Raw genomic sequence first — 112714 nt, 5'->3', positions numbered from 1 at the left:
CGGCAATGCTGCATCATTCATCCTGGCCGCTTCGCGTGGTCGGATGGCTGGTGGCAACGGCCCTGGTGCTGGTGATCTTGAGCTTGCTGCTGCTTGTGCACTATTCGGGCGCACCGCCGGGATCGACTTACGTTCCGGCGCATATGGAGAACGGCAGGCTGGTGCCTGGGGTGGAGAAATGACCGACGTGCCGGTGCGCAGCGATGCGCCGTGGCTGCACACGGGACCGGCGGCGCGGGTACTCGCGCTGCTGAACGGCGACGGCGAAGAGGCGCGGGTGGTCGGCGGCGCCGTCCGCAACGCATTGCTGGGCGAGCCGATCGGCGATGTCGACATCGCCACCACCGCGGTCCCGGACGAAGTGGTCCGCCGTGCCAAGGCGAGCGGTATCAAGGCGGTTCCGACCGGGATCGAGCATGGCACCGTAACGCTGGTGCTCGACGGGCACGGCTTCGAAATCACCACGCTGCGCGAAGACGTCGAGACCTTCGGCCGCAAGGCCAAGGTCGCGTTCGGCCGCGACTGGGACCGCGACGCGCAGCGCCGCGACTTCACCATCAATGCACTCTCGATGTCGGCCGACGGCACCGTGCACGACTATGTCGGCGGGCTCGCTGACATCGCGACGCGGCGGGTGCGCTTCATCGGCGATCCGGACCAGCGCATCGCCGAGGATTACTTACGCATCCTGCGGTTCTTCCGCATCCATGCCGCCTATGGTGCCGGGGCGCCGGACCGCGAGGCGTATCTCGCCTGCATCCGCGGCCGCAGCGGGCTTGCGACGCTGTCGGCCGAACGGCTGCGGATGGAGATGCTGAAGCTGATGATCGCCGATGGCGCGGAGGCCTCGGTGGTGGCGATGGCCGATGGCGGGCTGCTGCTCGCGGTTCTCGGCGGTGTCGCATATCTCGGCGCCTTCGCGGCGATGATCGCCGCCGAACGCGACCTTGGTCTTGAACCCGATGCGGTGCGGCGGCTCGGTGCGCTGGCGGTCGCCGTCACTGAGGATGCCAAGCGGCTCGCATCGCGGCTGCGGCTCTCCAACGTCGAAGCCAAGCGGCTCGACTCGATGGGGCATCGCTGGTGGCGTCTTGCCGGGATGGACGAAGCGACCGCGCGGCGCCGGCTGTACCGGCTTGGTGAAGCGCGGTTTCACGATCGCATGATGCTGGCCTGGGCCCGCGCCGGCCTCGGGGTCGATCCGGCGCCGTGGTGCCAACTGATCGCGCTGCCGCAGCGCTGGCAGGCGCCGACGTTCCCGCTGAAGGCTGCTGATTTTCTGGCGCGCGGCTTCGCCGCGGGGCCTGCGCTCGGCCACGTGCTGACGCTGGCAGAAGATGCCTGGCTGGCGGCCGATTTCCCGCTCGACCCGGCCGCGCTCCGCACCATCGCGGATCAGACCGCAGCAAGATTCGCGCGCGATCATCTGCTGTAACTGATACGGCGATTAGCGGGTAGGAATGCGCCGGAGCGACGCAACGCTAAGCGTTGAGCTGGTGCTGAAAATACGCGGCCGCTTGGTGATCCGCGGCCGCGTCAGTGATGGCGAAGACAGCCTGCTCGTTCAGGCGACCTTGGTCTGCTCGTCGTCGTCGAGATCGTCGTCTTCGTCCTCATCATCGTCGACTTCGACCGCGATGGAATCGAGCACGGCAAGCGGCAGGGTCTCGCGGAACAGATCGCCGTCTTCGCCCATCCACAGGCAGGTGGCGCTGTCGTCGCTGGCTTCCGCCACCGTCATCGCCTGGCCGCCGGATTTCAGCATGACGATATCGCCCGGTTTCAAGTCCATGGTCGGCTCCTGCTCGGTTGTTGACCTCGCATAGGAGCCTAGCGATTCGTCATGACAGCCGGATCACGCCAGCGCGAGCTACCTGATGCCGGTGATCTTGTGAGTCTGCAGGCTGAGCCGCCATTGCGGATGCTTCAGGCAGTAAGCGATCGCCCGCGTGGTGTTGTCGTCGCGGTCCGGGCCGTCCATCGGTTGCAGCGAAAACCGCTCGAACTCGAGCGCCGCAAAGTCTTCCGGCATCGCGTCCGGCTGCGGGTACACCAGCTTCAACTCATCGCCGCGGCGGATGCGCAGCTCGGCACCGGCTTTCGGACTGACGCACAGCCAGTCGATGCCGGCCGGCGGCTCGATCGTGCCGTTGGTCTCGACCCCGATCGCAAAGCCGCGCGCGTGCAGTGCGGCGATCAGTTCGCCGTCGAGCTGCAGCAGCGGCTCGCCGCCGGTGATCACCACGTAGCGATCGCGCATCTCGCCGACCCACTGATCGCTGATGGTGTCGGCGAGCAGCTCGGCGCTGGCGTAGCGGCCGCCGAGTGTGCCGTCGGTGCCGATGAAGTCCGTATCGCAGAATTTGCAGGTCGCCTGATCGCGGTCCTGCTCGCGGCCCGTCCACAGATTACATCCGGCGAAACGGCAGAACACTGCTGCACGGCCCGCATGGGCGCCTTCGCCCTGCAGGGTTAGAAATATCTCCTTAACCGCGTAGCTCACCCGCGTCGGTCCTCACTGTGCGAATTGGACTTGCCGCAGCGCCTCGCCGGTCACCATCGCCGCGGCCATCGCGACGTTCAGCGAGCGCAGGCCGGGCTGCATAGGAATTACCACCCTGGCATCGGCGGCGGCAGCGACCTCGTCCGGCACCCCGGCACTTTCCCGGCCGAGCATCAGTACGTCAGTCGCTTGGTAACGCTGTTCGAAATAAGGCCTTTCACCTTTGGTCGTAAGTAAAATCAGCCGGCAACCCGCGTTTTTCCGCCATTGCTCGAATTTTAGCCAGGAATCGTGCCGGACTATGCTCACCTGATCCAGGTAGTCCATCCCGGAGCGGCGGAAATGCCGATCGGAGGTCGGAAAGCCGGCTGGCTCGATGATGTGCGCTTCCACGTTCAAACAGGCGCAAAACCGAAGAATAGTGCCGGTGTTCTGTGGGATGTCGGGTTGAAACAGCGCGATCCGCATCCCGTAATGCTCCCTATCAACTGAACGATAACGTGCCGTGTGTCATGGCACATCTTGGAATCGATCGAGGCGCGCCAATTAGCCGTTCGCGGGCTTGCGCTCTACCGGCAAGGGTGCCAATAGAACGATTCTGGACTGTCTGTTCTACCCGACCGGCCATGACAAGCGGCCCGGGGCATGTTGAAGGCCGCCGATCTCGCGACCTCCCCGGGCGATCGTCTCGCAAGCTTTGCCGAGAGCGCTGTGCCGGTCGCAGAGATGAAAGGGCTTTGGATCGTGACGACAGAGGCTTCGGCGGAACCGACACGCCGTGATTTTCTCTATATCGCAACCGGCGCGGTTGCCGCCGTCGGTGCGGCGGCCGCGGTGTGGCCGTTCATCTCGCAGATGAACCCCGACGCGTCGACCATCGCTGCCGGCGCGCCGATCGAAGTCGATCTGACCCCGATCGCTGAAGGTCAGGACATCAAGGTGTTCTGGCGCGGTCAGCCGATCTACATCATGAACCGCACCAAGAAGCAGGTCGAAGAAGCGCGCAACACGCCGCTGTCCGACCTCAAGGATCCGCAGACCGATCAGGCGCGGACCAAGGAAGGCCACGAGAACTGGCTGGTGGTGGTCGGCATCTGCACCCACCTGGGCTGCATTCCGATCGCGCACGAGGGCAAATACGACGGGTTCTTCTGCCCGTGCCATGGTTCGCAGTACGACAGCTCCGGTCGTATCCGCCAGGGGCCGGCGCCGCTCAACCTGCCGATTCCTCCCTACCAATTCGTCTCCGACACCAAAGTCCAGATCGGCTGACGTTCCCGTGCGCCGTACCAATGCTTACTAGGATCGCATCATGAGCGGACCCTCGACCTATCAGCCACAAAGCCCCTTGATGAAGTGGCTGGAGCAGCGCCTGCCGATCGCGGGCCTCGTTCATTCCTCTTTCATCGCCTATCCGACGCCGCGTAACCTCAACTACTGGTGGACGTTCGGCGCCATCCTGTCGATGATGCTGGCGGTGCAGATCGTCACCGGCATCGTGCTGGCGATGCACTACACCCCGCACGTCGATCTCGCCTTCGACTCGGTCGAGCGGATCGTCCGCGACGTGAACTACGGCTGGCTGCTGCGCAACATGCACGCCGCCGGCGCGTCGATGTTCTTCATCGCCGTCTACATCCACATGCTCCGCGGCCTGTACTACGGTTCGTACAAGGCGCCGCGCGAAGTGTTGTGGATCCTCGGCGTCATCATCTACCTGCTGATGATGGCGACCGGCTTCATGGGTTACGTGCTGCCGTGGGGCCAGATGAGCTTCTGGGGCGCCACCGTGATCACCAACCTGTTCTCGGCGTTCCCGGTCGTCGGCGACAGCATCGTGACGCTGCTGTGGGGCGGCTATTCGGTCGGCAACCCGACCCTGAATCGCTTCTTCTCGCTGCACTACCTGCTGCCGTTCGTGATCGCCGGCGTGGTCGTGCTGCACGTCTGGGCGCTGCACGTCACCGGCCAGAACAACCCGGCCGGCGTCGAGCCGAAGACCGAGAAGGACACCGTTCCGTTCACGCCTTACGCGACCCTCAAGGACGTGTTCGGCATGTCGTGCTTCCTGGTATTCTACTCCTGGTTCATCTTCTACATGCCGAACTACCTCGGTGACGCGGAGAATTACGTTCCGGCCAACCCGGGCGTGACCCCGCCGCACATCGTGCCGGAATGGTACTACCTGCCGTTCTACGCGATCCTGCGTTCGATCCCGAACAAGCTGATGGGCGTCATCGCGATGTTCGGCGCGATCATCGTGCTGCTGTTCCTGCCCTGGCTCGACAGCTGCAAGGTGCGCTCGTCGCGCTATCGCCCGATGGCCAAGCGCTTCTTCTGGGCCTTCGTGGTGACCTGCCTGGTGCTGGGCTGGCTCGGCTCGAAGCCGGCGGAAGGCATCTACACCACGCTCGGTCAGGTGTTCACCTTCTTCTACTTCGCCTACTTCCTGATCGTGCTCCCGGTGCTGGGTCGTATGGAAAAGACTCTGCCGCTGCCGAACTCGATCGCCGAAGACGTGCTCAACAAGGGCAAGGTCGCCAAGGCCGTTGCCGGCCTGGTGGCGGTGCTGTTCGCAGGCGGCCTGATGGTCGGCGGCGTGCAGCCGGCCAAGGCCAACGAAGGTGGCGAGAACCCGCCGTCGCTGCAGTGGAGCTTCGCAGGTCCGTTCGGCACCTACGATCGCGCCCAGCTGCAGCGTGGCTTCAAGATCTACAAGGAAGTCTGCTCCAACTGCCACTCGCTGAAGCTGTTGCAGTATCGCAACCTCGCCGAGCCGGGTGGTCCGGGCTTCACCGTGGAGCAGGCCAAGGAGATCGCGGCCGCTGCGCAGATCAAGGACGGTCCGAACGATCAGGGTGAGATGTTCGAGCGTCCCGGCCGGCTCGCCGACACCTTCCACTCGCCGTTCCCGAACGAGCAGGCTGCCCGTGCGGCCAACGGTGGTGCGGCTCCGCCGGACATGTCGCTGCTGGCCAAGGCGCGCACCTATCCGCGTGGCTTCCCGCAGTTCATCTTCGACTTCTTCACACAGTTCCAGGAGCAAGGCCCGAACTACATCGCCGCGCTGCTGCAGGGCTACGAAGACACCCCGCCGGAAGGCTTCAGTCTCCCGGATGGCTCGTTCTACAACAAGTGGTATCCGGGCCATTCGATCAAGATGCCGCCGCCGATCCAGGCCGGCATGGTGAGCTACGACGACGGCACGCCGGAAACGCTCGAGCAGTACGCCAAGGACGTCTCGACGTTCCTGGTGTGGGCTTCCGAGCCGCACATGGAGGCCCGCAAGCGCCTCGGTCTGCAGGTGATGATCTTCTTGGTCATCCTTTCCAGCCTGCTGTACTTCGTGAAGCGCAAGGTGTGGTCGAACGTCCACTAAGCGGCGAACGAGCCAACACAACGAGACAGGAAAGCCCCTTCGGGGGCTTTTTTGTTGTCTGCATTCCGGCGTTTGCCGATGAGTAGCGATTGCATCCGACGACTGCTCCGGACAAAATAATCAAAAGCAATTGCATGTAACCCGCGCGGAGGATCCATGGGCACGCTGATCACTTTCAAACGTCCGGATGGCAAGGAAGCGAGCGGCTATCTCGCCAACGCCGCCAGTGGCAAAGCGCCGGGCGTGGTGGTGATCCAGGAATGGTGGGGGCTGTCCGAGCAAATCAAGGGACTGACCGACCGCCTCGCGCTGGCCGGCTTCGATGCGCTGGCACCGGACCTCTACAACGGCACGGTGGTTCCGTATCACGACACGGATGCGGCCAATAAAGAGATGAGTTCGCTCGACTTCATGGACGCCACCACCCAGACGGTGCGCGGCGCTGTGAACTACCTGTCGCGCAACGGCGCCAAGGTCGGCCTGACCGGCTTTTGCCTCGGCGGCGCCGTGACGGTGATCGGCGCCTGCAAGATCCCGGAACTGAGCGCTGCCGTCGTGTTCTACGGCATTCCGCCGGAGCAGGCGGCCAAGCCGTCCGAGGTGCGGGTGCCGATGCAAGGCCATTTCGCCAATCGCGACGATTGGTGCACCCCGCAGGTGGTGGACGCGTTCGAGGCTGGGTTGAAGGCCGCCGGCAAGCAGGCCGAGTTGTTCCGTTATGAAGCCGACCACGCCTTCGTCAACGAGCAGCGTGCGGCGGTGCACGACCGCGAAGCGGCGGAACTCGCCTGGTCGCGAGCGATGCAGTTCTTTGGAAAGCATCTCTCCTGACGGCTGCAGCCCGGTAAAATTTGAGCTTTCGGCTGAAGACTTGGCAGATCAGTTTGCTGCGATAACGTCGGCCTACGCCACGAGGACAGCATGGTTGAAAAAGTCGTAAACCCGGATCTCCGAAACGTCGTCGACCTCGACAGCTACCGCGCCAAGCCGATCGGCCTGCGCGGCGCCGGGGCCGAAGGCCGTCGGTGCAGGCATTGCGGCGCGGCGCTGCTCGATGACGAGTTGGAGGATGATTGCTCAAGTGCCGGCATTGCCCTGCAATCGCCGGCCCGCCGACGACCGACGCGCGTGTTCCGCGCCGACTGATTTGACGACGACCGGCGTGGCCGCCAAGCGCCACGCCGCACGCACCCATTCGATGCGATCGTCTGCAGCGCCCCGTTTCCGATCATCGGAAGCGGGGCGTTGGTCTTTCGGGAGTAAGAGAGCGGGGGGTGCCGCCGTCTAAGGGTCAGACGTGCTGGCCGCCGTTGATGTGGATCTCGGCGCCGTTCACGTAGGACGAGGTCTCGGTGCACAGCACATAGATGATCTTGGCGACCTCATCCGGGGTGCCGAGCCGGCGCATCGGAATCTGCTCTTCGACGATCTTCTCGGTGCCGGGCGACAGGATCGAGGTGTCGATCTCGCCGGGGGCGATCGAGTTCACCCGCACGCCGACCGGACCGAAATCCGCCGCCATCTCCCGGGTCAGCGCTGCGAGCGCCGCCTTCGAGGTCGCGTAAGCGGCGCCAGCGAACGGATGCACGCGCGATCCGGCGATCGAGGTGACGTTCACCACCGAGCCCTTCACCGCCTTCAGTTCCTCGATCAACCCGCGCGCCATCATGATCGGCGCGAAGAAATTCACCCGGAACACGTGCTCCCAGGTGTCGAGTTCGGTGTCGATCGAGCCGAGCCGGGCACCGCCGGGAGCCTTCGGCGAGATCGCGGCATTGTTGACCAGCGCATGCAGGGCGCCGCCATCGAGCCGCTCGCGGATCTCGTCGATCGCCCGCAGGGTGTCGGCGCGATCGCCGAGGTCGACCTGAATGTGGTCTTCGGGGCCGGCGCCCCACGGGCACTGCTCCGGAAACGGATGCCGGGAGCAAGTGATCACTCGCCAGCCCGCGCTGGAGAAACGGATCACCGTGGCATGGCCGATGCCGCGACTGGCGCCGGTCAGGAGCATGGTCCGGCGCGGCGCGTTGCTCTCGGGCGGGCGCGGCTTTTGGGAGTCGGGGCTCATGGATACAGCCTTGTCTTGGTCCAGGGGTGATCCGGGGTGTCCCGGCGGAATTCGATGCGGTCGTGCAGGCGGAACGGGCGGTCGTGCCAGAACTCGATTCGGGACGGCGTGATCCGCCAGCCGCTCCAGCCGGGCGGCCGCGGAACGTCGCCGACCAGATGGCGCGCCGCCACCTTGGCGATCGCCTGCTCGAACGCGAACCGGCTTTCCAGCGGCTGCGACTGCTTGCTCGCCCAGGCGCCGATCTGCGCCTGCTTCGGCCGGGTGGCGAAATAGGCATCGGCCTCGGTGTCGGTCACCGGGGTCACGGTGCCGCGAATCCGAATCTGCCGGCGCAGCGATTTCCAGTGAAACAGCAGCGCGGCTTTCGGATTGGCGGCCAGCTCGCGGCCCTTCTGACTGGCGATGTGGCTGTAGAACACGAAGCCGTGCTCGTCATAGCCCTTCATTAGAACCATGCGCACGTCGGGCAGGCCGTCGGGATCGACCGTCGCCAGCGCCATCGCGTTCGGATCGTTGGGCTCGGATTTGTTGGCTTCCGCAAGCCATTCAGCGAACAGCGCAAACGGATTCTCTGCCGCGGTGAAATCACCGGGCGTTAACTCACTCTGTGGTCTGATCGAGGGGTCGCTCATGCGAGGGAATCCGACTTGTGCTTCACCGCGGTCCGGAACGCGCTGCCGGTCCTGTATAGGTCCAACCTATATAGGGCACGGCAACGCATTGGCCTATCGGCCATCGCGCAAGGCGCGTCAGCGATGATAGCGATTCTAATCGGAGCTTCGCTCGGTGGCTGCGGCATGAATAGCCGCGACGGCGCCTTCGCCCAGATGGACAGCAGCGACTTCACCGGCTCGATCGGCGCTGTGCTGCCCGCCCGCGAGGAGGGCCCGACCGACGCCGATATGGCGCTGGCGCGGATTGCGGCATCCGATGTGCTGACCAAGGGCGACAAGGATTCCAGCCAGCCGTGGGAAAATCCGACCACCGGCGCACGCGGCTCGGTGACGCCGCTGGCCGCGGCCTACAGCAACGAAGGCCGCACCTGCCGCGACTTTCTCGCCTCCTATGTGAAAGAGCGGACCGAGAGCTGGATGCAGGGCGCAGCGTGCCGAACCTCGCAGGGGCATTGGGAAATCCGCTCGCTGCGGCCGTGGCGCAAGAGCTGATTCCGATCGAATTGCGCTCGCTACCGGGCCGATTCCGGTTGCAAAAAAGACATGAAACCCCCAGATGACTGGCGACGGGCGTTCGCCCACAGTTGAAATTCCTGAAGGAGACGAGACGGATGCGCGACCCCTATGAGGTCCTGGGGGTGCAGCGGGACGCCAGCGCTGCGGCGATCAAAAGCGCCTATCGCAAGCTGGCGAAGAAGCATCACCCCGACAGCAACAAGAACGATCCCAAAGCCGCCGCGCGTTTCGCTGAAATCAATTCCGCCAACGAAATCCTCGGCGACGAGACCAAGCGCAAGCAATACGACCGCGGCGAGATCGATGCCGAAGGCAAGCCGCGCTTCCAGGGTTTCCCTGGCGGCGGTGGCCGTGCGGGCGGCGCCGGTGGGTTCGAGCAATATTCCTTCCGCAGTGGCGGCGGAGCCCCCGGTGGCGGGTTCGGCGGCGCGGCCGGCTTCGAGGACATCCTGAATTCGATGTTCGGCGGCGCGGCTGGGGCGCGCGGCGCGGGCGCGCGTGGTCGCACCCAGGGCTTCGACTTCGATACCGGCTTCGCACCCGACCTCGATCAGTCGGTGTCGATGACGGTGACGCTCGAAGAAGCGACGCGCGGCACCGAAAAGCGGGTGCGGCTGCCGACCGGCAAAGAGCTCAACGTCAAGATTCCGGCCGGCGTCGGCGCCGGTCAGCAGATCCGGCTGAAGGGGCAGGGCGAAAGCGCGCCCGGTCACCGTGCCGGCGACCTGCTGATCACCGTGAACATCGCCCCGCATCCTTACTTCAAGGTCGACGGTAACGATCTGAAGCTCGAGCTGCCGCTGACGCTGTATGAAGCGGTGCTTGGCGCCAAGGTCCGGGTGCCGACGCTGACGGGTGCGATCGAACTGTCGATCCCGAAAAATACGTCCAGCGGTCGGATCTTCCGGCTCAAGGGCAAGGGGCTGCCGAAAGGCGGCGCGACCGGCGATCTGTTCGTCACCACCCGCATCATCCTGCCGGACGGCCACGATGCCGAGCTGGAGAAGCTGATGCAGAAGTGGCGGGACGACCACCCTTACAATCCGCGCACCGATCTCGGCTAAGGTCGCGATCGGCCGACCCTGACGCAGGTGCGGCCTCGGTGCGGGGGATCAGCGCGCAACCCCGCCCGAGGCCGCTTGCGTCGACCGGCGGATCGGACGCGACTCACACGATGCTGAGTGGCCGGTGCGATTCTGCGGCGCGTCGGTGTTCCGATTGTCGATAATCGATGTCGAAAATGGGATCGCGCGGTTAGCACGCATTGAAAATGCTGCGCGATTTCGAATAGCGCACGATTTTCCAACTAATTGCCGAGAGCCGTTCTGCGCGGCGCCGATCGATGCCGCGCGGAGCAGCCCAGGCTTGCCCAAATGGTTGAATTTGCACGGGGACATGGGGCTGTACCCGGCCGGGCCGCTGGTGTAGGTCGAAGGCCGATTGCAAGACGATAGGATAGTCCATGTCGACAGCTTCCGGCCTGATGCAAGGCAAACGCGGCGTTATTCTCGGCGTCGCCAACAACCGTTCGATTGCTTACGGCATCGCGAAAGCCTGCCGCGCCCAGGGCGCCGAGATCGCGCTGACCTATCAGGGTGACGCGCTGAAGAAGCGGGTCGAGCCGCTTGCCGCCGAGCTCGGCGGCCTCGTGCTCGGGCACTGCGACGTCACCGACGGCGCCACCATCGACGCGGTGTTCGACGTGGTGAAGGAGAAGTGGGGCAAGATCGACTTCGTGGTCCACGCCATCGCGTTCGCCGACAAGGACGAGCTCGACGGCCGTTATGTCGACACCTCGCCGGAGAACTTCTCGAAGTCGATGCTGATCTCGTGCTACTCGCTGACCGCGATCGCGCAGCGCGCCGAGAAGCTGATGACCGACGGCGGCTCGATCATCACTCTGACCTATTACGGCGCCGAGAAGTGGATGCCGCATTACAACGTGATGGGTGTCGCCAAGGCGGCGCTGGAGGCCAGCGTGCGCTATCTCGCCGCCGACCTCGGCGAGAAGAACATTCGCGTCAACGCGATCTCGGCCGGCCCGATCAAGACCCTGGCCGCGTCCGGCATCGGCGACTTCCGCTACATCCTGAAGTGGAACGAATACAACGCGCCGCTGCGCCGGACGGTGACGATCGAGGAGGTCGGCGACAGCGCGCTGTACTTCCTGTCCGACCTGTCGCGCGGCGTCACCGGCGAAGTCCACCACGTCGATTCCGGCTACCATGTTGTCGGTATGAAGAACCCCGACGCGCCGGACATCTCGCTCGGCGGCAAGGACTGAGACACAACCAGAATCGTCATGCGCGGGTTTCGCGCATTGCATTTGTCCCGTCATTGCGAGCGAAGCGAAGCAATCCAGGGCCCAGATCATGTGGCTGCTGGATTGCTTCGTCGCTTCGCTCCTCGCAATGACGCTGAGGCTGATCGGCATTCATGCCCACCATCTACTTCATCCGCCACGGCGAGACCGACTGGAACGCGACCGGGCGATATCAGGGCACGCGCGACATTCCGCTGAACGACAAGGGGCGGGGGCAGGCGGTTTCGGCCGGCGGCGTGCTCGGCGGTCTGCTCGCACGGAGCGGCCAGCAGCCGGCGGAGCTCGACTATCGCGCCAGCCCGCTCGGCCGCGCCCGAGTCACCATGGAGCTGGTGCGCGGTGCGCTGGGTCTGCCGGCGCAGGACTACACGGTCGACGATCGGCTGCGTGAGATCACCTACGGCGCCTGGGAAGGCTTCACCCTGAAGGACATGGAGCAGTCCGATCCGGCGCTGTATGCCGCGCGCCATGCCGATCGCTGGAACGTCGCGCCGCTGCGCGGCGAGAGCTACGCCCAGCGGCTGCCGTTCATCACCGACTGGGTTGCGTCGTTGACGCGGGACACCGTCGCGGTCGGCCACGTCGGCACCGGCCGCACCCTGTTCGTCGCGCTCGGCCTGAAGACCCCGCGCGAGGCGCTGGAAGGCCCGATCCAGCAGGGTGCCGTCTACGTCTTCCGCGACGGCGGCTTCGAGATCGTCAGCTGAGCTCTTCCCCTCTCCCACAAGGGGGAGAGGGGTCTAAGGCCGGTTTGACCCTGTCCGGCCGGCGCGTTACCACACCGGCGCAATCCAAAAGGGGCGGTCCGCGCCATGTCGTTCAATACCTTCGGCCATATGTTTCGCGTCACCACCTTTGGCGAAAGCCATGGGGTGGCGATCGGCTGCGTGGTCGATGGCTGCCCGCCGCTGATCCCGCTGACCGAAGCCGACATCCAGGGCGATCTCGACCGCCGCCGGCCCGGCCAGTCGCGCTTCACCACCCAGCGCCAGGAAGCCGATCAGGTGAAGATCCTGTCCGGCGTGATGGTGCATCCCGAAACCGGGGTACAGGTGACGACCGGCACGCCGATCGCGCTGTTGATCGAGAATACCGATCAGCGCTCCAAGGATTATTCGGACATCCAGAACAAGTACCGCCCCGGCCACGCCGATTTCACCTATGAGGCGAAGTACGGCATCCGCGACTATCGCGGCGGCGGCCGGTCGTCGGCGCGCGAGACCGCGAGCCGGGTCGCGGCCGGCGCGATCGCCCGCAAGGTGATCGCCGGCATGACCGTGCGTGGCGCGCTGGTGCAGATCGGTCCGCACAAGATCGATCGCGACAAATGGGACTGGGACGAGATCGGCAACAACCCGTTCTTCTGCCCGGACAAGGACAAGGCGGCGTTCTACGCCGACTATCTCGACGGCATCCGCAAATCCGGCTCGTCGATCGGCGCGGTGGTTGAGATCGTCGCCGAGGGCGTGCCGGCCGGGCTCGGGGCGCCGATTTATGCCAAACTCGACGGCGACCTCGCCGCGGCGCTGATGAGCATCAATGCGGTGAAGGGCGTCGAGATTGGCGACGGTTTTGCCAGCGCCGAGCTGACCGGCGAGCAGAACGCCGACGAGATGCGCACCGGCAATCATGGTCCGGCGTTCCTGTCGAACCACGCCGGCGGCATCCTGGGCGGCATTTCGACCGGCCAGCCGGTGGTGGCGCGGTTTGCCGTCAAGCCGACCTCGTCGATCCTGACCCCGCGCAAGACCGTCGACCGCACCGGCCACGACACCGAGATCCTGACCAAGGGCCGTCACGACCCCTGCGTCGGCATCCGCGCCGTGCCGGTCGGCGAGGCGATGGTCGCCTGCGTGCTGGCCGACCATCTGCTGCGGCATCGGGGGCAGGTCGGCGGCTGACCAGCCGGGCCGCCTGTCTCGCTTCAGCATCCGCGCAGGACCGCTGGATGACTGCCATGAGTCCAGTCCTGCTACAAAACGCCACGCGGGGCGGCTAAGATGCAGCCATGCATTCTGAGCAGATCCGCGGCATTCTCGACTGGCTGAGCGACGGCGCACGGTCCGAGCCGGACCCGGCCATGAAGATGAAGCTGACCTGCGAGCAGCTCGTCGCGGCCGGCATCCCGCTGCACCGGGTCGGCGTCTTCGTCGAAACCCTGCACCCCGACATCTACGGCCATCGCTTCATCTGGCGCGCCGACGGCGAGGTTGAGGTCGGCTCGACCACCCAGGACGTCGAGCGGTCGGAGGAGTATCAGCGCAGCCCGCTGAAGATCCTGTACGATTACGGCGTCGAGGTCCGCTTCCGGCTCGACGACCCGGAGAGCAAGAACTTCCCTTTTCTGGAAGATCTGCGCGCCGAAGCCGTTACCGATTACACCGCGCTGCCGCTGCGGTTTCTCGACGGCACCTATCACGCGGCGAGCTTTGCCACCAAGCAGCCGGGCGGCTTCACCGACTCCCAGCTCAGCGCGTTGCGAGCGATGATGCCGCCGTTGTCGCGGCTGGTCGAGGTGATCAGCCTGCGCGATATCGCCACCAATCTGCTCGACACTTACGTGGGCAATCGCGCCGGCGCCCGCATTCTGGCCGGGCAGATCCGCCGCGGCCACGCCGATCATCTGCGCGCCGCGATCTGGCTGTCCGACCTGCGCGGCTTCTCGGCGCTGTCCGACGGCCTGCCGCCGGAGATCATGGTCAAGGTGCTGAATGCATATTTCGACTGCCAGGTCGCGGCGATCGCGGGCCACGGCGGCGAGGTGCTGAAGTTCATGGGCGACGGCCTGCTCGCGGTGTTTCCGATCGCCGATGACGGCAGCGACGCCGCGGAGGTCTGCGGCCGGATGCTGGCCGCGGCCAATGAATGCCGTGCCAGCATCGCGGATCTGAATTTCGTCGAGGGCGCCCACGTCATCGAGAGCTTCCGCTTCGGCGTCGCGCTGCATGTGGGGCAGGTGCTGTACGGCAATATCGGTGGCGGCAACCGGCTCGACTTCACCTGCATCGGCCCGGCGGTGAATCTCGCCGCAAGGCTGGAGCGGCTCGCAGCCCGGCTCGGCCGCACCGTGGTCGCCTCCAGCGATTTCGTCGGGCTGTGCTCGGAAGGCTGGAGCGACCTCGGCGAATTCCCGATGGCCGGCTTCTCCCACGCCGAGCGCGTCCACGGCCTGACCGACGAGACGCCGCTCGCAGCGGAAGGGCTGTGAGACACTGAACCATCAAGTTGCCGAGCGTCATCCGCGGGCTTGACCCGCGGATCCATCGCGCGCGCCAGCGCGCGTCTAGAGCATCTCTGCTTTTGACAGAATCAGGACCGAACTTCCTAGCGGTCGCAGCTTTTAGAGCCTCATGGTGAGGAGGCGCGAAGCGCCGTCTCGAACCATGCGCCGCAGGCGATGTGGCTCCTCATCCTTCGAGACGCCCGGCTTTGCCGGGCTCCTCAGGATGAGGACTTCGGACGCTTGGCAAAGGCCAAATCCGCTTCAATCAATCGATGAAGCGCGCTCTAGAACGGCCTCTTGCGAGAGATGGATCGCCGGGTCGAGCCCGGCGATGACGCTCTTTTCCGGTAACAGGCGCGCCGATTTTGGTACTACGCCGCCGGAACTACTCCTCCGGCTCTGTCGTAAACAGCAGCGGATAGCCCTTGGCGCGGCCGGCGTCGGTGGCGCGGGTGGCTTTGGTTTCGGCGACGTCCTTGGTGAACACGCCGACGACGCAGACGCCGCGCTGATGCGCGGTGAGCATCACCTTATAGGCCTGGTCCTCGGTCATCCGGAATTCGGCCTTCAGCACCGACACCACGAATTCGCGCGGCGTGTAGTCGTCGTTGACCAGGATCACCTTGTGCAGCTTCGGCCGCTCGACCTTGATTTTGGCCTTGGTCTTCGGCTTCAGGTCGATGTTGCTCATCAGTGCCGACCCGCGTGAAATGCTGAAATGCCTGCAATGCGGGTCCCATCCTACAGCGTCGCCCGCCCGACGAAAACCAGCCTGCCGTTGAGCCGCGTAGCGCCGTCCTTCGCATCGCACGCTCACCATCGATCATCATCAGTGACTGGAAAGTGATCGGAATGGAACCGGCTGGGCCGCTTTCCGTCATCTGTTTTGCATGTCACCATCGCGGTTGGTCGACCGGAGGGCTGCAATGCGCTGGTGGGTCTCGATCGGAATGCTCGTCGCTGCGATGGCGGCCGGTGTCGCCGCGGTTGCCGCGCCCAACCAAGCGCCGCAATCAGCAGCGGGTGACGACGCCAAACAGGTCGACGTCGAACTGGTGCTGGCCGTCGATGTCTCCTACTCGATGGACGTCGACGAACTCGCGGTGCAGCGCGAAGGCTACGCGCAGGCGCTGATCTCCGGCGAATTCCTCAAGACCCTGAAGAGCGGTCCGACCGGGCGCATCGCGGTGACGTATTTCGAGTGGGCCGCGTCCTCAGATCAGAAAATCATTCTGCCCTGGCACATTATCGACGGGCCGGAATCGGCCGATGCGGTCGCGGCCGAGATCCTGAAAGCGCCGCTGCGCCGTGCCTCGCGAACCTCGATCTCCGGCGCGATCAACTTCGCGCTGCCGCTGTTCGAACAGAACCCGTATCACGGGCTGCGCCGGGTGATCGATATTTCCGGCGATGGCCCGAACAATAACGGCGAGCCGGTGACGATCGCGCGCGATGCCGCGGTCGCCAAGGGCGTCGTCATCAACGGCCTCCCGATCATGGTGAAAGAGCCGTCCTATTCGATGATGGATATCGAAAATCTGGATTACTACTACGAGGATTGCGTGATCGGCGGTCCCGGCGCCTTCGTGGTCGGCATCAAGGATCGCGCCAAGTTCAAAGAGGCGATCCATACCAAGCTGGTGATGGAGGTCGCCGGTCACACGCCGCCGGCCCGCATCGTTCCGATCGCCGATGAACACCGGCCGGCGCGGGTGTCGTGCCTGATCGGCGAGAAGGTCTGGCAGGACCGGTGGGGGCGGTGAGGGCGTGGACGCATGTTGTGCGTCCACGCGATTTGGATGAGGCTGGATGACTTGCGATTAGGTGAGAAGCCATCCCGCTCCGATGTCTGGTCGGACACGATTGTGTCCGACCGCGGCGCAAAGGCGGTCAGGCCGCCGCGCGGAAGATGGTTTCGATCTCGGTCTGCGTCGCCTGCTTCGGATTGGTGAAGCCGCACGCATCCTTCAGCGCGTTGGCGGCGAGCACCGGCACGTCCGCCTCCTTCATGCCGAGCCCGCCGAGGCCGGACGGGATCCCGACGTCGGCCGACAACCGTTGGATGGCGTGAATGGCAGCATCGGCGCCCTGGGCGTCGGTCATGCCGGTGGTGTCGACGCCGAGCGCATGCGCCACGTCCTTCAGGCGGCCCGCCGCGACCTGCGCGTTATAGGCTTGCACGTGCGGCAGCAGCACCGCGTTGCAGACGCCGTGCGGCAGGTCGTAGAAGCCGCCGAGCTGGTGCGCCATCGCGTGCACATAGCCGAGCGAGGCGTTGTTGAACGCCATCCCGGCGAGGAAGCCCGCATACGACATCGCCTCGCGGGCGGCGAGGTTTTGGCCCTCGGCGACGACGGTGCGCAGGCTGTTGGAGATGATCGACACCGCCTTCAGAGCGCAGGAGTCGGTGATCGGCGTCGCGGCGATCGACACATAGGCTTCGATCGCGTGCGTCAGCGCGTCCATGCCGGTCGCAGCGGTCAGGGCCGGCGGCTTGCCGAGCATCAGCACCGGATCGTTGACCGACAGCAGCGGCGTGGTGTGGCGGTCGACGATCGCCATCTTCACCTGCCGCTCCTCGTCGGTGATGATGCAGAACCGCGTCATCTCGCTCGCCGTGCCGGCCGTGGTATTGACGGCAATCAGCGGAAGCTGGGCGTGTGCCGACCGGTCGACGCCTTCATAGTCCTTGATACTGCCGCCATTGGTGGCGGTGAGCGCGATGCCCTTCGCGCAGTCGTGCGCCGAACCGCCGCCGAGCGAGATCACGCAGTCGCAGTTCTCCTGCTTCAGCAGCGCCAGCCCGTCCTCGACGTTCCTGATCGTCGGGTTCGGCTTGGCGCCGGGGAACACGACGCTGGTGACGTTGCGCTCGATCAGCATCGAGGCGATCTGATCGGCCACGCCGAGCTTGTGCAGCCCGCTGTCGGTGACGATCAGCGCCCGCTTGAAGCCGCGGGCCTTGGCCTGGTCGGCCGCGCTCGACACGCAGCCGGCGCCGAACAGGTTGAGGGAGGGGATGAAGAATGTAGTCGCCGTCATTGGTGCTTCCTTCCATTGAGTTTGTTGTTGATCGGTGGTCGATGAGCTGTCCGGCCGGCTGTTGCCTTGGGGCCGGGCGCGCTCCTTTCGCAGGGCAAAACCCCGCTACGCGGGCGGCGCGATACGCCGCCCGGCATTGCTGCGGCCGGGTGCTGAGCACCCGCCGATGAAATGAGTTGTCGTCTTAGAAAAAGCCGAGCGGCCCGGTGCCGTAGCTCACCAGCAAGTTCTTGGTGTGCTGATAGTGATCAAGCATCATCTTGTGGGTCTCGCGCCCGATGCCGGATTGCTTGTAGCCGCCGAACGCCGCGTGCGCCGGATAGGCGTGGTAGCAGTTGGTCCACACCCGGCCTGCAGCGATGGCGCGTCCGAACCGATAGGCACGGGTGCCATCCCGCGTCCAGACGCCGGCGCCGAGGCCATACTGGGTATCGTTGGCGATCGCGACTGCTTCGGCCTCGTCCTTGAAGGTGGTGACCGACACCACCGGACCGAAGATTTCCTCCTGGAAGATCCGCATTTGGTTGTGACCGCGGAACACGGTCGGATGCACGTAGTAGCCGCCGGCGAGATCGCCGGGGAGCTGTGCGCGTGCGCCGCCGGCCAGGAGTTCGGCGCCTTCGTGCCGGCCGATCTCGATGTAGGACAGGATCTTGTCGAGCTGTTCCTGCGAGGCCTGCGCGCCGATCATCGTCGCCGGATCGCGCGGGTCGCCTTGCCGGATCGCGGCGACGCGGGCGAGTGCGCGCTCCATGAAGCGCTCGTAGATCGATTCCTGCACCAGCGCGCGGCTCGGGCAGGTGCACACCTCGCCCTGGTTGAGCGCGAACATCACGAAGCCTTCGATCGCCTTGTCGAAGAACGGATCGTCTTCGGCCGCAACGTCGCCGAAGAAGATGTTGGGCGATTTGCCGCCGAGTTCGAGCGACACCGGCACCAGATTTTCGCTGGCGTATTGCATGATCAGCCGGCCGGTGGAGGTCTCGCCGGTGAAGGCGATCTTGGCGATGCGCGGGCTGGAAGCCAGCGGCTTGCCGGCTTCGACGCCGAAGCCGTTGACGATGTTGACGACGCCGGGCGGTAGCAGATCGCCGACCAGTTCGGCCCACACCAGGATCGAGGCCGGTGTCTGTTCGGCCGGCTTCAGCACCACGCAGTTGCCGGCGGCGAGCGCGGGCGCCAGCTTCCACGCCGCCATCAGTAGCGGGAAGTTCCACGGAATGATCTGGCCGACGACGCCGAGCGGTTCGTGGAAGTGATACGCGATGGTGTCGTGATCGATCTCCGAGATCGAGCCTTCCTGTGCGCGGAGTGCACCTGCGAAATAGCGGAAGTGATCAATCGCCAGCGGCAGGTCGGCGGCGCGCGTCTCGCGGATCGGCTTGCCGTTGTCGAGCGTTTCGGCGATCGCGAGCAGATCGAGATTGGCCTCCATCCGATCGGCGATGCGATTGAGAATGAGTGACCGCTCTGTGGTCGTGGTCTTGGCCCAGCCGATGCTGGCCGTGTGCGCTGCATCAAGCGCGAGTTCGACATCTTCCTTTTGTGAACGCGGGATTTCGGTGAGTTTTGCGCCGGTGATCGGGGTGGTGTTGTCGAAGTATCTGCCGTCGACCGGCTCCACCCAGCGGCCGCCGATGAAGTTGCCGTAGCGGGTCTTGAACACCGTGCTGGCGTCCGGATGCATCGTTGTGATGAGGTTCATGGCTTCCTCCCGTTTGTTTTGAAGCGGATGGAACTACGCACGACGCATGCCAGATGCGCGGGACACCTGCGGCCATTGGCCTCCGAACTGATCAGTTCGTTGAAAAGACTGGGAGGATTCTAGATCGGAGCGCGCTCGCTCCGGGTGGTGATGTCTGGACAGCACCTCCGGCTGCGTGTGATACTTGCAGCAGTTGGACGCCACACCTGTTGCAGAATCCAACACTCCGAGGATCCGCTCATGTCAATCGCATCAAGCCGTAATGCCGTCGTCACTGCGCGACGCCGCTTCTTCGGGGAGGGGCGTCCCGTCGACGGAATGCTCGCCGCACCGATCCTGCGCTCGTGGCAGCGCTGCGCCGGCCAGGGGCTGGACGCCAGCCGCTCGCCGCTGGTCGAACCGCCCACCGCCCGCGAACTGCGCGAATTGCAGGAACGCCATGACAGGCTCGGCCGCCTCGCACGGCCGGAGCTGAACGCACTGCAAGGCGACGCGCGCCTCACCGACAGCGTCGTCATTCTCACCGACGCGGTCGGCGTCGTCCTCGACATGATCGGCTCCGGCGAGTTTGCGGGCCGAGCCGCGCAGGTGGCGCTGCGGCCCGGCGTGTCGTGGAGCGAGGCCGACACCGGCACCAATGCGATCGGCACCGCGCTGGTCGAGCGCCAGCCGATCGCGGTGCACGGCGCCGAGCACTTCTTCGAACGTCATCGCATTCTGGCTTGCGCGGCTGCGCCGCTGATCGATCCGCGCGGCGTGGTGGCCGGTGCGCTCGATATGACCGGGCCGGCGGCGATCCGCCATGTCCACGCGCTCGGGCTGATGCGGCTCGCCGCCGAGCAGATCGAGCACCGGTTCTTCACCGAAGGATTCGAGCACTGCACCATGCTGCGGCTGCACACCGACCGCGCGCTGCTCGGCACGCCGCGCGAGGGCGTGCTGGCGTTTGCCGATGGCGTGCTGATCGGTGCCAATCGGCACGGCCTCGAGCTGATGAACCTGGATTGGCCGGCGCTCGACCTCGCACGGCTGGAAACGCTGCTGCCGGGTGTCCGCCCCTCCGAGCAGATTCAAATGCTGCGCGGACCTCGCGGCACCCGGCTGTGGGGCCGGCTGGTCGAACCGCCGCGCCGCAGCCCGCGCGCGTTTGCTGCGCCCGCGGTTGCTCCAGTGCCTGCTGCTCCGGCGGGCGAGGTCGAGCCGATCCTCGATGCCGAAATGATGGCGCAGCTGTCGCGCACCGTGCGGCTGGTCGAGGCCGGAATCCCGGTGTTGCTGCTCGGCGAGACTGGATCGGGCAAGGACGTCTTCGCGCGCCGCGTTCACGCCGAGAGTGCGCGGCGCAACAAGCCGTTCGTTCCGGTGAATTGCGCGGCGCTGCCGGAAGGGCTGATCGAGTCGGAGCTGTTCGGCTATGAGGCCGGCGCCTTCACCGGCGCGCGGCGGCAGGGCGCGCCCGGGCTGCTGCGCCAGGCGGACGGCGGCGTGCTGTTTCTCGATGAGATCGGCGACATGCCGCTGTCGCTGCAGAGCCGGCTGCTGCGCGTGCTGCAGGACAAGCAGATCTCGCCGCTCGGCGGCGGCCGGCCGGTGCCGGTCGATTTCGCGCTGATTTGCGCCACGCATCAGCCGCTCGGCTCATTGCTGGCCGCCGGCGCGTTCCGCCAGGATTTGTACTTCCGGATCGCCCAATACGTCGTCGAGCGGCCGCCGGTGCGCCATCACCCGTATCGTCTCGCGCTGGTCCGAAAACTCTGGCGCCAGCTCGGCGGCGAACAGGCCGGCGTTCAGCTCTCCACTGATGTCGAGCGCGTGCTCGCGGCTTACAATTGGCCGGGCAATTATCGGCAACTGGTCGGAACGCTGCGCGCGCTGTTAGTGCTCGGCGAGCCGGGGCATCCGGTGGAGGTCTCCGCGCTCCCCGCCGAAATCAGTGCTGCGGTTGGTGCGGCTGAGAGCCAAGCGCCCGTTGCGCCGCCGCCGCCGACCTCGCTCGCCGAACACACTCGCTCGGCGTTGCAGGCTGCGCTCGATGCCAGCGGCGGCAACGTCTCGCGCGCCGCGCGCCGGCTCGGCATCGACCGAAGCACGTACTATCGACGCCTGCTGAAGGACAAGGATCGCGGCCGATGAGCGGTGGGGCTTGCAGGTTAGCTCCTGCGTTCCCTGGATCAGTTCTGTTTATGATAGAACTGGAATCGCGCTTCGGAGCGCTCACAACAGGCACAACCTCATGGTGAGGAGGCGCGGAGCGCCGTCTCGAACCATGTGCCGCAAGTCATACGGCTCCTCATCCTTCGAGACGCCCGGCTTTGCCGGGCTCCTCAGGATGAGGACTTTAGGACCCTTGGCAAGCGCCCAGTCCGCTTCAATCAATCGATTGAGCGCGCTGACGAGAGCTCAGTCCGCCGCCACCCAGTTGCCGTGGAAGCCGTCCGGAATGCGGTGGCCGAGCTGGACCAGGGCGATCGGACCGGCGGCGATGTCGGAGGCGTTGAAGACGGCGAGGTCGCTGCGGTTCTCGCAGCCGCGCCACACCACCGCGAGCAGCCAGCCGTCGGCTTCGCCTGAGTCCTTGCTGCGCGGCACGAACACCGGCTCGCCGATGGTGTCGCCGATCGGCAGGAAGTAGCGCGCGCGGCGTTCGCCGTCGCCGCCGACATGCACCAGGCCGGACAGCACGTCGGGCGCTTCCGGATTCATGCAGGCGTACCAGCCATGGCGACTGCGCAGGCCGGCGCGGCGCTCGTCGATCCGCGGAAATTCTCCGTTGATGTCGTCGAGGTAGCTGCGTTGGAAGCTGTCGCTGCGGCCGGCGAGGTCGAACGTCCAGCGGCACAGCCGCGCGCGGGATTTATCCGGATCGAGCGACCTGCCGTCGGTGTCGGTGAAGAACGGCGGTGCTTCCGACTGCATCACGTCGGCGATGATCGTGTTGCCCTCGTCCCAGGCGTTCATGACGTGGAACACGAAGCACGGCTCGCTGCGGAACCAGCGGATGTCGCGGACGCTGCCGCTGCGCGGCATCACGCCGACATATGAGCCTTTGCGCGGCTCCCAGGCATAAGGCGGCTTGCCGCGCACCGCGCGCCAGATGCTGCCGGTGAGCGGCAGGATCGGAAACAGCACGTGCTTTGCGGTGACGATGAAGTCGTGCACCATCGCCGAATACGGTGCCTTGAAGCGCTCCAGCCGCGTCAACCGGCCGGAGGCATCGATCGCGCCGTGCATCATGCCGCGGCCGAGCGGCCGGCCGACATTGTAGCCGAAGAACAGCATCTCGCCGGTCACCGGATCGATCTTCGGATGCGCCGTGAACGGCCCCTGCAGCGCGCCGCCATAATCGCAATAGCCGCGGGTCTCCAGCGTCTCGCGTTCGATCTGCATCGGCAGATGCGCTTCCTCCAGCGCCAGCAGCCGACCGGCGTGATACACCACGTTGGTGTTGGCGACGTTGCCGTCGCGCGGCGTCGAGGCCGGCGCATCCTTCAGCCGCATGTTGAATTCGCCGTACAGCGGCCGTCCGGCGGCATGCTCGGCCAGCCATTTCGGCGTCCGCACCCAGCGATTGCGATACGACGCGCGGCCGTTTTCGAGATGAAATGCGTGCAGCATGCCGTCGCCGAAGAACCAGTGCGCGTTCGGTGAGACGAATTGCGGGTTGGCGCCGTTGCGATACAGCGTGCCGTTCAGCTCGCGCGGCAGTTCGCCCTTGATGGTGAGGAACGGCGCGTCGCACTCCATCGGAATCGGCGCGATATTGTCCCAGGTCTGGGGTACGCCTCTCACCTGCAGCATGTCGTCGGCCTCCTCGTCGTCGCCGCAAGTTATTAGTCGAGTGCAAGCAGCCGTCCAAACGGCTGCACCGCATGGGCATGCTCCTGCGGCACCGCCCAGATCACCGGCCAGCGCGGCTTGAACTCCGCCGGGCCTTCGAGATCGGTCAGCACCACGGTGATATCGGGCTTGTGCCGGTCGGCCTCGACGAGCAGCGGCGTGAAGTTGGTGCCGCCGCCGCCGGCAAATTCGATCTCGCTGAGCACGAAGCGGCGTCCGGGCTCGAAGAACTCGACCTGCCGCACCCGTTCGTCGCCGATGATCAGCACCAGGCCCGCCTCCTGGCGCCGGGTGATGGTTTCGATCTCGGTGGCGAAGCGCTGCATCAGCTGATCGTCGATCGAGCCGGAGACGTCGATGATCAGCGCCAGCCGGGGCTCGTTCTTGGTCGGGCTGAAGCCCGGTTCGAACGGCATCCGGTGATTGCCGGCGCGGCCCTGGTTGGCGATGTAGGAGCGCGTCGGGCGCGACCAGGTCAGCGCCGGCTTGCGGGCCAGGCCGCGCGCGAGCTGCACCCGCAACACCTGGGCCCACGGCGTGCGGCTGTGCGGCAGATCGGCGATCAGCGCGCGCAGCATCGAGAAAGCGCCATCGCCGGCATGGCCGCGCAGGATGCGCTCGCTCCATTCGCGCGCCAGCTCGGCCTCGTGTTCGGGAGCCGATTGCGCCTCCGGGTTCGGCACCAGGTCGCGCGCGCCGCCGGCGCCGAGCGCCCGCACCTTGGCGGAACGGGCGCCGTCGCTACGCTGGGCGGTCTCGCTCTCCGACGTGCCGGATTGGGATTGGGCCTGATCCTTGCCGCCGGAGCCCGACGAGTCCGCCTTCGAGCCTTGCTGCGATTGCCGGCCGGATTGCTGCTTGCCGCTGGTGCCGTCGTCGCGGTCATCGATGGCGCGGTACAGCTTCTCGACGTCCCATTCGAGCAGCGCCGATTCCGGCTGCTGTTCGCGGCCGAGCGCCTTGAACACGATCTGCTCCAGCATCACCGCGTCGTCCGGCAGATGCAGCCAGCTCAGATGCGCCAGCGTGGTATTGACGATGGCGTCGGCGCAGATGTTGAACAGTTCGAGGTCGACGTCGCCTTGGGTGCGTTGCAGCTCGACGAAACGCTGCGAGTGGCGCAGGGCGATGTGCAATACCTCGTGCGCAACCAGTCCGACCTGGTCGGGCAGGGGCAACCGATCGAACGCCGCGCTGTAGTACACGGTTGTGCCGTCGGTCACCGCGGCTGGCGTCTCAGCCGGTGTATCGTCCGGCAGATCGCGATGTTGCACCCACAGCGCCAGTCCGCCGGTCGACGGCGCGAACTCCACCATGCGCTGGATCGCGCGCGTGCCGCGGTGGCAGTAGAGCGCACCCGGCTCAGGCATCGGCGGCTTCCAATTGCCGGCGGTCGGCGTAGCTGGCATAGGCCGGGCTGTCGAGAATCGCGGCCTCGAGGCCGTTCTCCAGCCCGCGCTGCATCAATAGCTCCATCGCCAGCGTCTGCGCCTCGCGGATCGGCAGCGGCACGGTGCTGCGGATGTCCGGCAGTTGCTCGATGATCTCCAGCGCCCGCGCCAGGGTGTCCTTGTCGGCGCTGGCGGCGAGCAGCCCGTACAGCATGCCGTACAGCGCATCGAGCGACTTCGGCAGCAGCGCCGCGGTCTCGGGGCCTGGGCGCGCCGCGAGCAACTTGAGCACGTCGGTGCCGGCCTGGATTTCGCGCAGCACGCCGAAGAACTCCGCGGCGTTTGCGGCGCCGATCCGGCCCTGCACGAACAGCCGCTTGGCGTGATCGGACAAGCCGGATTTGAGGACGTTAGAGATGTCCTCCCAGCCGCGCGGGCTGGCGCCGATCAGGTGGTCGCCGGCGAGCTGCGCCTGGGTATCGTCGAGCTTGTCGGGACGGATCTTCAGATACGCCATTACTTCGGGCGCGAAGTCGTGGGTGATGGCGTGGCTGAGGAAGGCGTCGATCGCAGTCTGGACGTTGAAGTGGAACATGCGGTCGGCGAGCGCGGTGCCCATGTCGTGGCTGATCGCGCCGTGGAAGCTGGCGTTGCCGGCGGCCACCACCTGCCAGCCGTCGGGCAGGTGATAATTGCCGACGCGGCGATCGAGGATCAGCGAATAGGCCGAAATCTGCAGCCGCTGATCGGCGGCGGTGAGTTCGTCGAGAAACAGCACGCCTTCGGGCTGGTCGCGCGACGGCAGGAACTCGGGCGGAAACCACACCGTCTTGGCCAGGTTCTCATCCGCATAGATCGCGCCGCGAATGTCGACCGGCTCGATCGTGGTGAGCCGGAGATCGATCAGCGGCACCCGATAATGCGCAGCGACCTGGCGGACGATCGACGACTTGCCGACGCCGCGCGTGCCCCACAGCATCGACGCCCGCCGCCGCAGCGTCGGGTCGGCGTATTGCTCGATCAGCGCGGCCTTGGCGGCGGCGATCGAGACCGGGGGGATGTTCATCGGGTTGCCGTGCATCGATCGTGTCCTCGCTCGTCAGGTCGTCTGTGCATCCATCTGTGACGGGGCCGCCTCGGCTTCCGGCAGCCACGTCGCCTTCCAGCGCCGCGGCAGCGGCGGAATTTCCAGCGATGGTGTCTCGCGCATTCCGAAGGCGCCGAACATCAACAGCGGCGGCGCGCCCATCAGCAGCAGGTTGAAGATCGAATCCTGCGGCACGTCGATCAGTGTCAGGCTGGCGGCGCCGGCGATCAGGCCGCCGAAAAACAGCGCCGGGATCGCGCGTCGGAAGGTCACCGTCCAGCGCGCGCCGCGCAGCTTCTCGTAGTAAGCCGCCGGCGGCCGCGTCAGGGTGCGGGCGAGATGCGCCACCGTCTTTTCCAGCGCGGCTTCGACTCGCCGGCTGAGCTCAGGCTCCTGGCCGCGCACCTTGATCTTGCCGGTGAACCCGGCCTTGCTTTTGCGCAGCGGCGACCACGCCCAGCCGATCACGGCGAGCAGATCCTCAGGCAGTGCCACACCTGGTGTGCTTGGGGTGACGTCGATCTCGGCCGGATAGCCGCGCACCAGCGCCCCGCGCAACAATACCCGGAACCCCGCAATCACGGCCTCACCACGCAGCAGCACGCGCTGCACGGCATCGCCTGCTGCGTGCCGCGTGCCCAACGGGGTGAGGCGATAGCTCAGCGCGACCACGGCGCCTTCGACGCTGCGGAACTGCTGCTGGGGCAGCACCTGCTCGATCCGCCGCAGCAGGATGTCGAGATCGTCGCCTTGAGTTTCGAGCGTCGCGGTCAGGCCGTCTTCCAGCGTGAGCGTGCGGGTGACCTGATGCAGGCCGGGGCGGGGATTGTCGAGTTGCAGCAGCTCGGTCGCGTTGACGCCGCCGCGGCCGGCTTCCTCGTGAATGACAGGCTTGAACAGCAACCGCCGCGCGAGGCGATCGCTGGCGGCGAGGTCGACCTGATAGCCGCGGCGGGTGAACGGCTGCACAAGCCCGAGGATCTCGTGATGGGTGAACGGCGGGACCGGCGTGGTCTCGATGCTGCCTGCCGATCCGGTCAGAAGCTGTGCGTAGTTCATTACCGTCAGCAACCTCCGCAAGTGAAGCCTAGGCGGCGCAGCCTTGAGGTCGGCTGCGCCGCGATTCACGCGTCCAAATCGATCGCGTCATGTCTAGTTTCTTCAACTGCGAAGCGAAGGCAACTCACGCTATTGTTGATCGTGCATGGGTTGCTGGAGTTGCCTCGGACATTCGCAGAGCGGCTATGCCGATTGCACGAGCGTCGGCTTGCCGACCTCGCTCGGCTGCACCTTCGTCAGGAACTGATCGTACGAAGATACCACCTGATCCAGCACCTCGAAGTGCGGGAACGCGCCGGTGTCGAATTGCACGATGGTCCAGTTCGAGCGGCCGGCGACGCGGGTCTTGTGGCGATAGTCGACGAAGTCGCCGCGCACGCCGTGCGCCATCCACACCGGCAGCCGCAGCTGTTCGTAGATGTGCAGGATGTCGGTGCTGAACATGAAGCCCGCCACGAAGTAGTACGGCGCATGGCGGGCGCCGGGTTGATGCGTGGTAGCGTAGTCGTAATCGACCATCGGCTCGTCGATATCCTTGGAGCCCCAGGCCTTTTCCAGGAACTTGCGGATCACCGGCCGCGCGGTGAGCATCTTGAAGAAACCGCGGTCCCACAGCTTGACGCGCAGCACGTCGATGATCCAGGAGCGGCCGCGGGTGCCTGGCGTGCGCTCGTCGCGAGCCCGGCCTTCGAAGCCGGTCGGGCTGATGAAGCCGAGCGAGCGAAACGCCTGCGGTGTCTCGGTCGCCGCGCGGGCAAGGAACTCGCTCGCCAGCGACAGCGCGAGCGCATCGATTGGCTGCTCGCCATGGATGCGGCGGATCTGTTCGACTGCGGCGTGGACCGCGTCGGTCATCATTCGCGCGGTGTATTCGCGGTCGTCGCGATCGGATTGGCCGAAGCCCGGCAGGTCGATCGCGTACACCGGTCGCTGCTTCGCGTAGTAATCGTACAGCGGCTTGACTTCGTAAGCGGAGCCGGCGGCGTTGATGCTGTGTATCAGCAGCAGCGGCGTGGTGCTGCCATTCGGCTGCACGTCGCCCGCCGCATAGATCGCAAACCGGCCGACCACGCTGGTGATATCGGTGCGCGCACCCGCCACCGGATTGGCGAGACCCGTCCGCGCATGATGCTGCTTGATGCTACCTGTATTGATTGCTTGCCCGCTGAGCGACGGCATCTGCGACCTCTCTTGCATTTGAGCGAACCGTCGAGCCAATCGCGTCAAACCGGGAAGGTTCCAATTCGCCCGCGCTTCACGCTGCTTCAACGCAAGAATGGTATCTGCATACATTGGCGCGCACGAAAATCGACTCGTGCGTGCATGATAGTCCCGCTGCCGGCTGGTGTGATCACGAGGGACACCGTCAGCTCGAATTGACGTCAGTGATGGCGATGAGTTGTTAGTTCGGCGCGACGAACGGCTGTCCATTCGGCTTGACACGAATGCCCGGCCGCAGTCGTCGCCACGGCAGCGCTGCGGTATCGGCCGGCATCGCGCCGGGCGCGGCGCAGATCAGAAGCCGTTCGGCGATCGGTTGAAAGTCGGCGCGGAAATGCACCGAGCTTTTCACCACCAGGATTGCCTGCGCGGTCGGCTCGATACCGACATAGCGGTACATCGCCTGATCGGCGAGCTGCGCTTTGTGCGACGCGACCACCACGCGCACGCCGCCGATCCGCAGGCAGGCGGACGGCCCCATTTCCATCTCGCGGCCACCGAAATACGGACCGGGTGCGACGAAGCGGCCGTCGGAGAGTTGCTCGACGACGAAGATCTCCTCGAATGGCGTGTCGCCGGGAATGCCCGACTTGCCGCCGAGCGACAGCGAGATCATCGCGCCGACACCGGCGGCATGCGCGGCCTTCGAAGCGTCCGGATCGTAGATCACGCCGATCGCGGCGCGCTGTGCGTTGTTGCGCACCAAGGCGCGGAGCATGCCGGTGGTGTCGGAATCGCCGCCGGCGCCGGGATTGTCCTGGGTGTCGGCAATGATGATCGGCTTGGCGGCGGTGCGCGCCAATTCGATCGCATGCTTCACGCCCTCGTCGGGCGAATAGATCTTGCCGTCGAAATCGTCCTCGTGATCGGCCACCAGCGCGGCCACCGCATCCGCTGCCGCATCGGCATCGGCCTGGGTGCGGCCATAGGCGAACACCGACGGTGCGCAGTCCGGAAAGTCTGCGGCCGGAAACCCCGGCGCAAACGACAGCGTCGGCACCGCCTCGCTCTCCAGCGCGGCGAGCTTGTCGTAGATGCCTTTGGTCGGCTGATCGAACGTGCACTGCCACGAGATCGGAATCAGGAACGGCAGTTGCCGGAACGCCTTGGCGAACTTCTGACCGCTGCGAAGCAGCAGCTCCAGATGCTTGGCCGAAGCGCGGCCGGTATCGGCCATGTCGACATGCGGATAGGTGCGATAGGCGATCAGCGCGTCGGCGTGTTCGATCATCCGCGGCGTGACGTTGGCGTGCAGATCGATGCTGACCACCAGCGGCAGGTCGGGCCCGATCACTTCGCGGACGCGGGCCAGGATCTCGCCTTCTCCGTCGTCGAGATGCTCGGTGACCATCGCGCCGTGCAGGTCGAGATACACCGCGTCGAGCTGCCCGGCCGCCTTGATGCCGTCGATCATGATTTTGACGACGCGCTCGAACGCATCCTCGGTGACATGCGCCGATGGACTGGCGCCGCAGGCGACGGTCGGGATCAGCTCCCAGCCTTTGGCCTCGGCCTCTTCGACGAAGCCGGCGAGGCCGACATTGATACCACGCATCACCTTGAGGACGTCGGCGCCGATCGTCATCGCCGGCCACCCGCCTCCATGCACGAACGCCTCCCAAGTCGCCTTGGTAGGCGCAAAGGTGTTGGTCTCGTGCAGGAAGCCACCGACGGCGATGCGGGTCATGGTTGTTGTTCTCTTGCTGACTTAACGTTCGTCATTCCGGGATGCGCCCCTTGGGGCGCAGGCCCGGAATCCATTTCCCCTGGCGGTGGTTATGGATCCCGGGATCGCCGCTGCGCGGCGCCCCGGAATGACGCGGGGAGAGGAAGGTTAGCTCACCATCGCCGCCGGTGCTTCGCTGACCGGGCGGAAGTTGGCGAAGTCCCAATGCCTGCCGGGAGCGGCTTCGAGCAGTTGACGGGTATAGGCTTGCTTGGGATGGGTCAGCACTTCGCCGGCCGGCCCTTGTTCGACGACGCGGCCTTTCTCCATCACCGCGACATCGTCGCAGATCTGCGCTGCGACGCGCAGGTCGTGGGTGATGAACAGCAGCGCGATGCCGAGCCGGGTCTGAATTTCGTCGAGCAGATTCAGCACCTGCGCCTGCACTGAGACGTCGAGCGCCGACACCGCCTCGTCGGCGACCAGCACGTCGGGATCGAGCGCCAGCGCGCGGGCGATCGCGATGCGCTGGCGCTGGCCGCCGGAGAACTGATGGGGAAAGCGCGAGATCGCATCCGCCGGCAGATGCACCAGCTCGAGCAGTTGCCGCGCCTTGGCGAGCGCTTGCGCCCGCGGCACGCCGTAATTGATCGGCCCTTCCGCAATGCTCTCACCGACGCTGACGCGCGGATTGAGCGAGCGGTACGGGTCCTGGAATACGATCTGGATCTTCTTGCGGTGCGGCCGCAGCAGCCGTCGCGACAGCTCGGAGATCTCGCGGCCGGCCAGCCGGATGCCGCCCGAGGTCGGATCGATCAGCCGCACGATGCAGCGTGCCACGGTGGATTTGCCGGAGCCGCTTTCGCCGACGATGCCGAGCGTGCGTCCCTTGTGCAGCGTCAGCGTCACGTCCTGTGCCGCGACCACTTCGCGCTGGCGGCCGAGCAGCGAACGCTCGCGATACACTTTGCCGAGCTCGTTGGCCTCCAGCACGACCGGCGTCTTGGCGACGCCGCGCGGCGGCCGCGGCACCAGGCTCGGCACCGCCGACAGCAGGTTGCGGGTGTAGTCCATCTGCGGACGACGCAGCACCGTCTCCAGCGGGCCGGTCTCGACCAGCCGGCCTTGCCGCATCACCGCGACGCGATCGGCGATCTCGGCCACCACGCCCATGTCGTGGGTGATGAACAGCACCGCGGTGCCGTGCGCCTGCTGCAGCTCGCGGATCAGCGTAAGGATCTGCTTCTGGGTGGTGACGTCGAGCGCAGTGGTCGGCTCGTCGGCGATCAGCAGCTTGGGCTCGAGCACCAGCGCCATCGCGATCATGATGCGCTGGCGCTGACCGCCCGACAGCCGGTGCGGATAGGATGCGAAGATCCGCTCGACATCCGGCAGCCGTACCTGCTGCATCATGTCGAGGATGCGGCGGCGGCGCTCGCGGGCGGGCAGGTCGGTGTGAAAACGCAGCACCTCGTCGATCTGCTTGCCGACCGGCACCACCGGGTTCAGCGCCGTCATCGGCTCCTGGAAGATCATCGCCATCCGCGACGCGCGAAGCTGCCGCAGCCGCCGTTCGCTGGCGGCCAGCACGTTCTCGCCGGCGAGCCGGATCTCGCCCCCGGAGGCATGCAGTGCGCCCTTCGGCAGCAGCCCCATGGTGGCGAGCGACGTCACCGATTTGCCCGAGCCGCTTTCGCCGACCAGGCACATCGTCTCGCCGGCCCGCACGGTGAGCGAGATGCCGTCGATCACCTTGTCGCCGTCATTGCTGCGGCCGAGGCGGACGACGAGGTTGTCGATTTCGAGGACGTTGTCGGTCATCGGGATGCCTCCACGTCACTGCTTCGTCGATTCGCGTTGCGTAATGACGGACTAAGCTTTGAACCGGCTCTCATCGCGAGCCCTCGCGCTGTTTCATCCGCGGGTCGAGCGCGTCGCGGGCGGCGTCGCCGATCAGGTTAACGGACAGGATCGCGATCGACAGCAACAAGCCCGGCCAGAAGATCAGCATCGGCTTGATCTGAAAGTAGGCGCGGCCCTCGGCCATGATGTTGCCCCAGGTCGGCGTCTCCGGGCTGATGCCGGCCCCGAGGAACGACAGGATCGCTTCGGTGAGGATCGCCGAGGCGGCGATGTAGGTACCCTGCACGATCAGCGGCGCCACCGTGTTGGGCATCAGGTGCCGCGCCATGATCTTCGGCAGGCTGGAGCCCAGCGAGATCGCGGCTTCGACATAGGGCTCCTCGCGCGCGGTGAGCACCACCGACCGGACCAGCCGGGCGACGCGCGGGATCTCCGGGATGGTGATGGCGATCAGCACCGTGGTCAGGCTGGCGCCGGACAGCGACACCACGGCGATCGCCAGCAGCACGCTAGGGATCGCCATCAGGCCGTCCATCACCCGCATCATCACCGCGTCGACCCAGCGGAAGAAGCCGGCGACCAGGCCGATCACGAGGCCGATCGCGATCGCGACGATCGCCGAGCCGACGCCGATCAGCAGCGATACCCTGCCGCCATAGATGATCCGCGACAGCAGATCGCGGCCATAGGCGTCGGTGCCGAGCAGGAATTCGGCGCTCGGCGGCTTCAGCCGCAGCGCCGGTGCCAGCTTCACCGGATCGTGCGGCGCCAGCCATGGCGCGAAGATCGCCATCAGCACGACCAGCGTCAGGCAGATGGTGGCGACGGCGATGATCGGCGTGGACAGCAGGAAGCCGAGCCGCGGACGCATCGGACGCGGCACCGGAAGGGTCGGTTCGGACATGGTATCGATCGCCATGGTGCGCGCGCCCTCAGTACCGGATACGGGGATCGAGCAGCGTGTAGGCCAGATCGATCAACAGATTGACCGCGACATAGATGCCGCTGGTCAGCAGGATCATGCCCTGGATCACCGGGTAGTCGCGCGCCAGCACCGCATCGACGGTGAGGCGGCCGATGCCGGGCAGATTGAACACGCTCTCGGTGACGACGACGCCGGAGATCAACAGCGCAAAGCCAGTGCCGATCACGGTGATCACCGGCACCGCCGCATTGCGCAGCGCGTGGCGCAGCAGCACGCGGCTTTCGGTGATGCCCTTGGCGCGCGCGGTGCGGACATAATCCTCGCCGAGCACGTCGAGCATCGCCGCGCGTGTCATCCGCGCGATTAGCGCGATGTAGATGAAGGACAGCGTCAGCGTCGGCAGCACCAGCCGCTCGGCGAACGGGCCGAAGCCGCGCGCCATCGGGCGGAAGCCCTGCACCGGCAGCCAGCGCAGCTCGATCGCGAAGATCTGGATCAGCACATAGCCGATCACGAACACCGGCACCGAGAAGCCGATCACCGACAGGCCCATCACGAAGCGATCGACCCAGGTGCCGTGTTTCCACGCGGCGACGACGCCGAGCGGAACCGCGACGATGACCGATAGCACGATGGTCGACAGCGCCACCGTGATGGTCGGCTCGATACGCTGGCCGATCATCTGCAGCACCGGCACCTGCGAGATCAGCGAGACGCCGAGGTCGCCGTGCAGCAGCCGTCCGACCCAGGTGAAGAACTGCACGTAAAGCGGCTCGTTGAGGCCGAGCGACGTGCGGATGCGCATCAATTGTTCAGGGGTGGCGCTGTCGCCGGCAATGATCGCGGCGGGATCGCCCGGTGTCAGGCGCAGCAGCAGGAACACGAACAGTGCGACCACACCCGTCACCGGGATGGCCGCCAGCAAACGACGGATCAGATAGCCGAGCATCGGCGCTCCATCATGGATTTGGATCGACGATTAGCGAAACTTATCCCGAAGATGCGGTTCGTCATCATCACCTGCGCTTGAGGCCGTCGAAATCACCCTCGGAGTTCAGCAAGTCCCGTGCCAGGGCTGCAAGCCGGTGCGATCTGATTTGCACAGGTCCGCGCTCACTCCAGCGTTGCGAGCAGTCCCGCCATCAGCCGGCCACGCTCGGCGAGGCTGTCGATCTCGATGTGCTCGTTCAGCGTGTGCGCGTCGGCGCCGCGCACGCCGAGACCATCGAGGGTGGGAATGCCCATCGCGCCGGTGAAGTTGCCGTCGGAGCCGCCGCCGGCGCTGCCGTGCGGCAGGCCGACGCCGAGCTGCGCAGCGACCACGCGCGCCTTGTCGTACAGTGCCAGGGTGCCGGCATCCGGTTCCCACACCGGGCGGGTCACACCGCGCGTCACGTTGAAGGTGACGTCGCTGCTGCTGCCTTGCAGCGCCAGCATACGTTCGACGCCGCGGTCGAGATCTGCCTGGCGCTTGGCCATGCTGAGCGCTTCGCCGGTGCAGGTAGTGGCGACGCAGTTCACCCATTGACCGCCGTGGACGATGCCGACGCTGAAGGTGCAATCTTCTGTGGTCATCGCATCGATCGCCAGGATTTGCTTGGCCATTTCCCGTATGGCGGAACGTCCAGACGACAACGTCGCGCCGGCGTGGCTCGGCTTGCCGATCGCCTCCAGGTTGAATCGCGCGATCGCGTAGCGGCCGGTGACGACGCCGTTGTCGGGGCGTCCGGGCTCCGGCACCAGCACGTATTTGTTGCGCGCCGCTTCGGCTTCGATGATGTCACGGGTCGACGGCGTACCGACTTCTTCGTCCGGCGTGAACAGGACGGTGATCGGCAGCGGCGTCGTGAACGCGGCGCGGGCGAGCTGCTTGATGGCTTCCAGCGTCAGGTAGTTGCCGCCCTTCATGTCGAAGATGCCGGGGCCGAACGCCTTGTTGCCTTCGCGGCGGAACGGCAGCTTTGCCAGCGTGCCGACCGGATGCACGGTGTCGAGATGACCGGCGATCAGGATGCCGGGTTCGCCCTGCTTGGGATGCGGAAAGCGCGCGCGCACGCAGCCGGCGAAGCCCTGGCGACCGGCGATGCGCTCGATTGTCGCGCCCATGATCGCCATCTCCCGCGCTGCGAGATCGAGCATGCGCTCCACCGCGGCGGTGTCCCAGGTTGGGCTCTCACATTCAACCCAGGCGCGCAGGCCTTGCAGCATCGTATCGGAATCGAATGGGAGATTTGCTGGGTTCATTGCGCACTCTCTGTTGGTGGCATTACGAGACTGATTACCGGCGGCTTTGTAAAGCGAAAGATTTCCGCCGCCGACTACGCGGCCGAACGCCGGCAGCGGCGAGCCGGATGATTGACGCTTGGCACACTTGGTGCAAGTCTCGATTATCAGGATGTGGCAATGCGCTGATCGCGTGACGCCGCGCCCGGAGACTTAATGCCCTGCACAAGCAATCATCTGTGACTGATCAGTTTCAAGTCAGGAGAAATCGAATGTTCCATCCACCGCGTTGGATGCGCTCGGCCGTTGCGTCGAAATTCGCTGTGCCGGCGTTCGCGCTCGCGGCATCGATGACGCTGCCTGCTGCCGTCGATGCCAAGACGATCCGCGCCGTCATGCATTCCGACCTGCGTATCATCGATCCCGGCCTGACCACCGCTTACATTACCCGCGACCACGGCTACATGGTTTACGACACGCTGCTGGCGATGGACTCCAAGTTCAAGGTCCAGCCGCAGATGGCGGACTACAAAGTCTCAGACGACAAGCTGACCTACACGTTCACGTTGCGTGACGGACTGAAGTGGCACGACGGCACCCCGGTCACCGCGGAGGATTGCGTCGCCTCGCTGAAGCGCTGGGGCCAGAAGGACGGCATGGGCCAGAAGCTGATGCAGTTCACCGCCAGCCTCGAAGCCACCGATCCCAAGACCATCACGCTGAAGCTGAAGGAGCCCTACGCGCTGGTGCTGGAATCGATCGGCAAGCCGTCGTCGCTGGTGCCGTTCATGATGCCGAAGCGGATCGCCGAGACGCCGGCCGACAAGCCGATCCCCGAGCAGATCGGCTCCGGCCCGTTCAAGTTCGTGGCGTCCGAGTTCCAGCCGGGCGTCAAGGCGGTGTACGTCAAGAACCCCGACTACATTCCGCGCAAGGAAGCGCCCGACTGGACCTCGGGCGGCAAGATGGTGAAGGTCGACCGCGTCGAGTGGATCACCATGCCGGACGCACAGACCGCGGTGAACGCGCTGCAGTCGGGTGACATCGACTTCATCGAGAATCCGTCGTTCGACCTGCTGCCGGTGCTGGCGCAGGACAAGGAGCTGACGATCGATACGTTGAGCCCGCTCGGCTTCCAGACCCTCGGCCGGATGAACTTCCTGCATCCTCCGTTCGACAATCCCAAGGTCCGTCGCGCGGCCTTCCTGGCGATGAGCCAGAAGCCGGTGCTCGACGCGCTGGTCGGCAATCCCAAGTACTACAAGGTTTGCGGCGCCGTGTTCGGTTGCGGCACGCCGCTCGAGACCGACGTCGGCTCGGAGACGCTGGTCAAGGGCAACGGCATGGCCGAGGCCAAGAAGCTGCTCGCGGAGTCCGGCTATGACGGTACGCCGATCGCCTTGATGGCGCCGGGCGACGTCGTCACCCTGAAGGCGCAGCCGATCGTGGCCGCGCAGCTGCTGCGTGACGCCGGCTTCAAGGTCGACGTTCAGGCCACCGACTGGCAGACCGTGGTGTCGCGCCGCGCCAGCCAGAAGCCGCCGAGCGAAGGCGGCTGGAACATGTTCTTTACCAACTGGGCCGGCCCCGACATTCTCAATCCGGTCGCCAACGTCTCGGTCGGCGGTCAGGGCAAGAAGGGCGGCTGGTTCGGCTGGGCGGAAGACGCCAAGGTCGAGGAGCTGCGCGACAAGTTCGTGCGCGCGAACTCGCCCGAGGAGCAGAAGAAGATCGCCGAGGAGATCCAGAAGGAAGTCTACGACCAGGTGATCTACATCCCGCTCGGCCAGTACACCGCGCCGAGCGTGTGGCGCAAGGAACTCACCGGCGTCGTCTACGGCCCGGCAACTCCAGTGTTCTGGAATATCGACAAACAGGGCGACTAAGCGGTCGCTCCACGTCTCAGATGCTTGACGTCATCGGTGCGCCGTCCTGCGAAAGCAGGGCGGCGCTTTGCTGGGCGCCGCGATCGTACGCGCGTCGTACTGCAAAGATCGACACGTGGGCGACGGACTAAGCGATCGAGATTGATACGAACAGGTCGAGCGAGCCGGTATATTCCGCCTGGGTCCGCAGCGATCCATGGGCGTCGTCCCAAGTGCCTGTCTCCAGATCGCCGTGTAGCCGAGCCACCGCCTGCTCGGCGATCTCATCGCCGAAGAAGCTCCAGGCAGAACACGCGGAGCGCGCATCGCGGCGCACCGGCATTTCGGGCCGGCCGGCGGTCATTGCCCTAAGGCGACGAGCCGGATGTCCCCTGTGAGGCGGATGCGGCAACGCCTGCAGCATCACGGATGGCGGATGCGATCTCATCTTCGCTGCGTCCCCCGTTGATGGTGATGCGCCCGCCGAAAACAAAGTGGGGAACCGACCGCACGCCCGCTGCTCCGGACTTGGCGGCCTCTTGCTCGACACGCCTGTGCTGTTCGGGGTCCAACGCGATCGCACGCGCCTCATCGCGATAGAATCCGTAGCCCGCGGCGATACCGGCAAGGACGTCGACGTCCGAGATATTCCTGGCGTCCAGGAAATGGGCATCGGTGATCGCGACCGCGAGCTGATGCTGCGTACCGCGCGTTCGCGCTGCGAGGATAAGTCCGTGCGCCGCCTGCGTCCTGTAGGTCCACGGCTGGCGGCTCAGGTCAAGATCAAGGCCGGACGCCCGCGCCTCAGCTTCAGGCCGCGCGAACGACGCTTTCGGGTCCGTGATTCCGTAGCGTGAGCGGAGAAGGTCGGGGATGTAGAGACCCGCTGCCGGCGCGTCGGGAAGTAGCAGCACCGGGTGCTGGCGGATATCCACATCCAGCGCGGGGAACCGTTGCGCAAGGACATTGTCGAGGCGGTGATGTCCGATGATGCACCAGGGGCAAGTGATCTCGGTGAAGAGGTCGATGCGCAGCATGGTCGACGCCTCAGGATTGCGAGATGGCGGGAAGAATCGCCTCCACTTGGGTGCGCTCCGTGGTGAGCCTCCAGATCGCTTCCGCGATCGCGTCCGGCGAGATGGTCGGCAAGCGCGGATCGATCGTGCGGCCACCCGACGTGGCGACCTTCATGCCGGTTGAGCCTTCGATCATCGCGCCGATGTAGACGGCGCCGGCGAAGACGCCGCTCTGCGCAAGCTCGCCGTGCAGAGCATGGATGTAGTTGCGGGTGGCAGCCATCAGCGCGGGAGCGCCGCTCACCCCCGGAATGGGTCTGACCGCGGCAAGCCCGCCGACGACGACAATCGATCCTGCGCCGCGCTTCTTCATGATCTTGGTCAGACGATGCGCAAGCTCTATCGGCGCGAGCGTGTAGATCGGAACGAGATCCTGCACCGCTGCGGCGTCAAATTGGGTAGCGGGGACGAATCCGCCTTCGGACGGAACGGGCGAGTAAACTGCTACATCGATGGCGCCGAGCTGCGTTTCGATCGCGTCGACCAGGCCGGGCAGCCCTTCAAGATTGGTCAGGTCGCCCGGAAAGACGGCCACCTCCAGCCCTTCAACTTTGAGCTTGCCGGCCAGCTCATGAAGCGCGCCTTCATGGCGCGCAACAAGCGCGACCTGATAGCCCTGCTTGCCGTAATGGTGGGCGAGCGACGCGCCAAGGCCGATGCCCGCGCCGAAAATTGCGATCGTCTTCCTGTCAACCATCATGCGTTCCCGGTAGTATGTTTCGATGACCAGGAATGTGATATGGACCAGTACATGTCACAAGAACGCATAGATGTGGGGCCAGGCCCTATGGATGTGACCGCCCCGCCCGCTGCGCCCGGCACCAATGACGCATGCCGTCGCGTCAACCAGGTCTTGGCGAGGATGGGCGATAAGTGGACGGTGCTGGCAATCACCTCCCTCGCACAGAAGCCGCGCCGCTTTAACGAGCTGAAACGGTTGATCGGAGGCGTGTCGCAACAGATGCTCACGCGCACGCTGAAGGCGCTGGAGCGCGACGGGATGGTGACGCGGCAAGTCTATCCGACGGTGCCGCCGCAGGTGGAATACGGGCTGACCGCCCTCGGCCAATCGCTTTCGGTCCCCGTCATGCACCTCGCGACGTGGGTGCTGGAGCATCTCGACGAGATCGAACGTCACCGCGACGATCACGACCGCGGCCGGCCCTAGAGTAGTTCCGCGTTCGTTAGAATCAGGAGCGCGCTTCGGAGTTCTTACAACAACCACAAGCTCATGGTGGGAGGCGCGAAGCGCCGTCTCGAACCATGCGCCGCAAGCTATGCGGCTCCTCATCCTTCGGGACGCCCGGCTTTGCCGGGCTCTTCAGGATCGGGACGTTAGCCCATTAGGCGCACAATACGACTGTCGGCACGTCAGGCGCCGAATAACAAAAAGCCCGGCGCGAAGCCGGGCTCGATTGGCTGGGTGCTGTCCCGATACCGATCGGGCGCGCCCCTGGATCACTTGCGGGCGCAGGCGACCTTGATGGCGCTGGCGCTCGGGCTGCACTTCGCCGTCACCGAGCCGTCCTTGACCGTGAGCTGGTCGGCGAGCTTGGCGGCGCCGCCGTTGACGCAATAGGCCGAGGTCAGGGTCTCGTTGGCGGCGCAGGTCACCGGGCAGCCGTCCGAGGCGCAGCTGGTCGAGGTGACGTTACGCACCGCGGCGATCGCCGCCGGGGCCGCAGCAGCGGCCTGCTTGTCGGCGGCGGGGGCCTTGGTGGCAGGCGCGGGCGCCGGAGCAGCCTTCGCCGCCGGAGCGGGCGCAGCGGCCTCGGGGGCCGGCGTCGCAGCGGTTTCGACCGCAGCCGGGGCTGCGCTGGTTTCCACGGCGGCCGGGCGGGCATAGTAGCCGCTCGCCGACACCAGATAGACGAACAGGGCCGCGACCACGACCGCGCCGATCATGATCAGCGTCGTCGTCGGCAGCGCGCGGACGCGATCGACCGTCGAGCGGATTGCGGTGACGAAGGAAGCGGCATCGAACGAACCGCCACGGGAACGCATATCGTCGAAGGTGAGATACGCTGCGATCACGAAGCCACCACCGAACAACATGAGTATCAGCAGTGGACCGAGCGCGGAGAGATACTCCATGTTACGTCTTTCCATTCAGGGCAGGCCGGCGCGAGGTGTATAGGTTTCGCCTGCCGCAAGCTGCATTGTCGAAAATCAAATGAACACGCATATGCAACGGTGCGTTGAGGTATGTCAAAACCGTTGAGGCGCCGTCGGTCGAGGTGTAGCACGGCAGGGGGCGTGACGTCATCGCGGCAGAAAGCGCCGCAATTTGTTAGGGTTGACGATTAATACCTCGTCATTTGCCGAGTGCGGCTCGGCTTTCTCTATGGTCGAATGTCCAATGTCGGTGCGGCCTGTCGGCTCTGCGTCGATCGACCGCGATCGATGCCCTATCTGCGGCTTTCCGAAGTGGAGCGCACAGCGGAATATGGCGGTTGCTTGACGGAGATTCGCAAAAACCCGCTATGACGCGGCAAAGCCGTCCCGCGTAGATCGCGCATCAGACCGCCATATACGCCGCATATCATTCGATAGCCCGCAACGTTCGAAGAGATTCCCATGAAGGCAGCAGACGTGATGACCACCGCCATCGTGACGGTGCAGCCCGACACGCCCGTCCACGCCATCGCCGAGACGCTGCTCAAGCATGGCATCAGCGCCGTGCCGGTGATCGACGGCGCCGGGGTGCCGCTCGGCATCGTCAGCGAAGGCGACCTGATGCCGCGCGCCGATAGCGACCGCGAGGCGCGTCACGATTGGTGGCTGCAGATGCTGTCGGAAGGCGAGGCGGTGCATCCCGACTACGTCCGCTTCCTGAAGTCCGATACCCGCACCGCCAAGGACGTCATGGTCGGCCCGGTGGTGACGGTCGAAGAAAGCACGGCGCTCGCCGACATCGCCGACCTGTTGGTCGAGAAGCGGATCAAGCGGGTGCCGGTGGTGCGTGCTGGCCACATCGTCGGCATCGTCAGCCGCGCCGACCTGCTCAAGACCATGACTGGGCTCAATCACACCGGAGCTGATCCCGTGCACGACGATCCGAACGCCTGGCCGACGCCGTCCGACAAGCTTGCAGCGCTGAGCCGTCCCGTCGCGCCGCCGGCACCCCCGCCGCACGATCCGGCGGCTGACGATCTCTCCGCCTCGGCGTTCCGCGAGCTGGGGCTCGAGCACGAGCACGAAGAAGACGAGAAGCGAAAACATGCCAAGGAGCTGGCGGACGAGAAGCATCACCGGCTCGCCAGCGACATGCTGGCGTCGCATCTGACCGACGAGACCTGGCAGAAGCTGCTGCGCAACGCGCGATCCGTTGCCAAAAAGGGCGAGCAGGAAAGCCTGCTGCTGCGGTTTCCGGCAGAGCTGTGCACCGATCACGGCCGCGCCGTGAATGCGCCCGATCCGGAATGGCCGTCCACGCTGCGCGGCATGGCCGCCGACATTTACTTGCGGTGGAAGTCGGAGCTGCGCCCGCACGGCTTCGTGCTGCAGGCCCGCGTGGTCGATTTCCCCGACGGCATCCCAGGCGACATCGGCCTATTTCTGACCTGGGGTAAGAGCGAAGCGGAGCATCACTGAGGTGCCGTTCGTTCGCTTCGCTCTTCGCACTCGCGGCGAGGACGCGTAGCGCTCTCAGATCTTGAGGTTGCGGTACACCGAGACCTCGCGCTCGCGCGCGAGGCGGGCGTCGTCGCCGGCGCGGATGCCGCGCCAGCCGTCGAAGAACACCACGATGGTGGTGATCAGTCCGGTGATCTTTCCAACCAGGAATCCGAACGGGAAGATCAGTCGCTCTGCAGGCAGAATAAATTGCGAGCCGAGGAAGATGATCACCGCGTTGGCGAAGTACGCGGTGCGGTACAGCGTCTGCTCCTTCCAGGCGCTGCGCGCATAGGGCCGGGAGCTCTTCTTCACCGCCTTGTTGTAACGGGGGTTACGCAGCAGCCCGAGCAGCCGGCGCTTCTTCGGCAGTTGCCGCGGGCCGGCGAGTAGCGCCCGATAATTCTCGCGCATCTGAAAATGCGCGATCAGCGCCAGCAGCAGATTGAGCGCGACCAGCACCGCTTTCAATTCCCACACCGACAGCAAGAGCTGTGCGGCGAGGTCGACGAAGATCAGATGCGTCGCCGCATTCAGCACGAAGGCCGAACGGTGGAACGCGGCGCGGTTGATGTTGGCGACCTTCTCGTCGATGAACGCGGCGCCCGGCTTGGTCTCGCCGAGCTGCAGCAGGACGGTGCGCTGCGCTTCTGTCAGGTCCCAGCTCTTGCCGAGTTCGGCGATCGTCACCGCCGGCGTGCCGCGCTTGATCCGGAACGTCGCCTTGGCCGACCATTCGGACACCCGCGTCAGCCAGCGCCGCGTCACCGCGAAGCGTGAGGTGCTGGTCGCCGCCTCGACGAGAGGGTGGGGATCTGGCTGCATCGTGTCCTTCAGCGCGGCTCGATCGCCGTCAATCGCCGAAAAGCGGGTCCTCCGCAAGCTTGGCGGCGGCCTTGGCGGCAGCCTTCATCTGCTGTCTGATCTCGGCATCATCAAGGTCGGCGAGCTGCCGGGCGGCTTCGGGGTCGAGCTTGTCCTTGGCGCGGCGGTTGAATTTGCCGGCTAGTTTGCGGTGCACGGCGACGTCGTTGAGAGCGCCGAGCGCGTCGAGCAGCTTCTTCAGGTGCTTCCGGAACCGCTCCAGCCGCTTGCCGGCCCTGCCGTCAAACAGGCTTTCGAAGAAGCCGATCGCGTAGTTCAGCTTCTTGGCGGCGATCCGGACCCGATGCCGCTCCTCGTCGTCGAGCTGCTCCAGCTTCTCCAGGCGCTTGTTGAGCTTGCGGGCGCGGCGGGCCAGCACCTGTTCGGCGAATGCGACCGCCGACGGGCGGTCCGCGCCGTCCGCCGCCTTGGTCCCTTCGCCCGCCTCGATCCAGCGCTTGAGATCGTTCAACAGCTTGCGGAAGCGCTGCAGCTCGACGGTGGCGCTGGCGCTGTCGAACGCGGCGCCGCGGTCAGAGCCGAGCCGCTTCAGGAAGGCCGGTGAGCCGGTGCCGAGCTGAGCGCTTTTGATCTTCACTTCCAGGAGGTGTAGGTCGCGTGCCGCAGCCAGCCGTCCGGCCAGCCACTTCAGCTCGCGCTTCATCCGCTGGGTGTCACGGCCGTCGATCAGCTCGCCGAACACCGAGATCGCGGCCCGCATCCGCCGCAAGCCGATCCGCATCTGGTGAACGCCGGTCGGATCGCGCCGCCGCACCTTAGGTTGCTGCGCGGCGATCAGGTGTAGCAATTCGGTCGCAATTGCCCGAAATGCCTCGCCGCTGCCGGCGTCTTGCGACAGAACGATGTCATGGGCCGGGCCGGGGCTCGGCTTGGCCGCAGGTTTCTTGAGAACTCGACGCATTGTGTCCCACGCGGGCGAAAGAAGCTGACCGCCCGCGGTATCCTAGCAGATTTACGCGCCGATGACGCCGCGTCGCGGCGAGGCCGAGGGGTGCTAAATCCGCGCACCGCGATGGCGGTCGGTCAGGCCCGCTTCAGAACTTCCAACGGGTAGCCGATCAGCTTAGCCACCGCATACGCAATGCCCATGCCGATCAGCGCCGCGACCGCCTGACCGCCATAGTACCAAGCGGCCGACGGCGGGAAGGGCATCAATTGCGTCGCAAGATCAAGGCACCACAGGATCGCGCCGACACCGACGCCCATCACGATGACCAGCTGGATGCGCTGTACCGCCGCTTCGATCCGTGCCATCCGCGCTTCGACGTGCTTGTCCGGTCCGCGCTCCGGCGCCGGTTTGCTCGGAGCCGGGGTGTTCTGGACGCTGTCCGGAGCCGTCGTCGTCATGCCGTCCTCACTGTTCGTCTAAAGTCCAACTATGCGCGCGATCGCCGGCGCAATCCGCTCTTGCGTAGCAGTAATCGTCGCTGCACTGCACAGAATTGACTCAGCACAAAAGCACTGCCGCAAACGCGGACGCGTAGTGATCATGCTGATCGATAACTGTCGAGCCCGTTGACTTAGCGCAAATACGACCGAAGGTAAATTTGGGAAAGAGAGCCCCTTTACAGCAGTTCTAATCGCCGCAGCGGCGTGCGCTTGGGGGGAGCTCGTGATGCATACACCTTGGCAAGCCGCCACCGCTCTAAAGGCCGAAAGCAAAGAGCTTCGCCCGCTCACCGGTAACGAGGCGATCGCGCGGGCCGCGTGGGAAGCCGGTGTGCGTGTTGCGGCTGCTTATCCTGGTACGCCCAGCACCGAAGTTCTTGAGAATCTTGCGACCTATCCGGTCGAGGATCTCCACGCGCAGTGGTCGACCAACGAGAAGGTCGCGCTCGACGTCGCAATGGGCGCGTCGTTCGCCGGCAGCCGTGCGCTGTGCGCGATGAAGCATGTCGGCCTCAACGTGGCTGCCGACGCGTTCATGACCGCGACTTACATCGGCGTGAACGGCGGCCTGGTGCTGATCGTCTGCGACGACCCCGGCATTCACTCCTCGCAGAATGAACAGGACAGCCGGATCTACGGCCAGCTCGCCAATATCCCGGTGCTGGAGCCGAGCGACGCGCAGGAAGCTTACGACTTCACCAAGCTGGCGTTCGAGATATCCGAGCAGTTCGATGCGCCGGTGATTGTGCGCAGCACCACGCGTTTGTCCCACACCCGCAGCACGGTATCGGTGGGCGAGCGCGTCGAAGTGCCGGCGCGCGTCTTCCTGGAGCGGCCGTCGAAGAACGTGATGATCCCGGCGCATGCCCGCGGCCGTCATCTGTTCGTGCTCGAGCGTGAAACCAAGCTGAAGGACTATTTCGCCACGGCGGACATCACCCGGATCGAGAGGGGCGATACCAAGTTCGGCGTTATCACCGCCGGGACCTGCTATCCTTATCTTCGCGAAGTGCTGCCGACCGCCACCGTACTGAAGCTCGGCGCGTCTTGGCCGTTGCCCGACACGCTGTTGCGCGAATTCTGCGCCTCGGTCGAGCAGGTGTTCGTGGTCGAGGAGCTCGAGCCGATCATCGAGAAAGAGGTCGCCTCGCTCGGCATCAAAGTCGAAGGCAAGCGGCTGTTTCCGCGTGCCGGCGAGTTCTCGCCCGAAGTTGTCCGCGCCGGCTTCGTTCAGGCTGGTCTGCTGCCGGCGCCGCCGTCCTACAACGCATGGGTGCCGGAGCCGGTGGTGCGTCCGCCGGTACTGTGCGCCGGCTGCCCGCATACGTCGAGCTTCATGGCGGTGCGCGCCTCCGGCGCCCGCGTCGCCGGCGACATCGGCTGCTACACGCTGGCGGTGCTCGATCCGCTGCGCGGCATCGACACCTGCGTGGCGATGGGCTCTTCGATCGGCAACGCCATCGGCATGGCGAAGGCCGGCGAGACCAAGCCGGTGGTCGCCACCATCGGCGACTCCACCTTCCTGCACGCCGGGCTGCCGGCGCTGATCGACGCGGTCTACAACCAGGCCAATATCGCAGTGGTGCTGCTCGACAACCACATCACGGCGATGACCGGCGGTCAGGAGCATCCCGGCACGGGCAAGACGCTGCGCGGCGAACCCGCGCCGCAGGTCGACTACGAGGCGCTGATCAAGGCTTGCGGCGTCAAATGGGTGAAGAAGGTCGACTCCTACGATCTCGCCGCCACCCATCAGGCGCTCCGCGAGGCAATCAACTATCGCGGTGTCGCCGTGCTGATCTCGAACCGGCCGTGCGTGCTCGATCCGATCAAGATCAAGGGCCCGCCGCTGGAGATCATCACCAGCCAGTGCACCGCCTGCCAGTCCTGCATGAATCTCGGCTGCCCCGCTCTGACCTGGAGCGACGAGTGGTTCGAGGGGCGGCACCGGGTGAAAATCGATCCCGCGCTGTGCATCGGCTGCACGCTGTGTGCCCAGGTCTGCACCATCGACTGCATCAAGATCGCGAGCCCGGCGGTGACGCAATGAACGAGCAGAGCAACATCGCAGTGAATGCGGAGAGTGAGCCGGTGGCGTTCAACGCGGCGCTGGCGGAACCCACCAATGTGCTGATCGTCGGCGTCGGCGGCCAGGGCGTGATCATGGTGTCGAAGGTGCTGGCGTCGCTGGCGCAGGCGCACGGCTACGAGGTCAAGCAGAGCGAAGTGCACGGCATGGCCAAGCGTGGCGGCACCGTGTTCAGCCACGTCCGGTTCGGGCCGCGGGTGTGGTCGCCGACCATCGCCAAGGGCGAGGCCGACGTGCTGATCGCGCTGGAATGGGCCGAGGGCCTGCGCTGGCTGCCGCATCTGAAGCGCGACACCGGCGTGTTCATCTGCGACACCAAGCGGATCGTGCCGCCGTTCGCCTGCCTCAGCCGCCGTCCCGGCGCGCCGATGCGCTACTCGACCGAAACCGCTGAACAAGTCGCGGCCTACGTGTCCGAAGCCTACGCGATCGACGCCACCAAGATGGCCGAGGAGCTCGGCAACGAGCGCGCTGCCAACGTCGTGCTGCTCGGTGCGTTGTCGACCGTGCTCGAATTCGCGCTGCCGGAATGGGAAAAGACCGTCACCGCCTTCGTGCCGAAGAAGACGATCGCGGTGAATTCGGCCGCGTTCGAGCTCGGCCGTAACTGGATTGCGGACGCCAAGAGCGAGTCGCCGTCTGCCGATGCCACCCCTGCGGCGGCTCCGGCGCATACGCCATATCAGCCCCGGCTCGAGATCACCGATGCCTGGTGCAAGAGCTGCGAGATCTGCGTCAAGCTGTGTCCCGAACGCTGCTTGAAGCTCAACGCCGACCGCGTTGTCGAATTGGTGGCGCCGGAGAAATGCACCGGCTGCCGGCTGTGTGAATGGCTGTGCCCGGACTTCGCGATCCGCGTCCATCTCGACACTGAAGCGCCCGCGATGGAGGCCGCGCAATGAACGCGCCGGATCGTCACGTCCCCAAAGCCGCCGCTGCCAAGCTGCTGTCCGGCAACGCCGCCTGTGCCCAGGGCGCAATCGACGCCGGCTGCAAGTTTTTCGCCGGCTATCCGATCACCCCGTCGTCGGAAATTGCCGAGCGGCTGTCGACCATGCTGCCGGCTGCCGGTGGCGTGTTCATCCAGATGGAAGACGAGATCGCCGCGATGGCCGCGGTGGTCGGCGCCTCGATGGGCGGCGTCAAATCGCTGACCGCGACCTCCGGCCCCGGCTTTTCGCTGAAGCAGGAGAACATCGGTTACGCCGCCGGCGCCGAGATTCCCTGCGTGATCGTCAACGTGATGCGCGGCGGTCCGTCGACCGGCATGCCGACGCGGCCGTCGCAGGCCGACATCTTCCAGACCCGCTACGGCAGCCACGGCGACTATCCGATGATCGTGCTGGCGCCGGCTTCGGCACGCGAGATCTACGACGAGACCATTCGCGCCTTCGATCTTGCCGAACTGTGCCGCACGCCGGTGATCCTGCTGTACGACCAGGTGATCGCGCAGTCGTCCGAGACCGTGGCGCTCGGTGGCCGCACGTCGGTGCACGCGACCCGCAAATGGGCGAGCGGCCCGCGCGAGGCTTACAAGCCGTACGCGGCCGATGCCGATCTGGTGCCGCCGATGCCGCGTCCGGGTGACGGTTATCGCACCCACACCACGGGACTGACGCATAGCGAGACCGGCTTCCCGAGCCAGGACCCGGAGACCGTGACGCGGAATCTCGGCCGGCTCTATGCCAAGCTCGACCGCAATCGCGATCTGATCGACAGCTACGAAGCCGTGCGCTGCGAAGACGCCGAGGTGGTGATCGTTGCGATCGGCATCAGCGCCCGTGCGGCTCGCCGCGCGGTCGATGCCTGCCGCGCCGAAGGCAAGAAGGTCGGGCTGTTCCGCCCGGTCACGCTGTGGCCGTTCCCGGAGATCGCGCTGCGCGAGGCGACCCGGAACGCCAAGGCGATCCTGGTGCCGGAGCTCAACATCGGCCAGCTGAGGCTCGAGATCGAGCGTCAGCTTCGCGACCGCCGCGTCGAAGGCCTGCATCTGATCAGCGGTGAACCGATTACGCCGGCGCAGATCGCAGCCGCTGCCACCAAGCTCGCTTCGGAGGTCTGAGATGTTCCGCGACGCGCCGCATTTCGACGTCCGCGATTATCTTCGCAAGGAGATGATGCCGCACTTTCTCTGCCCGGGCTGCGGCCACGGCATGGCGCTGCGCGCGCTGCTGTGGGCGATCCACGAGTTGAACATCGACCGCGACAAGCTCGCGGTGGTGTCCGGCATCGGCTGCGCCGGACGGCTATCGGCGTATATCGACGCCAACACCTTCCACACCACGCACGGCCGCCCATTGGCCTATGCGACCGGTCTCGCGCTGGCGCGGCCCGACCTGCACGTCGTGGTGATCACCGGCGATGGCGATTGCCTGGCGATCGGCGGCAATCATCTGATCCACGCCTGCCGCCGCAATCTCAAGCTCACCTGCCTGATGCTCAACAACGAGATCTACGGCATGACCGGCGGTCAGGTGTCGCCGACCACGTCGGAGACGCGGCTCACCACCACCACGCCGCATGGCAATTCCGAGCCGAATTTCGACGCCAGCGCGCTGGCGACCGCCGCCGGCGCGGGCTTCGTCGGACGCGAAGTCACCCGGCACGTGCCGAAGCTGAAAGAGCTGATCAAGGCTGGCCTGCAGCATCCTGGCTTTGCCTTCGTCGAAGTGGTGTCGGACTGCACCGAAGTGTACGGCCGCAAGAACGACATGGGCTCTTCGGCCGAGATGGTGCTGCGGCAGAAGAGCGAGATGCGCCCGAGCGCGTATCGCGACAGCGTCGATGAGCCGTTCCGTTCGACCGATCTGCCGACCGGCATTCTGGCCCAGAACAACCGGCCGGAATACGGCGCGGCGTTGCGTGCCGCCGCCGCAGCGCGTGCCGCCAAGTGACGGGGAAACCAGCTATGTCGACATCCCGCATCGAACTGCGCTTCGGCGGCACCGGCGGTCAGGGCCTGCTGCTCAGCGCCAAGCTGCTCGCCGACGCGCTGGCGCTGGAAGGCCGTCACGTCGCGCAGTCGCAGACCTATGAGCCGACCTCGCGCGGCGGCTTCTGCAATGCCGACCTCGTCGTCGCCCATGGCGAGGTCGATTATCCGCTGCCGATCGAATTCGACCATCTGGTTCTGCTGGACAAGATTGCGATCAAGCCGTCCTGGCCGAAGCTCAAGGCCGGCGCGCTGGTGATCTCCGACGTTCGGCTGTGCCCGGAACTGCCGGAGGGCGGACGTTTCAAGCGCTACCCGCTGCCGCTCAGCCGCACCGCGATTGAACTCGGCAGCGAACGCGTCACCAACATCGTGGCGCTGGGCGTGCTGATCGAACTGTCCGGCATCTGCAAACACAAATCGGTCGAGCAGGTGGTGCGCGCGTCCTCGCCGCGCGGCTTCCTCGATCTCAACATGGACGCGCTGGCCGCCGGCTACGCGCTGGCCAAGGCGCCTGCCGTCGCGGCGGCCTCCTGATTTTCTGACAAAGGATTGCTTCGATGAGCGCCCAGCCTGCATTGCGCGAACAGACCGTCTATATGCACGACCGCGCCATCGAGACGATGCCCCGGCCGCAGCTTGCGGCGCTGCAGTTCGAGCGCCTGCGCAAGATTGTCGAGCGGGCGTATCGCGACGTTCCGCACTATCGCAACAGCTTCGATGAAGTCGGTGTCAAGCCTGCGGATCTGACCTCGCTGGCCGACCTCGCTAAGTTTCCCTTCACCAAGAAGACCGACCTCCGCGACAACTATCCGTTCGGGATGTTCGCGGTGCCGCGCAATCAGATGCCCCGCATCCATGCCTCGTCCGGCACCACCGGCAAGCCGACCGTGGTCGGTTACACCAAGACCGACCTGGACAATTGGGCCAACCTGATGGCGCGCTCGATGGTCGGCGCCGGCGCGTCGCCGGACGACATTGTCCACAACGCCTATGGCTACGGCCTGTTCACTGGCGGCCTCGGCGCTCACTATGGCGCCGAGCGGCTCGGCTGCACCGTGGTGCCGGCCTCCGGCGGCGGCACCGAACGCCAAGTGCAGCTCATCGTCGATTTCGCCGCCAATGTGCTGTGCTGCACGCCGTCTTATGCGCTGAACATCGCGGAAGTCGCCGAGCAGATGGGCATCAACCTGCGCGATGCGCCGCTGCGGGTCGGCCTGTTCGGCGCCGAGCCGTGGAGCGATGCGATGCGCCGCGATCTCGAAGCGCGCCTCGGCATCAAGGCGGTCGATGTTTATGGCCTGTCGGAAATCATGGGCCCCGGCGTCGCCTGCGAATGCCACGTTGCGCAAAATGGTCTGCACGGCTGGGAAGACCACTTCCTGTTCGAAACCATCGATCCGGAAACGCTTCAGGTGCTGCCGATGGGCTCCGTCGGCGAGCTGGTGATCACCACGCTCACCAAGGAAGCGCTGCCGATGATCCGGTATCGCACCCGCGACATCACCAGCCTGAACACCGAGCCTTGCGCCTGTGGCCGCACCCATCTGCGTATCATGCGTGTCACCGGTCGCGACGACGACATGCTGATCATCCGCGGCGTCAACGTCTATCCGTCGCAGGTGGAGTCGGTGCTGATCGGTTTCCCCGGCATCGCGCCGCACTATCAGATCGTGCTGACCCGTGAGAAGGCGCTCGACGCCATGACGGTCGAAGTCGAAGTCGCACCCGGCGCGCCGTTCGATGACGCGGCCCGCGCCAAGAAGGCGGCGGAAGTGACGCATCACATCAAGTCGCTGATCGGCGTCACCTGCAAGGTCTCGGTGAAAGCCCCAGGCGAAGTTCCGCGCTCGCAGGGCAAGGCGGTGCGTGTCAAAGATCAGCGGAACATCTGATCGCCTGATTGCTGACCGCAATCGCGTCTTCGCGATGCAGCATAAAAGTAATTGGCGCGCGCCTTGACAGGCGCGCGATGATCTAACTTTAATTAACTGATTGAGTAAGCCGTATGCGCGGTCAACGCGTAACGGAACGCTCAGTCACGCCGGACCGGCAATCAATGTCGGCCGCAAAAATGTGGTTCACCAAAGAACCACACGGGGAAGAAATGCTCGATTTCGTCCAGCAGGTGATCGGCGGGATTGCCCTCGGCTGCGTCTACGGCCTCATCGCCCTCGGCTTCGTGCTGATCTACAAGGCGACCGAAGTCGTCAATTTTGCGCAGGGCGAAATCATGATGCTCGGCGCGTTCCTGTCGTTCACCTTCATCGCCACGCTCGGGCTGAACTACTGGTTCGGGTTTCTGCTGTGTGTGGTCAGCATGGCGGTGCTCGGCGCCGCGATGGAGCGGCTGGTGGTGCGGCCGATCCTCGGCTATCCGCAATTCTCGATCGTGATGGCGACGATCGGCCTTGGCCTCGTCATCCGTTCGCTGGTCGGCATCATCTGGGGCACCGACGATCTGCGGATCGAGACGCCGTTCACCGGCGGCGTGATCCAGCTCGGCGGCCTGGTGCTGTCGCAGGACAGCCTGTCGATCATCGTCGCCACAGCACTGCTGTGCGCCGTGCTCTACGCCTTCTTCCGCTTCACCAAGATCGGCATCGCCATGCAGGCGACGTCGCAGAACATGCTGGCGGCCTACTACATGGGCATTCCGGTGAAGCGGATGTTCTCGCTGATCTGGAGCCTGAGCGCGATCGTGGCGTGCTGCGCCGGCGTGCTGCTGGCGCCGATCACCTTCATCCATGCCAATCTCGGCTTCCTCGGCATCAAGGCGTTCCCGGCCGCGGTGCTCGGCGGCTTCGGTAGCATCCCCGGCGCGCTCGCCGGCGGCATCACGATCGGCATCGTCGAGTCGCTGTCCGGCTTCTATCTGCCGGAGGGCTTCAAGGACGTTGCCGCCTATGTGGTGCTGCTCGCGGTGCTGCTGTGGCGGCCGCAGGGCCTGTTCGGCAGCAACGCGCTGAAGAAGGTCTGAGATGAGCGCGCATGTCCGCACCAGCTACGCGCAAAGCGAGCAGCTGTTCCCGTCGAAGAATGCTGCGTTCTGGTACGCCGTCCTGGTCGCGGCGCTGATCGCCGCGCCTTATGTGCTGGAATCCTATTATCTCAGCCAGCTGGTGTTCGTGCTGATCTACGCCATCGTCGGCATCGCCATGAACGTGCTGTCGGGGCAGGCGGGGCAGGTCTCGATCGGCCACGCCGCCTTTATGGCGATCGGCGCCTATACGGCGGCGGTCTGCGAAAAGCATGGCCTGCCGCTGCCGGTGTATCTGGTGCTGGCCGGTGGCTTCACCGGGCTGATCGGCTATCTGGTGGGGCTGCCGGCGCTACGCCTGCACGGCATCTACCTGGCAATCGCCACACTCGCGTTCGCCTTCATCGTCGAGGAGATCGTCACCCGCTGGGAGAGCGTCACCAACGGCAACGAGGGCCTGATGCTCGGCGCGCCGTCGCTGTTCGGGCTGAAGCTCGGCGCCCAGGGGTTCTATTATCTCTGCCTCGGCGTCACCGTGGTGGTGATCCTGGCCGCAATTAACATCCTGCGTTCGCCGACGGGCCGTGCGTTTCTGGCGATCCGCGACAGCGAGACCGCGGCCCGCAGCATGGGCATCGACACCGCGCGCTACAAGACCCGGGCGTTCGCCATCTCGGCCGGCTTCACCGGGCTCGCCGGTGTGCTGTACGCGCATAAGCTGTCGTTCATCAGCCCGGAAATGTTCAGCCTGTCGATGTCGATCGAGTTCGTCATGATCATCATCATCGGCGGCGTGCTCAGCCTGCGCGGCGCGGTGTTCGGCGCGATCTTCATGATCATGGTCGATCCGATCCTGATCGTGGTGAAGGACAAGGTGCCGCAACTGACCCTGGCGGCGATGCAGGGGATTGGCCTGTCGGATCAACTTACCGAAGCGATCCAGGCCGGAATCGTCCGCGTCGCCGGCGCGCCGGGGCTGAAGTCGCTGATCTTCGGTCTGATCATCATCCTGTTCATCATCTTCGAGCCGATGGGCCTCGATGGACGATGGGCGCGGGTGAAGTCGTACTTCCGGCAGTTCCCGTTGTATCGGCCGACCAGCGCGCGCGCGCAGCGGATGTTCCTGAAGTCGGAGCGCAACCGGTGAGCACGTTCTTCAAGGTCGACAAGCTCACCGTCAAGTTCGGCGGCCTCACCGCGGTCGACGACGTCTCCTTCGACATCGCCGAAGGCGAGGTCTTCACCATCATCGGGCCCAACGGCGCCGGCAAGACCACGCTGTTCAACCTGATCAGTCGGCTCTACACGCCCTATGCCGGCCACATCATCTTCCGCGACGAGGACGTCACGCGGCTGTCGGCGCAGCAGATCGCCGGCCGCGGCATCGCCCGCACCTTCCAGAACATCGAGCTGTTCGAGAGTGCTTCCACGCTCGACAATCTGCTGGTCGGCCGCCACCGCCATTCCACCACCTCGACCTGGCAGGACGTCCTGCGGCTGAAGAAAGTCCGTGACGAGGAGATCGCGCATCGGCGCGCCGCCGAGGAGGTGATGGACGTGCTGCGCCTGCAGCGCTATCGCGACACACCGATCGGCAGCCTGCCTTACGGCGTCCGCAAGGTGATCGAAGTCGCCCGCGCGCTGTGCGTCGGGCCCAAGCTGCTGCTGCTCGACGAGCCATCGTCCGGTCTCAACGTCGAGGAGACCAACGCCATGGCGGAGTGGATCCTCGAGATCAACAACCGGCTCGGCATCACCGTGCTGATGGTCGAGCACGACATGTCGCTGGTCAGCCGCGTCTCCGACCGCGTGCTGGCGCTGAACTACGGGCGGATGATGGCGCTCGGCACGTCTGACGAGGTGCAGAACCATCCCGACGTCGTCGCCGCTTATCTGGGAGCCTGATCGATGAGCGCCCAGCCGATCCTGCGCCTTGCCAATATCGAAAGCTGCTACGGCCCGATCACCGCGATCCGCGGCATCACCCTCGACCTGATGCGCGGCCAGATCGTCACCGTGCTCGGCGCCAACGGCGCCGGCAAGACCAGCATCCTGAAGACGATCTCGGGCGTGCTCGATCCGCTGAAGGGCACGGTCGAATTCGAAGGCCGCAAGATCCAGTCGATGGAGCCGGACAAGGTGGTGCGGCTCGGCATCAGCCACGTGCCGGAGGGACGCGAGATTTTCCCGTTCCTCAGCGTCCGCGACAATCTCAAGATGGGCGCCTACATCCGCACCGACCAGCATGAGGTCGCCGCCGACATCGAGAAGGCGTTCAACTATTTCCCGGTGCTGCGTGAGCGCCAGGATCAGCTCGCCGGGCAGCTCTCCGGCGGCCAGCAGCAGATGCTGGCGATCAGCCGCGCGCTGATGGCGCGGCCTAAGGTCCTGCTGCTCGACGAACCGTCGCTCGGCCTCTCGCCGCTGTTGGTCAAGGAGATCTTCGCGATCATCCGGCGACTCAATGCCGAGGAGGGCGTCTCGATCCTGCTGGTCGAGCAGAACGCGCGGATGGCGCTGGAGACCGCACACTATGGCTATGTGCTCGAGGTCGGCCGGGTGGTGAAGCACGACACCTGCGCCAACCTGATGCAATCGGATCAGATCCGGGAATTCTATCTCGGCCACGGACAGGGCGGACATGGCAAGCGGCACTGACACGACCACGCTGGCGGGCCGCGTCATCGCGGCGCTGCGCCAGCACGGCGATGCCCCGGTGCTGCGCTGGAAGCGCTACGGGCTGTGGCAGCCGGTCGGCGGCCGCCAGTTCGCGGACCGCATCGAGGCGATCGCCGCCGGCCTGCGCGCTCAAGGCGTCGGCCCCGGTTCGGTCGGCGCGGTGATCGGCGACAATTGTTACGAGTGGGTGCTGGCGGATCTCGCGATCGGAGCGGCCGGCGGTGTCTCAGCCGGGCTCGATCCGCATGGCGACGCCGATGACCTCGCGCGCGTGCTCGGCGACTGTAAGGCCAGCGTGTTGTTCGTCGCCGGCGACGACCAACTGCACAAAGCGCTCCGCGTCCGCGAACGCTGCCCGTCGCTCCGGCGCATCGTCGCGATGCATCAGCAGTGGGACGACGGCGCCGGTGATCCTTGCGTGATTCCGCTGTCGGCGCTCGAAGCGGCGGGACGGGACGGCGCCTCGGGAACGGCGGGCCGCGAGGCTGTGATTATCTACACCTCCGGCGGCACCGGCCCGGTTCGCGGCGCGATCCTCGGCCATGATGCGGTGATCGCGCAGGCCGAACGGGCGAAGCAGGTGCTCGGATTGCGTGCCAGCGACGAGCGGTTGTCGCTCACGCCGCTGCATCATGTGCTGGAGCGCGTGGTCGGCATCTACGCCTCGCTGCTCGCCGGCACGGTGATCAATTTCCCGGAAAGTCCGGACACGGCGCTGGCCGATCTTGCCGAACTACAGCCGACCATCGTGCAGGCTTCGCCGCAGCTGTACGCCAGGCTGCACGCCGGCATCCTGCTGGCGATCGGCGAAACGACGAAATTTCAGCGCTGGGCGTGCCGCATCGCGTTTGCCCATGGCCGCGACGGCTCGCCGCTGCGGATGATCACCGATCCCTTGGTGCTCGCACCGATCCGGCGGCGGCTCGGCCTTGGCCGCGCAAGGTTGTGCCTGTCGAGCGGCGCGACGCTGCGGCGCGATGTGGCCGATTGGTTCGCCGCGCTCGGCCGGCAGCTGACGGATATCTATGGCCATGCTGAAGCCGGCGGCGCCGTGCGGATTGCCGATCATCACGCGATCGAGTGGAAGGTCGGCGACCATGATGAGCTCTGGCTGCGCAGCGATGCACTGTTCCTCGGCTATGCGGGCGACACCACGCCTGTCCTACATCGCGACGGATGGTGGCACACCGGTGACATCGCCCGCCGTGAGAGCGCCGATCGTTACGCCGTCGTCGGCCGGCTCGACGACGTGCTGCAGCGGGGCAGCGAACGCGTGCTGCCGTTCGCCGCCGAGCAGGAGCTCAGCGCCTCGCCCTATATCGCCGATGCCTTTGTGCATCTCGACCGCGACGGCCGCGTGGTTGCGAAGGTGCTGCTCGATGGCGACCACGCGGTTCGCTACGCCCAGGATCGCGGCATTCCGTTCACGCATTTCCAGAGCCTGTGCCAGGCCGACGAAATCCGCGCGCTGGTGGGGTCGGCGATCGCCGACGTCAATCGCGGCCACGCGGCGATCCGGATCGAGCGCTTCACGCTGATCGAGCGGGCGTTGCGTCCGGGGGATGCCGAACTGGCGCCGTCGGGAACGCTGCGGCGGCATCTTTTGAAAGGTGACGACGACGACCTCGTGGAAGAGCGACGGTCGGCCGCCAGCGCGCATTAGCCATCAACCAACGAAACAACAAAGAGGGAGCGAAACCATGAAGTCCAGCACTCTGCCGATGCTCGCCGCCGCGGCGCTGATCGGCCTCGGCGCCCAGCCCGCCCTCGCGCAGTTCAAGACTCAAGGCGTCACGGACAGCGAGATCGTGATCGGCACCCATATGGATCTCAGCGGGCCGCTGAAGGCCTGGGGCGTGCCCGCCACCAACGGCATGAAGCTGGCGATCGCGCAGATCAACGACGCCGGCGGCATCAATGGCCGCAAGATCCGCCTCGTCAACGAGGACGACGGCTACGATCCGAAGAAGGCAGTGCTGATCACCCAGAAACTGATCGAACTCGACAAGGTGTTCGCGATCGTGTCGGCGATGGGCTCTGCGACGACGCTGGCGCCGATGCCGCTGGTGCAGTCGGCCGGCATGCTGCATCTGTTTCCGATCACCGCCGCCGAGTTCACCTTCAAGATGGACCCGGCGAAGCCTGAGGATCGGCTGAAGTTCAACATGTTCAGCCCGTATTACGACACGATGCGGCTCGGCATCAAATACGTCATCGAGAACACCAAACCGAAGAAGCCCTGCATCGTCTATCAGGACGACGAGATGGGTAAGAATTTCACCGACGCATACACCGACCAGCTCAAGGCGATGAACATCCCCAGCGCCACCATGGTGTCGTTCAAGCGTGGCGCCACCGACTTCAACTCCCAGGTCGCGCGGATGAAGGCGGACGGCTGTGACATGGTGGCGCTCGGCTCGGTGGTGCGCGAGTCGGTCGGCATCACCACGGCGGCGCAGAAGCTCGGCTGGAAGCCGACCTTCGTGGTGTCATCGCCGAGCTACGTGCCGGATTTTCCGCAACTCGGCAAGGAAACCACCGAAGGCATCTATGGCGTCGGCCAGACCGAGATCTTCTACGCCGACACCGCCACCGGCGAGGTCAAGAAGTTCATTGAGGACTACAAGAAGATGTTCGGCATCGACGCCAGCCAGCAGTCGACCGCCGGCTATAACGGCGTGATGGTGTTCGCGCACTTCGCCAAGAAGGCGGGCAAGACGCTCACCACCGAGTCGCTGATGACCGCGCTGGAATCCGGCGAGACCTTCGATGACATTTTCGGCGGCGCCCCGATCAGCTTCTCCAAGGACAACCACCTCGGCGTCTCGGCGGCGGTGATCGGCCAGATCAAGGACGGCCGCTGGACGACGATCGCCAAGAACCAGTCCTACAAGACCGAGAAATAATCTCGGCGCATCGCCTCAAACGCAAATGCCCGGCTCGCGCCGGGCATTTTTCTTTGGGGATTGGCAGATACCAATCGCTTTCCTCGTCATTGCGAAAAGCGAAGCGAGAGTAATCCAGCGTCGTGCTCTGCGCCTCTGGATTTGCTTCGCTCGCAATGACGGCGGCGGGTGCTCCCTACAACCCCAGCACCAGCTTGCTGATGATGTCCCGTTGAATTTCCGAGGTGCCGCCGAAGATGGTGTAGGCGCGGCCGTTGAGATGGGTCGGCATCACGGCGAGTTCGTCTTCCGGAATGGCCGGCGGGGCGTTGAGGCGGTGCAGCGGACGGGTCGGTTCGACATAGAGGCCGTCATTGCCGATCACGTCGACCGCGAGCCGGCTCACCGCCTGGTAGATCTCGCTGGTGCGCAGCTTCAGGATCGACGACACCGCGCCGGGGTTCTGGCCGTTCTGCAGCGCGGAGAGCACTCGCAGCTCGGTCATTTCCAGCGCGTCGATATCGACCTCTGCCTCCGACATCCGGATCGCGATATCGGGATCCTCGATTGCCCGTCCGGTCGCGTCCGACTCGGCGAACGCCGCCGCCCGGTGCAGCGCTTTGCGGAGCTTGGCCGAGGCGATGCCGGAGCCGCGCTCGAATTCCAAGAGATACTTGCCGTAGGTCCAGCCCTTGCCTTCCTCGCCGACCAGGTTCGACGCCGGAATCCGGACGTCGTCGAAGAACACCTGGTTGACCTCGTGGTCGCCGCCGATCGTCAGGATCGGCCGGATGGTGATGCCGGGGCTCTTCATGTCGATCAGCACGAAGCTGATGCCGTCCTGCTGCCGTGGCTCGTCGCTGGTGCGCACCAGCGCGAACATCATGTTGGCGTTGTGCGCGTGGGTGGTCCAGATTTTGGTGCCGTTGATGATGTACTCATCGCCGTCGCGGACCGCACGGGTCTTCAGTGACGATAGGTCCGAGCCCGAGCCGGGCTCGGAATAACCCTGGCACCAATAATCCTCGCAGGACAGAATTCGCGGCAGAAAGTAGTTCTTCTGCTCCGGCGAGCCGAAGCCGATGATCACCGGCCCGACCATCTTCACGCCCATCGGCGTCGGCGAGGGCACGCCCGCATGCGCGCATTCGGTCTCGAAAATCCAGCGCTGCGCCGGCGTCCAGCCGGGGCCACCATATTCGACCGGCCAGCCGGGGGCACCCCAGCCCTTGGCATTGAGCGCCCGCTGCCACGGCACGCCGGCCTCCGGCTCGGAGAACACCGAAGCGTTGAGTGACTCCGCCCGCTTCATGTCGGGCGTCAGATTGGCCGCGATGAAGTCGCGCACTTCCTGCTGAAAGGCGAGCTCGGCGTCGCCGAAGGTCATGTCCATGTCGATGCCTCGCTTTGCTTAAACAGGCCGGCCGCTGAGCGCGGCGTGGCGGCGATAATGATGGGTACTGCCGCCGAACAGCGTCTCGAATGCCAAGAGGCGCTTGAAATACGCGCCGACGTCGAGCTCCTCGGTGACGCCCATGCCGCCGTGCAGCTGCACCGACTGCTCGGCGACGAAGCGCGCGCCCTTGCCGATCTTGGCCTTGGCGCCGGAGGCTGCGCGGCCGCGCTCGGCGGCGTCCGCCTCGGCCTTTAGCGCGGCACGCAGCGCCATCGAACGGGCTTCATCGACCTGCACCGACATGTCGGTGAGGCGATGCCGCACCACCTGATTGGCCGCGAGCGGACGGCCGAACTGCTTGCGCACCTTGGTGTAGTCGAGCGTCTTGTCGGTCAGCGTCTGCATCATGCCGACCGCTTCGGCCGACATCGCGGCGAGGGCGCGATCGACCACCGCCTCGACCGCCGGATAGGCATCGACATCGCCTCCGAGCATCGCCTTGGCCGGCACGCGCACGCTTTGCAGCGTGAGATTGCAGGCGCGACCGCCGCCGAGCCGCGGATAGTCGGCGAGCGTCAGCCCGGGTGCGTCGCGCGGCACCAGGAACAGCCGCAGCGAGCCGCTGCCGTTGTTGGCCAGCCTTGCCGAGACGATGAGCTGATCGGCCGATGCGCCGTCCAGCACCGCGACCTTGGCGCCGTCGAGCACGTAAGCGTCGCCGTCCTTGCGGGCGGTGGTATCGACACGCGACAGATCCGCACGCGCCGCGCGTTCGGCATGCGCGAAAGCGAGCCGCAGCGTGCCGTCCGCGACCTTCGGCAGCAGCGCCGCTTTCTGCTCGTCGCGGCCGTGTTCGGCGACGAGGCCGGCGCCGAGCACTACGGTCGACAGATACGGCTCGCTGACGAGGCCGCGGCCGAATGCTTCCATCAGGATGCCGACTTCGATCGCGCCGCCGCCGATGCCGCCATGGGCTTCCGGTAGCGGCAGCGCCAGCCAGCCGAGATCAGCGAATTGCTTCCAGATCGCGTCGCTGAAGCCGAACGGCTCCTTGGCGTTCTGTTCGCGCAGCTTGGGCGTGTAGGTCTCGGCGATGAAGCGGTCGGCGCTTTCGCGCAGCAGCCGCTGTTCGTCACTCGGCGTGAGATCCATCGCTTACACCTTCACCTGTTTACGCACCGACGGATGCAGTCCCGACGGATCGACGATCATTCCAAACTCCTGCAGGTTGTGAGCGTGACAAAGCTGATGCAGCGCGAACGCCTGATCGATCGCCGCCGGCTGCCCCTGGATATCCACCGAGCGGTTGACCGCTTCCTTGGTCATCTTCAGCGCGAAGCTCGGCTTGGCGGCGATGCGCTGCGCAAGCGCCATGGTGAAGGCGGATAGTTCGGCGGCGGGCATCACGTGATTGACCATGCCGAGGTGGTGGGCCTCTTGCGCGCTCCAGCTATCGGCGGTGAATAGCAGCTCCTTGGCCTTACGCGGGCCGAGCTCCCAGGGATGCACGAACCATTCGACGCCGCACACGCCCATCGTCACCACCGGATCGCAGAACTCCGCATTGTCCGATGCGACGATCAGGTCGCAGGCCCAGGCCAGCATCAGCCCGCCGGCGATGCACTTGCCGTGTACCTCGGCGATCGTCGGCTTGGCGAGATTGCGCCAGCGCCGCGTGATCTGCAGATAGATCTCCTGCTCGCGCGCCATCCGTCCGTGCGCGCCAGGCTCGCGAAAGCCGCCCCAGGCGCCGACCGGCGGAAAGTCGATGCCGGCTTCGTTCTTGGTGGTCGCGCGCAGATCGTGGCCGGCGGAGAAGTGCGGACCAGCGCCCGCCAGGATGATCACCTTGACGGTGTCGTCCTGCACCGCGTCGTCGAACGCGGCGTTGAGGTCGTAGGTCATCTGCAGATTCTGCGCGTTGCGCGCGTCGGGACGGTTCATCACGATTCGTGCGACCGCCGGATCCGGTCGCTCGACCAGGATCGTCTCGTAGGAGCTCATCCTTCCTCCCGTTTCTTGTTGTCTCGGCTTATGGCGCCGGTTGTGTTCCGCGGAGTGTGGCAGGTCGCGCGCGCGACTGCAAACGGCTTCTCTGCCGCATCTGCCGAGGAATTCCGTACCGCGGAGCGCTGTCGTGAAGGCCGTCGGCGTGCGCCGTGAAGTTCCGGGAAGCCCGCCGCTTTGAGCCAGAACAAACCGCGTCCGCCGCGATTATGCGATGGCCGTCGGGCAGGGGAGCGGAAGGGCCAGAATTGATTTCGGGCAGCCGGCGATCCATGCGATAGCTCGCGGCCCCGCGCCGAACGTCTTTGCCTGTCGAAAGTGGATGATGCCGCCGTTTCGCGTCACGCCGATGATCCGCAATCTCGTCCGTGCCGGCGCGCTCGGCGCCGCAACCGTCCTGCTGTTCGGCAGCGCCGCGCACGCCGCCGACATTGCCAGCCTGCCGCACGACCTGTCGCCGTGGGGCATGTTCAAAAACGCCGACATCGTCGTGAAGGTGGTGATGGCCGGCCTCGCGCTGGCGTCGCTGGCGACCTGGACGGTGTGGCTGTCGAAGACCGTCGAGCTGCGGCGCGAAACCGCGCGCGCCCGCGACGGTCTTGCCAAACTCGAAACCGATACGACTCTGGCCGAACTCGGCCGCAGCAGCGAGGGCGCGCACGACGCGGTCTCGCAACTGATTCAGACCGCAGCGCGCGAAGGTAGTTTGTCGGGCTGGACCTTCGATGCCGACTTCAAGGAGCGCGTCGCGCTGCGGCTCGAGCGCGTCGAGGCGGCGATGGCGCGCAAGATCGCCGGTGGCACCGGCATTCTCGCGACCATCGGCGCGGTGGCGCCGTTCGTCGGCCTGTTCGGCACGGTGTGGGGTATCATGAATGCCTTCATCGGCATCTCCGAAGCGCACACCACCAATCTGGCGGTGGTGGCGCCGGGCATTGCCGAGGCGCTGCTTGCGACCGCGCTCGGCCTCGTCGCCGCAGTGCCGGCGGTGGTGATCTACAACTACCTCGTCCGTGCCATTGCGGCGTATCGGGCGCTGCTTGGTGATGCGTCGGCGCAGGTGCTGCTGCTGGTCAGCCGCGATCGCGGCCGCTCGGCGCGGCAGATGCGGGCAGGGTGAGGCGATGAGCGTGCGGCTCGGCGGACGGCGGCTTGCGGCGGAGGACGACCTCGAGATCGCGCACGAGATCAACGTCACGCCGTTCATCGACGTGATGCTGGTGCTGCTGATCATCTTCATGGTCGCGGCACCGCTCGCCACCGTGGATATCGGCGTCGATCTACCGGCCTCGACCGCAGCGCCGCAGCCGCGCCCGGACAAGCCGGTGTATCTGTCGGTGCAGCCGGACCTGACGCTCGCGGTCGGGGAGACGATCGTGGCGCGTGACGCGCTCTCCTCCGCGCTGCAGAGCGCGACGGGCGGCAACAAGGACGAGCGGATCTTCGTGCGCGCCGACAAGGCGGTGGCTTACGGCGAGCTGATGGCGGTGATGAACCTGCTGCGCGACGCCGGCTATCTCAAGGTCGCGCTGGTCGGACTCGACGGCCGGGATCAGCCATGAACGACTACGTGCTGCACGAGACGCCCGGCCGCGGCCGCAGCCAATGGCTGCTGTCGGCGACCGCGATCGTCGTGGCACATTTCGGTCTGATCGCCGCAGCGGTTGCCTGGTATCAGCAGTCGCCGTCGCCAGGCGTGGTGATGCCGGCGATCCTGGTCGACATGGCGCCGAGCTCCGCGGCGCCCACGCTGCAGCCCCTGGATCTCGCGCCGGGACCTGAGATGCAGGAAGCGCCCAAGCCACAGGACGAAGCCAAACAGCCGTCTCCGGCACCGGCACCCGAAGCGCCGCAGCAATTCGCGGCGCAGCAGCCTGAGCCCCCCGCGCCGGTGTTGCCGCAGTCGGAGATCGTGCTGCCGCAGCCGCCCGCTGCGGTCGAACCTGCCCGGCGCGACGACGCCAAGCCGAAGCGCGAGGAGGTCAGGCGCGAACCGGCGAAGCGCGACGATACCAAGCGCGACGAGGCCAAGGCCAAGCCGCATGCGCGTCCGCCGGCGCCGCGCACCACTGCGGCGCCGAAGGCCGAGCGTCAGGCGGCGCTCGCTGCCGCGGCGAACGCCGGGCAGGCTGCTGCCGCCGCGGCACTGCCGTCGTATCGCGATCGGTTGGCCGCGCATCTCGCCCGTTACAAGCAATATCCGACCGCTTCGCGAGCGGCGCGCGAGCAGGGCACCGCGATGCTGTCGTTCACCGTCGGCCGCGGCGGACAAGTGCTCGGCAGCCGGCTCGCCCGCACCTCCGGCTTTTCGGCGCTCGATGCCGAAACCATGGCGATGATCCGCCGCGCTCAGCCGCTGCCACCCTTCCCGAGCGAGATCACCCAATCGTCACTCAGCTTCACCGTTCCGGTGCGATTTTCGCTGCAGTGAGTGAGCGCGCCGCCCGGCGTCACGCTTGCCCGTGCGCTGCCTTCACCGCGGCCCGATCGACAGCCCCCTTGGCATCCTTCGGCAGTGCTTTGACGAAAACCACGTGCTTCGGCTTCTTGTAGCGCGCGATCAGCGAGGCGACGAATTCGGCGAGGGCATCGGCGGCGATGCTCTCACCCGGCTTGCAGACACACACCGCCTTGATGGCTTCGCTCCATTGCGGATCGGGCACGCCGATCACAACCGCCTCGGCGATCGCCGGATGCTGCTTCAGCGCGCCTTCGACCTCGGCCGGATAGACGTTCTCGCCGCCGGTCTTGATCAGCTCCTTCTCGGGCGCGCGGCCGGCGTAGAACAAGTAACCGTCGGCATCGAACCGGCCCATGTCGCCAGTGTGATGCCAGCCGTTGCGGAACGCGTGCTGGGTGGCGGCCGCGTTATTCCAATAGCCTTTGAACACAGTCGGGCCACGCAGCACAATCTCACCGACTTCGCCCGGCGGCAGCGGCCGGTCCTCGGCGTCGACCACTGCGACGGTGCGCCAGAACAGCGGCCGCCCGGCGGATTTCGGCCGGTCGCGATACGGCGCGAACGTGGACAGGCCCGAGGTTTCGGACTGGCCGAACGTGGCCCAGAACGTCGCGTTGGGGCATGTGGCTTCGAACCGTTCGATCGTCTCCGGCGTGTCGAGCCCGGTCACCGCGCGCAGGCTGGCGAGTTGCCCCGGCTGCGCCTGATCGAGAATGTTGCCGAGCATTGGGGCGAACTCCGCCATCACTGTCACCTTGTGAGCTTCGATGTCGCGCGCCGCCTGCGCCGGGTCGAATTTCGCCGCGATCACGCTCGCGCCGCCGGCCTGTTGCAGCGTCAGCATCAGGCCGAGCCCGGTGACATGAAACAGCGGCAGCATGCCGAGATTGACGTCGGTCTCGCTCAGTCGCCAGGCGTCGACCAACGAGCTTTGCGCGATCAGGAGATTGCCTTGCGAGATTAATGCGCCGCGCGGCCGGCCGCCGACCGCAGCGGTGTGGATGATGACGAAGCCGTCGGCGGCGCCGAACTCCGGCGCGTTGAGCGGTGCGTCCGAGGCAAGATCCTTGAACGACGTGAACGGCCCGCTGGCGTCGCCGATCGCGTAGGCCGTCTTGACGCCGCCGAGCGACGGCAGCACCCCGGCAACGATGTCGCGATAATCGGTGCCGGCCACCACCACGCTGGGCGCGCCGTCGCCGAGCACGAACGCGATCTCGTCGGCGTTCAATCGATAGTTCACTGGCAGCAGGATCGCGCCGATCAGCGCCACCGCGCCGATCAGTTCGACCATCTCGATGCAGTTTTGTGACAAGATCGCCACGCGGTCGCCGGGCTGTACGCCGTCGCGCAGTAGCCCGCTGGCCAGCCGCTCGGCCCGCGCCAGATAATCGCGGTGGCTGACGCGGACGCCGTCGACGACGAAAGCCGTGCGCTCCGGAAACAGCGCCGCGTTGCGGCGATAGACGTCGGCCAGCGTAAAGTCGTGAAGCGCCATCGTGTCCCCCCCTGATGCGGACCGCGGCCAAAGGTGTGGGGCGGGTCCGGATTGCTGCGCCGCCGGTTTGCCGGCCGTTCGCGCCTCGCTTTGTAGCGAACATCGTCAGGTGGCGGAAAGCATGATCGCGCGTCCTCCACCTTACCCCGACCTCGCTACCGCTAAACACCGCATCGGGCGGCGGCCGACCGCTGAATCTCGGACTTGCAGGTGCCGGGCCGCTTCCGCTGTTGTTCCCGAATCCCCATTTGTATGAATGGATTGACGGCAAGGAACATAGCCGACCCGCCCGAGTTGGGGACGCGAGACAAGGATTGGAGGCATCTCATGGCCAACGACACACGCAGCCTGGAAGAGATTCGCCGCGACACCGAGCGCGCCCGGGCCGGCCTGACCGAGACCGTGGGCCAGCTACGCGCCAGCGTCGCCGACACCGCCAACGAGGTGCGGGAGAAGTATTCGCCCGCGGCCATCAAGGCCGAGGTCGGCAGCTACATCAAGTCGCGCGGTGAAGAGATCGCCGACAACGTTCGCGACTCGATCCGCAACAATCCGGTGCAGGCGGTCGCGGTCGGCGCCACGCTGGCCTATCCGTTGTGGAAGGTGGCGCGTGCGATCCCGGCGCCGGTGCTGATGATCGGCGCTGGGCTGTATCTCGCCGGTACCCGTTCCGGCACCGAGCTGACGCAGCGCGCATCCGACAAGGCGCGCGATCTCGCCGGTGACCTCGAGCGCCGCGCCCGCGAATTCTCCGCCGATGCCGCGGACACTGCCGTTGCGGCGCGCGAATACGCTGCCGGTGCGATCGATGCGGCGAGCGATGTGGTCACCACCCGGGCCGAACAATTCCGCCAGGCTGCCACCGCGACGGCTGCCGATCTCAAGCACAAGGGCGATGACCTCAGCCGCAGCGTCGCGCATAGCGGCGACGATCTGCGCCGCCGCGCCACCGCGGCTGGTGAGGCATTTGCCGGGGAGGCTGATCAGCTCGCCGCACGCGGTGCTGGGCTTGCCAGTGTCGTCGCCGATACCGTGCGCGATGCTGCCGAGCAGGTCCGCGAGCGCGCCGGCGATGCAGCGACAAAGATGCGCGAGACCCTGCACGACACCCGCGATGCCGGCATGGATGCGGCTGCGCGGCTGCGCGACCAGGCTACTGATTTCAGCAATCGGGCGACCAAGACCGCAAAGCAGACGCTGACAGACCATCCGCTGCTGGTGGCTGGCGCCGGGCTCCTGATCGGCGGGCTCATCGCCAGCGCATTTCCGCGTGTCCGCGCCGGCGGCAAGCGTGTCGGTCGGCAGGTTGGCGAGCGCGCCAAGGATGCGATGACGCGCGGTATGGAGAAGGGCCGGGCCGCCTATGAAGGCGCCGCGCGGGAAGCCGAACAGCAAGGATTGACCGGCGAGGATATCACCGAGAACGTTCGCGATCTCGGCCAGCGCGTCCGCAAGGTTGCCGAGGCGGCCGCTGCATCATTCGAAGCGCCGTCGCCCTCGCAGAACAAACATTGATCGGAGACATCGGACATGGCTGAGCAGATCGTCAAGACTCCCGGCTCGACTGGCAACGCCAATGGCGGTCGCCAGCAGCCGCCGAAATCAGCAAAGAAGGATCCGCAGGACATGGCCGGAGAAATGGGAAGCGGCGCCGAGCCGGAGCGGGATCTGAAGGAGCGGATCGTCGGCCTCGCCAGCGAATCCGCGGAAGCCGCTCGTGCCAAGGCCGAGGAGTTCGCCGAGACCGCGCGCGACTTCGCAGCCGAAGCCGGCGAATCGCTCAAGCGGCGTGCTTACGAGGAGAAACAGGCCGGCGCTGACTATGTCGCCAATATCGCGGACGCCATCCGCCGCGCCTCGCGCGAATTCGACAACGATCTGCCGATCGCCGGCGTGTACATGCGCAAGGCGGCCTCCAAGGTGGAAGACATCTCCGACACCGTGCAGCGCGGCGATCTGTCCGACCTGATCCATGGCGTCCAGGATTTCGCCCGCCGGCAGCCGACTGTGTTTCTCGGTCTTGCGGTGCTTGCCGGCTTCGGCGCAGTCCGCTTCCTGAAGAGCTCGAGCGGCGGGCGTGACAGCCGCGTGGTCGATGCTGAGCCCAACCGGAGCTTCGATGATGACCGCGCCGAATAACAACCGTTCGATCCCCGACCTGTTCGGCGACGCTTTCACGCAGTTCGCCAAGCTGATCAGCAACGAGTTCGAGCTGGCACGGGCAGAAATGTCCGACAAGCTTGGCCAAGTCGGCCGCGCCGCGGTCATGATCGGCGCCGGCGCCGTGATCTTGATTCCGGGGTTGGTGGTGCTGCTGATGGCCGCTGCCGCGGCGCTGGTCGAGCACGGCTTTTCCAGCTCGGTCGCGTATCTGATCGTCGGCGGCTGCACCACCGGCATCGCGGCGGCGCTGATCGGATTCGGCGCCAACCGGTTGTCGCCCGAAACGTTGAAACCTGAAATGACCATCGAACAATTGCAACGCGACAAGGAAGCGGCCGGGGAGATGATCCGATGACCAAGAAGGATGGCTTGCCTTTGATCAGCGATCTCGGCGATGCGATGCGCCGCAACCCCGTCTCGACCGCACTGATCGGCATGGGGCTGCTGTGGCTATTCACCGGCGATCGGGCCAAGGCCAGCGCCGAGCGGATCGTGCGGCGCAGCGGGCTCGACCGCGTGCCTGACGTCGCGTCGGACGCAATGGGCCGCGTCGGCGAACGCTTTGCCGACGTCGGGGAAAAACTGTCGGATGTGCGGGACAGCGCTGCGAGTGTCGCCAGTGAGACGGCACGGATGGCGCGGGAACGCGGGGCGGAGGCGTTTGATCGGGCGGCCGAGTTTGGACGTGCGATTCCTGAGACTGGCGCCGATCTATTCGACAGCGCCAAGAGCACACTCGGCGACCTGTTCAAGGAACAGCCGCTGCTGCTCGGCGCAATCGGCGTTGCGATTGGCGCAGGCATCGCCGCGTCGCTGCCGGCGACTGAGACGGAGCGCGAACTGTTCGGCGACACCAGCGACGAGGTGATGGCACAGGCGCGCGACTACGCACGGCAGCAGGCCGCGCGAGCCAGCGAGATGGCGCGTGATGTCGCCGGCGCTGCCGCTGAGGAAGCCCGCCGCCAGGGCCTGACCCCGGAAGCCGCGATGGCAGCGGTTCACGAGGTCGGCGAGAAGGCCAAGCGCGTCGCCGAAGCGGCTGAAGACAACGTCCGGCTGGAATGATGGCGATGCCTAACGACAAGGCGCCTGACGATCGCCCCGGCGACGCAACGAAGAGCGGCACGCGTGAGCCTTGGAAAAAGCCGGGGCAAAGCTCGCAAGTCGATGACCAGAACCCGCTCGACAAGCCGGATCTGGAGCGTTGGCAAGAGTCCAATACGCACTAATCCAAATCTATCAATCCAAGTCTCATCCTGAAGCATCCGACATGAACGCGGAGCCGAGCCCCGCTGTGCGCCGACGGTGGCGCGCGACTCCTAGGAGCGCCCCGGCAGAGCCGCGTCCTGACCTCACCTCCCCGTGGCAGGTCCTGCGCGCCGAGTGGAAGCCGATCGCGCTCGGCACTTACCGGCGGATCGGCGATGATCGGTTGCCGCTGGTCGCCGCCGGAGTGGTGTTCTACTGGCTGCTTGCGCTGTTTCCCGCCATCACCGCTCTAGTGTCGTCCTACGCGCTGTTCACCGACGGAGGCACCATCCGCGGCCACCTCGCGCAGCTCGCCGCGATCGTCCCCGCCGGCACCTACTCGGTGATCGAGGATCAGGTCGGACGCGTGCTGGCGAACGGCCAGACCAAGCTTGGATTCGCCTTCCTGGTGAGCCTGTCGCTGGCGCTGTGGAGCGCCAATGGCGGCGTCAAAGCGATCATCGACGCGCTGAATGCAGTGTACGACTTCGACGAGCAGCGCGGCTTCTTCAAGCTCAATGGATTCTCGCTGCTGTTCACGCTCGGCGCGCTTGGTGCGGTGCTGGCCGCCATTGGCCTCGTGATTGCGGCGCCGATCGTGCTGGCGCGGATCGGGCTCGGCAGCCTGGTTGCGGTGGTGGTCGATGTCGGGCGCTGGCCGGTGCTGGCGGCGTTGACGTTCGGTGGCCTCGCTTTGTTGTATCGCACCGCGGCTGACCGCTCCGCGCCGCCGTGGCGCTGGGTGGTGCCGGGTAGTGCTGTCGCGACGCTGAGCTGGCTCGCCGGCTCGGCTGCGCTGTCTTACTACCTGGCCAATTTCGCCGACTACAACGCGACCTATGGCTCACTCGGTGCGGCGATCGGCCTGATGATCTGGATGTGGATGACCGCGATCGTCGTGCTGGCCGGCGGTGAACTCAATGCCGAGATCGAAGCCCGCGCAGGCCGGCTCGGACGCACCGAGCCAAGCAGTTAGTCTCGCCGGCTCGCATTGGTGGCGATCGCAGCCGCGGCGGTGCGGTTTTCGACGCCGAGCTTGGCATAGATCTGCTCAAGGTGCTTGTCGACGGTGCGCGGACTGAGCCCCAGGATCTGCGCGATGTCGCGGTTGGTCTTGCCCTTGCTGAGCCACGCCAGCACTTCGCTTTCCCGGCTGGTGAGGCCGAACTCCGCCGAGAACTGTGCCGGCGCTTCGGTCGCGGTGTCGCGGCCCAGCCGCAGCAGGAATTCGTTGGGCCCGAGCTTGCCCATGTATTGCAGCCGCAGCTCGTCGTTGCGCAGCATCGAGGATTTCATCGGCATCTTCGGCTGGGCGAGGCCGGTGTGCACCTGCTCCAGCCATTCGAGCCACGGCTTCGGCAGATCGAGCCGCAAGCCGTCCTCCGGCGCGCCGTCGGCGGCGAGCAGTTTCTGGGCCTGCGGCGTCGCCCACAGCACCTTGCCGAGCCGGTCGACTGCGAGCAGGAAACGTCCCGACACATCCAGCGCTGCGCGCGCGCTCTGGCTGACGCGGGCGTTGTTCAGATGTACGCGAATCCGCGCCAGCATCTCGACGATCGCGATCGGCTTGGTGACGTAATCGACGCCGCCGGCTTCCAGCCCACGCACGATGTGCTCGGACTCCGACAGTCCGGTCATGAAGATCACTGGCACGTCGGACAGACCGGGACTGCGCTTCAGCCTTCGGCAGGTCTCGAAACCGTCCATGCCGGGCATCACCGCGTCGAGCAGAATAATGTCCGGCGTAATCTGTTCGACGATCCGCATCGCCGCGGCCCCGTCGAGCGCGACCATCACGGTCATGCCGGCGCCGTCGAGCGCGTCGGTCAGCATCCGCAGCGTCTCGGGAGAGTCGTCGACGACCAGAGCGATATCGCGCTTTTTCAAATCATTGTTCATGGCGATACAGCGTGTTCAGCGTCTTCATGTAGGAATCGAGGTCGAACTGCTCGACCATCGTTCGCATCTGCGACACGAACGCCCAGGTCTCCGGATAATCGGTGTGGATCTGATCGAGCTTGGATTCGATTCCGCGGATGTAGCCGATCTTGCCGAGCTCGATCAATTCCTCGACGTGCTGCATCGGCGGATGTTGAATCTCGGTGGCATTCTGTGCCGCGGCGCTCGCCTCGCCCTTGTAGATCCAGTCGATCTTGAGCAACTGGCCGATCAGTTCGAGTAGTCGCGGAATGTCGACCGGCTTCATCAGATAGGCGTCGTGAAACGGCTGCGACAGCAGCGTGCCGTGCGCCTCCAGCGCACTCGCGGACAGCATCAGGATGCGCGCGTTATGATGGCCGTGGGTTCGCAGCGTTTCGGCCACGGTCCAGCCGTCCATCCCGGGCATCGAGATGTCGAGCAGGAAAAGGTCGGGCTGGCAGTGCTCGGCGAGGTCGATACAGGAATAACCGTCGGTCGCCACCAGCACGATGAAGCCGAGCGGCGCCAGCGTGTCCTGCAGCAGGCCGCGCTGCGCCGGATCGTCGTCGGTCACCAGGATGGTTTTGCGGGCGCCGTGATAGCCAAGCACCGGGGCGCGGATCGAGCGGGTGCGGGTCGGATTGGTGACCTCGGACAGCAGCAGCTTGACCCGGAAGGTCGATCCTTTGCCAGGCGTCGAGGTGACAGTGAGGTCGCCGCCCATCACGCCGGCGAGCAGCTTGCTGATGGTGAGGCCGAGGCCGGTGCCGGTGTGTGGCTGCGCGGCACCGAGCGCGCCGCGCTCGAACGGCGCGAAAATGCGCTCCAGATCATCCGCATGAATGCCTGGGCCGGTGTCCCGCACTTCGAGTTCGGCCACCGGGTTGCGATAGTGCACGATGAAGTGGACGCTGCCTTCCTGGGTAAACTTGATGGCGTTCGACAGCAGGTTGATCAGCACCTGACGCAGCCGCTTCTCGTCGGCATAGACCATCGGCGGCAGATATTGCGGCCGCTTGAACACGAACTCGATGTCCTTGGCGGCGGCCTGCAGCCGGAACATGCCGACGAGCTGATCGAGGAATTCGCCGAACCGCACCTCGTCGCGCGATAGATACAGCCGGCCGGCCTCGATTTTCGAGATATCGAGCAGGCCGTCGATCAGCCCCGACAGATGATCGGCGCTGCGCCGCATCAGCCGGATCTGGTCCCGCGGCCGCGGCGGCAGGGTGTTGTCCTGCTCCAAGAGCTGCGCGTAGCCGCTGATGGCGTTGAGCGGCGACCGCAGCTCGTGGCTGAGGCCGACGACGTAGCGGCTCTTGGCGAGGTTGGCGGACTCGGCCGCCTCCTTCGCGCGCTGCAGCTCGGCGTCGGTCTGGCGGTGAGCGTCGATCTCCTGCATCAGCAGCTGGGTCTGCCGCCGCGTCTCAGCCTCGGCCGCCTGTCGGCTCAGCCGCGCCAGCACGAACAGCCAGCTCACCACGCCGACGATGATGGTGAGCGCGAAGAACAGCTTCCACAGAATCTCGGCGAGCTCGATCTGCTGCGTTTCGTTGGCGGTCGCGACCTGTAGATAGATCAGGAATAGCGACAGTCCGATCAGCCCGATCGAGACCGCGAACACGGTCAGATAGTGTCCGACCTGCGAGTTCAGCAGCGCGTAGGCCCGCTGTGGCAGCATCTTGCCGAGCGCATCGGTGAATTGCGCGTCGATCCGCGCGTGCGGCTTGCACAGGTCGTGGCAGCGGGCATCGAGCGAGCAGCACAGCGAGCAAATCGGCCCCGCATAGGCCGGGCAGGACGCCATATCTTCGGCTTCGAACGAGTGCTCGCAGATACAGCACTTGATCGACTCGACGCCCTGCCAGGCCCGCTTCGGCTTGCGCGCGATGTAGAATCGGCCGCCGGTGACGAAGGCGATCATCGGCGCGGTGACGAACGCGACCACCAGCGCCACGAATGGCGCCAGCGCCTTCGCGGTCGGCCCGAACACGCCATAGAACGCGCTGATCGACACCACGGTCGCGATCGTCATCGAGCCGACGCCGACCGGATTGATGTCATAGAGGTGCGCGCGCTTGAACTCCATGTGCTTCGGCCGCAGCCCGAGCGGTCGGTTGACCACGAGATCGGACACCAGGGCGCCGACCCAGGCGATCGCGACGTTGGAGTAGAGCGCGAGCGTGTGCTCCAGCGCCTTATAGACGCCGATCTCCATCAAGAGCAGCGCCACCAGCACATTGAACACCAGCCAGACGACGCGGCCGGGATGGCTGTGGGTCAGCCGCGAAAAGAAGTTGGACCAGGCGATCGAACCCGCATAGGCGTTGGTGACGTTGATCTTGATCTGCGACAGGATCACGAACGCGCCGGTCAGCGCCAGCACCAGGCCGGGCTGCTCCAGCACAGTGCGGAACGCCTCGAGATACATGTGCGCCGGCTCCGCCGCCTGATCCGGCGGCGCGCCCCGGCTGAGCGCGAAATAGGCCAGGAATGATCCGGCCAGTAGCTTCAGCGCGCCGGGCACGATCCAGCCCGGGCCGGCGCTGATCATTGCCACCCACCAGGCGCCCCGCGAGGCGCGGCGATCACGGGGCAGGAAGCGCAGGAAGTCCACCTGTTCGCCGATCTGCGCCACCAGCGCGAACACGACCGAAGCCGCGGTGCCGAACAGCAGCAGATCGAGCTTGCCATCCGGGCTGCCTTGCTCGCCGGCAAAGCGTGTCCAGGCGGCGAACGACTCCGGGCTCTTCACTGCGATCGCGACGAACGGGAGGATGTGCAGCAGAATCCAGAACGGCTGGGTCCAAAGCTGGAACCGGCTGATCAGCGTGATGCCATAGGTCACCACCGGGATGATCACCACCGCGCTGAAGAAGTAGCCGATCGGCAGCGGCAGGCCGAAGCACAGTTCCAGCGCGTTGGCGAGGATCACCGCCTCGATCGCGAAGAACAGGAAGGTGAACGAGGCATAGATCAGCGACGTGACCGTCGAGCCGATGTAGCCGAAGCCGGCGCCTCGGGTCAGCAGGTCGATATCGACGCCGCCTTTGGCCGCGTGGTACGCGATCGGCAGGCCGCAGCAGAAGATGATCACGCTGACCACCAGGATCGCCGCGGTGGCGTTGGTGACGCCATAGTTCAGCGTGATGGTGCCGCCGATCGCTTCCAGCGCCAGGAACGAAATCGCGCCGAGCGCCGTGTTGGCGACGCGGGCTGCCGACCACCGGCGCGAGCTCTTGGCAGTAAAGCGAAGCGCGTAGTCTTCGAGGGTCTGGTTGGCGACCCACTGATTGTACTGGCGCCGAACGCGATCTATGCGCTGCCGCCCCGCCACGCGCTTCTCCTCATCTTTGCCCGACACTAGCGCCGATCCGCCGGCGACGTTGCCGGTTTTGCCGTCACGGCGCGCGTAATTTGTCAGCCTCAAGCTCGTTGTTACGGCACCGCGACCCGAGATCCCGCCGCGTGAAAAACCTACGTCGCGATCTTGCGATGCAACATACGTGATCTTGCGTATCGGTCCAGCCGCCGAATTCGTCGATCGTTTCCCCGACTGCACTCGCGTCCCACGAACCACGAAGGGGTAGTTAATGTCAGACGAAAACAAGACGGGCCTGAATTCGCCGCTCCGGCGTAAACTGCTGATGGGGATGGCGGCGATTCCCGCCCTCACGATGTTGCCGCGGACGTCGTTCGCGCAGGCGCCTGCAACTTCTGCGGTCAATACGACCGGACTCGCGGTGACGGATACTGAGGTCACGGTCGGCATCCTGCATTCGGTGACCGGCACCATGGCGATCTCCGAGACCGGCTCGGTGCAGGCCGAGAAGCTGGCGATCGAACAGATCAACGCCGCAGGCGGCGTGCTCGGCCGCAAGATCAAGTACATCCAGGAAGACGGCGCGTCCGACTGGCCGACCTTCGCCGAAAAGGCCAAGAAGCTCCTGGTCAACGACAAGTGCGCCGCGGTGATGGGCTGCTGGACCTCGGCCTCGCGCAAGGCGGTGCTGCCGGTGTTCGAGCAGTACAACGGCATGCTGTACTACCCGACCTTCTATGAAGGCCTCGAGCAGTCCAAGAACGTCATCTACACCGGCCAGGAAGCCACCCAGCAGATCATCGCCGGCCTCGATTGGGTCAACAAGACCAAGGGCGCCAAGAGCTTCTACCTGCTCGGCTCCGACTACATCTGGCCGCGCACCTCGAACAAGATCGCGCGCAAGCATATCGAGAATCATCTGCAGGGCTGCAAGGTCGTCGGCGAAGAGTACTTCCCGCTCGGCCACACCCAGTTCAACTCGGTGATCAACAAGATCAAGCTGACCAAGCCGGACGTGATCTACGCGATCATCGTCGGCGGTTCGAACGTCGCGTTCTACAAGCAGCTCAAGGCGGCCGGCATCGATCTGTCGAAGCAGACACTGCTGACGATCTCGGTGACCGAGGACGAAATCGACGGCATCGGCGGCGAAAACATCGCTGGCGCCTACGCCTGCATGAAGTACTTCCAGTCGCTGGACAACCCGAACAACAAGAAGTTCGTCGAGGAATTCCACAAGATGTGGGGTCCGAAGACGGTGATCGGAGACGTCACCCAGGCTGCCTATCTCGGCCCGTGGCTGTGGAAATTGACGGTGGAGAAGGCTGGCTCGTTCGACATCGACAAGGTTGCCGCGGCCTCGCCGGGTGTCGAGTTCAAGGGCGCGCCGGAAGGTTACGTCCGGATCCACGAAAACCACCATCTGTGGTCGAAGACCCGCGTCGGTCGCGCCAAGGCGGACGGTCAGTACGAGCTGATCTACGAAACCGCCGACCTGGTCGAGCCCGATCCGTTCCCGAAGGGCTACCAGTAAGGGTCGGCGAACGCTCCCACGCACTCCGCGTCATGCGCGGGCTCGACCCGCGCATCCATCTCCTTCGCAGAAGATGGATCGCCGGGTCGAGCCCGGCGATGACGCCGAGAGCGGGGAGGGGCGCCACCGACCACCACCGAGTTCAGATCCATTCCATCCAGGGGCAGCCTCATGTTCGGCGAATATTCGATTGGCGATCTCGGCGCGATCTTCGCGATGCAGGGCTTCGCGGGGCTCATTCTGTTTTCCGTCTACGTGCTGATGGCCCTCGGCCTCGCGATCATCTTCGGCCAGATGGGCGTCATCAACATGGCCCACGGCGAGTTCATGATCCTGGGCGCCTACGTCACCTGGATGACGTCGAACTTCTTCCAAGCCTATTTGCCGTCGCTGTTCTCCGGCTACTTCTTCATCGCGATGATCCTGGCGTTCATCGCCTCAGGCTCGCTCGGGATGCTGGTGGAGTGGGCGCTGATCCGCCATCTCTACAAGCGTCCGCTCGATACCCTGCTGGCGACCTGGGGGCTGTCGCTGATCCTGCAGCAGGCCTACCGGTCGATCTTCGGTGCGCGCGAAGTCGGCGTCGAGCTGCCGCAGTGGATGCTCGGCTCCAAGCAGGTCACCGATTCAATCGAGATTCCGATCAACGGCATGTTTGTGATGGCGCTGACCGCGCTGATCACCGTCGCGGTCTTCTACGTTCTGTTCTGGTCGCGCTGGGGCCGCCAGGTTCGCGCCGTGGTGCAGAACCGCGTGATGGCTGGCGCCGTCGGCATCAACACCGAGCGGGTCGACCGCTTCACCTTTGGCCTCGGCTGCGGCATCGCCGGCATCGCGGGCAGTGCCTTCACCATGATCGGTTCGACCGGACCGACCTCGGGCCAGCTCTACATCGTCGACACCTTCCTGGTCGTGGTGTTTGGCGGCGCCGCCAGTCTGTTCGGCACCATCGCTTCGGCCTTCAGCATCTCCCAGGCGCAGTCGACCATGGAGTTCTTCATGTCCGGCTCGATGGCCAAGGTGCTGACGCTGCTCGCCATCGTCGCGATCTTGATGGTGCGGCCGCAAGGTCTGTTCGCCCTCAAGGTCCGCAAGTAACAGGAGCCTCCGTCATGGAAAGCCCGCGCTTTCTCAGTCGTGCCGATCTGCTCGGCCTCGCCGTCCTCGCCGTGCTCCTGGTGGTGATCCTGCCGCTGTCGCTGGACGTATTCCGCCTCAACCTCGTCGCCAAGTATCTGACCTACGCCTTCGTGGCGATCGGCCTGGTGCTGTGCTGGGGCTTCGGCGGCATTCTCAGCCTCGGCCAGGGCGTGTTCTTCGGCCTCGGCGGCTACTGCATGGCGATGTATCTCAAGCTGGAAGCATCCAGCGTCGAGAACACCAAGATCCAGTCGACGCCGGGCATCCCGGACTTCATGGACTGGAACCAGATCACGCATCTGCCGTGGTTCTGGCAGCCGTTCCATAGCCTCACCGTCACGGTGATTGCCATCCTGGTGGTGCCCGCGGTGTTCGCCTTCCTGATCGGTGCGGCGATGTTCAAGCGCCGGGTCGGCGGCGTGTATTTCGCCATCATCACCCAGGCGATCGCCGCGATCATGACCATCCTGATCATCGGCCAGCAGGGCTACACCGGCGGCATCAACGGCATCACCGACCTGCGCACGCTGAAGGGCTGGGACATCCGTCCGGATCACGCCAAGGTCGTGCTGTACTTCGTCGAAGTCGCGTTCCTGTTCGGTGCGATCCTGCTGGCTCTGTTCGTGCGTCACTCCAAGCTCGGCCGCATCCTGGTGGCGATGCGCGAGAAGGAGGACCGGGTTCGGTTCTCCGGTTACAGCGTCGCCAACTTCAAGATCTTCGCGTTCTGCCTCGCGGCGATGTTCGCGGCGGTCGGCGGCGCGATGTTCACCCTCAACGTCGGTTTCATGTCGCCGTCATTCGTCGGCATCGTGCCGTCGATCGAGATGGTGATCTACACCGCCGTCGGCGGGCGGCTGTCGATCTTTGGCGCGATCTACGGAACGCTGGTGGTCAACTTCGCCAAGACCTCGCTCTCGGAATCCTTCCCGCAGCTCTGGCTGTTCGGTCTCGGCGCCTTGTTCATCACGGTGGTGCTGATCTTCCCGAATGGTCTCGCCGGCATCTGGCGCGATTACGTCCAGCCGCTGTTCGGCAAGCTGATCTCCAAGCGAAAGCCCGGTTCGGATCCTACCGGCGGCAAGTCGTTCGGCCGGGTGGCCGACGGCGCCCCGGCGGAATGAGGAGGACACCATGCTGATCGGCCATCAACCGCCCGAATTCCTGCTCGCCGTGGAAGGGCTCACGGTTTCGTTTGACGGCTTCAAGGCGGTCAACGATCTGTCCTTCTACGTCGAGGAGAACGAGATCCGTGTGATCATCGGCCCCAACGGCGCCGGCAAGACCACTGTGCTGGATCTGATCTGCGGCAAGACCAAAGCGACCTCCGGTGCGATCCACTTCCGCGGCAAGGATCTCACCAAGATGAAGGAGAACGAGATCGTCCAGGCCGGTGTCGGCCGCAAATTCCAGACGCCGTCGATCTACGAAGACCTCACGGTGTTCGAAAATCTGGAGATCTCCTATCCGCAGGGCCGCTCGGTGTTCGGCGCGCTGGCGTTCAAACGCACCGCGGCGGTGCGCGAGCGCGTCGAGGAGGTCGCTGAAGCGATCTTCCTGAAGGACAAACTCGGCATGAGCGCCGATCTGCTCAGCCACGGCCAGAAGCAGTGGCTCGAGATCGGCATGCTGCTGATCCAAGACCCCGACCTGTTGATGCTCGACGAGCCGGTCGCCGGCATGAGCGTGTCCGAGCGCGTCAAGACCGCCGAACTGCTCCACACCATCATCAAAGACCGCTCGGTGCTGGTGATCGAGCACGACATGAAGTTCGTCGAAGACATCGCCCACAAGGTCACCGTGCTGCACCAGGGCCAGATCCTGTCTGAAGGCTCGATGGACACGGTGAAGAACGACCCGAAGGTCATTGAAGTCTATCTCGGCCACTAGGAGGTTGCTGATGCGCACCGCCTCTCCCCCGTCATGGCGAGCGAAGCGAAGCAATCCAGCTCCGTGCACTGCGCTGGATTGCTTCGTCGCTTCGCTCCTCGCAATGCCGTTCTTTGTTGCTCCGGCCAATTAGAGGAGATCCCGATGCTCGCTATCAACGATCTGCACGTCGCCTATGGCCAGAGCGAGGTGTTGCACGGGCTCAATATCGATGTCGCGCCGAATGAGATCGTCGCGATCATGGGCCGCAACGGCATGGGCAAGACCACGCTGATGAAGTCGCTGATGGGCATCATCCCGCAGCGCAAGGGCTCGATCGCGATGAACGGCATCGAGCTCGGTGGTCTGAAGAGCTACGAGCGCGTCGCCAAGGGACTCGCTTACGTGCCGCAGGGGCGGATGATCTTCTCCACCATGACGGTGAAGGAGAACATCGAAACCGGGCTTGCGGCCTCCGGCGACAGCGAAGTGCCGGCAGACATCTACGAGCTGTTCCCGGTGCTGCTCGAAATGAAGGGGCGGCGCGGCGGCAATCTGTCCGGCGGCCAGCAACAGCAACTCGCGATCGCGCGCGCGCTCGCGACCAAGCCGAAGGTGCTGCTGCTCGACGAGCCGACCGAAGGCATCCAGCCGTCGATCATTCGCGAGATGGCACGCACCTTAAAGCGCATCCGCGACAGCCGAGGTCTTTCGATCATCGTCTCCGAACAGGTGCTGAGCTTCGCGCTCGACGTCGCCGATCGGGTGCTGGTGATCGAAAACGGCGAAATCGTTCGCGATGAGCCGCGCGCCAGCGTCGATGAGGCGCAGGTCGCGAAATATCTGTCCGTCTAGTTTTCACACGTCCACTGGTAACAAGGGGAGCTTCCGATGCCAGAGACATTGATTAAGGTCGATCTCACGCAGTCCGCATACGACAACGAGATGGTCCACAACCGTTGGCATCCGGATATTCCGATGGCCGCGTGGGTCAATCCGGGTGACGACTTCATCGTCGAGACCTATGATTGGACCGGCGGTTTCATCAAGAACAACGACTCGGCCGACGACGTTCGCGACATCGACCTGTCGATCGTGCACTTCCTGTCCGGCCCGATCGGCGTCAAGGGCGCCGAGCCCGGCGACCTCCTGGTCGTCGATCTGCTCGACATCGGCCCGAAGGCCGAGAGCATGTGGGGCTTCAACGGCTTCTTCTCCAAGCAGAACGGCGGCGGCTTCCTCACCGACCACTTCCCGCTGGCGCAGAAGTCGATCTGGGACTTCAAGGGCATGTACACCTCTTCGCGCCACATCCCGGGCGTGAACTTCGCCGGCCTGATCCATCCCGGCCTGATCGGCTGCTTGCCCGATCCGAAGCTGCTGTCGGCGTGGAACGAGCGTGAGACCGCGCTGATCGCCACCAACCCGACCCGCGTGCCTGGCCTCGCCAATCCGCCGTTCGGCCCGACCGCCCACATGGGCAAGCTCAAAGGCGACGACAAGGCCAAGGCTGCGGCCGAAGGCGCCCGCACCGTGCCGCCGCGCGAACACGGCGGCAACTGCGACATCAAGGACCTGTCGCGAGGTTCGAAGATCTACTTCCCGGTCTATGTGCCCGGCGGCGGTCTTTCGATGGGCGATCTGCACTTCAGCCAGGGCGACGGCGAGATCACCTTCTGCGGTGCGATCGAGATGGCCGGTTGGCTGCACATCAAGGTCGACATCATCAAGGACGGCGTTTCGAAGTACGGCATCAAGAACCCGATCTTCAAGCCGTCGCCGGTGACGCCGAACTACAAGGACTATCTGATCTTCGAAGGCATCTCGGTCGACGAGCAGGGCCAGCAGCACTACCTCGACGTCACCGTGGCGTATCGTCAGGCCTGTCTCAACGCCATCGAGTACCTGAAGAAGTTCGGCTACTCCGGCGCCCAGGCGTACTCGATCCTCGGCACCGCGCCGGTGCAGGGCCACATCTCGGGCGTCGTCGACGTTCCGAACGCCTGCGCCACGCTGTGGCTGCCGACCGAGATCTTCGACTTCGACATGATGCCGACCTCGGCAGGCCCGGTGAAGGCGATCAAGGGCGACGTCCAGATGCCGATCTCGCCGGATAAGTAAGAACTCCGAGCCAGGCCGATCAGCCCTGACGTCATTGCGAGGAGGCGCAGCCGACGAAGCAATCCATGAGCTCAGTGCAAGGCACTGGATTGCTTCGCTTCGCTCGCAATGACGCAGGGTACGGCCGAAGCTCACAGACTTCCCTGCGCGACGGGGAGCGGGACGGGGCGTTCTTTCCGCCCCGCTCCCATCGCACAGGTCCGAACAAATCGTCAGCGCAAGGGAAACGACGATGCCTGTTTATGAATATATGTGCGACGCCTGCGGGCCGTTCACCGATCTGCGGCCGATGGCCGAATGCGACGATCCGCAGCTCTGCCCGACCTGCGAGACCTCGTCGCCGCGGGTGATCCTCACGGCGCCAAACTTCTCCTGCATGCCGGCGTCGCAGCGCAATGCACACGCCACCAACGAGAAGAGCCGCAACGCGCCGATGACGGTCGGCGAATACAAAGCCAAGCATGCGCCCGGCTGCAGTTGCTGTTCGGGGATCAAAAAGCCGGCCCGGCTGCAGACCCGCACCAAGAGCGGCGCCAAGGGCTTCCCCACCGCGCGGCCGTGGATGATCAGCCACTGATTATGGCCCCGTCGTTGCGAGTGAAGCGAAGCAATCCAGGAGTCGGGTACACCGAGCTTCGGGATTGTTGCGTTCGCTTTACTCCTCGCAGTGACGCGGGGACCTGAAAGACCGACCTATCCGGCAATCACTGCCGCGACGCCGAGCAGAAAGCCGATCTCGAATAGTTGCTCGCTGGCGCCGAGCACGTCGCCGGTATAGCCGCCGATCAGCCGCTTGGCCCAGCCGGCCATCGCGGCTGCAAGAACGCTGCCTGCGGCAAGTCCGATCACCACCGCGATCGGCGACACCAGCAGCAGCGGCAGCGCGCCGAGCGCGACCGCGATCCCGCCAAGCACCAGTTCGTCCTTGCGCAGTGTGGTGTCGGCGTAGCTCGCCTTCATCGCCGCGGTATTGCCGGCGTAGTTCATCCGGTGCGCGACCAGGCATGAAGCACCGCGCGATGCCGCATGACAGGCGACCAGCGCGGCCAGCGCCGCCCAGAGCGGCAGCAGCGACAGCGCCGCGACCCGCAATGCGACCCCGATGCCGAGCGCGAGCGCACCGTAGGTGCCGATCCGGCTGTCCTTCATGATCTCCAGCCGGCGTTCGACCGTCCAGCCGCCGCCGAACGCGTCGAAAGTGTCGGCGAGGCCGTCCTCGTGAAAGGCGCCGGTCAGCGCGATCGAGGCGGTCACCGCCAGGAGGGCCCCGAGTGTCGGCCCGAACAGTGAGGTGCCGACGATCATCGCCGCTGCTGACACCACGCCGATGCCGACGCCGACAACAGGAAAGAATGTCATCGCCCGCATCAGCCAGTCCGGCTCCGGCGCGCGGTCGGCGCTCGGTACTGGCAGAATGGTCAGGAAGCGCACGGCGTCGAGCAATTGCGCCAGCGTCGGCGTCGGCCGCGAAATCTGAGGGGAGTCGGTCATGAATCTGCCTTTGCGGAAGCCGCCGTACTGCGCGCCCGAGCCGCTACGGTAAAGCGCCCGCGTACGCCGTCGACAGGCTGGCGCGCGGTGTCTCGGTACCCGGCTAAAGTCGCCGCGACCTTCTGCCGGCTGTGACCACCCGCCGCATCCAAACGGCTAACCCCTTGATAGAGGTCAATGTGACGGCCAATCGCCGGCAGCTAACCTTTGTCACTCCTGATCCAGATGGGGTACGCTTCCTGACGATGCAGTTTGAACGATATAGCGACGGCCGGACGACGTCCGCTGCATTGCGCCTGTGGCTCAAGGCGGCGATCTGTGTCTGCGCTTTCGTTGTGCTCGTTCTTGGCAACGTCTCGGCCGCATCGGCCCACGAGGCGCCGCGGCCTGAGCTTGTCTTCGTCAAGACGCCGCCGCCGGTGCCGCCGCTGAATCTCAGTGACGATCCGGAGATCATGACCACCGACAGCGCCAATGCGCTGAGCCCGGTGTCGTTCAGAACCATCGGCTGCGATCAGACCACGCGCGTGCACCTGCCGCTGGCCGAGCCGATGCTCGATCGCAGCGAGCCGCCGCAGCTGCGGCCGCCGATAGCCGCGTAGTCCCACGCCGCGATTTCCGTGCGTTGCCAAGTCCGATCGAGCGAACCGTCGTCTGACGGCGCGAGGCGCTGAGTCTTTCCTCGCCTGATCGCTGCGGCGCCGCCGTCCGGCATTTCTCCGATTCCGCCCATCGCGCTGCGCGGCCGATCCCGTCTTTGGGACCGGACGGAGCCGAGGCCAGGGACGCATCTCTTCAAGGGAGGCGTTCCGACTCCGGGCCGCAGCGTTTCTGTCGAGCCGAAGACGTCGAGATCCCACCATGACCGAACTGCTGCAAGCCGACATCAAGGGCCCGAACGATCAGGCGTCCGACGAGATGTGGCACGCGATCGATGCCGATCGCGTCCTCACTGGCCTCGCCACCAACCGCGGCGGCCTCAGCACCGACGAGGCCAAACGCCGGCTGCAGAGCTACGGACCCAACGCGCTGCCGGAGCCGCCGCGCCGCTCGGCGATCCTGCGGTTTCTGTCGCAGTTCAACAACACGCTGATCTACTTCCTGCTCGCGGCCGCGGTCGCGGCGGGGTTCCTCGGCCACCAGATCGATGCCGCGGTGATCGTCGCGGTGGTGACGATCAATGCGATCGTTGGTTACATCCAGGAAGACAAGGCCGAGAAGGCACTGGCCGCGATCAAGAAGATGATCTCGCCGCGCGCGCATGCTTGGCGCGACGGCCACCGCGTTGTGGTGCCGGCTGAAGAGCTGGTGCCCGGTGACGTGGTGATGATCGAGGCCGGTGACCGCGTGCCGGCGGATCTGCGGCTCACCCGCGCCCGCGGCCTGCTGATCGACGAGGCGATGCTGACCGGCGAGTCGGTGGCCTCGGAAAAGCACGACCAGCCCGCGGCGGTGGATGCGCCGCTCGGCGACCGGCTGTGCATGGCATTCTCCGGCACGCTGGTGTCGGCCGGGCAGGGCTTCGGCGTCGTGGTCGCGACCGGCGCGCGCACCGAGATCGGCCGCATCAGCACCATGATCCAGGGCGTCGAGCAATTGGCGACGCCGCTGCTCGCCCAGATCAACAAGTTCGGTGAGCGCTTCACCTGGGTGGCGATCTCGGCGGCGGCGGCGATCTTCGCCTTCGCCACGCTGGTGCGTGACTATGCCTGGGCCGATGCGCTGATCGCCGTGGTGGCGCTCGCGGTCGGGGTTGTGCCGGAAGGCCTGCCCGCAGTGATCACCATCACGCTGGCGATCGGCGTGCAGCGGATGGCCAAGCGCAACGCCATCATTCGCCGCCTGCCCGCGGTGGAGACCCTCGGTGCCACCTCGGTGATCTGCTCCGACAAGACCGGCACGCTGACGCGCAACGAGATGACCGCGCGCCGGATCGTCACCGCCGATCACACTATCCTTGTCAGCGGCTCCGGCTATGTGCCGAAGGGTGATCTCACCGTCGATGGCAAGGACAACCCCGAAGCAGTGGCGTCGGCGATGCAGCTCGTTCGCTCGGCACTGCTGTGCAACGATGCGCAACTCCGTCACGTCGATGGCCATCACGTCGTCGATGGCGATCCGATGGAAGGTGCGCTGGTCGCGCTTGCGATCAAGGCGGGGCTCGATCCCGACACTGAGCGAACGGCGTGGAAGCGCTCCGACGAAATTCCGTTCGACGCACAGCATCGCTTCATGGCGACCCGCCACGCCACGGATTCCGGTGCGCAGGTGATCTTCGTGAAGGGCGCGCCGGAACGGCTGCTGGCGATGTGCGCGACGCAAGTTGGCCCCGGCGGGGCGTTGCATCCGATCGATCAGGAATTCTGGACGGCGCAGATCGCGCGTGCAGCGGCGGAAGGCGAGCGCGTGCTCGGCTTCGCGCTGCGTTCTCCGGCGCGGCCGTCGGATCAGCTCGGCTTTGCCGATCTCGACGAAGGGCTGGCATTCATGGGGCTGGTCGGCTTCATCGATCCGCCGCGCGACGAGGTGATCCAAGCGATCGCCGAATGCCGCTCCGCCGGCATCGTCGTGAAGATGATCACCGGCGACCACGCCGCGACCGCAGAAGCGATCGCGCGGCAACTCAATCTGACCGACCATCCCGACGTCGTCACAGGGGCCGATCTCGACCGCACACCGGATTCCGGCTTCGTCGAACTGGCGCGTCGTACCGATGTGTTCGCCCGCACCAATCCCGAGCACAAGCTGCGCATCGTCCAGGCGTTGCAATCGACTGGCGCGGTGGTGGCGATGACCGGCGACGGCGTGAACGACGCTCCGGCGCTGAAGCAGGCCGATGTCGGCATCTCGATGGGCCACAAGGGCACCGAGACCGCCAAGGAAGCCTCGCAGGTGGTGCTGCTCGACGACAACTTCGTCTCGATCGTCGCCGCGGTGCAGGAAGGCCGCACCGTTTACGACAACATCCGCAAGGTCATCGCCTGGACGATTCCGACCAATGGCGGCGAGGTCCTCACCGTCATCGTCGCGATCCTGTTCGGCTTCACCATGCCGATGACGCCGGTGCAGATCCTGTGGATCAACCTCATTCTCACCGTCACCCTCGGCCTCGTGCTGGCGTTCGAGCCGCCGGAGCCGGGCGTGATGAAGCGGCCGCCGCGGCCGGCGCACGCGCCACTACTGTCGCGCTTTCTGGTGTGGCGGATCTTCTTCGTCTCGTTCCTGTTCACGGTCGGCGCGCTGGCGATCTTCTTCTTCGCGCTCGGCAAGGGCCTGTCGCTCGACACCGCCCGAACCATGGTGGTGAACGTGCTGGTGGTGTTCGAGATCTTCTACCTGTTCAACGTCCGCTATCTGCACACCAGCTCGATCTCGCTGCGCGGCGCGCTCGGCACCATGCCGGTGCTGGCCGCGCTGGTGGTGGTGATCGCCGCGCAGATCGCCTTCACCTACGCGCCCTTCATGCACAGCCTGTTCGCCACCACGCCGATCTCGCTGGTCGACGGCGCCGTGGTGATCGGCGCCGGCGTGGTGCTGATGATCGTGCTCGAACTCGAGAAATGGGTAATGCGCCGGATCGGCGCGCTGCGCAGTCTCGAGCCGTAACCGGCTTCATCGCGGCGCGCACGGCACCATGCCGCCACGCCGCTTCCATCGCGTGTGGTCACGCGGCCCTTAGTAACGACGAGGTTCATCATGAACGAACTGCCCCGTCCCGATATGATGTTCGGCCTGAAAGTGGTGCTCGCTGCCACGGATTTCTCGGCGCGCTCCGATCGTGCGGTGCGCCGCGCCGCAGCTCTCGCCCGGCAGAGCGGCGCTCGGTTGGTGATCGCCCATGTGGTCGATGACGATCAGCCCGAGCACATCGTCGCCGTCGAGGTCGAACTCGCCGAGTCCGCGCTCGCCGACGCGATCCGCGAACACACTTATCTCGCTGGCCTCGAATGCACGCCGCTGGTGCTGCTCGGCACGCCGTTCGACGCCATCGTCCGTGCCGCCCACCAGCATGGTGCGGATTTGTGCGTCGTCGGCAGCCACCGCCGCGCCTTCCTGCGCGACATCTTCGCCGGCACCACGGCCGAACGGGTGATCCGCAACAGCACCGTGCCGGTGCTGATGGCCAATCTCGACCCGGCGCTGCCCTATGCCAAAAGCCTTGCGCCGGTCGACCTGACCGATTGCTCGGCTCAGGCGCTGGAGACCGCGCGACGGCTCGGCCTGCTGCAGCGAACCAAGCTGATCGTGATGCACGTCTACGACGCCGCGGCGGCTGGCATGCTGAATTACGCTGGTGTCGATAAGACCAGCCTCGATGACTATCTGGTCGACACTCGCACCGATGCGGTGCGTGATCTGGTGCGCTTCCTCGAGCCGCTGCAGCTCGACGATGTCGACTACTCGACCGTGGTCAAGGAGGGGGCGGGCCCCGCCACCGATATTATCGAGGCCGCCACCGAATTGAGGCCGGATCTGGTGGTGATCGGTACCCATGCGCGGCGTGGTGCAGTGCGGCTATTGCTCAGCAGCGTGACCGAAGAGGTCTTGCGCCGCCTGCAGCGCGACATCCTGGTGGTACCTGTGCGCGACGCTGCGAGCTGAGCCAAGCCGGCTTGCCGGCCTCGGCATTGCCCGTCACACTACCCGCCGATCGGCGCGGCATCGGTACCTCGCCGGCGACAACCGGGAGGTCGACGATGGGCGCGCGGCTGAAGCACTACGGCTGGGGTCGGGAAGGCGAGGGGATGACCGAGGCCGAGCAGGCCTTCGTGCTCGGCCGGTACAAAGCGAAGTTCGGCCGCGACAGCTTCGACACTGTTGGTGTCGTACCTCTCGACGACATCAAGCTCCGCGAGCCGCGGATTGTGCCGCCGAAATCGCTGTCGGAAATTTGCGCGGTCGACGTCTATCACCGCGCCGCCCATGCTTACGGCAAATCCTATCCGGATTACGTCCGTGGCATGGCCGGCGACTACGACGCGGCGCCCGACGTCGTTGCCTATCCGCGTGACGAGGCCGAGATCGCCGCGGTGATGGATTGGGCCGGCGGCGCCGGTGCGGCGCTGACGCCGTTTGGCGGCGGCTCCTCGGTGTGCGGCGGCGTCGAATGCCGGGTCGACGGCAGCCGCTACAACGCGGCGGTGACGCTCGACCTCCGTCATCTCGGCAAAGTGCTGGAGGTCGACGCCACCTCGCGCGCGGCGCTGATCCAGGGCGGCGCTTACGGCCCGGTACTGGAAGCGCAGCTCAAGCCGCACAATGTCACGCTGCGGCACTTCCCTCAGAGCTTCGAATATTCCACGCTCGGCGGCTGGATCGCGACCCGCTCCGGCGGTCACTTCGCCAGCCTCTACACCCACATCGACGATTTCGTCGAAAGCGTCCGTGTGGTGACGCCGCGCGGCGTGCTCGAGACGCGACGGTTGCCGGGCTCCGGCGCCGGCCCGAGTCCGGACCGGATGTTTGTCGGCTCCGAAGGCATCCTCGGCGTGATCTCGGCGGCATGGATGCGGCTGCAATCGCGCCCGACGTTTCGCGCCGGCGCGTCCGTGCGCTTCCCGACCTTCTTCGCTGCGGCGCGCGCAGTTCGCGCGGTCGCCCAGGCTGGCCTCTATCCTTCCAACTGCCGCATCCTCGATCCGCAGGAGGCGTACAACACCGGTGCTGCCGACGGCAGCGTTGCCATCATGGTGCTGGCGTTCGAGAGCGGCGATCATCCGGTCGAGCCGTGGATGGCGCGGGCGCTGGAATGCTGCGCGGATCACGGCGGCACCAAGGAGGAGGCGGAAGCCGCGTCAGCGCATCTCGAAGGCGCCGCCGGGCTGTGGCGTAACGCCTTCATCCGGATGCCTTATGCACGCGAATTCCTGACCCCCGCCGGGCTGATCAATGACACTTTTGAGACGTCGATTACCTGGGAGCGGTTCGAGAGCTTCCACGACAGCGTCAAGTCGGCGACCGAGCAGGCGATCCTTGATGCGACTGGGATCAAGGGCGAAGTCACTTGCCGCTTTACGCACGTCTATCCCGACGGGCCGGCGCCGTACTTCTCTTTTCATGCGCTTGGCCGGCATGGCGAGCTGCTCGAGCAATGGCAGGCGATCAAGGATGCGGCGAGCGATGCGCTGATCGCGGCGGGCGGCACCATCACCCATCACCACGCGGTCGGGCGCGATCATCGCAAATGGTACGACCGTCAGCGGCCGGACTTGTTCGCCGCCGCGCTGCGCGCCGCCAAACGCGAGCTCGATCCGCAGGCGATACTCAATCCGGGAGTGCTGATCGATCCGTAACGCGGCGCTGCGGCGTCCCGGGCGCGGGTGGCGGCAACACGGAGTTGTCATCCGTCAGTAGATCGGTGGCGCGGCGACGCGGCAGGTCGACCCGCGCTTCGACGAATTCCGGCGGTCCTTCGACCAGCCGCGCGATCCGCCGGTCGCGCTCTTCCGGCGGCGCTTCTGCATCGATCAGCGCGTGAATCTGTGACGCGGCGAGTTCGACGGCGCGGTCCGGCGCGATCGCCAGCGGCGGCCGCGCCCCCGGCGCGATGCTGAGCCCCAGTTGCACCAGACGCCCCAGCGCCTCAGCCCGCGACAGCAACCGGCTCGCGGCCCACTGATCGACTGCTGCGAGTGTGGAGTCGTCGAGTGCGACCGCATGCAAGCTGTCGCTCGCAATCACGCTTGAGTTGGTGGTGGGCTTCGTTGCCGGCGCGCTGTCGTCACTCATGCTGTCAGCACTAGACGATCGATCGCTGCTTCGAAAGCCGAACCTTCGGATTGTCGGCCAACCACGTAATCACATCAGGCCGGGCGTTTTGAGCCGTTCTGGGCGGCGGCCATTCGTTACCGCTTTACTAACACCAACCTGAACAATCCTGTAGCTCGCTTAGGCAAATTTTAAGCCGGCTCGCTTAGGTTAATCGTGTGAGTTGAGTGCTTTGCGAGTTGTGAGTACGCCATGACAGAGCCCCACCGCCCGAGGGTAAAATACGTGATCGGGCCCGATGGAAGCCCATTGACGATCGCGGACCTGCCTGCACCCGGCACCAAGCGCTGGGTCATCCGCCGGAAGGCCGAAGTCGTCGCTGCCGTCCGCGGCGGTCTGCTCTCCCTCGAGGAGGCGTGCAGCCGATATACGCTGACTGTGGACGAATTCCTGTCCTGGCAGTTCTCGATCGACCATCACGGTCTGGCCGGCCTGCGCACAACGCGAATCCAGCAGTATCGCCAGTAAACAAATCCTTTCCAGGTTTTGACGATTTGACGAAAGCCGGCCCCGTTTCGGGAAGCCGGCTTTCAGTATTTTCAAGGGTTTTTGCAGTCCGTTAAGACTCGTTAACCATATGGAAACCATCCCATAGGCAAGATTTGCCTAGCCGTGCGGGGAGGCTGAGCCCGCCGGTCGGTCGTGCTGCGCATCCGAGGGGCGTTTCTTGCAGAATCTGTTGGGTTTTCTCAAAGGCTTGGGAGCCGCCCGGCTGATGGCGATGATTGCCGTCACGGTTGCGCTGGTTGGATTCTTCGCCTTTGTCATCATGCGGGTGTCGCAGCCGCAGATGACGACCCTCTATACGGATCTCAGCGTTGAGGACTCCTCCAGCATCATCAAGGAGCTGGAGCGCCAGGGCATTCCGTTCGAAATGCGCAACGACGGCGCCATTCTGATGGTGCCGAAGGACAAAGTGACGCGGCTGCGGATGAAGCTCGCCGAAGGCGGCCTGCCGAAGGGCGGCGGCGTCGGCTACGAGATCTTCGACAAGTCGGACGCGCTCGGCACCACCAGCTTCGTTCAGAACATCAATCATCTGCGCGCGCTCGAAGGCGAACTGTCGCGCACCATCCGGGCGATTGATCGGGTGCAGGCGGCGCGCGTGCATCTGGTGCTGCCGGAGCGGCCGTTGTTTTCGCGGGAGGCGCCGGAGCCGTCGGCGTCGATCGTGTTGCGTGTGCGGGGCGCGCTGGAGCCGCAGCAGGTGCGTGCCATCCGCCACCTCGTCGCCTCTGCCGTCAACGGCCTGAAGCCGCAGCGGGTGTCGATCGTCGACGAAGCCGGCCAATTGCTGGCCGACGGCTCGGCCAGCGGGGAGCAGGTCGAAGGCGCCACCAGCGACGAACGCCGCGCCGCGTTCGAAAAGCGGATGCGCAATCAGATCGAGGGCATCGTGTCCTCGGTCGTCGGCTCCGGCCGCGCCCGCGTCCAGGTCTCAGCCGATTTCGACTACAACAAGATCACCCAGACCTCCGACAAGTTCGACCCCGAAGGCCGCGTGCTGCGGTCGAGCCAGACCCGGGAAGAGTCCGCCGCGACCTCGGCAGCGGACGGCCAGGTCACCGTCAACAACGAGCTGCCCGGCGCCAACCAGGGCCAGGGCGCCGGCGCCCGCGACGTCAGCAAGAAGTCGGAAGAGACCAACAATTACGAGATCTCGCGCGTCACCAAGACCGAGGTGACTGAAGCCGGCCGCGTCAACCGGCTGTCGGTCGCGGTGCTGGTCGACGGCGCCTACACCAAGAACGACAAGGGCGAACTGGTCTACGCCGAACGGCCGAAGGAGCAGCTCGACCGCATCGCCGCGCTGGTGCGCTCGGCGATCGGCTTCGACCAGAAGCGCGGCGACCAGATCGAAGTGGTCAATCTGAAGTTCGCCGAGGCGCCGCAGATCGAGAAGCTGCCGGAGCCGGCCGGGCTGATGGGGATGTTCCAGTTCACCAAGGACGACATCATGAACATGATCCAGCTCGGGGTGATGTTCCTGCTCGGCCTGGTGGTGCTGTTCATGGTGATCCGCCCGCTGGTGAAGCGAATCCTCGCCGCCGAGCCGGCGCCGGAAGCGGTCGGCGGCCTGCCGGCGCTGGCCGACGGCACCGTGCCGCAGATCGGCGCCGATGGTCAGCCGGTACCGGCCAGCGTGCCCAGCATGATCGATATCGCCCAGGTGCAGGGCCAGGTTCACGCCCAATCCGTGCACCGGGTCGGCGAACTCGCCGAACGCAATCCCAACGAAACCGCCGCCATTATTCGTCAATGGCTGGCCGAACCCGCAACCTAATCCGCCATGGCCGACGCGCCCGTCCCAGCAACCAGTCAGGATGACATCGCCTCCGTCGTTGCGACGTTGGCGCAGCGTCAGAGCGGCCGCGCGCCCAGCAAGCCGCTGAGCGGGCCGAAGCGCGCCGCCATCCTGATGCTCGCGCTCGGCGAACAATACGGCGGCAAGATCTGGTCACTGCTCGACGACGAAGAAGTGCGCGAGCTGTCGATGACGATGTCGACGCTCGGCACCATCGAGCCCGAAACGGTCGAAGATCTGCTGCTCGAATTCGTGTCGCGGATGTCGGCCTCCGGCGCGCTGATGGGCAACTACGACGCCACCGAGCGGCTGCTGCAGAAATATCTGCCGGCCGACCGCGTCACCGGCATCATGGAAGAAATCCGCGGCCCCGCGGGCCGCAACATGTGGGAGAAGCTCTCGAACGTCTCCGAAGAGGTGCTCGCCAATTATCTGAAGAACGAGTACCCGCAGACCACCGCCGTGGTGCTGTCGAAGCTGAAGCCGGAGCACGCCGCCAAGGTGCTGGCGATCCTGCCGGAGGACATGGCGCTCGACGTCATCAACCGCATGCTGCGGATGGAGGCGGTGCAGAAGGAAGTGATCGAGAGCGTCGAGAAGACGCTGCGCTCGGAATTCATGTCCAACCTGTCGCAGACCCGCCGCCGCGACGCCCACGAGGTGATGGCCGAAATCTTCAACAATTTCGACCGCCAGACCGAGACCCGCTTCATCACCTCGCTGGAAGAGGACAACCGCGAGTCCGCCGAGCGCATCAAGGCGCTGATGTTCACCTTCGACGATCTGGTCAAGCTCGATGCCGGCTCGGCGCAGACGCTGATGCGCAACATCGACAAGGACAAGCTGGCGATCGCGCTCAAGAGCGCCAACGAAGAAGTCCGCGGCTTCTTCCTCGGCAATATGTCGTCGCGCGCCGGCAAGATGCTGATGGACGACATGGCCGCGCTCGGTCCGGTGCGGCTGCGCGACGTCGACGAGGCGCAGGCGCTGCTCGTCAACCTCGCCAAGGATCTCGCCGCCAAGGGTGAGATCGTGCTGACCAAGAACCGCGCCGACGACGAACTGGTGTACTGATGGCCGCTCCCGCACAGAAATTTCTGTTCAACGACGATTTCGGGGCACCGGAGAAGACCCGCGAGAAGGCGATCGCCGCGGCCGAGCTGGCGCAGGCCGTCGCCGCCGCCGAGCAGCGCGGCTATCAGAACGGATTTGCCGCCGGTCAGAACGAAGCCTCAGTCGAGGCGCAGCGGCGCAGTGCGATGGCGCTGGAGCAGGTCGCGCAGGCGATGCACGTGATCGCCAGCGGAATTGGCGGTGTCGAAACCCGGATGGAGACCGAAGCGGTCGAAGTCGCGATTGCCGCGGCGCGCAAGCTGTGCGGCGAACTGATCGCCGCCGAACCGCTCGCCGAGATCACCGCGCTGGTCGGCGAATGTTTCCGCCATCTGGTGGCGACGCCGCATCTGGTGGTGCGGATCAATGACGCTGTGTACGAGGCCGCGCGCGAGCGCATCGAGCTGCTCGCCAAGCAGAGCGGTTTCGCAGGCCGTCTGGTGTTGCTGGCAGATCCGGAAATCGCCGGCGGCGACTGCAAGATCGAATGGGCCGACGGCGGCGTGGTGCTGGAGCGCGCCACCGTCGAAGCCAAGATCGACGAATTGGTGGGCCGCTATATGGCATCGCGCAACAGCGGCCGATGACAAGAGGAAGGTGAGACATGGGCGACAATGACGGCCAGGTGCCGCTTCCCGACCTCAACGGTGCCGATGCGCCGCCGCTGGCCGACGTCGGTTACCAGGAAGACGAACAGATTTCGCGCGTTGCCGCCGATCTCGAGGCGGTGTTCGACGTGCCGGTGCAGGTGTCGGCCGTGCTTGGCCGATCGAAGATGGACGTCGGCGAGCTGCTCAAGCTCGGACCCGGCGCAGTACTGGAGCTCGATCGCCGCGTCGGCGAGGCGATCGACATCTATGTGAACAACCGCCTGGTGGCACGCGGCGAAGTCGTGCTGGTCGAGGACAAGCTCGGCGTCACCATGACGGAAATCATCAAGGCGGACACTTAAACGCGAAGCGCGCGGACTCGCGCGGCAGGAGATCTAGGAGCAATCCATGCGGCTTCTCATCGTCGGCACCCTGAAGGGCCAACTCACCACCGCGACCAAGATCGCGATCGATAACGGTGCGTCGGTCACGCACGCCGCCGACAACGAACAGGCGATGCGGGTGTTGCGAGGCGGCAAGGGCGCCGACCTGCTGCTGGTCGATGTCGCGCTCGATATCCGCGATCTGGTGATGCGGCTGGAGGCCGAGCACATCCACGTGCCGATCGTCGCCTGCGGCATCGCCTCCGATGCCCGCGCCGCGGTTGCCGCAATCCATGCCGGCGCCAAGGAGTACATCCCGCTGCCGCCGGATCCGGAGCTGATCGCCGCGGTGCTGGCGGCGGTGGCGAACGACAGCCGAGAGCTGGTGTACCGCGACGACGCTATGGCCAAGGTGGTGAAGCTGGCGCAGCAGATCGCCGGCTCCGAAGCCTCGGTGATGATCACCGGCGAGTCCGGCACCGGCAAGGAGGTGCTCGCGCGCTACGTCCACAGCCGTTCCAATCGCGCCAAGAAGCCGTTCATCAGCATCAACTGCGCGGCGATCCCCGAACACCTTTTGGAATCCGAACTGTTCGGCCACGAGAAGGGCGCCTTCACCGGCGCCGTGGCCCGCCGTATCGGCAAGTTCGAAGAAGCCAGCGGCGGCACCCTGCTGCTCGACGAAATCTCCGAAATGGACGTGCGTCTGCAGTCCAAGCTGCTGCGCGCGATTCAGGAGCGGGTGATCGACCGCGTCGGCGGCAAGAGCCCGGTGCCGGTCGACATCCGCATCCTCGCCACCTCGAACCGCAATCTCTCGGAAGCGGTGCGCGAAGGCACCTTCCGCGAGGACCTGCTGTTCCGGCTCAACGTCGTCAATCTGAAGATCCCGCCGCTGCGCGAGCGGCCGGCCGACATCCTCGAACTCGCGCAGCACTTCGCCAAGAAATACGCCGACGCCAATGGCGTGCCGCTGCGGCCGCTGTCGGCCGAAGCGCGCCGCGTGCTCACCACCAATCGCTGGCCGGGCAACGTTCGCGAACTGGAAAACACCATCCACCGCGCGGTGCTGATGGCGCAGGGCGACGAGATCGGCCCAGAAGCCATCATCACGCCGGACGGTGACCGGCTGGATCAAGCCAAGACCCCGCCGGCGGTGGCGCATGCCACCTTCGCGGCCGAGCAGGTCACTCGCGCGCTGGTCGGTCGTACCGTGGCCGACGTCGAGCGTGATCTAATCCTGGAGACGCTGAAGCACTGCCTCGGCAACCGCACCCATGCGGCCAACATCCTCGGCATCTCGATTCGCACGCTGCGCAACAAGCTCAACGAATATGCCGACGGCGGCCTGCCGATCCCGCCCGCCGGCGGCGGCGAGCCCCGCGCCTTCGTGTCGATGGGTTGAGCGCCATATTCGTGTTTCCGCGACCCTGAAGAGAGCCTCCGGCCCCCTCTGGAAGGTCTCTCCTCCGCCCCTCCTCCTGAAAGGAGGTGGGGCGGAGAGGGGCGCTCTCTCAAGAGACCAGCTCCCGTCCACCGTCATTCCGGGCTCGCGCGTCGCGCGCTCCGGAATGACAACAATTGAGATCACGAATATTTCGGTGCGTCGGGGTTGCGGAAGATCCGGATCGGATCGCCGGGCGTTAACTTCGGCGTGGTCAGCATCGCGTAGGCGTACAGCGCGAGGTAGCCGCAGGCGAGCGCGCCGACCACGTAGAACATGAACATCCCGAACCGCTTCATCGCTCGCCTTTAGGATCGCCGGCCATGCGGCCGCAGGTGCGAGCATTGGCGCAGGATCGTGCCGGCGGCAAGGCGGCCAAAGCCGAACGGCCGCGGCAAACGGCTGCGGCGCTGCAGGAAGGGCCCCCAGCCACCACGCCCCTCCGACTTGCACTGCCGCCCCCAGACGCTAGCTTGCAGCCAGCCGAGTCGCGGGGCGCCCCGCGCCAGTTCCGAAAGCCCATGACCACCTTCACCCCTGTCCAGGACGAGGCGCTGAAAGCCGTCGGCGCCTGGCTCAAAGCCAAGCCCGGCCGCAACGGCACACCGCTGGTGTTCCGGCTGTTCGGATTCGCCGGTACCGGCAAGACCACGCTGGCGCGAGAGATCGCCGAAGGTGTCGATGGCGAGGTCAAGTTCGCCGCCTTTACCGGCAAGGCGGCGCTGGTGATGCGCAACAAGGGGTGCGACGACGCCTCCACCATCCATTCGCTGATCTACCGCACCAAGGAGAGCGGCGTCGAACAGCCGAGCTTCGAGCTGTGGGACGACGCGCCGGCGTCGAAAGCGAAGCTGATCGTGATCGACGAATGCTCGATGGTCGACGAAGAGCTCGGCCGCGACCTGATGTCGTTCGATTGCCCGCTGCTGGTGCTCGGCGATCCGGCGCAGTTGCCGCCGATCCAGGGCGGTGGCTTTTTCACCAACGCCGAGCCCGACGTAATGCTGACCGAAGTTCACCGTCAGGCGCAGGACGATCCGATCGTCCGGCTGTCGATGGACGTGCGCGAGGGCAGGGGACTCGAACGCGGCCGCTATGGCGACACCGAGGTGGTGACGCGCGATCAGCTCGATCCGCAGCGCGTGATGGATGCTGATCAGGTGCTGGTCGGCCGCAATAACACCCGCCGCGCCTACAACGCGCGTTTCCGGCAGCGGCTGAACATCGAAGATCCGTTTCCGGTCGGCGGCGACAAGCTGGTGTGCCTGCGCAACAACCGCAAGAAGGCGCTGTTTAACGGCGGGCTGTGGCGGGTGAAGTCGCGGTCGCCTATCAAGACCAAGATCATCACCATGCGGGTGACGCCCGATGAGGAGTTCGGCGGCCGCCTCACCAAAGTCTCGGTACGTCAGGAGTGTTTCTCCGGCGGCATCGAAGATATCAGCTGGGATCAGCGCAAGCCCTACGACGAGTTCGACTACGGCTACGTGCTCACCGTGCACAAGAGCCAGGGGTCGCAATGGGATGACGTCGTGCTGTTCGACGAGAGCTTTGCGTTCCAGGACAGCCGCGCCCGCTGGCTCTACACCGGCATCACAAGGGCGGCGAAACGGCTGAGCGTGGTGGTGTAGCGCGGCACTCCGTCTGTGCCCGCGTCGCCCTCACCCCAGCCCTCTCCCGCAAGCGGGAGAGGGAGTTCGCTGCGCCGGCGGCAGCGCTAGGCGTGAAAAGCGCGTGCTTGCACTCAAGAGATTGGGGCTGTCTCGCGAATCTAAATGTACTTGATCGGAGAACCTCCCCGAGCACTGCTTGCTCCCTCTCCCGCTTGCGGGAGAGGGGTGGGGTGAGGGCGCACCAGGCAGTGAGCTCCAAGTGGTCGCGACCCGCCAGTTACTCCGCCTTCCGGGCCACAAAAGTCATCCGCCACGGATTGTGGCCGATGTTGCGGTCGGCGCGGCGGGGGATGAAGCCGGCGGCGGTGAGTTTGGCCAGCATTTCGGCCTCGCTGTAACGCTGCAAGCCGATCTTGGTGCGCAGCTCGCGGTAGTCGGACAGCGCGGTTCGCGCCAGTCCCCACAGCGCGTCCTTCATGAAGCCGTGGCGGCGCGCCATCAGTAGCAGCGACAGCACATCGCGTGGCATCCCGACTTCGGGCCGCAGGATATCGCCGAGCACCAGGCTGCCGGGCGGCGACAGCAGCCGCCGGATCACCGCGAAGGCCTGGTCGAGTTCGGCCGGCTTCATGTATTGCGCCACTGAATTCATCACCACGAGGTCGACTGACCCGTCAGCCATGGTGCGCAGGTCGTCGAGCGACCGCACCCGGATCTTGGTGTTGAGCGCGTAGCGGGCAATCAGCCGGCCGCGCACCCCGGGGGCGGGCTCCGCCAGGATCAGCTTGCCGCAGGCATCCGCGACGCTGGGCGCCGATAGCGCTTCGCCGCAGGAATAGTCCAGCACCACTGCACCGGGAGAGGGGATGTAGTCGATGATGTCCCTGGCGATCTCGGCAAAATGCACGTCGCGATGGCGTTTGCTGACATAGATCGTGTGGGTGGAGTCGTAATAGTCGATCCAGTCGTCCATCCCGTGACCCCGAAACACCCGCCGAACCAGGCCGAACGCGGCCAAATCACGGCCGATCGGTGCAGTGCCGCTGTCTTCGCATGGCTGTTCCATGAATGGAACGCCACCGGACGCAGCGCGTTGATGAGGGGTCTAACGTGTTTCGCGGGAAACACCAATGCACAGCCGAAACATCCAAGACCGTGATTTCGGAACCGGCTTGGATCGACCGGGCTGCGGCCGCCCCGCCTGACCGTTGCATTCACCCTCCGTCAACCGCATCACCGCAGGACGCTTCATCGTGACCAAAGCCAAATCCGCCTCCGTCGCCCCCGAACTCGACACCCCGACCGACCTGCCGCCGCAATCGGTGGAGAAGATCTCGACTGCGCTCAACGGCCTGCTCGCCGACTCGTTTGCGCTGTATCTGAAGACCAAGAATTTCCACTGGCATATCAGCGGCCGTCACTTCCGCGATTATCATCTGCTGCTCGACGAACAGTCGGCGCAGATTCTCGCCACCACGGACGAGCTCGCCGAGCGTGTTCGCAAGGTCGGCGGCACCACGCTGCGCTCGATCAGCCATATCTCCAAGCTGCAGACCATCCAGGACAACAACGACGACTACGTGCCGCCGCGCGAGATGCTGCGCGAGCTGATGAACGACAACAAGAAGGTCGCAGCCGCAATGCGCAAGGCGCACGAGATCGTCGACGAGTGCAAGGATGCGGCCAGCGCCGGCCTGCTCGAGAATTTCATCGACGAAACCGAAAAGCGCACCTGGTTTTTGTTCGAAGCCACCCGCCAGGAAGGCGCCAACGAGGCGTAAGCGTCGACGGCCGTTACAAGAGGCCGTCGTTGAATAGGCTACCAGAGATAGCCTTCCCGCAGCACCGCGAACTCCCTCACCCCGCCCTTGCGGGGAGAGGGGGACACGCGCACTGATGTTGCAGCTTCAATTTATCTTCGACTCTCGGCCTCGTGGACACGCCCCGTCACCTGACCGGCTGCGCCGGTCGACCTCTCCCCGCGCCCGGGGGAGAGGTGCCAACGTCCCGTGACGCTGTGCGACGAACCCTACCGCTTACTTCGCCCACAGCCGCAGCAGCGGCCCGTTCTTGCCGTATACCGGATCGGTCTTCGGCAGCGGCACCTTCGGAACTGTCTGCAGCGCCTTGCGATAATTGTCCGGGGTGGGACGTGTGACCTGCATCTTGGGCCCGGGCGGATAGGCGCCAACCACGGAGAAGTCGTGGCTGGCGAATAGGCATTTATGACCGGTGCCGGCCGGCAGCACCGCGACGTCACCCGGCGTCAACTCGATCGCCTCGCCTTGTTCGCCGCCGAACAGCACCATCGCACGACCGCGCGCGACGCCGAGCGCCTCATGCACCGTGGCGTGATAGTGCTGGTAATCGAAAATCCCGTTGCGCCAGCGATCGCCCCAACCATTGCGTTCGAACAGATCCTCGATCGCTTGCTCCGGATCGCGGCCGCCGATGTCGACCGCGTGCTTATAGAGCAGTAACGGCAGCGGGTTGTTCGGGATCAGCCCGTCGTCATCGAACACCAGCGCAAGCGGTTTGATCTGGTCGCGGGCAAGCGACATGGCGTCTCCAGCGCGTGCAGGGAAGGATCATCAGCTTGCTGAGATAACGTGACGTCGCGCCGGGCGTTCCCGCGTTCGTCACCCGCCTGATACCCGTCATTCCGCGGCGCGCGGACAGGCGCGAGCCCGGAATCTAGCGGTGACTGTGCCCGGATCAGATTCCGGGTTCGCGAGCTACGCTCGCGCCCCGGAATGACAAGTCGAGAGGATGATATGAATAAGGCCGCCGCGGTTACGCGGCGGCTTTCTTCGCGCGCATCAGATCGGTGAAGCGGCGGAACAGATAGTGCGAGTCCTGCGGGCCGGGCGAGGCCTCGGGGTGGTACTGCACCGAGAACACCGGCTTGTCGGCCAGCGCGATGCCGCAGTTCGAGTCGTCGAACAGCGACACGTGGGTCTGCTGCACGTTGGCCGGCAGGGTCGACTTGTCGACCGCGAAGCCGTGGTTCATCGAGGTGATCTCGACCTTGCCGGTGGTGAGATCCTTGACCGGATGATTGGCGCCGTGGTGGCCTTGATGCATCTTCACGGTCTTGCCGCCGAGCGCGAGGCCGAGCATCTGGTGGCCGAGGCAGATGCCGAAGGTCGGCACGCCGGTCTCGATCACCTTCTGGATCACCGGCACCGCGTATTTGCCGGTGGCAGCCGGATCGCCCGGGCCGTTCGACAGGAATACGCCGTCCGGCTTCATCGCCAGGATGTCTTCGGCCGAGGTGGTGGCAGGCACCACGGTGACCTTGCAGCCTTCGCCGGCAAGCAGCCGCAGAATGTTGCGCTTGATGCCGTAGTCGATCGCGACGACGTTGAACTCCGGCTTGTCCTGCCGGCCGAAACCTTCACCCCATGCCCACGGCGTCTCGTCCCAGGTGAAGCGCTGGCCGGAGGTGACCATCGGCACCAGGTCCATGCCTTCCAGGCCGGGCCACTCGCGGGCCTCTTCCTTCAGCGCGTGTAGGTCGAATTCGCCGTTCGGCGAATGCGCGATCACCGCGTTGGGCATCCCCTTGCTGCGGATCAGCGCGGTCAGCGCGCGGGTGTCGATGCCCGACAGGCCGATGATGCCGCGCGCCTTCAGCCAGGCGTCGAGATGGCGCGCCGAGCGATAGTTCGACGGATCGGTGATGGCGCTGCGCAGGATCACGCCGCGCGCGCCGGGCGTCGCCGCCATGTTCACCGTCTCGATATCCTCGTCGTTGGTGCCGACGTTGCCGATATGCGGGAAAGTGAAGGTGATGAGCTGCCCGGCGTAGGACGGATCGGTGAGGATCTCCTCATAGCCGGTCATCGCGGTGTTGAAGCAGACCTCGCCGACGGCGTGGCCCTCTGCGCCGAGGCCGAAGCCCTCGAACACGGTGCCATCGGCGAGCACGAGCAGCGCGGTCGGCTTGTGGTCCGGCCAAGCGGGATGGGATGCTGAATTGGTCATGAGCGCACTACATAGTCGCGGGCGTTGCCGACGTCAAAGCGCCGCCCCCCTCCAATTGTTCGCTTTTGGACGAGATTTGACAGGGAATTTGGCTGTCCTAGGCTCCGCGGCGGGCGCAGGGGCAGAATCGTGCGCGGGGAGAGCTTGAATGGACACATCATTGCCGGTGGTGCTGGTGCCAGGTTTGGCGGGCTCGCCACGGATCTACGCCCCGATCCTCCCCGCGCTATGGGCTTGCGGCTCGCCGGTGACGGTCGCCAACCACATCCGCGACGACAGCATGGCGGCGATCGCACGGCGGATTCTCGCCGAGGCGCCGGCGCGGTTCGCGCTCGCCGGGCATTCGATGGGCGGCTACATCGCGTTCGAGATCATGCGTCAGGCGCCGGACCGGGTCGCCAAGCTGGCGCTGATCAACACCCAGGCCCGGCCCGACAGTCCGGAAGCCACCGAGCGCCGCACCCGGCAGATCGGGGAAGCCGAGGCCGGCCGGCTGCACGCGGTGCTGGACGAGCTGTATCCCGGCTTTGTCCACCCGTCGCGCCGCGAGGACGCCGCGCTGCAGCGGATCGTCCACGATATGGGCGACGACGTCGGCGCCGCCGGCTTCGTCCGCCAGCAGCGGGCGATCATCGCCCGTGCCGATTCCCGGCCCACGCTGGGGACAATCGGCTGTCCGACCCTGGTGGTTTCCGGCGACACGGACACCACCATTCCGAACAGCCTGTCGCAGGAAATGGCGGAAGGCATCAGCGGCGCCCGGCTGGTGATCATCCCCGATTGCGGTCACCTGCCGCAGATCGAGCAGCCCGCCGCCACCGCCGCCGCGCTGGCGGACTGGCTGCGGAACTAGAGTTGTTTCGGCCGGCTGAACCGCCTACATCAGCGGCAGATTTGCCATTTTCCGTTATTGCGAGCCGAAGGCGAAGCAATCCAGGCTCTTTTCGCGGCCTCTGGATTGCTTCGTCGCTTCGCTCCTCGCAATGACGCATCGAATACGAAGGAGCCCGACATGCTGCGCGACGACATCAACAACGCCGTTAAAGAGGCGATGAAAGCCAAGGACGAGCGCAAGCTGTCGACGCTGCGGATGGTGAACTCGACCATCAAGAACGCCGACATCGAAGCGCGCGGCCAGGGCAAGCCGCCGCTGTCGGACGGCGATCTGCTCAGCCTGCTGCAGAAGATGATCAAGCAGCGCCAGGAATCGGTCGAGTTGTACGACAAGGGCGGCCGCGCCGAACTCGCCGACCAGGAGCGCGCCGAGATCGCCGTGATCCAGGCCTACCTGCCGCAGCAGATGTCCGACGACGAAGTCAAAGCCGCGATCGCCGCCACTATCTCCGAAACCGGCGCCGCCGGCATCAAGGACATGGGCAAGGTGATCGGCGCCCTGAAGGCGAAATATGCCGGCCAGATGGACTTCGGCAAGGCCAGCGGGATGGTGAAGGCGGCGCTGACGGGTTAGTCGCCAACTAGCACCGTCATTCCGGGGCACGCGCTGTAGCGCGTAAACCCGGAATCCCGCAGTTGCTACGCGCGGCGCTCGCTCCGGATGAACTCCTCGAGATTCCGGGTTCGCCGCTCCGCGGCGCCCCGGAATGACGATGCGTGAGGCTGAAGGCTGCAACGACGGACTCGCGCCACCTCGCGCCCCTCTCAATGCCCCATCGCCGGCTTTGCGCTGCGGTCGACGCTGCGCAGCGACAGCGCCAGCGGGATCATCGCGGCGGCGATCAGGCCGAGCGCGACGAACACGTCCAGATACGCCAGCAGCGCGGCTTGGTTTTCGACCATCTGTCCGACCACCGCCATCGCGCTGCCGGACTTGCTGCCGGTTGCGTTCTGAGTGCCGAGATAGCCTTGGATCTGCGCCAGCGTGTCGTGCAGCACCGGATTCCACGAGCCGACGTGTTCGCTCAGCCGGCTCTGATGAAACTGCTCGCGCCGGGCCAGTACGGTCTGGCTGATCGACACGCCGATCGAGCCGCCGAAATTACGGGCGAGGTTGATCATCGCCGAGGCCTGATCGGTCTTGTCGGGCGGGATGCCATCGTAGGACGCGGTGGTGATCGGGATGAAGATCAGCGGCAGGCCGATGCCGAGATAGATCCGCGACAGCGCGAAGAACCAGTAGTCGGCGTCCGGCGACATCCGCATGAGGTCGATCATCGCGCCGCCGGCGATGGTGGCGCCGAGCGCGATCAGCCAGCGCGGCTGTACCGAGCCGCCGAGCCGGCCGACGATCACCATCGTCACCATCGTCACGAGGCCGCCGGGCGAGATCACCAGCCCGGCCAGCGTCGCGGTGTAGCCGAACCGCTCCTGCAGCAGCTGCGGCACGATCTGGGTGGTGGCGATCAAGAGCGCGCCGGTCGCCAGCATGATCACGAAGCAGGTGCCGAACTGCCGGCCGGTCAGCATCCTGACGTCGATCAGCGGCCGCTCCCGCGATAGCTCCCACGGCACGAAGGCGATCAGCGCCGCCGAAGAGATGATCGCGAAGGTGACGATGAAGGTCGAGCCGAACCAGTCGTCGACCTGTCCACGGTCGAGCACGACTTCGAGTGCGCCGAGGAAGGTCGCGACCAGCACGAAGCCGACGATGTCGAAGTTGAGTCCCTTCGCCCATAGCTTCTCGCGCTCCTGCCGCTGCTTTTCGGAGGAGGGAATGATCAGGTAGATCAGCGCCAGTGTGATCACACCGACCGGCACGTTGATCAGGAAGCACCAGTGCCATGACAGGTTATCACTCAGCCAGCCGCCGAGCGTCGGGCCGACCACCGGCGCCACCACCACGGCGATGCCGTACAGCGCAAAACCCTGGCCGCGCTTGGCCGGCGGAAACGCCGCCGCGAGGATCGACTGCGCCACCGGCGTCATGCCGCCGCCGGCCAGCCCCTGCAGGATCCGGAACACCAGCAGCGATTGCAGATTCCAGGCGAAGCCGCACAGCAGCGAGCTCGCCGTGAACAGCGCGATGCACACCAGAAAGAAATTCTTGCGGCCGAACATCTGAGCGATCCAGCCCGACGCACACAGCACGATCGAGTTGGCGACCAGATAGGTGGTGACCACCCAGGAGGCTTCGTCGCCCGACACCGCGAGGCCGCCGGCGATGTAACGCAGCGCGACGTTGGCGATGGTGGTGTCGAGCACTTCCATGAAGGTCGCGACCGACACCAGCACCGCGATCAGCCACGGATTGGCGCCGCCATATTCGCCTTCGCTGTCGGCCATGGCGAGAGCCTTACGGCCGCACGGTGACGCGCGGCACCACCGACATGCCGGGGCCGAGCTCGACATCCGGCGGCTGATCGAAGGTGATCTTCACCGGCACGCGCTGCACCACCTTGACGTAGTTGCCGGTGGCGTTCTCGGCGGGCAGCAGGCTGAACGCCGTGCCGCTGCCGGCCTGGATGCTGTTGACGTGACCGGGATAAGATTTGCCGTAGGCGTCGATGTGAATGTCGACCGGCTGCCCGACCCGCATCAGCTCGAGTTGCGTCTCCTTGAAATTGGCCGTGACCCAGACGTCGAGCGGCACCAACACCATGATGGCCTGGCCCGGCGAGGCCAGCGCCCCGACCGCGCCGGTCAGCTTGGCGATGCGGCCGTCGGTCGGCGCGCGCAATTCGGTGCGCTGCAGATTGGCATCGGCCTGCTCCTTCTGCGCCTGCGCGGCCTGGAGCTGGGCCTTGGCCTGCTCGACCTTGGCGCGCAGCACGTCGATCTGGCGGTCGGCGGCGAGCTTGGCGGCATTGGCGGCGTCGAGCGCGGCCTTCTTGGCACGGAAATCCGACTCGGCCTGCTGGGCCCGCTGCACGGTGCCGGCGCCCTTCTGTACCAGTTCCTGATAGCGCTGGTTTTCATCGGTGGCGAAGGTGAGCGCGGCTTGCGCTTCCTGCACCTGCTGATTGGCCTGCTGGATCTGCGCCTGCTGCGCACCGATCTGAGCCTCGATATCGGTGATGGAAGCTTGCGCCTGCAGGATCTGCGCGGCGGCCTGGTCGACCGCGGCCTTGTAGTCGCGTGGGTCGATGGTGGCGAGCAGTTCACCCGCCTTGACCACCTGGTTGTCGGTGACGTTGACGCCGGTGATCGCGCCCGACACCTGTGGGCTGATCAGCACCGTGCGAGTGTCGATGAAAGCATCGTCGCTGCTCTCGTAGTTGCGGGCATGCAGCCACCACAAAATGCCGCCGATGATCGCTGCGATGATCAGCACCGCCCCGATGCTGGCCGCCACTGGATGACCACCGATCAGCGCTTTAAGGCCGCCGGGTGAGTTCGCGCGGCGGTCCGATTCGCTGCCGGGGCGGTCGCGGGTGTCGTCGTCGCGGCGTCGCTGTTCGGTCGGAGGGAGAGCCGGTGATCGCGACGGCGCAGGCGCCGCTTCAGGCCGGGCATCTGCAGAATGACGGTCGCGATCCGCGAAATCGGAACTGGCGGAGGAGGGGCTGTCCAAGGTGCTCATGAGGAAAACGCTCTTGCGCGCGGCATCGCCGCGCCAGCCGAAGCAACACTGCAGTGCAAAACAGGTTCCATTCGGAAACTGCAGAGGATCCCCGCGATCAGAGGCAGCGATCTCGACACAAAATTCGCTCGTCCGAGTGTTCACGACGGTGTGAAAGGAGGTTCGACGACCGCGCTGGCAGCGGAGGGGGGGACGGCGAGATTGCCAAAACCCGTTCGAATGCCTCGGTGAGTGGCCAATTTCGCGCTTATTGCGACGCGAGTTAGTTGTGCGATGCGGCGGGAACTAATCGAGACGCATAGCTTGCATTGGTCGGCTTGCTACCAAGCTGATTGACGGTCGTCGAACTCCGCGCCTTAATACATGCAACTAATAACGAACGATGCCCACGAACCAGGGAGGAGCGACCATGTCGATCTCCGGTAAGGTTGATCCCGTGGTGCGGCCGATCACGATCGGCGACATTGCGGAAGCGTTGGGTCAGGGGCTGCGGGACTTTCAGGCCGCGCCGCTCTACGGCCTCGCTTTCGGCGCGTTCTATGCAGCGGGCGGATTGCTGATCCTCGCCTGTCTGACGGCTTTCCATATGGTGTATCTGGCCTATCCGCTCGGCGCCGGCTTTGCGCTGCTTGGGCCGTTCGTTGCGCTCGGGCTTTACGAAGTCAGCCGGCAGCGCGAGGCCGGCAGGCGGCCGTCGATGATGCAGATCATCGGCCTGATGCGCAGCCGCAGCGAACTCGGTTGGATGGCGTTCGTCACGCTGTTCCTGTTCGTGATCTGGATGTACCAGGTCCGGCTGCTGATCGCGCTGTTCCTCGGGGTCGGCGCGTCGTTCGGCAGCCTGCAGGAATTCATCTCCGCGGTGCTCACCACCAACGAGGGCCTGGTATTCCTCGCGGTCGGCAATTGCGTCGGCGCTTGTCTGGCCTTGGTGCTGTTCTCGCTGACGGTGGTGTCGTTCCCGCTGCTGCTGGATCGCGATGTCGATTTCGTCACCGCGATGGTGACCAGCGTTCGGTCGGTGGTGAAGAGCCCGCTGCCGATGATTGGCTGGGCCGCCACCATCGTCGTGCTGCTGGCGCTCTCGGCGCTGCCGTATTTCCTGGGCCTGGTGGTGACGCTGCCAGTACTCGGTCATGCCACCTGGCATCTGTATCGAAAGATCGTTGCGCCGGTCGCCGCGGAGATGCCGGAGAGCGAGTCCGAGACCAGCAACGTTGTGGTGATGCCGAAGCGCGCCGCCACAGGCTGACGCCCTCCTGATCGACACGCGCCGGTCTCACTCCGGCGCGCGGGGGACGGTGACGTCGACGCGCCGGAGCGCGGCGATCATCTTCCGCGGGGCCCGACCGGTTTCCAGCCGGCTCTTCAGCGACGACAGGATCGCCGGCCGGTCCGGTGCGGCACCCAGCCGCTGACATCGGTCATGCTGTGCTCCGTCTGCGGTTACGCTGACACATGAGCGGCTTCCGCGGCGGCATGCGCCGGGGCGGCGAACGGGAGCGGCTCTCCGGTCTCCAAAATGCTCTTCAGGCTGGCCAGCACCATCGGCCAACCGAAGCTGATGCTCGGTAATGTCGCGCTGCCTTCGTCGAAGTCTTCGTGGGTGACCGTCAGCTTGACGAGATCTCCTTGCGGCCCGATCTCGTAGGTGACGCGGGACGGTTTCTCTTGGCGCATCGCCGGGTCCCACACCGAGACCCAATTGTACGCCAGCCGACGCGGCGGATCGGACTCCACGATGGTGCAGCGGTTCTTGATCTCGCCACCTCGCTCCATCGTCATTTCCGAACCGACCGTCCAGTCCGAGCGCAGCGTGCAGTCCATCCAGTAGCGCCGGGTGAAATCGGCGTCGGTCAACGCGTGCCACAGCCGCTCCGGCGTGGTGCGGATATAGGTGACGTAGGCGAATTCCGGCTTACTCATCGCGCGTCTCCAATTTGCGTTTCAGGTCGCTGAGGGCGGCGAGCCGGCCGCGCTCGAATTTCCTGATCCAGCGGTCGCCGATCTCGTGGATCGGCACCGGGTTCAGGTAGTGGAGCTTCTCGCGGCCGTGTTTGACCGTGGCGACCAGATTGGCTGCTTCGAGAATCGCAAGGTGCTTGGTCACGGCCTGCCGCGTCATCGCGAGGCCGTTGCAGAGATCGCTCAGCGTCTGCCCGTTACGGGCGTGGAGCCTGTCCAAAAGGGCGCGCCGCGAACCATCCGCCAGCGCTTTGAAGACCTCATCCATGGCGGCGATAATAGGCAACCAAAAGGTTGCGTGTCAACACCGAGCAGCGACGCGGCCTTTTCGCCAGTCGTCGCAGTCGCGCAGGGCTGCTAACGTCTCGGCTGGAATCGTTGCGTGAATGGGAATGCCATGTCTCTCGAAATGTACCTGACCTTCGTCACCGCCTGCATCGTGCTCGCTCTGCTGCCGGGGCCGGTGGTGACGCTGGTGATCGCCAACGGCCTGCGTCACGGCACCCGCGCAGCATTGCTGAACATCGCCGGTGCGCAGCTCGGGCTTGGTCTGGTGATCGCGCTGGTCGCTGCCGGTCTCACCACGCTGATGGCGACGATGGGCTATTGGTTCGACTGGGTACGGTTTCTCGGCGCAGCCTATCTGGTGTGGCTCGGCATCGGCCTGATCCGGAAGCCGGTCGAAGGTCTGTCGACCGATCAGCCGCCGCCTCCGCCGCGCGGCGGCTTCTTCCTGCAGGGCTTCTTGGTGCTGCTGGCAAATCCGAAGGTGCTGGTGTTCTTCGGCGCGTTCATTCCGCAGTTCGTCGACATGCAGCGCGAGACGGTGCCGCAGGTGGCGCTGCTCGGCGTCACCTTCATGGTGATCGCGGCGATGACGGATGCGATCTACGCGCTGCTCGCCGGCCGCGCCCGCACGATGTTCTCCGCGCACCGGACGCGGCTGCTGTCGCGGATCTCCGGCGGCTTCATGATCGGCGGCGGTGTCTGGCTTGCGCTCAGCCGGGCGAAGTAAGGCGCGGCCTTTGCCTTGTCATAGGTAGGCTAAGCCGACGAAGCAATCCGGCTCCCGAGGGCTCGGCGCATCTGGATTGTTTCGCCGTGGCTCGCAATGAATCAGCGAGGTTGCGGTGGTGCCGCTATCGCAGCGCCTACTGTTGCCGCAGCGTGTCGCCGATCGCGCTCAGAACGCGTGTGAGCCGGCTAGCCCATTCCACCTGGCCGGCCTCGTCGGTGATCTGATCCTGGCGGATTTCGATGCCCGAAGTGATCAGGCCGCGTGCGGTGCCGTGCACCGGAATGGTGTAGTCGGTGCCGTCGGCGACCGCGTAAGGCTGGTTGTCGCCGACAACCAGGTCCGGCTCGCGCCGCAGCTCGGCGAGCAGCAGCGGCGGCAGCACGGTGCAGTCCTGATACAGCGTGCCGATGTGCCAGGGCCGTGCCATGCCGTGATACACCGGCGTGAACGAATGCAACGCCAGCAGCACGGTCGGCTGGCCGGATAATTGCCGATCTTCGATCGCCGCCTCGATCCGCTGGTGATACGGATCGAAAATCAGCCGCCGCCGCTCCGCGGCATGCTCGCGAGTCAGTCCGTCGTTGCCGGGGATCGTCGTCGCCTCGCTGACCAGCGGGATCGAACTCTCGGCGCTTGGCGGCCGATTGCAGTCGATCACCAGCCGCGAATAGCGCTGCGCGATCAGATGTGCGCCGAGCACGTCGGACACCCGTTCGGCGACGCCTGCGATGCCGACGTCCCAGGCGATGTGGCGCGTCAGTTCGGCTTCGGGCAGGCCGAGATCGCCGAGCTGTGCCGGGATCCGGCGGCCGTAATGGTCACACACCAGCAGGAACGGCGATTGTCCGTTCTGATTGCGCTCGATCACCGGAGGCTCTCCGGCATCGAGGCTGAGGAAATTATCGCGCACGCCGTCCATCACCCAACCTGCCTATGCCTTTTGTCGTCCGAGCCCCACCGAATCGGTAGCGGATTCGCCGGCGCGGCGTCGAGACGATTGAACTTCGCCGTCACGAACCGGGCATGACATCCCGCCGACGTTTGGATAGCTTCGGCCCGACTTGCTGAAGTTGCGGTGAATGATGTCCGATCGTCTGTTCGTTTACGGCACGCTGATGCGCGGCTACGACCATCCGATGGCCCGGCTGCTGTCGTCGAATGCGGAGTTTCTCGGGGCAGCTTCGATGCCGGGTCGGCTGTATCTGGTGCGGCACTATCCCGGCCTGGTGCCGTCGGATGATCCGGCCGACCGCGTTCACGGCGAAGTGTTCCGGCTGCATCGGCCGGACGAGGTGTTGACGCAGCTCGACGATTATGAAGGCTGCGGGCCGCGCGACCAGCGCGCGGAGTACCGGCGCGAGATCGCCCGCGTGACGCTGGCAGGCGGCACCGAGCTCGACGCGTTCGTGTACTATTACAATTGGGATGTGGCGCGGCTACCGCGCATCGAAACGGGGCGGTTTCAGCCGGAAGCGTTTTCCGGCTGAAAGGGCCTGAAGACTTCTAGCCGGTAAGGTGCAGCTCGATCCGCGCATTGGCGGCCAGCGGCAGCAGGGTCAGCCAATCCGGATCGCCCGGCTCGGTGAGGCAGAAGCTCGGAAAGTCATAGGCTTCGACCGAAGCGGTGGCGATATCGAGCACGTGGCCGCAGTCGTCGCATTTCCAGGAATGGATCTCGTACACCCCGTCGATGGCTTCCACGCCGAGCGACGTCATCTGCGCATTGCAATGGGCACAATTAGCCATGATCTGGCTCCTTATCGTTCGAACGCGACGCTCCAGAACTTCGGAAGCGACGCGGGTGAGCCCTTTAAGCCTTGGCTGATCGTTCTCCCCCGACTCCCCCGCATTGCGCAGGGTGCGGCAGTTCAATCCCGCTTGCGCGGTGCAGCAATGAGCTGGATCAAACCGGCTCCGCTTGCGAATTGTCGCGGGTTTACAAGGGTATCGACTATGCCGCAATGCGAAATATTGCGAGGTGATGACATGCGTGTGCAACCTAGTTTGTTCGCGCTAAAGTAGCTTTGATATAGCTGACAACTAGAGGCTGACACGGGCGACGCAAATAGTACCCGCTCCGCATCCGGGCAGATCATTTTATGAACCACTCAGACTTTCGAATTGGGCTGGAGTTTGTGACGGAAGCCGGACGATGGCGATGCACGGATATCGGCACACGTACGATCACAGCGATACGTCTCGATCGCGGTGACGACACAAGTTGGTACGACGGACCGCCCTACGCGATTGCCGAAACTGCTTTTGATGAAGACGACATAGCTTCATGTGAGATCGCTCCAGAGCGAGGGGCGTTCGGTGACACCGGGAAGCTCCAGATTGGAGGGCTCAAGCAGTATCCCCTATCCGCCCTGTCTCAGATTTGTGCGATCGACTACACGGCCGTTATCGCTCGCAACATGCCTGCGATGCGGACATTTTATGGTGATTTGCTTGGGTTTTCATTGATTCGGGAGCTGTCCCCGAACTGGGTGGAGTATCGGGTCGGCGGTAACGTCGGTCGCGTCCCCCCAAGTGGTGTAACTGGGCGGTAGCGGAGCCGCTCGCGAGCGCGCCCCATAGCGCCGTAGCGAGCGAGCGGCGGTCATCGGCGATGTCTCCGGTAGGATCGGGTTGCGACACCAACCTGACCGAGGATTTCACCGATGACCGACGACATGATGAACCTGCGCGCGCTCGTGGAGAAGACCCCCGACGCCGATTTGCTGCGCGAGATGATCGGCTTTGCCGCCCAGCGACTGATGGAGATGGAGGTCGGCAGCCTGACCGGCGCCGGCTATGGCGAGAAGACGCCGGAGCGGCTGGCGCAGCGCAACGGCTATCGGGAGCGGGACTGGGAGACCCGGGCCGGAACGGTCGAACTGCGGATCCCGAAGCTGCGCAAGGGCAGCTACTTCCCCGGTTTCCTGGAGCCGCGCCGGATGGCCGAGAAGGCGCTCACCGCGGTGATCCAGGAGGCCTATGTGCACGGCGTCTCGACCCGTTCGGTCGACGACCTGGTCAAGGCGATGGGGATGAGCGGCATCTCCAAGAGCCAGGTCAGTCGGCTGTGCGAGGAGATCGACGGCAAGGTGAAGGCCTTTCTCGGCCGACCGATCGAGGGCGACTGGCTGTATCTGTGGATCGACGCCACCTACGTCAAAGTCCGCCAGGCCGGCCGCATCGTCTCGGTCGCGGTGATTGTCGCCGTCGGCGTCAACAGCGATGGACGGCGCGAGATTCTCGGGCTCGATATCGGCCCCTCTGAAGCCGAGACGTTCTGGACCGCGTTCCTGCGCAAGCTCGCCCGCCGCGGCCTGCGCGGCGTCAAGCTGGTGATCTCCGACGCCCACGAGGGCATCAAGGCCGCGGTCAGCAAGGTGCTGAACGCCACCTGGCAGCGCTGCCGGGTGCACTTCATGCGCAACGTCCTGGCCCACGCCGGCAAGAGCGGACGCCGCGTCGTCTCCGCCTTCATCGCCACCGCCTTCGCCCAGGACGACGCCGACGCCGCACAGGCGCAATGGCGCCGGGTCGCCGATCAGCTGCGGCCGAAGCTGCCCAAGCTCGCGGCCTTCCTCGACGAAGCGGAGACCGACGTGCTGGCCTATATGAGCTTCCCACCGGCGCACCGCACCAAGCTGCACTCGACCAATCCGATCGAGCGCCTCAACGGCGAGATCAAGCGGCGCACCGAAGTGGTCGGCATCTTCCCCAATGAAGACGCCATCGTCCGCCTGGTCGGCGCCATCCTGCTCGAACAGAACGACGAATGGGCGGTGCAGCGCGCCCGCTACATGACGCTGGAAACCATCGCCCCGATCGGCGATGATCCCGCCGTCAGCCTCCCGGCATTCGCCAGCTGACCGGCCCGGACCCACCAGGCCATCGCGGTGACCCGCCGCCAGCTACACCACACCAGGGGACACGATCGTAACGTCCTTGCGCTCGCCAAACCAAGGTTGACAGCTGCAGATCCTCCGATCCCGTTAGGCATTGCATCGGTTCAGCTGGCGTTTCGCGTACCTCTGGCCGAGGTCGATCGATGCGCTGCTGAGCTTGCCCAAAAGAGCGTCGCATTGTTATCGCCCCCGATGGACCAGAGCTTTGGACACCGAACACTGTTTTTCCGGGATCCCGACGGAAACCTGCTGGAAATCTTCGCAGAGATCCCGTCACCCCCGGTGTCCGAGCGCTAGGTGGTCCTGGTTCTTGTCGGATCGCGACGCGGGCACAACCTCATATGGTGAGGAGGCCCGAAGCGTCGTCTCGAACCATGGGTGGCGGGGCTGGTCCATGGGGCTCTCATCCTTCGAGACGTCGGCGTTGGCGAGGATTCATCTCTGTTTGCGCTGTGGATAGCCGGGACAATTCGGCGCAACCTCGTCTTCACCTCGCGTGAGCCTATATCCATGGTCGGTTGGCGCCGCTGGTGAGCGCTGTTTGCTGAAGCCCCTAAAACCTCCCGAGCCCATGCGCTTCTCGCCGCAGTTCCTCGACGATCTGAAAGCCCGGCTGTCGGTGTCGGAGGTGGTCGGCCGTCGCGTCAAGCTGAAGAAGGCCGGGCGGGAGTGGAAGGGGCTGTCACCGTTCCAGCAGGAGAAGACGCCGTCCTTCTTCGTCAATGACGAGAAGCAGGCGTGGTTCGACTTCTCCTCAGGCAAGAACGGCTCGATCTTCGACTTCGTGATGCTGACCGAGGGTGTCGATTTCCCGGAAGCGGTCGAACGGCTCGCGGCGATGGCCGGCGTCGCACTGCCGGTGCAGACGCAGGAGTCCGCGCGCCAGGAGCAGCGCCGCAAATCGCTGTACGACGTGATGGAGCTGGCGGCGAATTACTTCGCCGACAATCTCGCCTCGCGCGCCGGCGCCCGCGCCCGCGGTTATCTCGCCGATCGCGCCATCATGCCGGGCACGCAGGTCAAGTTCCGCCTGGGCTACGCGTCGAACGAGCGCTACGCGCTGAAGGAGTATCTCGGCAAGCACGGCGTGCCGGTGCCCGACATGATCGAGGCCGGGCTGTTGTCGGCGGGCCCTGATATTCCGGTGCCGTTCGACAAATTCCGCGATCGCGTGATGTTTCCGATCACCGATCTCCGCGGCCGTGTGATTGCGTTCGGTGGCCGTGCGCTGGAGAAGGACGTCGCGGCGAAGTACCTGAACTCGCCGGAGACGCCGCTGTTTCACAAGGGCGACAATCTCTACAACCACGCGCCCGCGCGCAAAGCCGCGCACGACGGCGGCGCGGTGATCGTGGTGGAGGGCTATGTCGACGTCATCGCGCTGGTCACCGCCGGTTTTCCCGCCACCGTCGCGCCGCTCGGCACCGCGCTGACCGAAGCGCAATTGCAGCACCTCTGGAAGATGGCCGACGAGCCGATCCTGTGCTTCGACGGCGACCGCGCCGGCCAGAAGGCGGCGTATCGCGCCGCCGATCTGGCGCTGCCGCATCTGAAGCCCGGCAAGAGCCTGCGCTTCGCGCTGCTGCCGGAAGGCCAGGATCCCGACGATCTCGCCCGCGCCGGCGGCCGGCTCGCGGTCGAGGAGGTGATCCGTGCGGCGCGGCCGCTCGCCGACATGTTGTGGGCGCGCGAGGCGGAGGGCGGAATGTTCGCCACCCCGGAGCGGCGCGCGGCGCTCGAGGCCCGGATCAACGAGCTATCCAACGGAATCCGCGACGAAATCGTCCGCAAGCACTATCGCCAGGACCTCACCGACCGGCTGCGCGCCGCGTTCGCCCCGCAGGGCGGATTTGGGGGCGGCTATGGCGGGGGATTCGGG

107 protein-coding genes and 1 pseudogene (1 of these 108 cut by a window edge) are annotated in these 112714 nt (G+C 65.5%); 65 read left to right on the top strand and 43 right to left on the bottom strand.

Annotation, left to right across the window (positions count from 1 at the left end; translation table 11 throughout):
* A protein-coding gene (locus DY467_RS05320) for a DUF6111 family protein (protein WP_107343337.1) crosses the window boundary here: on the top strand, window positions 1-182 show its 3' portion. 82 nt of this gene lie to the left of the window's left edge; 182 of the gene's 264 nt are visible here — the last part of the coding sequence; its start codon lies beyond the left edge, outside the window; the stop codon is at window positions 180-182.
* Window positions 179-1435 (top strand): CCA tRNA nucleotidyltransferase, encoded by a 1257-nt coding sequence (locus DY467_RS05315; protein WP_164634412.1) that lies wholly within the window; start codon window positions 179-181, stop codon window positions 1433-1435. Before DY467_RS05320 ends, DY467_RS05315 begins: the two co-directional genes overlap by 4 nt.
* 129 nt (window positions 1436-1564) lie before the next feature.
* Here the strand turns inward: DY467_RS05315 and DY467_RS05310 are convergent, their stop codons facing one another.
* The 3 genes from DY467_RS05310 to DY467_RS05300 form a co-directional block, all read right to left on the bottom strand.
* Entirely contained in the window at window positions 1565-1792 is a 228-nt protein-coding gene (locus DY467_RS05310; RefSeq protein ID WP_107354539.1) for a YodC family protein, read from the bottom strand.
* Window positions 1793-1870: 78 nt separating this feature from the next.
* A complete protein-coding gene (gene queE / locus DY467_RS05305; protein WP_107343340.1) occupies window positions 1871-2503 on the bottom strand; it encodes a 7-carboxy-7-deazaguanine synthase in 633 nt (210 codons plus the stop codon).
* Window positions 2504-2515: 12 nt separating this feature from the next.
* Window positions 2516-2971, bottom strand: coding sequence for a tRNA (cytidine(34)-2'-O)-methyltransferase (locus tag DY467_RS05300; RefSeq protein ID WP_107343341.1), 456 nt, complete (start codon window positions 2969-2971; stop codon window positions 2516-2518).
* Window positions 2972-3247: 276 nt separating this feature from the next.
* Between DY467_RS05300 and petA the strand changes: the two genes are divergently transcribed.
* The 4 genes from petA (at window position 3248) to DY467_RS05280 (ending at window position 7028) form a co-directional block, all read left to right on the top strand.
* Entirely contained in the window at window positions 3248-3775 is a 528-nt protein-coding gene (gene petA / locus DY467_RS05295; RefSeq protein ID WP_012494887.1) for a ubiquinol-cytochrome c reductase iron-sulfur subunit, read from the top strand.
* A gap of 40 nt (window positions 3776-3815) precedes the next feature.
* The gene (locus tag DY467_RS05290) at window positions 3816-5882 is read left to right on the top strand and encodes a cytochrome c1 (protein WP_164634410.1); all 2067 of its coding nucleotides are present in this window, start codon (window positions 3816-3818) and stop codon (window positions 5880-5882) included.
* 156 nt (window positions 5883-6038) lie between these two features.
* Window positions 6039-6713, top strand: a complete 675-nt coding sequence (locus tag DY467_RS05285; protein WP_164634408.1) for a dienelactone hydrolase family protein — start codon at window positions 6039-6041, stop codon at window positions 6711-6713.
* Window positions 6714-6803: 90 nt separating this feature from the next.
* The gene (locus DY467_RS05280; RefSeq protein ID WP_107343344.1) at window positions 6804-7028 is read left to right on the top strand and encodes a hypothetical protein; all 225 of its coding nucleotides are present in this window, start codon (window positions 6804-6806) and stop codon (window positions 7026-7028) included.
* A gap of 145 nt (window positions 7029-7173) precedes the next feature.
* Here DY467_RS05280 and DY467_RS05275 read toward each other — a convergent pair whose 3' ends face one another.
* The gene (locus tag DY467_RS05275; RefSeq protein ID WP_107343345.1) at window positions 7174-7950 is read right to left on the bottom strand and encodes an SDR family NAD(P)-dependent oxidoreductase; all 777 of its coding nucleotides are present in this window, start codon (window positions 7948-7950) and stop codon (window positions 7174-7176) included.
* Window positions 7947-8585, bottom strand: a complete 639-nt coding sequence (gene pdxH, locus DY467_RS05270) for a pyridoxamine 5'-phosphate oxidase (protein ID WP_107343346.1) — start codon at window positions 8583-8585, stop codon at window positions 7947-7949. The genes DY467_RS05275 and pdxH overlap by 4 nt, the downstream gene beginning before the upstream one ends.
* Window positions 8586-8708: 123 nt before the next feature.
* Between pdxH and DY467_RS05265 the strand changes: the two genes are divergently transcribed.
* The 6 genes from DY467_RS05265 to DY467_RS05240 all read left to right on the top strand — a co-directional run bounded on the left by DY467_RS05265 (window position 8709) and on the right by DY467_RS05240 (window position 14674).
* On the top strand, window positions 8709-9119 hold the full coding sequence (locus DY467_RS05265) for an RT0821/Lpp0805 family surface protein (protein ID WP_107343347.1): 411 nt from the start codon (window positions 8709-8711) through the stop codon (window positions 9117-9119).
* A 119-nt stretch (window positions 9120-9238) separates the two neighbouring features.
* On the top strand, window positions 9239-10207 hold the full coding sequence (locus tag DY467_RS05260; RefSeq protein WP_107343348.1) for a DnaJ C-terminal domain-containing protein: 969 nt from the start codon (window positions 9239-9241) through the stop codon (window positions 10205-10207).
* Window positions 10208-10605: 398 nt separating this feature from the next.
* Window positions 10606-11427, top strand: coding sequence for an enoyl-ACP reductase FabI (fabI, locus tag DY467_RS05255; protein WP_107343349.1), 822 nt, complete (start codon window positions 10606-10608; stop codon window positions 11425-11427).
* A 152-nt stretch (window positions 11428-11579) separates the two neighbouring features.
* Window positions 11580-12173: a histidine phosphatase family protein gene (locus tag DY467_RS05250; protein ID WP_164634406.1), complete on the top strand. Its 594-nt coding sequence runs from the start codon at window positions 11580-11582 to the stop codon at window positions 12171-12173.
* A 105-nt stretch (window positions 12174-12278) separates the two neighbouring features.
* The gene (gene aroC / locus DY467_RS05245; protein WP_107343351.1) at window positions 12279-13367 is read left to right on the top strand and encodes a chorismate synthase; all 1089 of its coding nucleotides are present in this window, start codon (window positions 12279-12281) and stop codon (window positions 13365-13367) included.
* Between the two features lie 107 nt (window positions 13368-13474).
* Window positions 13475-14674: an adenylate/guanylate cyclase domain-containing protein gene (locus DY467_RS05240; protein WP_164634404.1), complete on the top strand. Its 1200-nt coding sequence runs from the start codon at window positions 13475-13477 to the stop codon at window positions 14672-14674.
* 400 nt (window positions 14675-15074) lie between these two features.
* Here the strand turns inward: DY467_RS05240 and clpS are convergent, their stop codons facing one another.
* The gene (clpS, locus tag DY467_RS05235; protein WP_047309913.1) at window positions 15075-15380 is read right to left on the bottom strand and encodes an ATP-dependent Clp protease adapter ClpS; all 306 of its coding nucleotides are present in this window, start codon (window positions 15378-15380) and stop codon (window positions 15075-15077) included.
* Window positions 15381-15615: 235 nt separating this feature from the next.
* Between clpS and DY467_RS05230 the strand changes: the two genes are divergently transcribed.
* A complete protein-coding gene (locus tag DY467_RS05230) occupies window positions 15616-16452 on the top strand; it encodes a DUF1194 domain-containing protein (protein ID WP_164634403.1) in 837 nt (278 codons plus the stop codon).
* A 127-nt stretch (window positions 16453-16579) separates the two neighbouring features.
* Here DY467_RS05230 and yiaY read toward each other — a convergent pair whose 3' ends face one another.
* Window positions 16580-17731 (bottom strand): L-threonine dehydrogenase, encoded by a 1152-nt coding sequence (gene yiaY, locus DY467_RS05225; protein ID WP_164634402.1) that lies wholly within the window; start codon window positions 17729-17731, stop codon window positions 16580-16582.
* Between the two features lie 184 nt (window positions 17732-17915).
* Window positions 17916-19418 (bottom strand): aldehyde dehydrogenase, encoded by a 1503-nt coding sequence (gene adh / locus DY467_RS05220; RefSeq protein WP_205502068.1) that lies wholly within the window; start codon window positions 19416-19418, stop codon window positions 17916-17918.
* 258 nt (window positions 19419-19676) lie between these two features.
* Here adh and DY467_RS05215 point away from each other — a divergent pair, with 258 nt between their 5' ends.
* On the top strand, window positions 19677-21569 hold the full coding sequence (locus DY467_RS05215) for a sigma-54-dependent Fis family transcriptional regulator (RefSeq protein WP_164634400.1): 1893 nt from the start codon (window positions 19677-19679) through the stop codon (window positions 21567-21569).
* A 267-nt stretch (window positions 21570-21836) separates the two neighbouring features.
* Here DY467_RS05215 and DY467_RS05210 read toward each other — a convergent pair whose 3' ends face one another.
* From DY467_RS05210 to DY467_RS05165, 10 genes are all read right to left on the bottom strand, one after another.
* Window positions 21837-23234, bottom strand: coding sequence for a carotenoid oxygenase family protein (locus DY467_RS05210; RefSeq protein WP_107343357.1), 1398 nt, complete (start codon window positions 23232-23234; stop codon window positions 21837-21839).
* 32 nt (window positions 23235-23266) lie between these two features.
* Window positions 23267-24643, bottom strand: a complete 1377-nt coding sequence (locus DY467_RS05205; protein WP_164634399.1) for a vWA domain-containing protein — start codon at window positions 24641-24643, stop codon at window positions 23267-23269.
* Window positions 24636-25745 (bottom strand): AAA family ATPase, encoded by a 1110-nt coding sequence (locus DY467_RS05200; RefSeq protein WP_164634398.1) that lies wholly within the window; start codon window positions 25743-25745, stop codon window positions 24636-24638. Before DY467_RS05200 ends, DY467_RS05205 begins: the two co-directional genes overlap by 8 nt.
* 18 nt (window positions 25746-25763) lie before the next feature.
* On the bottom strand, window positions 25764-26810 hold the full coding sequence (locus DY467_RS05195) for a hypothetical protein (RefSeq protein WP_164634397.1): 1047 nt from the start codon (window positions 26808-26810) through the stop codon (window positions 25764-25766).
* A 183-nt stretch (window positions 26811-26993) separates the two neighbouring features.
* Entirely contained in the window at window positions 26994-27989 is a 996-nt protein-coding gene (locus tag DY467_RS05190) for an alpha/beta fold hydrolase (RefSeq protein ID WP_164634396.1), read from the bottom strand.
* Window positions 27990-28212: 223 nt separating this feature from the next.
* Window positions 28213-29718 carry a M81 family metallopeptidase gene (locus tag DY467_RS05185; RefSeq protein WP_164634395.1) on the bottom strand — a complete coding sequence of 502 codons (1506 nt, stop codon included), beginning with the start codon at window positions 29716-29718 and terminating at the stop codon, window positions 28213-28215.
* 147 nt (window positions 29719-29865) lie between these two features.
* Window positions 29866-31518 (bottom strand): ABC transporter ATP-binding protein, encoded by a 1653-nt coding sequence (locus DY467_RS05180; protein ID WP_164634394.1) that lies wholly within the window; start codon window positions 31516-31518, stop codon window positions 29866-29868.
* A gap of 70 nt (window positions 31519-31588) precedes the next feature.
* The gene (locus tag DY467_RS05175) at window positions 31589-32479 is read right to left on the bottom strand and encodes an ABC transporter permease (RefSeq protein WP_107343363.1); all 891 of its coding nucleotides are present in this window, start codon (window positions 32477-32479) and stop codon (window positions 31589-31591) included.
* 13 nt (window positions 32480-32492) lie between these two features.
* The gene (locus tag DY467_RS05170; RefSeq protein WP_164634393.1) at window positions 32493-33434 is read right to left on the bottom strand and encodes an ABC transporter permease; all 942 of its coding nucleotides are present in this window, start codon (window positions 33432-33434) and stop codon (window positions 32493-32495) included.
* 164 nt (window positions 33435-33598) lie between these two features.
* Window positions 33599-34729 (bottom strand): M20/M25/M40 family metallo-hydrolase, encoded by a 1131-nt coding sequence (locus DY467_RS05165; protein ID WP_164634392.1) that lies wholly within the window; start codon window positions 34727-34729, stop codon window positions 33599-33601.
* 251 nt (window positions 34730-34980) lie between these two features.
* On the opposite strand from DY467_RS05165, the gene DY467_RS05160 reads away from it, so the two are divergent.
* Complete coding sequence (locus DY467_RS05160; protein ID WP_107343366.1) at window positions 34981-36594, top strand: ABC transporter substrate-binding protein; 1614 nt, start codon at window positions 34981-34983, stop codon at window positions 36592-36594.
* 127 nt (window positions 36595-36721) lie between these two features.
* Here DY467_RS05160 and DY467_RS05155 read toward each other — a convergent pair whose 3' ends face one another.
* Genes DY467_RS05155 through DY467_RS05145 form a run of 3 tightly spaced genes read right to left on the bottom strand, consistent with a single transcriptional unit; the run spans window position 36722 to window position 38346 of the window.
* On the bottom strand, window positions 36722-36937 hold the full coding sequence (locus DY467_RS05155) for a hypothetical protein (protein WP_164634391.1): 216 nt from the start codon (window positions 36935-36937) through the stop codon (window positions 36722-36724).
* Window positions 36938-36941: 4 nt separating this feature from the next.
* Window positions 36942-37610: a DsbA family oxidoreductase gene (locus tag DY467_RS05150; protein ID WP_164634390.1), complete on the bottom strand. Its 669-nt coding sequence runs from the start codon at window positions 37608-37610 to the stop codon at window positions 36942-36944.
* A gap of 10 nt (window positions 37611-37620) precedes the next feature.
* Window positions 37621-38346, bottom strand: coding sequence for an SDR family NAD(P)-dependent oxidoreductase (locus tag DY467_RS05145; protein WP_164634388.1), 726 nt, complete (start codon window positions 38344-38346; stop codon window positions 37621-37623).
* Between the two features lie 42 nt (window positions 38347-38388).
* On the opposite strand from DY467_RS05145, the gene DY467_RS05140 reads away from it, so the two are divergent.
* Window positions 38389-38817: a winged helix-turn-helix transcriptional regulator gene (locus DY467_RS05140; protein WP_415193405.1), complete on the top strand. Its 429-nt coding sequence runs from the start codon at window positions 38389-38391 to the stop codon at window positions 38815-38817.
* A 290-nt stretch (window positions 38818-39107) separates the two neighbouring features.
* On the opposite strand, the gene DY467_RS05135 is transcribed toward DY467_RS05140, so the two are convergent.
* Window positions 39108-39743: a hypothetical protein gene (locus DY467_RS05135; protein WP_164634386.1), complete on the bottom strand. Its 636-nt coding sequence runs from the start codon at window positions 39741-39743 to the stop codon at window positions 39108-39110.
* Window positions 39744-40226: 483 nt separating this feature from the next.
* Between DY467_RS05135 and DY467_RS05130 the strand changes: the two genes are divergently transcribed.
* The gene (locus tag DY467_RS05130; RefSeq protein WP_164634384.1) at window positions 40227-41243 is read left to right on the top strand and encodes a CBS domain-containing protein; all 1017 of its coding nucleotides are present in this window, start codon (window positions 40227-40229) and stop codon (window positions 41241-41243) included.
* Between the two features lie 54 nt (window positions 41244-41297).
* Here DY467_RS05130 and DY467_RS05125 read toward each other — a convergent pair whose 3' ends face one another.
* From DY467_RS05125 to DY467_RS05115, 3 genes are all read right to left on the bottom strand, one after another.
* Entirely contained in the window at window positions 41298-42089 is a 792-nt protein-coding gene (locus DY467_RS05125; protein WP_107343372.1) for a hypothetical protein, read from the bottom strand.
* A gap of 28 nt (window positions 42090-42117) precedes the next feature.
* A complete protein-coding gene (locus tag DY467_RS05120; RefSeq protein ID WP_164634382.1) occupies window positions 42118-43050 on the bottom strand; it encodes a CHAD domain-containing protein in 933 nt (310 codons plus the stop codon).
* Between the two features lie 122 nt (window positions 43051-43172).
* Window positions 43173-43496: a hypothetical protein gene (locus DY467_RS05115; protein WP_107354564.1), complete on the bottom strand. Its 324-nt coding sequence runs from the start codon at window positions 43494-43496 to the stop codon at window positions 43173-43175.
* A gap of 268 nt (window positions 43497-43764) precedes the next feature.
* On the opposite strand from DY467_RS05115, the gene iorA reads away from it, so the two are divergent.
* The 12 genes from iorA to DY467_RS05055 all read left to right on the top strand — a co-directional run bounded on the left by iorA (window position 43765) and on the right by DY467_RS05055 (window position 57124).
* The gene (gene iorA, locus DY467_RS05110) at window positions 43765-45588 is read left to right on the top strand and encodes an indolepyruvate ferredoxin oxidoreductase subunit alpha (protein WP_164634380.1); all 1824 of its coding nucleotides are present in this window, start codon (window positions 43765-43767) and stop codon (window positions 45586-45588) included.
* The gene (locus DY467_RS05105; protein ID WP_164634378.1) at window positions 45585-46529 is read left to right on the top strand and encodes a 2-oxoacid:acceptor oxidoreductase family protein; all 945 of its coding nucleotides are present in this window, start codon (window positions 45585-45587) and stop codon (window positions 46527-46529) included. Before iorA ends, DY467_RS05105 begins: the two co-directional genes overlap by 4 nt.
* Window positions 46526-47689, top strand: coding sequence for a 2-oxoacid:acceptor oxidoreductase subunit alpha (locus DY467_RS05100; protein ID WP_164634376.1), 1164 nt, complete (start codon window positions 46526-46528; stop codon window positions 47687-47689). Before DY467_RS05105 ends, DY467_RS05100 begins: the two co-directional genes overlap by 4 nt.
* A 1-nt stretch (window position 47690) precedes the next feature.
* Window positions 47691-48521: a 2-oxoacid:ferredoxin oxidoreductase subunit beta gene (locus DY467_RS05095; protein ID WP_164634374.1), complete on the top strand. Its 831-nt coding sequence runs from the start codon at window positions 47691-47693 to the stop codon at window positions 48519-48521.
* Window positions 48522-48535: 14 nt separating this feature from the next.
* Window positions 48536-49096 (top strand): 2-oxoacid:acceptor oxidoreductase family protein, encoded by a 561-nt coding sequence (locus tag DY467_RS05090; RefSeq protein ID WP_107343379.1) that lies wholly within the window; start codon window positions 48536-48538, stop codon window positions 49094-49096.
* 23 nt (window positions 49097-49119) lie between these two features.
* The gene (locus tag DY467_RS05085; RefSeq protein ID WP_164634372.1) at window positions 49120-50454 is read left to right on the top strand and encodes a phenylacetate--CoA ligase family protein; all 1335 of its coding nucleotides are present in this window, start codon (window positions 49120-49122) and stop codon (window positions 50452-50454) included.
* A 212-nt stretch (window positions 50455-50666) separates the two neighbouring features.
* Window positions 50667-51539 carry a branched-chain amino acid ABC transporter permease gene (locus tag DY467_RS05080; RefSeq protein WP_107343381.1) on the top strand — a complete coding sequence of 291 codons (873 nt, stop codon included), beginning with the start codon at window positions 50667-50669 and terminating at the stop codon, window positions 51537-51539.
* Between the two features lies 1 nt (window position 51540).
* Window positions 51541-52686, top strand: coding sequence for a branched-chain amino acid ABC transporter permease (locus tag DY467_RS05075; protein WP_164634370.1), 1146 nt, complete (start codon window positions 51541-51543; stop codon window positions 52684-52686).
* Entirely contained in the window at window positions 52683-53444 is a 762-nt protein-coding gene (locus DY467_RS05070) for an ABC transporter ATP-binding protein (protein WP_119019405.1), read from the top strand. The genes DY467_RS05075 and DY467_RS05070 overlap by 4 nt, the downstream gene beginning before the upstream one ends.
* A 3-nt stretch (window positions 53445-53447) precedes the next feature.
* Window positions 53448-54197: an ABC transporter ATP-binding protein gene (locus DY467_RS05065; protein ID WP_011156797.1), complete on the top strand. Its 750-nt coding sequence runs from the start codon at window positions 53448-53450 to the stop codon at window positions 54195-54197.
* Window positions 54181-55881, top strand: coding sequence for an AMP-binding protein (locus DY467_RS05060; RefSeq protein WP_164634368.1), 1701 nt, complete (start codon window positions 54181-54183; stop codon window positions 55879-55881). Before DY467_RS05065 ends, DY467_RS05060 begins: the two co-directional genes overlap by 17 nt.
* A gap of 37 nt (window positions 55882-55918) precedes the next feature.
* On the top strand, window positions 55919-57124 hold the full coding sequence (locus DY467_RS05055) for an ABC transporter substrate-binding protein (protein WP_164634366.1): 1206 nt from the start codon (window positions 55919-55921) through the stop codon (window positions 57122-57124).
* Between the two features lie 175 nt (window positions 57125-57299).
* Here the strand turns inward: DY467_RS05055 and DY467_RS05050 are convergent, their stop codons facing one another.
* The 3 genes from DY467_RS05050 to DY467_RS05040 are packed head-to-tail and all read right to left on the bottom strand — an operon-like array spanning window position 57300 to window position 60503.
* Window positions 57300-58496, bottom strand: coding sequence for an acyl-CoA dehydrogenase family protein (locus DY467_RS05050; protein ID WP_164574201.1), 1197 nt, complete (start codon window positions 58494-58496; stop codon window positions 57300-57302).
* 18 nt (window positions 58497-58514) lie between these two features.
* Complete coding sequence (locus DY467_RS05045; RefSeq protein WP_164634363.1) at window positions 58515-59651, bottom strand: acyl-CoA dehydrogenase family protein; 1137 nt, start codon at window positions 59649-59651, stop codon at window positions 58515-58517.
* A gap of 3 nt (window positions 59652-59654) precedes the next feature.
* On the bottom strand, window positions 59655-60503 hold the full coding sequence (locus DY467_RS05040; protein ID WP_164634361.1) for an enoyl-CoA hydratase: 849 nt from the start codon (window positions 60501-60503) through the stop codon (window positions 59655-59657).
* A 325-nt stretch (window positions 60504-60828) separates the two neighbouring features.
* Here DY467_RS05040 and exbB point away from each other — a divergent pair, with 325 nt between their 5' ends.
* Genes exbB through DY467_RS05025 form a run of 3 tightly spaced genes read left to right on the top strand, consistent with a single transcriptional unit; the run spans window position 60829 to window position 62937 of the window.
* Window positions 60829-61626 (top strand): tonB-system energizer ExbB, encoded by a 798-nt coding sequence (exbB, locus tag DY467_RS05035; protein ID WP_502706439.1) that lies wholly within the window; start codon window positions 60829-60831, stop codon window positions 61624-61626.
* Between the two features lie 4 nt (window positions 61627-61630).
* Complete coding sequence (exbD, locus tag DY467_RS05030) at window positions 61631-62068, top strand: TonB system transport protein ExbD (protein ID WP_164634360.1); 438 nt, start codon at window positions 61631-61633, stop codon at window positions 62066-62068.
* Entirely contained in the window at window positions 62065-62937 is an 873-nt protein-coding gene (locus tag DY467_RS05025; RefSeq protein ID WP_164634358.1) for an energy transducer TonB family protein, read from the top strand. Before exbD ends, DY467_RS05025 begins: the two co-directional genes overlap by 4 nt.
* Before the next feature lie 19 nt (window positions 62938-62956).
* Here the strand turns inward: DY467_RS05025 and DY467_RS05020 are convergent, their stop codons facing one another.
* A complete protein-coding gene (locus tag DY467_RS05020; RefSeq protein ID WP_164634356.1) occupies window positions 62957-64465 on the bottom strand; it encodes an AMP-binding protein in 1509 nt (502 codons plus the stop codon).
* 327 nt (window positions 64466-64792) lie between these two features.
* Here DY467_RS05020 and DY467_RS05015 point away from each other — a divergent pair, with 327 nt between their 5' ends.
* From DY467_RS05015 to DY467_RS04990, 6 genes are read left to right on the top strand one after another with little or no spacing between them, the layout of a single operon-like run.
* Window positions 64793-65980: a hypothetical protein gene (locus tag DY467_RS05015; RefSeq protein ID WP_164634353.1), complete on the top strand. Its 1188-nt coding sequence runs from the start codon at window positions 64793-64795 to the stop codon at window positions 65978-65980.
* Between the two features lie 15 nt (window positions 65981-65995).
* Window positions 65996-66604: a hypothetical protein gene (locus DY467_RS05010; RefSeq protein WP_164634351.1), complete on the top strand. Its 609-nt coding sequence runs from the start codon at window positions 65996-65998 to the stop codon at window positions 66602-66604.
* Window positions 66588-66983, top strand: coding sequence for a phage holin family protein (locus tag DY467_RS05005; protein ID WP_164634349.1), 396 nt, complete (start codon window positions 66588-66590; stop codon window positions 66981-66983). Before DY467_RS05010 ends, DY467_RS05005 begins: the two co-directional genes overlap by 17 nt.
* A complete protein-coding gene (locus tag DY467_RS05000) occupies window positions 66980-67693 on the top strand; it encodes a hypothetical protein (protein WP_164634347.1) in 714 nt (237 codons plus the stop codon). Before DY467_RS05005 ends, DY467_RS05000 begins: the two co-directional genes overlap by 4 nt.
* A 5-nt stretch (window positions 67694-67698) precedes the next feature.
* Window positions 67699-67857: a hypothetical protein gene (locus DY467_RS04995; protein WP_164634345.1), complete on the top strand. Its 159-nt coding sequence runs from the start codon at window positions 67699-67701 to the stop codon at window positions 67855-67857.
* A 41-nt stretch (window positions 67858-67898) separates the two neighbouring features.
* Window positions 67899-68852 carry a YihY/virulence factor BrkB family protein gene (locus DY467_RS04990; protein WP_164634343.1) on the top strand — a complete coding sequence of 318 codons (954 nt, stop codon included), beginning with the start codon at window positions 67899-67901 and terminating at the stop codon, window positions 68850-68852.
* Here the strand turns inward: DY467_RS04990 and DY467_RS04985 are convergent.
* Together DY467_RS04985 and DY467_RS04980 are read right to left on the bottom strand one after the other, a co-directional pair.
* Complete coding sequence (locus DY467_RS04985) at window positions 68849-69775, bottom strand: response regulator transcription factor (RefSeq protein ID WP_107354584.1); 927 nt, start codon at window positions 69773-69775, stop codon at window positions 68849-68851. The genes DY467_RS04990 and DY467_RS04985 overlap by 4 nt on opposite strands.
* A complete protein-coding gene (locus DY467_RS04980) occupies window positions 69765-73133 on the bottom strand; it encodes a hybrid sensor histidine kinase/response regulator (protein WP_164634341.1) in 3369 nt (1122 codons plus the stop codon). Before DY467_RS04980 ends, DY467_RS04985 begins: the two co-directional genes overlap by 11 nt.
* Window positions 73134-73389: 256 nt before the next feature.
* On the opposite strand from DY467_RS04980, the gene urtA reads away from it, so the two are divergent.
* The 7 genes from urtA (at window position 73390) to DY467_RS04945 (ending at window position 80359) form a co-directional block, all read left to right on the top strand.
* The gene (gene urtA / locus DY467_RS04975; RefSeq protein WP_011156814.1) at window positions 73390-74652 is read left to right on the top strand and encodes an urea ABC transporter substrate-binding protein; all 1263 of its coding nucleotides are present in this window, start codon (window positions 73390-73392) and stop codon (window positions 74650-74652) included.
* Window positions 74653-74823: 171 nt separating this feature from the next.
* On the top strand, window positions 74824-75750 hold the full coding sequence (urtB, locus tag DY467_RS04970; RefSeq protein ID WP_107343399.1) for an urea ABC transporter permease subunit UrtB: 927 nt from the start codon (window positions 74824-74826) through the stop codon (window positions 75748-75750).
* Window positions 75751-75764: 14 nt separating this feature from the next.
* The gene (urtC, locus tag DY467_RS04965; protein ID WP_107343400.1) at window positions 75765-76916 is read left to right on the top strand and encodes an urea ABC transporter permease subunit UrtC; all 1152 of its coding nucleotides are present in this window, start codon (window positions 75765-75767) and stop codon (window positions 76914-76916) included.
* Between the two features lie 10 nt (window positions 76917-76926).
* Window positions 76927-77682, top strand: coding sequence for an urea ABC transporter ATP-binding protein UrtD (urtD, locus tag DY467_RS04960; RefSeq protein WP_164634339.1), 756 nt, complete (start codon window positions 76927-76929; stop codon window positions 77680-77682).
* Between the two features lie 144 nt (window positions 77683-77826).
* On the top strand, window positions 77827-78516 hold the full coding sequence (gene urtE, locus DY467_RS04955) for an urea ABC transporter ATP-binding subunit UrtE (protein WP_011156818.1): 690 nt from the start codon (window positions 77827-77829) through the stop codon (window positions 78514-78516).
* Window positions 78517-78552: 36 nt separating this feature from the next.
* A complete protein-coding gene (fmdA, locus tag DY467_RS04950; RefSeq protein WP_107343401.1) occupies window positions 78553-79782 on the top strand; it encodes a formamidase in 1230 nt (409 codons plus the stop codon).
* 232 nt (window positions 79783-80014) lie between these two features.
* Window positions 80015-80359, top strand: coding sequence for an FmdB family zinc ribbon protein (locus DY467_RS04945; RefSeq protein WP_011156820.1), 345 nt, complete (start codon window positions 80015-80017; stop codon window positions 80357-80359).
* A 116-nt stretch (window positions 80360-80475) separates the two neighbouring features.
* On the opposite strand, the gene cobS is transcribed toward DY467_RS04945, so the two are convergent.
* On the bottom strand, window positions 80476-81273 hold the full coding sequence (gene cobS, locus DY467_RS04940; RefSeq protein ID WP_164572161.1) for an adenosylcobinamide-GDP ribazoletransferase: 798 nt from the start codon (window positions 81271-81273) through the stop codon (window positions 80476-80478).
* 179 nt (window positions 81274-81452) lie between these two features.
* Here cobS and DY467_RS04935 point away from each other — a divergent pair, with 179 nt between their 5' ends.
* The 4 genes from DY467_RS04935 to DY467_RS04920 all read left to right on the top strand — a co-directional run bounded on the left by DY467_RS04935 (window position 81453) and on the right by DY467_RS04920 (window position 87566).
* Window positions 81453-81875, top strand: a complete 423-nt coding sequence (locus DY467_RS04935) for a hypothetical protein (protein ID WP_164634337.1) — start codon at window positions 81453-81455, stop codon at window positions 81873-81875.
* Window positions 81876-82134: 259 nt separating this feature from the next.
* On the top strand, window positions 82135-84879 hold the full coding sequence (locus tag DY467_RS04930) for a cation-transporting P-type ATPase (protein WP_164634335.1): 2745 nt from the start codon (window positions 82135-82137) through the stop codon (window positions 84877-84879).
* 90 nt (window positions 84880-84969) lie between these two features.
* Window positions 84970-85875, top strand: coding sequence for a universal stress protein (locus tag DY467_RS04925; RefSeq protein ID WP_107343405.1), 906 nt, complete (start codon window positions 84970-84972; stop codon window positions 85873-85875).
* 95 nt (window positions 85876-85970) lie between these two features.
* Window positions 85971-87566: an FAD-binding oxidoreductase gene (locus DY467_RS04920; protein WP_164634333.1), complete on the top strand. Its 1596-nt coding sequence runs from the start codon at window positions 85971-85973 to the stop codon at window positions 87564-87566.
* Here the strand turns inward: DY467_RS04920 and DY467_RS04915 are convergent.
* Window positions 87538-88002, bottom strand: coding sequence for a hypothetical protein (locus DY467_RS04915; RefSeq protein ID WP_164634331.1), 465 nt, complete (start codon window positions 88000-88002; stop codon window positions 87538-87540). The two genes, DY467_RS04920 and DY467_RS04915, sit on opposite strands and share 29 nt — an antisense overlap.
* Window positions 88003-88233: 231 nt before the next feature.
* Here DY467_RS04915 and sciP point away from each other — a divergent pair, with 231 nt between their 5' ends.
* The 6 genes from sciP (at window position 88234) to flbD (ending at window position 93837) form a co-directional block, all read left to right on the top strand.
* Window positions 88234-88509: a CtrA inhibitor SciP gene (gene sciP, locus DY467_RS04910; RefSeq protein ID WP_011156827.1), complete on the top strand. Its 276-nt coding sequence runs from the start codon at window positions 88234-88236 to the stop codon at window positions 88507-88509.
* Window positions 88510-88708: 199 nt separating this feature from the next.
* Window positions 88709-90325: a flagellar basal-body MS-ring/collar protein FliF gene (fliF, locus tag DY467_RS04905; RefSeq protein WP_107343408.1), complete on the top strand. Its 1617-nt coding sequence runs from the start codon at window positions 88709-88711 to the stop codon at window positions 90323-90325.
* A gap of 6 nt (window positions 90326-90331) precedes the next feature.
* Entirely contained in the window at window positions 90332-91420 is a 1089-nt protein-coding gene (gene fliG / locus DY467_RS04900) for a flagellar motor switch protein FliG (RefSeq protein ID WP_011156829.1), read from the top strand.
* Window positions 91420-92046, top strand: coding sequence for a FliH/SctL family protein (locus DY467_RS04895; RefSeq protein ID WP_107343409.1), 627 nt, complete (start codon window positions 91420-91422; stop codon window positions 92044-92046). Before fliG ends, DY467_RS04895 begins: the two co-directional genes overlap by 1 nt.
* A 17-nt stretch (window positions 92047-92063) precedes the next feature.
* Window positions 92064-92411, top strand: a complete 348-nt coding sequence (fliN, locus tag DY467_RS04890) for a flagellar motor switch protein FliN (RefSeq protein ID WP_011156831.1) — start codon at window positions 92064-92066, stop codon at window positions 92409-92411.
* 46 nt (window positions 92412-92457) lie between these two features.
* Window positions 92458-93837, top strand: a complete 1380-nt coding sequence (gene flbD, locus DY467_RS04885; RefSeq protein WP_107343410.1) for a sigma-54-dependent transcriptional regulator FlbD — start codon at window positions 92458-92460, stop codon at window positions 93835-93837.
* Between the two features lie 182 nt (window positions 93838-94019).
* Here the strand turns inward: flbD and DY467_RS26160 are convergent, their stop codons facing one another.
* Entirely contained in the window at window positions 94020-94175 is a 156-nt protein-coding gene (locus DY467_RS26160; protein ID WP_199852195.1) for a hypothetical protein, read from the bottom strand.
* Window positions 94176-94397: 222 nt separating this feature from the next.
* Here DY467_RS26160 and DY467_RS04880 point away from each other — a divergent pair, with 222 nt between their 5' ends.
* Entirely contained in the window at window positions 94398-95507 is a 1110-nt protein-coding gene (locus tag DY467_RS04880; protein WP_164634330.1) for an ATP-dependent DNA helicase, read from the top strand.
* A gap of 259 nt (window positions 95508-95766) precedes the next feature.
* On the opposite strand, the gene DY467_RS04875 is transcribed toward DY467_RS04880, so the two are convergent.
* Window positions 95767-96462 carry a class I SAM-dependent methyltransferase gene (locus DY467_RS04875; RefSeq protein ID WP_164634535.1) on the bottom strand — a complete coding sequence of 232 codons (696 nt, stop codon included), beginning with the start codon at window positions 96460-96462 and terminating at the stop codon, window positions 95767-95769.
* 280 nt (window positions 96463-96742) lie between these two features.
* Between DY467_RS04875 and DY467_RS04870 the strand changes: the two genes are divergently transcribed.
* Window positions 96743-97270 carry a Dps family protein gene (locus DY467_RS04870; protein WP_107346473.1) on the top strand — a complete coding sequence of 176 codons (528 nt, stop codon included), beginning with the start codon at window positions 96743-96745 and terminating at the stop codon, window positions 97268-97270.
* 255 nt (window positions 97271-97525) lie between these two features.
* On the opposite strand, the gene DY467_RS04865 is transcribed toward DY467_RS04870, so the two are convergent.
* Both DY467_RS04865 and carA read right to left on the bottom strand, forming a co-directional pair.
* Window positions 97526-98050, bottom strand: a complete 525-nt coding sequence (locus DY467_RS04865; RefSeq protein WP_164634328.1) for a hypothetical protein — start codon at window positions 98048-98050, stop codon at window positions 97526-97528.
* A gap of 232 nt (window positions 98051-98282) precedes the next feature.
* A complete protein-coding gene (gene carA, locus DY467_RS04860) occupies window positions 98283-99476 on the bottom strand; it encodes a glutamine-hydrolyzing carbamoyl-phosphate synthase small subunit (RefSeq protein ID WP_107354597.1) in 1194 nt (397 codons plus the stop codon).
* Between the two features lie 148 nt (window positions 99477-99624).
* Between carA and DY467_RS04855 the strand changes: the two genes are divergently transcribed.
* Both DY467_RS04855 and DY467_RS04850 read left to right on the top strand, forming a co-directional pair.
* The gene (locus DY467_RS04855) at window positions 99625-100329 is read left to right on the top strand and encodes an alpha/beta fold hydrolase (protein WP_164634326.1); all 705 of its coding nucleotides are present in this window, start codon (window positions 99625-99627) and stop codon (window positions 100327-100329) included.
* Window positions 100330-100488: 159 nt separating this feature from the next.
* On the top strand, window positions 100489-100944 hold the full coding sequence (locus DY467_RS04850; protein ID WP_011156842.1) for a GatB/YqeY domain-containing protein: 456 nt from the start codon (window positions 100489-100491) through the stop codon (window positions 100942-100944).
* Between the two features lie 191 nt (window positions 100945-101135).
* On the opposite strand, the gene DY467_RS04845 is transcribed toward DY467_RS04850, so the two are convergent.
* Complete coding sequence (locus DY467_RS04845) at window positions 101136-102716, bottom strand: DHA2 family efflux MFS transporter permease subunit (protein WP_164634324.1); 1581 nt, start codon at window positions 102714-102716, stop codon at window positions 101136-101138.
* A 10-nt stretch (window positions 102717-102726) separates the two neighbouring features.
* Complete coding sequence (locus tag DY467_RS04840) at window positions 102727-103725, bottom strand: HlyD family secretion protein (RefSeq protein ID WP_349627610.1); 999 nt, start codon at window positions 103723-103725, stop codon at window positions 102727-102729.
* 637 nt (window positions 103726-104362) lie between these two features.
* On the opposite strand from DY467_RS04840, the gene DY467_RS04835 reads away from it, so the two are divergent.
* Window positions 104363-105205, top strand: coding sequence for a DUF2189 domain-containing protein (locus tag DY467_RS04835; RefSeq protein ID WP_164634322.1), 843 nt, complete (start codon window positions 104363-104365; stop codon window positions 105203-105205).
* A gap of 194 nt (window positions 105206-105399) precedes the next feature.
* Here DY467_RS04835 and DY467_RS04830 read toward each other — a convergent pair whose 3' ends face one another.
* Entirely contained in the window at window positions 105400-105879 is a 480-nt protein-coding gene (locus tag DY467_RS04830) for an SRPBCC family protein (protein ID WP_164634320.1), read from the bottom strand.
* Complete coding sequence (locus tag DY467_RS04825) at window positions 105872-106186, bottom strand: ArsR/SmtB family transcription factor (protein ID WP_164634318.1); 315 nt, start codon at window positions 106184-106186, stop codon at window positions 105872-105874. The genes DY467_RS04830 and DY467_RS04825 overlap by 8 nt, the downstream gene beginning before the upstream one ends.
* A gap of 129 nt (window positions 106187-106315) precedes the next feature.
* Here DY467_RS04825 and DY467_RS04820 point away from each other — a divergent pair, with 129 nt between their 5' ends.
* The gene (locus DY467_RS04820; protein ID WP_107343423.1) at window positions 106316-106933 is read left to right on the top strand and encodes a LysE family translocator; all 618 of its coding nucleotides are present in this window, start codon (window positions 106316-106318) and stop codon (window positions 106931-106933) included.
* Between the two features lie 136 nt (window positions 106934-107069).
* On the opposite strand, the gene DY467_RS04815 is transcribed toward DY467_RS04820, so the two are convergent.
* Window positions 107070-107855: an N-formylglutamate amidohydrolase gene (locus DY467_RS04815; protein WP_164634309.1), complete on the bottom strand. Its 786-nt coding sequence runs from the start codon at window positions 107853-107855 to the stop codon at window positions 107070-107072.
* A 160-nt stretch (window positions 107856-108015) separates the two neighbouring features.
* On the opposite strand from DY467_RS04815, the gene DY467_RS04810 reads away from it, so the two are divergent.
* Window positions 108016-108423, top strand: a complete 408-nt coding sequence (locus DY467_RS04810) for a gamma-glutamylcyclotransferase family protein (RefSeq protein ID WP_164634307.1) — start codon at window positions 108016-108018, stop codon at window positions 108421-108423.
* A 16-nt stretch (window positions 108424-108439) separates the two neighbouring features.
* On the opposite strand, the gene DY467_RS04805 is transcribed toward DY467_RS04810, so the two are convergent.
* Window positions 108440-108682 (bottom strand): LIM domain-containing protein, encoded by a 243-nt coding sequence (locus DY467_RS04805; protein ID WP_011156850.1) that lies wholly within the window; start codon window positions 108680-108682, stop codon window positions 108440-108442.
* 917 nt (window positions 108683-109599) lie between these two features.
* Here DY467_RS04805 and DY467_RS04800 point away from each other — a divergent pair.
* The 3 genes and pseudogenes from DY467_RS04800 to dnaG all read left to right on the top strand — a co-directional run.
* Window positions 109600-110799: an IS256 family transposase gene (locus tag DY467_RS04800; protein WP_164634305.1), complete on the top strand. Its 1200-nt coding sequence runs from the start codon at window positions 109600-109602 to the stop codon at window positions 110797-110799.
* A gap of 69 nt (window positions 110800-110868) precedes the next feature.
* Window positions 110869-111132: pseudogene (locus DY467_RS04795) on the top strand (VOC family protein); the annotation flags it as partial.
* A 274-nt stretch (window positions 111133-111406) separates the two neighbouring features.
* Window positions 111407-112714: DNA primase (gene dnaG, locus DY467_RS04790; protein WP_164634529.1), on the top strand; the 1308-nt coding region annotated here is incomplete at its 3' end.

It is taken from the genome of Rhodopseudomonas sp. BR0G17 (genome assembly GCF_010907025.1).
GTDB classification, from domain to species: Bacteria; Pseudomonadota; Alphaproteobacteria; order Rhizobiales; family Xanthobacteraceae; genus Rhodopseudomonas; species Rhodopseudomonas palustris_H.
The sequence above is the reverse complement of the archived record's forward strand: the minus strand, read 5'-3'. Positions and strand labels throughout refer to the sequence as shown.

Excerpts from the sequence above, each read along its gene's own strand:
- DY467_RS05315 (WP_164634412.1), top strand. The coding sequence starts at position 179 with ATGACCGACGTGCCGGTGCGCAGCGATGCGCCGTGGCTGCACACGGGA.
- DY467_RS05310 (WP_107354539.1), bottom strand. The coding sequence starts at position 1,792 with ATGGACTTGAAACCGGGCGATATCGTCATGCTGAAATCCGGCGGCCAG.
- DY467_RS05300 (WP_107343341.1), bottom strand. The coding sequence starts at position 2,971 with ATGCGGATCGCGCTGTTTCAACCCGACATCCCACAGAACACCGGCACT.
- DY467_RS05290 (WP_164634410.1), top strand. The coding sequence starts at position 3,816 with ATGAGCGGACCCTCGACCTATCAGCCACAAAGCCCCTTGATGAAGTGG.
- DY467_RS05285 (WP_164634408.1), top strand. The coding sequence starts at position 6,039 with ATGGGCACGCTGATCACTTTCAAACGTCCGGATGGCAAGGAAGCGAGC.
- DY467_RS05280 (WP_107343344.1), top strand. The coding sequence starts at position 6,804 with ATGGTTGAAAAAGTCGTAAACCCGGATCTCCGAAACGTCGTCGACCTC.
- DY467_RS05275 (WP_107343345.1), bottom strand. The coding sequence starts at position 7,950 with ATGAGCCCCGACTCCCAAAAGCCGCGCCCGCCCGAGAGCAACGCGCCG.
- pdxH (WP_107343346.1), bottom strand. The coding sequence starts at position 8,585 with ATGAGCGACCCCTCGATCAGACCACAGAGTGAGTTAACGCCCGGTGAT.
- DY467_RS05265 (WP_107343347.1), top strand. The coding sequence starts at position 8,709 with ATGATAGCGATTCTAATCGGAGCTTCGCTCGGTGGCTGCGGCATGAAT.
- DY467_RS05260 (WP_107343348.1), top strand. The coding sequence starts at position 9,239 with ATGCGCGACCCCTATGAGGTCCTGGGGGTGCAGCGGGACGCCAGCGCT.
- fabI (WP_107343349.1), top strand. The coding sequence starts at position 10,606 with ATGTCGACAGCTTCCGGCCTGATGCAAGGCAAACGCGGCGTTATTCTC.
- DY467_RS05250 (WP_164634406.1), top strand. The coding sequence starts at position 11,580 with ATGCCCACCATCTACTTCATCCGCCACGGCGAGACCGACTGGAACGCG.
- aroC (WP_107343351.1), top strand. The coding sequence starts at position 12,279 with ATGTCGTTCAATACCTTCGGCCATATGTTTCGCGTCACCACCTTTGGC.
- DY467_RS05240 (WP_164634404.1), top strand. The coding sequence starts at position 13,475 with ATGCATTCTGAGCAGATCCGCGGCATTCTCGACTGGCTGAGCGACGGC.
- clpS (WP_047309913.1), bottom strand. The coding sequence starts at position 15,380 with ATGAGCAACATCGACCTGAAGCCGAAGACCAAGGCCAAAATCAAGGTC.
- DY467_RS05230 (WP_164634403.1), top strand. The coding sequence starts at position 15,616 with ATGCGCTGGTGGGTCTCGATCGGAATGCTCGTCGCTGCGATGGCGGCC.
- yiaY (WP_164634402.1), bottom strand. The coding sequence starts at position 17,731 with ATGACGGCGACTACATTCTTCATCCCCTCCCTCAACCTGTTCGGCGCC.
- adh (WP_205502068.1), bottom strand. The coding sequence starts at position 19,418 with ATGCATCCGGACGCCAGCACGGTGTTCAAGACCCGCTACGGCAACTTC.
- DY467_RS05215 (WP_164634400.1), top strand. The coding sequence starts at position 19,677 with ATGTCAATCGCATCAAGCCGTAATGCCGTCGTCACTGCGCGACGCCGC.
- DY467_RS05210 (WP_107343357.1), bottom strand. The coding sequence starts at position 23,234 with ATGCTGCAGGTGAGAGGCGTACCCCAGACCTGGGACAATATCGCGCCG.
- DY467_RS05205 (WP_164634399.1), bottom strand. The coding sequence starts at position 24,643 with ATGCCTGAGCCGGGTGCGCTCTACTGCCACCGCGGCACGCGCGCGATC.
- DY467_RS05200 (WP_164634398.1), bottom strand. The coding sequence starts at position 25,745 with ATGCACGGCAACCCGATGAACATCCCCCCGGTCTCGATCGCCGCCGCC.
- DY467_RS05195 (WP_164634397.1), bottom strand. The coding sequence starts at position 26,810 with ATGAACTACGCACAGCTTCTGACCGGATCGGCAGGCAGCATCGAGACC.
- DY467_RS05190 (WP_164634396.1), bottom strand. The coding sequence starts at position 27,989 with ATGCCGTCGCTCAGCGGGCAAGCAATCAATACAGGTAGCATCAAGCAG.
- DY467_RS05185 (WP_164634395.1), bottom strand. The coding sequence starts at position 29,718 with ATGACCCGCATCGCCGTCGGTGGCTTCCTGCACGAGACCAACACCTTT.
- DY467_RS05180 (WP_164634394.1), bottom strand. The coding sequence starts at position 31,518 with ATGACCGACAACGTCCTCGAAATCGACAACCTCGTCGTCCGCCTCGGC.
- DY467_RS05175 (WP_107343363.1), bottom strand. The coding sequence starts at position 32,479 with ATGGCGATCGATACCATGTCCGAACCGACCCTTCCGGTGCCGCGTCCG.
- DY467_RS05170 (WP_164634393.1), bottom strand. The coding sequence starts at position 33,434 with ATGCTCGGCTATCTGATCCGTCGTTTGCTGGCGGCCATCCCGGTGACG.
- DY467_RS05165 (WP_164634392.1), bottom strand. The coding sequence starts at position 34,729 with ATGAACCCAGCAAATCTCCCATTCGATTCCGATACGATGCTGCAAGGC.
- DY467_RS05160 (WP_107343366.1), top strand. The coding sequence starts at position 34,981 with ATGTTCCATCCACCGCGTTGGATGCGCTCGGCCGTTGCGTCGAAATTC.
- DY467_RS05155 (WP_164634391.1), bottom strand. The coding sequence starts at position 36,937 with ATGACCGCCGGCCGGCCCGAAATGCCGGTGCGCCGCGATGCGCGCTCC.
- DY467_RS05150 (WP_164634390.1), bottom strand. The coding sequence starts at position 37,610 with ATGCTGCGCATCGACCTCTTCACCGAGATCACTTGCCCCTGGTGCATC.
- DY467_RS05145 (WP_164634388.1), bottom strand. The coding sequence starts at position 38,346 with ATGGTTGACAGGAAGACGATCGCAATTTTCGGCGCGGGCATCGGCCTT.
- DY467_RS05140 (WP_415193405.1), top strand. The coding sequence starts at position 38,389 with ATGGACCAGTACATGTCACAAGAACGCATAGATGTGGGGCCAGGCCCT.
- DY467_RS05135 (WP_164634386.1), bottom strand. The coding sequence starts at position 39,743 with ATGGAGTATCTCTCCGCGCTCGGTCCACTGCTGATACTCATGTTGTTC.
- DY467_RS05130 (WP_164634384.1), top strand. The coding sequence starts at position 40,227 with ATGAAGGCAGCAGACGTGATGACCACCGCCATCGTGACGGTGCAGCCC.
- DY467_RS05125 (WP_107343372.1), bottom strand. The coding sequence starts at position 42,089 with ATGCAGCCAGATCCCCACCCTCTCGTCGAGGCGGCGACCAGCACCTCA.
- DY467_RS05120 (WP_164634382.1), bottom strand. The coding sequence starts at position 43,050 with ATGCGTCGAGTTCTCAAGAAACCTGCGGCCAAGCCGAGCCCCGGCCCG.
- DY467_RS05115 (WP_107354564.1), bottom strand. The coding sequence starts at position 43,496 with ATGACGACGACGGCTCCGGACAGCGTCCAGAACACCCCGGCTCCGAGC.
- iorA (WP_164634380.1), top strand. The coding sequence starts at position 43,765 with ATGCATACACCTTGGCAAGCCGCCACCGCTCTAAAGGCCGAAAGCAAA.
- DY467_RS05105 (WP_164634378.1), top strand. The coding sequence starts at position 45,585 with ATGAACGAGCAGAGCAACATCGCAGTGAATGCGGAGAGTGAGCCGGTG.
- DY467_RS05100 (WP_164634376.1), top strand. The coding sequence starts at position 46,526 with ATGAACGCGCCGGATCGTCACGTCCCCAAAGCCGCCGCTGCCAAGCTG.
- DY467_RS05095 (WP_164634374.1), top strand. The coding sequence starts at position 47,691 with ATGTTCCGCGACGCGCCGCATTTCGACGTCCGCGATTATCTTCGCAAG.
- DY467_RS05090 (WP_107343379.1), top strand. The coding sequence starts at position 48,536 with ATGTCGACATCCCGCATCGAACTGCGCTTCGGCGGCACCGGCGGTCAG.
- DY467_RS05085 (WP_164634372.1), top strand. The coding sequence starts at position 49,120 with ATGAGCGCCCAGCCTGCATTGCGCGAACAGACCGTCTATATGCACGAC.
- DY467_RS05080 (WP_107343381.1), top strand. The coding sequence starts at position 50,667 with ATGCTCGATTTCGTCCAGCAGGTGATCGGCGGGATTGCCCTCGGCTGC.
- DY467_RS05075 (WP_164634370.1), top strand. The coding sequence starts at position 51,541 with ATGAGCGCGCATGTCCGCACCAGCTACGCGCAAAGCGAGCAGCTGTTC.
- DY467_RS05065 (WP_011156797.1), top strand. The coding sequence starts at position 53,448 with ATGAGCGCCCAGCCGATCCTGCGCCTTGCCAATATCGAAAGCTGCTAC.
- DY467_RS05060 (WP_164634368.1), top strand. The coding sequence starts at position 54,181 with ATGGCAAGCGGCACTGACACGACCACGCTGGCGGGCCGCGTCATCGCG.
- DY467_RS05055 (WP_164634366.1), top strand. The coding sequence starts at position 55,919 with ATGAAGTCCAGCACTCTGCCGATGCTCGCCGCCGCGGCGCTGATCGGC.
- DY467_RS05050 (WP_164574201.1), bottom strand. The coding sequence starts at position 58,496 with ATGGACATGACCTTCGGCGACGCCGAGCTCGCCTTTCAGCAGGAAGTG.
- DY467_RS05045 (WP_164634363.1), bottom strand. The coding sequence starts at position 59,651 with ATGGATCTCACGCCGAGTGACGAACAGCGGCTGCTGCGCGAAAGCGCC.
- DY467_RS05040 (WP_164634361.1), bottom strand. The coding sequence starts at position 60,503 with ATGAGCTCCTACGAGACGATCCTGGTCGAGCGACCGGATCCGGCGGTC.
- exbB (WP_502706439.1), top strand. The coding sequence starts at position 60,829 with ATGATGCCGCCGTTTCGCGTCACGCCGATGATCCGCAATCTCGTCCGT.
- exbD (WP_164634360.1), top strand. The coding sequence starts at position 61,631 with ATGAGCGTGCGGCTCGGCGGACGGCGGCTTGCGGCGGAGGACGACCTC.
- DY467_RS05025 (WP_164634358.1), top strand. The coding sequence starts at position 62,065 with ATGAACGACTACGTGCTGCACGAGACGCCCGGCCGCGGCCGCAGCCAA.
- DY467_RS05020 (WP_164634356.1), bottom strand. The coding sequence starts at position 64,465 with ATGGCGCTTCACGACTTTACGCTGGCCGACGTCTATCGCCGCAACGCG.
- DY467_RS05015 (WP_164634353.1), top strand. The coding sequence starts at position 64,793 with ATGGCCAACGACACACGCAGCCTGGAAGAGATTCGCCGCGACACCGAG.
- DY467_RS05010 (WP_164634351.1), top strand. The coding sequence starts at position 65,996 with ATGGCTGAGCAGATCGTCAAGACTCCCGGCTCGACTGGCAACGCCAAT.
- DY467_RS05005 (WP_164634349.1), top strand. The coding sequence starts at position 66,588 with ATGACCGCGCCGAATAACAACCGTTCGATCCCCGACCTGTTCGGCGAC.
- DY467_RS05000 (WP_164634347.1), top strand. The coding sequence starts at position 66,980 with ATGACCAAGAAGGATGGCTTGCCTTTGATCAGCGATCTCGGCGATGCG.
- DY467_RS04995 (WP_164634345.1), top strand. The coding sequence starts at position 67,699 with ATGCCTAACGACAAGGCGCCTGACGATCGCCCCGGCGACGCAACGAAG.
- DY467_RS04990 (WP_164634343.1), top strand. The coding sequence starts at position 67,899 with ATGAACGCGGAGCCGAGCCCCGCTGTGCGCCGACGGTGGCGCGCGACT.
- DY467_RS04985 (WP_107354584.1), bottom strand. The coding sequence starts at position 69,775 with ATGAACAATGATTTGAAAAAGCGCGATATCGCTCTGGTCGTCGACGAC.
- urtA (WP_011156814.1), top strand. The coding sequence starts at position 73,390 with ATGTCAGACGAAAACAAGACGGGCCTGAATTCGCCGCTCCGGCGTAAA.
- urtB (WP_107343399.1), top strand. The coding sequence starts at position 74,824 with ATGTTCGGCGAATATTCGATTGGCGATCTCGGCGCGATCTTCGCGATG.
- urtC (WP_107343400.1), top strand. The coding sequence starts at position 75,765 with ATGGAAAGCCCGCGCTTTCTCAGTCGTGCCGATCTGCTCGGCCTCGCC.
- urtD (WP_164634339.1), top strand. The coding sequence starts at position 76,927 with ATGCTGATCGGCCATCAACCGCCCGAATTCCTGCTCGCCGTGGAAGGG.
- urtE (WP_011156818.1), top strand. The coding sequence starts at position 77,827 with ATGCTCGCTATCAACGATCTGCACGTCGCCTATGGCCAGAGCGAGGTG.
- fmdA (WP_107343401.1), top strand. The coding sequence starts at position 78,553 with ATGCCAGAGACATTGATTAAGGTCGATCTCACGCAGTCCGCATACGAC.
- DY467_RS04945 (WP_011156820.1), top strand. The coding sequence starts at position 80,015 with ATGCCTGTTTATGAATATATGTGCGACGCCTGCGGGCCGTTCACCGAT.
- cobS (WP_164572161.1), bottom strand. The coding sequence starts at position 81,273 with ATGACCGACTCCCCTCAGATTTCGCGGCCGACGCCGACGCTGGCGCAA.
- DY467_RS04930 (WP_164634335.1), top strand. The coding sequence starts at position 82,135 with ATGACCGAACTGCTGCAAGCCGACATCAAGGGCCCGAACGATCAGGCG.
- DY467_RS04925 (WP_107343405.1), top strand. The coding sequence starts at position 84,970 with ATGAACGAACTGCCCCGTCCCGATATGATGTTCGGCCTGAAAGTGGTG.
- DY467_RS04920 (WP_164634333.1), top strand. The coding sequence starts at position 85,971 with ATGGGCGCGCGGCTGAAGCACTACGGCTGGGGTCGGGAAGGCGAGGGG.
- DY467_RS04915 (WP_164634331.1), bottom strand. The coding sequence starts at position 88,002 with ATGAGTGACGACAGCGCGCCGGCAACGAAGCCCACCACCAACTCAAGC.
- sciP (WP_011156827.1), top strand. The coding sequence starts at position 88,234 with ATGACAGAGCCCCACCGCCCGAGGGTAAAATACGTGATCGGGCCCGAT.
- fliG (WP_011156829.1), top strand. The coding sequence starts at position 90,332 with ATGGCCGACGCGCCCGTCCCAGCAACCAGTCAGGATGACATCGCCTCC.
- DY467_RS04895 (WP_107343409.1), top strand. The coding sequence starts at position 91,420 with ATGGCCGCTCCCGCACAGAAATTTCTGTTCAACGACGATTTCGGGGCA.
- fliN (WP_011156831.1), top strand. The coding sequence starts at position 92,064 with ATGGGCGACAATGACGGCCAGGTGCCGCTTCCCGACCTCAACGGTGCC.
- flbD (WP_107343410.1), top strand. The coding sequence starts at position 92,458 with ATGCGGCTTCTCATCGTCGGCACCCTGAAGGGCCAACTCACCACCGCG.
- DY467_RS26160 (WP_199852195.1), bottom strand. The coding sequence starts at position 94,175 with ATGAAGCGGTTCGGGATGTTCATGTTCTACGTGGTCGGCGCGCTCGCC.
- DY467_RS04880 (WP_164634330.1), top strand. The coding sequence starts at position 94,398 with ATGACCACCTTCACCCCTGTCCAGGACGAGGCGCTGAAAGCCGTCGGC.
- DY467_RS04875 (WP_164634535.1), bottom strand. The coding sequence starts at position 96,462 with ATGGACGACTGGATCGACTATTACGACTCCACCCACACGATCTATGTC.
- DY467_RS04865 (WP_164634328.1), bottom strand. The coding sequence starts at position 98,050 with ATGTCGCTTGCCCGCGACCAGATCAAACCGCTTGCGCTGGTGTTCGAT.
- carA (WP_107354597.1), bottom strand. The coding sequence starts at position 99,476 with ATGACCAATTCAGCATCCCATCCCGCTTGGCCGGACCACAAGCCGACC.
- DY467_RS04855 (WP_164634326.1), top strand. The coding sequence starts at position 99,625 with ATGGACACATCATTGCCGGTGGTGCTGGTGCCAGGTTTGGCGGGCTCG.
- DY467_RS04850 (WP_011156842.1), top strand. The coding sequence starts at position 100,489 with ATGCTGCGCGACGACATCAACAACGCCGTTAAAGAGGCGATGAAAGCC.
- DY467_RS04845 (WP_164634324.1), bottom strand. The coding sequence starts at position 102,716 with ATGGCCGACAGCGAAGGCGAATATGGCGGCGCCAATCCGTGGCTGATC.
- DY467_RS04835 (WP_164634322.1), top strand. The coding sequence starts at position 104,363 with ATGTCGATCTCCGGTAAGGTTGATCCCGTGGTGCGGCCGATCACGATC.
- DY467_RS04830 (WP_164634320.1), bottom strand. The coding sequence starts at position 105,879 with ATGAGTAAGCCGGAATTCGCCTACGTCACCTATATCCGCACCACGCCG.
- DY467_RS04825 (WP_164634318.1), bottom strand. The coding sequence starts at position 106,186 with ATGGATGAGGTCTTCAAAGCGCTGGCGGATGGTTCGCGGCGCGCCCTT.
- DY467_RS04820 (WP_107343423.1), top strand. The coding sequence starts at position 106,316 with ATGTCTCTCGAAATGTACCTGACCTTCGTCACCGCCTGCATCGTGCTC.
- DY467_RS04815 (WP_164634309.1), bottom strand. The coding sequence starts at position 107,855 with ATGGACGGCGTGCGCGATAATTTCCTCAGCCTCGATGCCGGAGAGCCT.
- DY467_RS04810 (WP_164634307.1), top strand. The coding sequence starts at position 108,016 with ATGATGTCCGATCGTCTGTTCGTTTACGGCACGCTGATGCGCGGCTAC.
- DY467_RS04805 (WP_011156850.1), bottom strand. The coding sequence starts at position 108,682 with ATGGCTAATTGTGCCCATTGCAATGCGCAGATGACGTCGCTCGGCGTG.
- DY467_RS04800 (WP_164634305.1), top strand. The coding sequence starts at position 109,600 with ATGACCGACGACATGATGAACCTGCGCGCGCTCGTGGAGAAGACCCCC.